Here is a 113,947-nt window from a genome sequence, read left to right on the forward strand (position 1 = left end):
CGCGCGTATCGATATGCGGCATATGCTCCCGCATAGTGGATAAGGCATTCCCCACCAGCGGGCCACCATAATAGGCTTTTACTACCGCGAGACTGACTTTTCCTTCTGCGAAGTTCACGACCTGCAGCGCGCCGGGATATTCGATCAGACGGTGGATGTTGTCGATGACCAGTTGTTCCGGAGCGATTAAGTGATCGATGGGTACCGCTTCAGAGTTGAAGAGCTTTTCCGCATCACGAACGTAATCAGGCGCACGAATACGCGCTATGCGGTTTGGCGTATTGAACAATGAGTAAGCGACCTGGCAGGCCACCATGTTGGTTTCGTCCGAACTAGTGACCGCTACCAGCATATCGGCATCATCGGCCCCCGCCTCACGCAGTACGCGAGGGTGAGAGCCATGCCCCTGGACGACACGCAGGTCGAACTTATCCTGCAGGCTGCGCAGACGGTCGCCATTGGTATCAACCAGCGTAATATCATTGTTCTCGCCGACGAGGTTTTCCGCCAGCGTGCCGCCGACCTGGCCGGCGCCCAGAATAATAATCTTCATCTGCAGTGACCCATTAGTTCCGACGTTTGATTAGCTTAGCGTAAAAGAAGCCATCACCTTCTTCCACGCCCGGCAGATTTTGCTGCCCGGGGCTCGCCGGCGTGCCGGTGGCGTGAAGTTCTGCATCCGGGGTTCGCGCGAGGAAGGCGGCAATTTGCTGACTGTTCTCTTCCGGCAGAATAGAACAGGTTGCGTAAACCAGCGTGCCGCCAGGCTTCAGGTGCGTCCAGGTGGCATTGAGGATCTCGGCCTGCAGCTGGGCTAACTCGGCGATATCCCGATCCCGGCGCAGCCATTTGATATCCGGATGGCGGCGAATAACGCCGGTTGCGGAGCAGGGAGCATCCAGCAGAATACGATCGAACTGCTCATTGCCACACCACTGCTCAGGGAAGCGGCCATCGCCCTGTTTTACATCCGCTTTTACACCCAGACGCTTCAGGTTGTCATAGACGCGGGACAGACGCTGTTCATCAATATCCACCGCCATAACCTGAGCCTGGGGAGCGACTTCCAGAATATGCGTCGTCTTCCCGCCCGGCGCCGCGCAGAGATCGAGAATGCGTTCGCCATTTTCCGGTTGCAGGTAGCGCATACAGCCCTGAGCCGAGGCGTCCTGGACGGTCACCCAGCCTTCGGCAAAGCCTGGTAACGCGTGGACCGGAGCAGGGGTGGCCAGGCGTACGGCGTCCGGATAATCAGGGTGGGTAAAGCCCTCTAAACCGGTCTCGTTAAGCAGGGCAAGCCACTCATCCCGGGAATGATGGTTGCGGTTAACGCGCAGCCACATCGGCGGGCGCTGGTTGTTCGCCTCGACGATCTCCTGCCACTGCTGCGGCCAGGCCTGCTGCAGGCGTTTCAGCAGCCATTTGGGATGAAGATAGCGGTTTTCATGCTCAGCAAATTCGGCTAACAACGCTTCCTGCTGGCGCTGGAACTGGCGTAGCACGCCGTTGATTAGCCCTTTAAGCTGCGGGCGTTTAATGGCCACCGCGCCTTCTACCGTTTCCGCCAGCGCGGCGTGTGGTGGAATGCGGGTGTAGAGTAACTGATAGAGACCAACCATGATCAGAAAGTGCACGGTGCGCTGTTTGCCGGTCATCGGACGCGCCATTAGCTTGCTGATAAGCCACTCCAGCTGGCTTAGAGTACGTAGTACACCAAAGCACAACTCCTGCAGTAGCGCTTTATCTTTATCGCTGACTTTCTGCTGTAGAGGGGGCAGTACGTTGCTTAAAGACTGCCCTTTTTCAACAACTTGCTCGATAGCCTGGGCGGCCAGGCTGCGTAAATTTATATTCTTTTTCATAAGCGCAAAAATAAAAATGCCCGGCGAACCCGGGCTTCAGAAGAGACGACCGTCAGGCGAGACGGGTGCCAGGGATAAACCACTCCCGGCGGGAATTGAGTAAGTCCTGGGCGCTCATCGCTTTTTTACCCGCAGGCTGTAGCGACTCCAGGCTGAGGATCCCATCCCCCGTGGCGACCTGAATACCCTGTTTGGTTGCTGCCACGATAGTACCCGGTTCGGCGTGAGCGGCTTCGGCGATGACCGATGCCCGCCACACTTTTACCGGTTGTCCGTCAATTTCCAGCCAGCTCATTGGCCACGGATTAAACGCGCGGATGCAGCGTTCCAACTGCGCAGCGGAAAGCGACCAATCGATACGAGCCTCTTCTTTACTCAGCTTTTCGGCATGGCACACCAGCGATTCATCTTGTACTTCAGGCCGTGCGGTGCCGTTGGCCAGCTGGGCTAACGTTGCCAGCAGCCCCTGAGGGCCGAGCTCGGCCAGCTTATCGTACAGGCTGCCGCTGGTATCCTCTGCGGTAATGGGGCAGGAAAGCTTATACAGCATATCCCCCGTATCAAGGCCGACGTCCATCTGCATAATGGTTACGCCAGTTTCGCTATCCCCCGCCCACAGTGAACGCTGAATTGGCGCTGCGCCACGCCAGCGCGGTAGCAGCGAGCCGTGAACGTTGATACAGCCCAGACGGGGCATCTCCAGCACCGCTTTAGGCAGAATCAGACCGTACGCCACTACCACCATAATATCGGCGCCGAGATCGGCGACTAACCGCTGGTTATCCTGCGGACGCAGGGAGGATGGCTGGAACACAGGTAAGTTATGGGCTTCTGCCAGCACTTTTACCGGGCTTGGCATCAATTTTTTGCCGCGACCAGCAGGGCGATCAGGCTGAGTGAATACGCCAACAACCTGATGTTCAGACGACAGCAGCGCATCAAGATGACGCGCTGCAAAATCAGGGGTGCCGGCGAAAATGATACGTAGTGATTGTGACACGGTATTCCTTGTTATCAGGCACGGGAACGTAAACGATCCAGTTTCTCTACCTTCTGACGAATGCGCTGTTGTTTGAGTGGTGACAGATAGTCAATAAACAGTTTGCCGACCAGGTGATCCATCTCATGCTGGATACAGATAGCCAGCAGGCCATCGGCCTCCAGTTCAAACGGCTTACCATCGCGATCCAGTGCCCGGATCTTCACTTTTTCCGCACGCGGGACCAGGGCGCGCTGTTCAGGAATAGACAAGCAGCCTTCTTCAATACCGGTTTCGCCATCTTTCTCCAGCATTTCCGGATTAATTAATACCAGCTGCTCTTCACGATTTTCCGACACATCAATAACGATAATGCGCTGATGGATATCGACCTGGGTTGCGGCCAGACCGATGCCTTCCTCGGCGTACATGGTGTCGAACATATCATCGACGATACGCTGAATTTCCGCATTCACTTCTTTGACCGGCTCGGCGACTTTGCGAAGGCGCTCGTCCGGAATATGTAACACTTGCAAAACTGCCATAAAGTTCCAGAGTCGTATTCAGGAGTTGATAAGATTATTAGCTCTATTCTAGACAAAACCCCCTGCAATTGACAGTCTCACTGTCCAATCGCAAAGATTGTCAATACCGCTTATGGCAGGGGGTAAGGATGACGCCCGACGAGATTTGGCTGCGGCTGATGAAGGTCAGTAGCTTGTATGGCGACAGGATGGTAGAGATCGCTCAGCGCTTATGCGCAGCCGCCAGCGTTGATCGTGAAGCGCTGCATGCCGTCGGGATGACCGCGGCGCAGGCAAAGTTATTTTTCCGGCTTGACGAGCATGAGCTTGACGAGACGCGGCGCTGGCTGGGACAACCGGATCATCATCTGTTACGGGGTGACGATCCGCGCTATCCATTGCGGTTAAAGGCTATCGCTGATTACCCCGGCGCGTTGCTGGTCAGCGGCGGCCTCGCCCTGCTTCACAGCGCGCAGCTTGCCGTTATTGGCAGTCGCTCGCACTCCTGGTATGGCGCCCGCTGGGGGAAACTGTTCAGCGAAACGCTGGCGCAGAAAGGGATTACCATCACCAGTGGGCTGGCGTTAGGCATTGACGGGGTCGCGCACCGCGGCGCGCTGGCGGCGGAGGGTAAAACTATCGCGGTACTGGGCAATGGGCTGAGTCAGGTTTATCCGCGGCGCCATGCAACCCTCGCCCGGCAGATCATCGACAATGGCGGTACGCTGGTATCTGAATTTCCACTCATTACGCCGCCGCTTCCCGCACATTTCCCCAGGCGCAACCGGATTATCAGCGGCTTAAGCCTGGGCGTGCTGGTGATTGAGGCGGCGTTGCGAAGCGGATCGCTAGTCACCGTCCGCTGCGCCCTGGAGCAGGGAAGGGATGTGTTCGCCCTGCCTGGCCCGATAGGCAATCCGGGATCGGAAGGCCCGCACTGGTTAATTAAGCAAGGCGCGGTGCCAGTGACCTCGCCAGAGGATATTGTGGAATACTGGCATAACGAGCTGGCCTGGCTGACTGATACGTCTGATTCGATAAATATTTGCGTCGATCAGCCGTCTGTAGCATTGCCATTTCCGGAGCTCCTGGCTAACGTAGGAGATGAGGTAACACCTGTTGACGTTGTCGCTGAACGTGCCGGCCAATCTGTGCCAGTAACCGTAGCTCAGCTACTTGAACTGGAGTTAGCAGGCTGGATCGCAGCTGTACCCGGCGGCTATGTCCGATTAAGGAGGGCAAGCCATGTTCGACGTACTCATGTATTTGTTTGAAACTTACATCCATAGCGAAGCAGAAATGCGCGTGGATCAGGACAAACTGACGCGGGATCTTACCGATGCGGGTTTTGAGCGGGAAGACATCTATAACGCGTTAATGTGGCTCGAGAAACTGGCTGATTATCAGGAAGGTCTCGTTGAACCCATGCAGCTCGCTTCCGACCCGCTCTCTCTTCGGGTATATACCGAAGAGGAGTGCCAGCGTGTGGATGCCAGTTGCCGGGGGTTTTTACTCTTCCTCGAGCAGATTCAGGTGTTGAACCTCGAAACGCGAGAAATGGTGATAGAGCGTGTACTGGCGCTGGATACGGCGGAATTTGAGCTGGAAGACCTGAAATGGGTCATCCTGATGGTACTGTTCAATATTCCGGGCTGTGAAAACGCCTATCAGCAAATGGAAGAATTACTCTTCGAAGTAAATGAAGGTATGCTGCATTAATCTTTTTGCAGCAACATCGAGTTGTTATGACCAAATCAGCACTGTTTTCGGTGCGTAAAAATGAGCCCTGCCCGCAGTGCGGGGCCGAACTGGTGATCCGTTCCGGGAAACATGGCCCGTTTCTCGGCTGTTCGCATTATCCGGACTGTGACTATATTCGTCCCCTGAAAAGCCAGGCGGACGGGCATATCGTTAAGGTGCTGGAGGGGCAAGAGTGCCCATCGTGCGGTGCGGTTATGGTGTTACGCCAGGGGCGTTTTGGGATGTTCATTGGCTGTAGCCGCTATCCGGAATGTGAACATACCGAGCTGATTGATAAACCCGATGAGACGGCTATCGCTTGCCCGCAGTGCGGACAAGGCCATCTGGTCCAGCGTCGTTCCCGTTTCGGTAAAACCTTTCACTCCTGCGATCGCTATCCTGATTGCCAGTTCGTTATCAATTTTAAACCGGTGGCGGGCGAATGCCCTGAATGCCATTACCCGCTGTTAATAGAAAAGAAGACGGCGCAGGGGCTCAGACGCTTCTGTGCCAGTAAACAATGTGGAAAGCCGATCCCGGCGGAATAAATCAGTGAACAATAACCTGCCCTCAGAAGCCGTCGCCCATGCCGTGGCGGTCCTGAAAAATGAACATGTCATCGCCTATCCCACCGAAGCCGTGTTTGGCGTCGGCTGCGACCCTGACAGCGAAACGGCCGTTATGCGCCTGCTGGAGCTGAAGCAGCGTCCTGTTGAAAAAGGATTGATCCTTATCGCCGCCAGCTTTGAGCAACTGAAGCCCTATATTGATGATTCACGGTTAAGTGACTCACAGCGGGAAGCCATCTTCTCTTGCTGGCCGGGACCGGTGACGTTTGTATTCCCGGCGCGTCCTGAAACGCCGCGCTGGCTGACTGGACGTTTTGATTCACTGGCCGTACGCGTGACTAACCATCCGCTGGTAATCGAATTGTGCGAAGCCTACGGAAAACCACTGGTTTCGACCAGCGCCAATCTCACCGGGCAACCACCGTGCCGTACTACCGCAGAGGTCCATGCTCAGTTTGGCGACAGCTTCCCGGTGGTGGATGGCGCCACGGGCGGCCGGCAAAACCCATCTGAAATCCGTGATGCCCTGACGGGTGAACTGTTCCGCCAGGGGTGAACCATGGAAACCTATGCCGTTTTTGGTAATCCGATCGCGCACAGCAAGTCGCCTGCTATTCATCAGCTGTTTGCCCGCCAGTTAGGAATTACTCATCCTTATGGACGTGTACTGGCGCCGCTGGATGATTTTGTCTCTTCTCTGAATCAGTTCTTTGCAGAAGGAGGAAAGGGGGCCAACGTCACCGTTCCTTTTAAAGAGGAAGCCTTTGCGCGTGCCGACGAACTGACAGAACGCGCAGCGCTGGCGGGAGCAGTAAACACCCTGAAACGCCTGGAAGATGGCCGTTTACTGGGGGACAACACCGACGGTATTGGTCTTCTGAGCGATCTGGAACGCCTGGGATTCATTAAGCCACGCCAACGGATCCTGCTGGTTGGTGCTGGTGGGGCATCTCGCGGGGTTCTTTTGCCGCTTCTGTCGCTGGGATGCGCCGTCACGATCGTGAATCGCACCTATTCTCGTGCCCGTGAGTTAGCCACTCTCTTCGCCCATACCGGGAGCGTTAGCGCAAGGGAGATGGATACCTTATCCGGGGAAACATTCGATCTGATCGTCAATGCGACGTCCAGTGGAATAGACGGTGATGTACCAGCTATCCCGGCACCTATTGTCAACGCTGACGTATATTGCTATGACATGTTTTACCAGAAAGGGCCGACACCGTTTCTTCACTGGTGCCAGCAATATGGCGCAGTCCACTGTGCCGATGGGCTGGGAATGCTGGTGGCGCAAGCCGCCCATGCTGTTCTGCTATGGCACGGCGTTCTGCCGGCTATCGCTCCGGTCATTGAAACGCTGCAGCAGGAACTGAATGCATGAATCAGGCGATTCAGTTTCCTGACCGGGAATCATGGGATGCCGAACGGCAGGGCGTGGTTTTTCCCGCGCTGGTGAATGGGATGCAATTAACCTGCGCAATTTCAGGGCAAATCTTGCAGCAGCGTTTCGGCGCAGAGGGGCCAGCGCAGTGGCTGGCCGCCTTCCAGGAACATCGTTGGGATCTAGAGGAAGAGGCAGAAGCATTGATCCGCGATGGTCAGGAAGATGCTCAGGGCTGGATCTGGTTATCCTGATCCAGGTACTCATTTTTCCATTTCACATAGTTATTTGCTGAATACTTGAGTCCTTCCCGTTCCGCCGCTGTCAGGGGGCGGATCTGTTTGACCGGATTGCCAAAGTAAAGGTAGCCGCTTTCCAGCTGTTTGTTCTGCGGAACCAGACTGCCCGCACCAATCATGACGTCATCGCCAACGACGACACCATCTAATAAGATCGAACCCATACCAACCAGTACGCGGTTGCCGATAGTGCAGCCGTGCAGCATCACTTTATGACCAACAGTTACATCCTCACCAATGATCAGCGGATTTCCCTCCGGCTTATAAGAGGACTTATGGGTCACATGGAGAACGCTACCGTCCTGAATATTGCTGCGTTGACCTATCGATACATAGTTGACGTCGCCGCGAATGGCCACCAGAGGCCAGACGCTGACGTCATCGGCAATTCTGACATCGCCGATGACAACGCTGGATGCGTCAATCATGACGCGAAGACCGATTTGTGGGAAAAATGCTTTGTAGGGGCGCAGCTGAGCAGACATATAGACCTCAAAATACGGGAACGTAAGAAGACTTTGGTGGCTTTTATCTCCCTGTGCAACCCCTGAAAACGGTGAAAATTGAGCAAATCGTGCAATTACACGGCGAAAAGGGTGAAAAATCACCATTCAGAAAAAAAGATCGAAAAAAGGCTTGTGCAAAAAAAATGGGATCCCTATAATGCGCACCCACTGACACGGCAGATGTGAATCACTTCACACAAACAGCCGGTTCGGTTGCAGAGAAAAATCCTGAAAAACGGGTTGACTCTGAAAGAGGAAAGCGTAATATACGCCACCTCGCGACAGAGCGCTAAAGCGCGTCGCAACTGCTCTTTAACAATTTATCAGACAATCTGTGTGGGCACTCAAAGTGACATGGATTCTTAACGTCCTCGGACGAAAAATGAATACCAAGTCTCAAGAGTGAACACGTAATTCATTACGAAGTTTAATTCTTTGAGCATCAAACTTAAATTGAAGAGTTTGATCATGGCTCAGATTGAACGCTGGCGGCAGGCCTAACACATGCAAGTCGAGCGGTAGCACAGAGAGCTTGCTCTCGGGTGACGAGCGGCGGACGGGTGAGTAATGTCTGGGAAACTGCCTGATGGAGGGGGATAACTACTGGAAACGGTAGCTAATACCGCATAATGTCGCAAGACCAAAGTGGGGGACCTTCGGGCCTCATGCCATCAGATGTGCCCAGATGGGATTAGCTAGTAGGTGGGGTAACGGCTCACCTAGGCGACGATCCCTAGCTGGTCTGAGAGGATGACCAGCCACACTGGAACTGAGACACGGTCCAGACTCCTACGGGAGGCAGCAGTGGGGAATATTGCACAATGGGCGCAAGCCTGATGCAGCCATGCCGCGTGTGTGAAGAAGGCCTTCGGGTTGTAAAGCACTTTCAGCGGGGAGGAAGGCGTTAAGGTTAATAACCTTGGCGATTGACGTTACCCGCAGAAGAAGCACCGGCTAACTCCGTGCCAGCAGCCGCGGTAATACGGAGGGTGCAAGCGTTAATCGGAATTACTGGGCGTAAAGCGCACGCAGGCGGTCTGTCAAGTCGGATGTGAAATCCCCGGGCTCAACCTGGGAACTGCATTCGAAACTGGCAGGCTAGAGTCTTGTAGAGGGGGGTAGAATTCCAGGTGTAGCGGTGAAATGCGTAGAGATCTGGAGGAATACCGGTGGCGAAGGCGGCCCCCTGGACAAAGACTGACGCTCAGGTGCGAAAGCGTGGGGAGCAAACAGGATTAGATACCCTGGTAGTCCACGCCGTAAACGATGTCGATTTGGAGGTTGTGCCCTTGAGGCGTGGCTTCCGGAGCTAACGCGTTAAATCGACCGCCTGGGGAGTACGGCCGCAAGGTTAAAACTCAAATGAATTGACGGGGGCCCGCACAAGCGGTGGAGCATGTGGTTTAATTCGATGCAACGCGAAGAACCTTACCTGGTCTTGACATCCACAGAACTTTCCAGAGATGGATTGGTGCCTTCGGGAACTGTGAGACAGGTGCTGCATGGCTGTCGTCAGCTCGTGTTGTGAAATGTTGGGTTAAGTCCCGCAACGAGCGCAACCCTTATCCTTTGTTGCCAGCGGTTCGGCCGGGAACTCAAAGGAGACTGCCAGTGATAAACTGGAGGAAGGTGGGGATGACGTCAAGTCATCATGGCCCTTACGACCAGGGCTACACACGTGCTACAATGGCATATACAAAGAGAAGCGACCTCGCGAGAGCAAGCGGACCTCATAAAGTATGTCGTAGTCCGGATTGGAGTCTGCAACTCGACTCCATGAAGTCGGAATCGCTAGTAATCGTAGATCAGAATGCTACGGTGAATACGTTCCCGGGCCTTGTACACACCGCCCGTCACACCATGGGAGTGGGTTGCAAAAGAAGTAGGTAGCTTAACCTTCGGGAGGGCGCTTACCACTTTGTGATTCATGACTGGGGTGAAGTCGTAACAAGGTAACCGTAGGGGAACCTGCGGTTGGATCACCTCCTTACCTTAAAGAACCTGCCTTTGTAGTGCTCACACAGATTGTTTGATAAATAATAAATTTCAAAATGTACTGCGAAGTGCATTGTGAAATTTTGCTCTTTAAAAATCTGGATCAAGCTGAAAATTGAAACGACACACTGTTTAAGTGTGTTCGAGTCTCTCAAATTTTCGCAATCAGAAGTGAAACATCTTCGGGTTGTGAGGTTAAGCGACTAAGCGTACACGGTGGATGCCCTGGCAGTCAGAGGCGATGAAGGACGTGCTAATCTGCGAAAAGCGTCGGTAAGGTGATATGAACCGTTATAACCGGCGATGTCCGAATGGGGAAACCCAGTGCAATTCGTTGCACTATCGTTAACTGAATACATAGGTTAACGAGGCGAACCGGGGGAACTGAAACATCTAAGTACCCCGAGGAAAAGAAATCAACCGAGATTCCCCCAGTAGCGGCGAGCGAACGGGGAGCAGCCCAGAGTCTGAATCAGCTTGTGTGTTAGTGGAACGGTCTGGAAAGTCCGACGGTACAGGGTGATAGTCCCGTACACCAAAATGCACAGGCTGTGAACTCGAAGAGTAGGGCGGGACACGTGGTATCCTGTCTGAATATGGGGGGACCATCCTCCAAGGCTAAATACTCCTGACTGACCGATAGTGAACCAGTACCGTGAGGGAAAGGCGAAAAGAACCCCGGCGAGGGGAGTGAAAAAGAACCTGAAACCGTGTACGTACAAGCAGTGGGAGCACCTTCGGGTGTGACTGCGTACCTTTTGTATAATGGGTCAGCGACTTATATTCTGTAGCAAGGTTAACCGTATAGGGGAGCCGCAGGGAAACCGAGTCTTAACTGGGCGTTAAGTTGCAGGGTATAGACCCGAAACCCGGTGATCTAGCCATGGGCAGGTTGAAGGTTGGGTAACACTAACTGGAGGACCGAACCGACTAATGTTGAAAAATTAGCGGATGACTTGTGGCTGGGGGTGAAAGGCCAATCAAACCGGGAGATAGCTGGTTCTCCCCGAAAGCTATTTAGGTAGCGCCTCGTGAATTCATCTTCGGGGGTAGAGCACTGTTTCGGCTAGGGGGTCATCCCGACTTACCAACCCGATGCAAACTACGAATACCGAAGAATGTTATCACGGGAGACACACGGCGGGTGCTAACGTCCGTCGTGAAGAGGGAAACAACCCAGACCGCCAGCTAAGGTCCCAAAGTCATGGTTAAGTGGGAAACGATGTGGGAAGGCACAGACAGCCAGGATGTTGGCTTAGAAGCAGCCATCATTTAAAGAAAGCGTAATAGCTCACTGGTCGAGTCGGCCTGCGCGGAAGATGTAACGGGGCTAAACCATGCACCGAAGCTGCGGCAGCGACACTATGTGTTGTTGGGTAGGGGAGCGTTCTGTAAGCCTGCGAAGGTGACCTGTGAGGGTTGCTGGAGGTATCAGAAGTGCGAATGCTGACATAAGTAACGATAAAGCGGGTGAAAAGCCCGCTCGCCGGAAGACCAAGGGTTCCTGTCCAACGTTAATCGGGGCAGGGTGAGTCGACCCCTAAGGCGAGGCCGAAAGGCGTAGTCGATGGGAAACAGGTTAATATTCCTGTACTTGGTGTTACTGCGAAGGGGGGACGGAGAAGGCTATGTTAGCCGGGCGACGGTTGTCCCGGTTTAAGCATGTAGGCTGGTTATCCAGGCAAATCCGGATAATCAAGGCTGAGGTGTGATGACGAGGCACTACGGTGCTGAAGTAACAAATGCCCTGCTTCCAGGAAAAGCCTCTAAGCATCAGGTAACATCAAATCGTACCCCAAACCGACACAGGTGGTCAGGTAGAGAATACCAAGGCGCTTGAGAGAACTCGGGTGAAGGAACTAGGCAAAATGGTGCCGTAACTTCGGGAGAAGGCACGCTGGTGTGTAGGTGAAGTCCCTGCGGATGGAGCTGAGACCAGTCGAAGATACCAGCTGGCTGCAACTGTTTATTAAAAACACAGCACTGTGCAAACACGAAAGTGGACGTATACGGTGTGACGCCTGCCCGGTGCCGGAAGGTTAATTGATGGGGTTATCCGTAAGGAGAAGCTCTTGATCGAAGCCCCGGTAAACGGCGGCCGTAACTATAACGGTCCTAAGGTAGCGAAATTCCTTGTCGGGTAAGTTCCGACCTGCACGAATGGCGTAATGATGGCCAGGCTGTCTCCACCCGAGACTCAGTGAAATTGAACTCGCTGTGAAGATGCAGTGTACCCGCGGCAAGACGGAAAGACCCCGTGAACCTTTACTATAGCTTGACACTGAACATTGAGCCTTGATGTGTAGGATAGGTGGGAGGCTTTGAAGCGTGGACGCCAGTCTGCGTGGAGCCAACCTTGAAATACCACCCTTTAATGTTTGATGTTCTAACGTTGGCCCCTTACCGGGGTTGCGGACAGTGTCTGGTGGGTAGTTTGACTGGGGCGGTCTCCTCCCAAAGCGTAACGGAGGAGCACGAAGGTTAGCTAATCCTGGTCGGACATCAGGAGGTTAGTGCAATGGCATAAGCTAGCTTGACTGCGAGCGTGACGGCGCGAGCAGGTGCGAAAGCAGGTCATAGTGATCCGGTGGTTCTGAATGGAAGGGCCATCGCTCAACGGATAAAAGGTACTCCGGGGATAACAGGCTGATACCGCCCAAGAGTTCATATCGACGGCGGTGTTTGGCACCTCGATGTCGGCTCATCACATCCTGGGGCTGAAGTAGGTCCCAAGGGTATGGCTGTTCGCCATTTAAAGTGGTACGCGAGCTGGGTTTAGAACGTCGTGAGACAGTTCGGTCCCTATCTGCCGTGGGCGCTGGAGAATTGAGGGGGGCTGCTCCTAGTACGAGAGGACCGGAGTGGACGCATCACTGGTGTTCGGGTTGTCATGCCAATGGCACTGCCCGGTAGCTAAATGCGGAAGAGATAAGTGCTGAAAGCATCTAAGCACGAAACTTGCCCCGAGATGAGTTCTCCCTGAGACTTTAAGTCTCCTGAAGGAACGTTGAAGACGACGACGTTGATAGGCCGGGTGTGTAAGCGCAGCGATGCGTTGAGCTAACCGGTACTAATGAACCGTGAGGCTTAACCTTACAACGCCGAAGATGTTTTGGCGGATTGAGAGAATTTTCAGCTCTGATACAGATTAATCGATACGTTGGTGAGACGTGTTGATAAAACAGAATTTGCCTGGCGGCACTAGCGCGGTGGTCCCACCTGACCCCATGCCGAACTCAGAAGTGAAACGCCGTAGCGCCGATGGTAGTGTGGGGTCTCCCCATGTGAGAGTAGGGAACTGCCAGGCATCAAATTTAGCGTGCTGATATGGCTCAGTTGGTAGAGCGCACCCTTGGTAAGGGTGAGGTCCCCAGTTCGACTCTGGGTATCAGCACCACTTTTTAGGTTAAAGTTCGGCACGTTGTAAAGAATTTGCCTGGCGACAATAGCGCGGCGGTCCCACCTGACCCCATGCCGAACTCAGAAGTGAAACGTCGTAGCGCCGATGGTAGTGTGGGGTCTCCCCATGTGAGAGTAGGGAATCGCCAGGCATCAAATAAAGCAAAAGGCCCAGTCGAAAGACTGGGCCTTTTGCTTTTGTGTTATCTGTTGTTTGCCGATGAGCTTCTTTGCTGCCCAGGGAGAATCTAACTGGCATCGATATGAACATTGCGCAGCAACGGTCCGGAGAGAGGGACAGGACGTTCGCCATCATTGCTCACCATCAGAGTAAAGGCCCGCTCTTCGACCGGGCCTTTGGTGTTTGTTGGTTCTGAACCCTGAATCTGAAAAGTTTGTCGATAGCGATGGACGACTCATTGCCAGCGGTCTCTGGCAACAACAACGGCTAAGAAAGCTGGCGAACTATCGTCAGGAAGAGCCTGAATGATCGCTTACTTTGGGGAATGGAGTGGAGCAGATACAGGGGATATACCTGTATCTGCGGTTGGGGAAGCGATCTAGCGGGTCAGAGCAACGATCCCTAACGTGAGGCCGGCTACCGCGGCCGCCCCCCCGGCGATTGCGCCTGCGGTTTCCCAGTTGTCTTCTGTTGTGCCTTTCATACAGGTATTGGTATGGACTAAGCGGCCTTGCGAGTCATAAACCGGTACGCAGGGAGAGTCATGGGCACAGCCTGCCAGCAGAGAGGCCAGCAGCGCCACGATTAAATACTTTTTCATGATATTACCTCTGGATAATCCGCTGGGTTGTACTGAAAGCCAGTGCAGAACGGAATGGCTTATTTTATCACCGCGGATTGTCCGGGCCGGAGGCCGAAATCATCTCAATATATGAGCCGCGTAAATATCGTGAAGATAAGCCCGGGAATATGCAGAAAAGATGGAGAGAAAGATTGTGATTCAGCGATGCTGCGTGCGATGGCGGTTGCCAGACTGTGGCGCGTTTAGCTGGCTGCCAATATTGCATGCGAAAAAAAGCGCCCGCAAGGGGCGCCTTCAAGACATAGCCGAGTTATTCAGCGTGCCGGGTAAAGCGTCGTCTAACGACCACGAAGAACACCGGAACAAAGAAGATCGCCAGCAGCGTCGCGGTCAGCATCCCGCCCATCACGCCGGTGCCAACCGCATTCTGCGCCCCGCTGCCGGCACCATGGCTAATCACCAGCGGCATGACCCCGAGAATAAAGGCCAGAGAGGTCATCAGAATAGGCCGCAGGCGCATCCGCGATGCCTCCAGCGTGGCCTCAATGATCCCTTTCCCTTCTTTCTCCATCAGATCCTTGGCGAACTCGACGATCAGGATCGCATTCTTGGCCGACAAACCGATCGTGGTCAAGAGTCCGACCTGGAAGTAAACGTCATTATTCAGCCCACGCAGCGTGGCGGCTAACAGCGCGCCAATGACCCCCAGCGGAACCACTAACATGACTGAGAAGGGGATCGACCAGCTCTCATACAGCGCCGCCAGACACAGGAAGACGACGATCAGCGAGATGGCATAGAGCGCAGGCGCCTGGTTGCCGGAGAGCCGTTCCTGGTAAGACATCCCGGTCCAGTCATAACCGATGCCGCTCGGCAGTTTACTGGCCAGCGTTTCCATCAGCGCCATGGCTTCCCCGGTACTTTTGCCTGGCGAAGCTTCACCGAGGATCTCCATAGATGGCAACCCGTTGTAGCGCTCCAGGCGCGGCGAGCCATATATCCAGCGTGAAGTGACAAAGGCGGAGAACGGCACCATTTCGCCGTTGGCGCTACGAACATACATGTTGTTAATGTCGCTCGGCAGCATACGGAAGTGGGCATCAGCCTGAACGTACACTTTTTTCACGCGGCCGCGGTCAATAAAGTCATTGACGTAGTATCCGCCCAGCGCGGCTGATATCGTTTCATTGATATCGGAGAGTGATACGCCCAGCGCCTGCGCTTTTTCCTGATCGACATCCAGTTTGAACTGAGGGGTATCTTCCAGCCCATTAGGGCGTACCCGAACCAGCTGATCCGGATGCTGTTTCACCATGCCCAGCAATTGATTGCGCGCCTGGGTCAGAGCGGTATGACCGAGCCCGCCCTGGTCGATCAGTTCAAAGTCGAAGCCGGTGGCGGTACCCAGCTCAATAATGGCTGGCATGTTGAACGGGAAAACCATGGCGTCTTTGATCTGGCTAAAGGCTACGGTGGCCCGCTTGATGATGGACTCCACGCTGTTTTTATCGCCGCTGCGCGCTTCCCAGGGCTTCAGGCTGACAAACGCCATACCGGAGTTTTGTCCCTGGCCGCTGAAGCTGAAGCCGTTAACGGTAAAGACGCTTTCGACGTTGGCCTTCTCGTTATGCAGGTAGTAGTCGGTCACCGTATCCAGGACCTTCTGCGTGCGCTCCTGGGTAGCACCGGACGGCAGCTGGATCATGGTCAGGAAGACGCCCTGGTCTTCGTCGGGCAGAAAGGACGTGGGCAAGCGCATGAACAGCACGGCCATCCCCACGACGATCAGCAGGTAGATCACCAGATAACGGCCAGTTCCACGTAAAATACCGCTGACGCTGTTGGTATAGTGGTTAACGCTCTGGTCGAAGCGGGCGTTAAACCAGCCGAAAAATCCTTTTTTCTCATGGTGTTCAGCTGAGGCTGGCTTCAACAACGTGGCGCAGAGCGCCGGAGTCAGTACCAGCGCAACCAGCACGGAGAGCGCCATGGCGGAGACGATGGTGATTGAAAACTGACGATAAATCGCGCCGGTTGAGCCGCCGAAAAAGGCCATCGGGACAAATACTGCGGAGAGCACCATGGCGATACCCACCAGCGCTCCCTGGATCTGCGACATAGATTTTTCCGTCGCTTCTTTTGGCGAGAGCTTCTCCTCAACCATCACACGTTCGACGTTTTCCACTACTACGATAGCGTCATCGACCAGCAGACCTATCGCCAACACCATGCCAAACATTGTCAGCGTGTTGATGGAGTAGCCAAACATCGACAATACCGCGAAGGTGCCCAACAGCACCACGGGTACGGCAATGGTTGGAATGAGCGTTGCGCGCATGTTCTGCAGGAACAGATACATGACAAGAAAGACGAGAATAATTGCTTCAAAAAGCGTTTTGACCACTTCGTGAATGGAGATTTTGACGAAAGGGGTCGTATCATACGGATAAACTACCTTCATCCCCTGAGGGAAGTAGGGCTGCAGCTCGGCCAGCTTCGCTTTAATCGCGGTGGCGGTATCCAGGGCGTTGGCGCCGGTCGCAAGCTTAATACCCAGACCAGAGGCAGGTTTACCGTTAATTCTGGCGACAACGTTATAGTTCTCTCCCCCCAGCTCAATGCGGGCGACGTCTTTCAGATGGACGACAGAGCCATCGGCGTTGACCCGCAGCGTGACCTTGCCAAACTCCTGCGGATCTTTGAGCCGCGTCTGAGCGATGATTGACGCGTTCAACTGCTGGCCTTTCAGCGCTGGCGTACCGCCGAGCTGACCCGCGGCGATCTGATCGTTCTGGACCTGCAGCGCATTGATGACGTCCACCGGCGTCAGGTTGTATTTATTCAGCAGGTTGCCATCCAGCCAGACGCGCATAGCGTACTGCGCGCCGAACAGCTGCACATCGCCCACGCCGTTGAGGCGGCTAATAGGATCTTTGACATTGGAGGCGACATAGTCAGAGATATCGTCCTGGGTGGTGGTCGGGTTATCAGAGATAAAGCCGGCGACCAACAGGAAGCTGCTACTGGATTTCTCGACGCTAATCCCCTGCTGCTGTACTTCCTGGGGCAGCAGCGGCGTGGCCAGCTGCAGTTTGTTTTGCACCTGTACCTGGGCAATATCGGGATCGGTACCCGATTTAAAGGTGAGCGTAATGGTTACCGAACCGGCAGAGTCGCTGGTCGACGACATATACATCAGATTGTCGATGCCGTTCATATTCTGCTCGATAACCTGAGTGACCGTATCCTGTACGGTCTGGGCATCTGCACCGGGGTAGGTGGCGGAGATCGCTACCGCAGGAGGGGCGATTGTCGGGTACTGAGCTATCGGCAGCTGCAGGATGGCCAGGCCGCCGGCAATCATCATAATGATGGCCAGCACCCAGGCGAAGACCGGTCGATGAATAAAAAACTTAGACATGGCAGGGTATCCTTATTGCACGGCCGGCGCCGCACGCTCCACTTCCGCTTTGACAGTGACGCCTGGACGGACTTTCTGTAAGCCGCTGACAATCACTTTATCGCCCGGCTTCAGCCCACTGGTGATAAGCCACTTATCGCCAACGGCCTGAGTCGCGACCACTTCCCGGGTTTCAACCTGGTTTTTGTCATTCACCAGCATCACGGAGGCATCACCACGCGGCGTGCGGGTCACCCCTTGCTGCGGTACCAGGATAGCCTGCGGATCGACGCCTTCGTCTATGCGGGCGCGGACGAACATCCCTGGCAGCAGGACATGCTGCGGGTTAGGGAAGATAGCGCGCAGAGTAATTGAGCCCGTACTTTCATCAACAGTGACGTCAGAAAACTGCAGTGAACCTTTGAGCGGATAGGCCTGGCCGTTCTCCATGACCAGCTCAACGCTTTTAGTATCACCGCCGCGCTGCAGGCTTTCCTGCTTAAGGCGCATGAAGTCATTACTGGACTCCGTCACGTCAACATAGATGGGATCGAGCTGCTGGACGGTAGCCAGGGCATCCGATTGGCCGTTGGTGACCAGCGCCCCTTCGGTGACGCTCGATTTACCGATGCGCCCGCTAATGGGGGAGGTTACTTTGGTGTAGGCCAGGTTGATACGGGCCGTTTCTACGGCAGCTTTGGTGGCGATGACATCGGCATCGGCCTGGCGGGCGGTGGCCACTGCCTGATCGTATTCCTGCTGGCTGATATATTTAGTACCCAGCAGTGGAACGTAGCGTTTCACCGTCAAATGGGCGATAGCGGCCGCGGCTTCGGCTTTGGCCTCATCGCCTTTGGCGCTGTTCCACGCCGCCTGGTAGGTCGCCGGATCGATCTGATAGAGCGACTGGCCTGCTTCGACATCACTTCCTTCAACAAAGTTACGCTTCAGGATGATACCGCTCACCTGGGGGCGGACTTCCGCTACGCGAAAAGCAGAGGTTCGGCCCGGCAGTTCGGTGGTGACTGATAGCGGCGCGCTGTTCACGACATGGACCGTCACCTGCGGCGCCTGCGCATGGGGTTGCTGGTTGTCAGAATTATCGCAACCGGTTAGCAATAAGGCCGAGATAATTAAACCGGATAAAAGTGTCACTCTGGCGTGAGTCGTCATGGCGGTTCCTTATAGATTACGTACCCAATCAGGCGGCGAATCTGTGAAAGAAAGAGGGAATCAAAAAGCAGTTTGCCATCCTACAAATAAACGCCGTTGGATGTAAGAGATACTTATTTTTAAGCAATCAGCAAGGCACGCAAAAACAAAAAAATGGTCACTGTAGTATTGCGATTTATCGCAATTGTAAAAGTTGATAAATAGACATTATTTCAGTGAATGTATTTTCCGGTGATATTCACTTGAATAATTAATTCTCTTTTCGCATCAGGATTAACTTGTCTGCATTTTTGCTAAATAATACTTCATGGCAAATGCTAGATTAATTCTAATTAAGAATATCCTATATTATCTGCTTATCGGGAAGTGGGGCCTTGTATGGCAAGAAAAACAAAAGAAGAGGCGCAGCGCACGCGGCAGCTCCTGATTGAGTCCGCAATCCAGCAGTTCGCCCTGCGCGGAGTAACCAACACCACCCTGACGGATATCGCCGATGCGGCGGGAGTGACTCGCGGCGCGGTGTACTGGCATTTTGCCAGTAAGACGGAGCTGTTTAATGAAATGTGGCAGCAGCAGCCGCCGCTTAGAGATTTGATTCAGCCCAGTCAGGCCATAGAGTACGAACAGGAGCCGTTAAATGCTTTACGCGAGCGGTTTATTGCAGGCCTGCGCTATATTGCTGCGAATCCTCGACAGCGCGCTCTGATGCAAATTCTTTATCAGCGCTGTGAGTTTTCCAGTGATATGCTTTCGGAATACGAAATTCGCCAACGTATTGGTTTTAATTATTCACTCATTGGCGGCATCCTGCAGTGCTGCGTGCGTAACAATATATTGCCAGCCGAAACAAACATTGAGATGATATTAATTGTTTTACACAGTGCTTTTTCCGGGCTGATTAAAAACTGGCTGCTCGATCCGCAACGCTTCGATCTTTATCAGCAGGCGCCTGCGCTGGTGGATAATATAATGGCGGTGGTCTGTGCTGCGCGTTTATCGGGAGGGCCTGCGCTACGGCTGGTGAATCAGTAATGAGTTCTGTTGGCGCAGATAATAAAAAAGGCGCTTCCCCATGCCGAAGAGCGCCTTTTATATCAAGCAAGCAACTGACTAGTATCAGTTCATGCCGTATTTTTTCAGTTTTTTACGCAGCGTACCGCGGTTGATGCCCATCATCAGAGCAGCGCGGGTCTGGTTACCACGGGTGTATTGCATCACCATGTCCAACAGGGGCTGTTCAACTTCAGCCAGTACCAGCTCATACAGGTCATTCACATCCTGACCGTTCAGTTGAGCAAAATAGTTCTTCAGTGCCTGTTTAACCGAGTCACGCAGGGGCTTTTGAGTTACCTGATCCTGAGAGTTAACGGTAGAAACGGTCAGTACGTCAGAATTTACGCGTTGTTCGAACATAGTTCTGTCAGCTCTTTATTTCTATTACGCAAAATTTTCGAAGTATGCCTCCAACGCCTCCAGCTGTTCGCTGGCATCCTCAATGGCGTTGAATGTGCGCCGAAACTGGTCATCTGGAGCATGTTCCTGAAGATACCAGGAGACGTGTTTACGCGCGATTCGGTACCCTTTTGCCTGACCATAAAAGTCATGCAACTCCCGAACGTGCGCACAAAGCAAGCGCTTCACCTCTGCCAGCGGCAGCGGGGGCAGCAGCTCTCCAGTGTCCAGATAATGCTGGATTTCCCGAAAGATCCAGGGTCTTCCCTGAGCTGCACGGCCTATCATCAGGGCATCAGCCCCTGTATAGTCGAGCACAGCTCTGGCTTTAAGCGGGTCAGTAATGTCGCCATTCGCGATAATCGGAATGGAAACTTTCTGCTTAACTGCCCGAATACTGTCGTACTCAGCGTCTCCGTTAAACAAACAGGCGCGGGTGCGTCCGTGAATAGTCAGAGCCTGAATGCCACACTCTTCGGCCAGTTGGGCAATCTCTACGCAGTTACGGTGTTCCGGTTCCCAACCGGTGCGAATCTTGAGAGTCACAGGAACGTCCACCGCGTTAACGACCGCCGTCAGGATCGACTTCACCTGGTCGGGGTACTGCAAGAGGGCTGAACCTGCAAGCTTGCGATTCACCTTTTTCGCCGGGCATCCCATATTGATATCAATAATCTGGGCGCCGCTTTCCACGTTAATCCGCGCGGCGGCAGCCATCTCTTCCGGCACGCTACCGGCGATTTGCACGGTACGAATACCGGGCTCATCGATATGCACCATCCGTAAACGGGACTTGTCGCTCTCCCACACCTGTGGGTTAGAAGACATCATCTCGGAAACGGTTAAACCCGCTCCCATCTCGTAGCACAGCGTCCGGAATGGTCTGTCAGTAATGCCAGCCATGGGCGCTGCGATCAGGCGATTTCTGAGCTGGTGGTGTCCGATGCGCATGAGTTAAGAAATGACCATACTGTGACTGCAAGGCGGCGTATATTACGCATTTTTTGCACGAGATGAAAGGCCAAACTTTGAGCAATCCTCTGTTGCAGATCAATGAATCCGGGACTAGCGTAAAAGGGATGAATAAATACTTATATTAATCATTGATTTAATGGATGATGGATAATTTGTGTCCATTTATAAAATCATAAAACTTCTCGATTTTTCTTGGATAAACTGGCCGCATGGCGATATAAAACGCTGTTTTTGTAGCCAAAAAAGTGCTCTGTAGTGCGATCTGCCTCTCATTTCCTGGCATTATTTGGTGGCTACTGGAAACAAAAATGCGGCCCGTAGGCCGCATCGCGCTTAGTTTTTCCGGCCGGTAATCCGGCACCACTCTTCCTTCTCGACCACCGGGTCAAGGGTGAAGAGATCGGCGTAGGCTTCACAGACGCTCTCCGCCTGGCTGGCAAGGATGCCGGAAAGCCCCAGCAAACCGCCTGAAACGGGCAGGACGCTGATTAACGGCGCCAGCTCACGTAACGGGCCTGCCAGGATATTCGCGACCACCACGTCGGCTTTCATCGACTCCGGTTGGTCCTGAGGAAGATAGAGCTCCAGGCGTTCAGAAACGCCGTTACGCTGCGCGTTATCACGACTGGCCTGAATAGCCTGCGGGTCGATATCAATCCCGATTGCTTTTGCCGCCCCCAGCTTCAGTGCGGCAATCGCCAGGATGCCGGAGCCGCAGCCGAAATCAATCACCGTTTTTCCGTTGAGGTCGAGTCCATCCAGCCACTGCAGGCACAGGGATGTCGTCGGATGCGTACCGGTGCCAAAGGCCAGACCCGGATCGAGCATCACGTTGACGGCATTTTCATCCGGAACATCGCGCCAGCTTGGGCAGATCCATAGCCGCTCCCCGAAGCGCATGGGGTGGAAGTTATCCATCCATTCCCGTTCCCAGTCTTTATCTTCCAGCTGCTCGATCTTATGCGCGAACCCGGCGCCCAGCAGCGGATGCTGCTCCAGTTGGGCAACGACCGCTTTCATATCGGTTTCAGCATCGAACAGGCCGATTACGTCGGTATCCCCCCACAGGCGGGTTTCCCCGGGCAATGGCTCAAATACCGGCGTATCGTGCGTATCCTGGAAGGTGATCGAGACCGATCCGGCCTCCATCAGCGCATCGCTAAGATCTTCAGCGTTCGCGCCGGTGGTATTTAGTTTCAGTTGGATCCATGGCATAGCAAAACTCTTTATTTATCAGTAGTCAAAATGGGGGACTGTGGGGCGGGACGACCGAAACGGTTCCCCGCCACAAACGCCAGCAAACTCAGCAGCAGCGCGGGAACGATCGGGTGAAAGCCCAGAAACTGCACTTTCAGCGTGGCCAGAACGGCATACAGGACGCCGCCTACGATCATCGCGCTCAGCGCGCCAGCCGCGTTGGCGCGTTCCCAGTAAAGGCCCAGCACCAGCGGCCACAGGAAGACGGCTTCCAGGCCGCCGAAGGCCAGCAGGTTCAGCCAGATTATCATCTCCGGCGGCCGCCAGGCCGCGAGCAGCAACAAGACCCCCAGCAGGAGCGTGATGCCGGCGGACATGCGTTTAAGCCGCTTTTCGTTAGTCGCCTGATCCGGCCGCCAGTTCAGGTACAGATCTTTGATGATCGTAGCGGAGCTTTGCAGAAGTTGGGCATTGATCGTCGACATAATCGCCGCCATCGGCGCGGCAAGGAAGATCCCGGCGGCAAAGGGCGGAAGCACTTTAACCATCAGCGTCGGGATCACCAGATCCGGCACGGTTAAATCGGGGATCACCGCCCGGCCTAATGCCCCAGCCAGATGCATGCCAAACATCAGGATCGCCACCACGATGGTGCCGATAATGATGCCGCGATGCACGGCTTTGCTGTCTTTGTAGGAGATACAGCGCACTGCGGTATGTGGCAGACCAATAACGCCGAAGCAGACCAGCACCCAAAACGAGGCCATAAAGGTTGGCGAGAGGATATCCTCCGCGCCCTGCGGGGACACCAGCTTGACGTCGATCGACTGCAGCGTCTCTACCGCATGGCCAACCCCCCCGGCGGCGTGGATCACGCCTACCAGCAGCACGATCGTGCCGATCAGCATTACCATGCCCTGCATCGTGTCGTTGAGCACGCTGGCGCGAAAGCCGCCATAGGCGGTATACAGCGCGATGCTGACCCCGAAGATCAGCAGGCCGGTATCGTAAGGAATACCGGCAGCCGTCTCCAGCAGGCGGGCGCCGCCGATAAACTGGACGGTCATGGCGCCGACAAAGGCCACCAGCAGACTCAGGCTGGCCAGCCAGACCAGCAGGCGACTCTGATAGCGCGCAAACAGCATGTCATTGAGGGTGACAGCATTATAGCGACGCGCAAGGATGGCGAATTTTTTCCCCAGCACGCCCAGCGACAGCCAGATGGCGGGGAGCTGGATCATCGCCAGCAGCACCCAGCCCAGGCCGTATTTATAGGCGGCGCCGGGTCCGCCGATAAATGAGCTGGCGCTGATATAGGTGGCGGTTAGCGTCATGGCCAGCACGAAGCCGCCCATCGAGCGGCTGCCGAGAAAGTACTCATTAAGAAAGCTACCTGAGGCGCGTTTTCTCATGGCGTAGAGGGATAAACCGAACACCACCACCAGGTAGGCGATCAGGGGAATAATGACCTCAAACTGCATCATCGTCCTCCAGAGAAATATCGCGGAAAATCAGTTTGACCATCGCCCAGCACAGCAGAATGAACAGCAGCGGTACCAGCAGGCAGGCCATTTCAAACCAGTGTGGCAGGCCGGTAAAGCCAATAGCCACCCCCGGCAGATAGGCGGCGGCCAGCCAGGCGGCAAGGTAGAGAAGGGTCAGCCACAGCGCCCAGCGCGCTTCTTTGTGGGCCTGAACAAAGCGTTTGTCCATTTTTTGTCCCTTGAGGATGAAGAAAGCGGGGATTGTACCGCATGGTATAGATGAGGAGAGAGAAAAAGAAAAAAGGCCGGTTTACCCGGCCTTTTGCTGAGAGAGCAGAATTATTTTTCCTGCAAGCCGAGTTTTTTCTCCAGATAGTGGATATTGGTGCCACCATGCTGGAAATTCTCGTCGCTCATAATGCGCATCTGCAGATCGACGTTGGTTTTGATGCCATCGATGATCAGCTCCTGCAGCGCATTCTTCATGCGGGCAATCGCCACGTCACGGCTTTCGCCGTAGCAGATCAGTTTACCGATCATGGAGTCATAGTACGGCGGTACGGTGTAACCGGCGTAAATATGTGACTCCCAGCGCACGCCAAAGCCACCCGGCGCGTGGAAACGGGTGATTTTGCCCGGGCTCGGCAGGAAGGTGTTCGGGTCTTCGGCGTTGATACGGCATTCCACCGCATGGCCGCGAACTACCACTTCATCCTGCTTGATGGACAGCGGCTGGCCGGCTGCGATACGCAGCTGCTCTTTGATCAGGTCAACGCCGGTGATCATTTCAGTTACCGGATGCTCTACCTGGATACGGGTGTTCATTTCAATGAAGTAGAACTCGCCGTTTTCGAACAGGAACTCAAAGGTACCCGCCCCGCGGTAGCCGATATCCACACAGGCTTTCGCGCAACGCTCGCCGATGTAGCGACGCAGTTCCGGGGTAATGCCCGGCGCCGGCGCTTCTTCGACCACTTTCTGGTGACGACGCTGCATGGAGCAGTCGCGTTCAGCCAGATAGATAGCGTTACCCTGACCATCCGCCAGCACCTGAATTTCAATGTGGCGTGGGTTTTCCAGGTATTTCTCCATGTAGACCATGTCGTTGTTGAAAGCCGCTTTGGCTTCCGCTTTGGTCATGGAGATGGACTGTGCCAGTTCAGCGTCGCTACGTACAACGCGCATACCGCGACCGCCGCCGCCGCCGGAGGCTTTGATGATCACCGGATAGCCGATGCGTTTAGCATGGGCGCGGTTAGCGTCCATGTCGTCGGTCAGCGGGCCGTCAGAACCCGGAACGGTCGGGACGCCGGCTTTCTTCATGGCGGTGATGGCGGACACTTTGTCGCCCATCAGGCGGATAGTGTCGGCTTTCGGGCCGATGAAGATAAAGCCGGAACGCTCAACCTGCTCAGCAAAATTAGCGTTCTCAGAGAGGAAGCCATAACCCGGGTGAATCGCTACCGCGCCAGTGATCTCAGCGGCGCTGATAATGGCCGGAATGTTCAGATAGCTTTTTACGGACGGAGCCGGACCGATGCAGACCGTCTCATCCGCTAACAATACGTGTTTTAGATCGCGATCCGCAGTGGAGTGCACAGCGACAGTCTTGATGCCCAGTTCTTTACAGGCACGCAGGATGCGCAGTGCGATCTCGCCACGGTTAGCGATGACAATTTTATCCAGCATGTTCGCCTCGTTACTCGATAACTACCAGCGGCTCGTCGAATTCTACCGGTTGGCCGCTTTCGATCAGAATGGCTTTCACCACGCCGGCTTTGTCGGCTTCGATCTGGTTCATCATTTTCATCGCTTCGACGATGCACAGGGTGTCGCCCACGTTAACTTTCTGGCCAACTTCCACAAACGCTTTCGCGTCCGGGCTCGGCGTACGATAGAAAGTACCAACCATCGGGGAACGTACGATGTGACCACTGATTTCCGCTTTCGCCGGCGCTTCAGCCGCAGCAGCTGGTGCGGCAGTCGCGGCGGCAGGCGCCTGAGGCTGCATCATCGGCGCAGCATAAGCCTGCTGCATAACCGGATAGCTTGCGGCCGGTGCAGAGCGGCTGATGCGAACAGACTCTTCGCCTTCAGAAATTTCCAGTTCGGAGATACCTGATTCTTCAACCAGCTCGATCAGTTTTTTAATCTTACGAATATCCATGAGTGGGTTCCGTACTCTTTGTTTAGTGTGATTGTGACAGGCGTTTTACCGCCGTCTGTAAAGCGTATGAATAACCATCCGCCCCCAGCCCGCAAATGACGCCAGCGGCGACATCTGACAGATACGAGTGCTGGCGGAAGGGTTCGCGTGCATGCACATTGCTCAGGTGAATCTCGATAAACGGGATGTTCACGGCGAGCAAAGCGTCACGGATTGCTACGCTGGTATGCGTGAACGCGGCCGGATTAATCAGGATATAGTCCACGTTGTCTTTAGCCTGATGAATTCGGTCGATTAACGCATACTCCGCGTTGGACTGCAGGTGATCCAGACTCACATTCAGCGCCGCCGCTTCAGATGTTAAACGGTTAACAATTTCAGCCAGCGTGAGAGGGCCATACTTCTCAGGCTCGCGGGTACCGAGCATGTTAAGGTTTGGACCATTCAAAAGCAAAATGTGAAACTTAACTGCCATTGTGTGGCGATCTCCTGCCATTTTCGGGTAAAAAACAACATATACCTTCAATGCGCCCTTGTCACCTTTTCAGGGTCAGAAAACCCCGTCAGGAAAACCAAAGTCGCACATTATAACGATTTCGTAGCAATTGGCAGCTAAATACTGGTCTTATCAGGGAAGATTATCAACCGCTATCTGAAAAAGAGTCGCGGTTGATAAAGGATCTGCGGGAAACTGCACATTACCGGATTGCGCGCCACCACTGGCGGAACTTCTTGTAACGCCATGTCAATAGCGCCGCTGCCAGCAGGGCATATATAACGGGCTGCGGCGAGACGATCTTCACTGACCACAGGTAGTGTATCGGCGCGAGGATCGCCACCAGATAGACGAAGTTGTGTAAAAGTTGCCAGCGACGCCCCAGTTTTCGCTGCATCGCTTGCGTGGAGGTCACCGCCAGCGCCAGCAGAATCGCCCAGCTGATCATGCCCAATGTCAGATAGGGGCGGGTGATAATCTCCGAGCCCAGCAGCGCCAGATTGTTAATGCCCAGCTCCAGTAGGGTATAGCTGGTCAGGTGCAGCGTCGCCCAGGCAAAACACCATAAACCTAACAGCCGACGAACGCGAATCAATAATGGCTGCTTCGCATAGCGCGCCAGCGGAGAGACCAGCAGCGTCGCCAGCAGAAACTTAAGCGCCATTCTGCCGGTAAAGTGCTGGATATCCTTGGCTGGATCGGCGCTAAAGTAGCCCTGGTGCCCGGCCCAGAATAACCAGACCAGCGGCAAAAACCCCGCAAGGTGAAGTAAAACCTTCAGCCAGACGATCTGTTTGACGGTGAAACGCACTAGAAGTTCTCCCGCAGATTCATGCCGCGATACAGCGACGCCACTTCGTCGGCATAGCCATTAAACAGCAACGTCGGTTGACGCTTCACATCGAGCACGCCGCCGGCGCCGATAAACCGCTCGCTAGCCTGCGACCAGCGGGGGTGATCGACGTGCGGATTGACGTTGGCGAAGAAGCCGTATTCGTCCGGCGCCGCCAGGTTCCAGGTGGTTGGCGGCCGCTCGCGGGTCAGCTCGATACTAACAATGGATTTTATGCCTTTAAAACCGTACTTCCACGGCACGGTCAGGCGGACCGGCGCGCCGTTTTGCGGCGGCAGCGCTTTGCCATACACCCCGACGGTGAGTAGCGTCAGCGGGTGCATCGCTTCATCCAGCCGTAGCCCCTCCACGTAAGGGTAAGCGAGCCCCCCGCCGATAAACCGGTCTTTCTGGCCGGGCATTTGATCCGGAGCATAGAGGGTTTTGAAGGCCACATAGCGCGCGCTGCTGGTGGGCTCCACCAGCGCCAGCAGTTTATGCAGCGGGAAGCCGACCCAGGGGACCACCATCGACCAGGCTTCCACACAGCGCATACGATAAATGCGCTCTTCCAGCGGGAAGCGTTTGGTCAGATCGTCATGGTCAAGGGTCAGAGGTTTCGCCACTTCGCCACCGATGGTGAGCGTCCAGGGATCGGTGCGCAGGCTACCCGCGTTCGCCGCCGGATCGGCTTTATCGAGGCCGAATTCATAAAAATTATTGTAACCGGCGACCTTATCTTCCGGGGTAAGCGTCAGATTAGCCTGCCACTCGGCGGGTTTAGCAAACTCCAGGGCCTTGCCCGCTGGCGCTGGTGGGCGGTCGTGGCCTTTAAACCAGTCCAGCAGGTCGGCCTGCGCGGCGGCGGGAAGGGAAAGCGCGGTCGCGCTGATGCCCAGCATTTTCAGCATCTGGCGCCGCTTGAGCATAAAAACGGATTCGGCCGTGACGTCGGCTTCCGTCAGTTTTTTTCTTTTCATGGTGTCCTCCGTCATGCGTTTTCCTAAGCATGACGGAGACGGCGATGAATGGCGAATATGTCACGAAAAATTGCACATTAGGATGAGGAGCCGCCGCCGAAGCAGAGGCGCGGTCGTCCAGGAATCATCGGAAAGTGGCGCAAGACGTTTCCTTTGCCGCGCATGACCCGGCATCTTTAGCAGGGAAAAGGGGGCGGTAAGCTGGCCAGACGGTATAGCGGTAATAATTTGCGCCGCCGGCGCGGGTTTGTCATCCTGCGTCTAAAATTAAAGCGCTTCTGGCGCAGGCCGCAGGCGGGCGACGATTGGCAAATTTTTTCTGCAAACTATACTCGCTATCGGCATACTTTTACCGATAATACGCATTCCATTGCCAGACTCGCCATCTTTGATAGTATGCGTCGCGCTTTAAAAGGTTAATGCTTGCGGCAAGGCGCGCGCCGGCACGGGAGCCTGATGGTTCATCGGGTAGTCATTCACTCGCGGAGTTAACACAGGGATGCGATTAACGACGAAGTTCTCAGCCTTTATTACGCTGCTAACTAGCCTGACCATCTTTGTCACGCTGATTGGCGCTTCGCTGAGTTTTTATAACGGCATTGAGAACAAGGTCGAAAACCGCGTTCAGGCGGTGGCGACCATGCTGGATAACCGGCTCATCACCACCTCTTTCGATAAGCTTGAACCGCAGTTGGATGAGCTGATGACGCCGATCGAGATCGTGCATATCGATTTCATGCTCAACGGCAAACCGCTCTACAGCCATTCCCGACCCGATAGCTATCGCCCGCTCGGCAGCCATGAGCAATTCCGTGAGATCACGGTTCAGTCGCTTAAACATCCTGGTATTACGCTGCATCTGGTCTACGTTGACCCGATGGTGAACTATTTCCGTTCGCTGTCGATCACTGCCCCGCTGTCGATCTCCATTGGCTTCATGGTGGTGATTATTTTCTTCGCCGTCCGCTGGATCCGCCGCCAGCTGGCCGGCCAGGAGCTGCTGGAGCTGCGTTCCACGCGTATCCTGAGCGGCGAGCGCGGGCCGCAGGTGCGCGGGTCGGTCTATGAATGGCCGGCCAGCACCAGTAGCGCGCTGGATATGCTGCTGTCGGAGCTGCAGTTCGCCAGCGATCAGCGCAGCCGGATGGATACGCTTATTCGCTCCTACGCGGCGCAGGATTCGAAAACCGGACTGAATAACCGCCTGTTTTTTGACAATCAGCTGGCCACGCTGCTGGAAGACCAGGAGAAGGTGGGAACCTACGGCATCGTGATGATGATCCGTCTGCCGGAGTTTGATCTGCTACGGGACAACTGGGGACGGGCGGCGGCCGAAGAACATTACTTTACGCTTATCAACCTGCTCTCTACCTTTATTATGCGTTACCCCGGCGCGCTGTTGGCGCGCTATCACCGTAGCGACTTCGCCGTGCTGCTGCCGCACCGTACGTTGAAAGAGGCGGATAGTATCGCCGGCCTGTTGCTGAAGGCGATGGATGCGCTGCCTCCAACGCGTATCCTCGATCGCGACGATATGATGCATATCGGCATCTGTTCTTTCCGCAGCGGGCAATCGGCGGCGCAGGTGATGGAACATGCGGAAGCGGCGACGCGCAACGCGGTGCTGCAGGGCAGCAACAGCTGGTCGGTCTATGATGACACCCTTCCGGAGAAAGGTCGCGGCAACGTTCGCTGGCGAACGCTGATCGAACAGATGCTGAGCCGCGGCGGGCCGCGGTTGTACCAAAAACCAGCTGTCACCCGCGACGGGCGGGTACATCATCGTGAACTGATGTCGCGGATGTACGACGGTAAAGAAGAGGTGATTGCAGCGGAATACATGCCGATGGTGCTGCAGTTTGGCCTGGCGGAGGAGTATGACCGCCTGCAGGTAACGCGCCTGCTGCCGTTTTTAGGCTTCTGGCCCGAGGAGAATCTGGCGCTCCAGCTGTCGGTGGAGTCGCTGATCCGTCCGCGTTTCCAGCGCTGGCTGCGCGATGCCTTGATGCAGTGTGAAAAATCGCAGCGTCAGCGGATTATTTTTGAACTTGCAGAGGCAGATGTTTGTCAATATATCGGCCGTCTGCAGCCGGTTATGCGATTGGTTAACGCTCTGGGCGTTCGGGTGGCAGTGGTTCAGGCGGGGTTAACCCTGGTTGGAACCAGCTGGATCAAGCAGCTGGATGCGGAGCTGATCAAACTGCATCCGGGTCTGGCGCGCAACATCGAAAAGCGCAGCGAGAACCAACTGCTGGTGCAAAGCCTGGTGGAAGCCTGTAAAGGCATGCCTATGCAAGTTTTTGCGACGGGCGTACGCAGCCGCAGCGAGTGGTTGGTACTGTCCCAATGCGGTGTCACGGGCGGGCAGGGGGAATTTTTTGCCGCCTCACAGCCACTTGACACAAATGTGAAAAAATATTCGCAAAGATACTCGGTTTGATCTGCCGTTTAGCGTGATTTCACGTAGAATAACGCGCGCCATCGTGAAGGGGGTGTGCTTGTCTACCTGCCGGATCATCGCAATGTAAATGCCAGTGACCCTCCTTTGACAGGTTACAAATTCAGGCGTGGAGCGCTGCTGAAGATTTCAGCAATGAACGGAGTCGGGAAAATTTGTAACAAAGGAAATGAACTGCACTAATTTTCACCGCAGCAGGTGATTTTTGCGCCTTGTCGCTGCTGCGTGTGGTTGGTAAAGTAAGCGGATTTTGTTTTCCGCCCCAGCTTTCAGGATTATCCCTTAGTATGTTAAAAAAATTTCGTGGCATGTTTTCCAATGACCTGTCCATTGACCTGGGTACCGCGAATACCCTTATTTACGTAAAAGGACAAGGCATCGTATTGAATGAGCCTTCCGTGGTGGCCATTCGTCAGGATCGTGCCGGATCGCCGAAAAGCGTCGCCGCCGTGGGTCATGAAGCGAAGCAGATGCTCGGCCGTACCCCGGGTAATATCGCGGCGATTCGCCCGATGAAGGACGGCGTTATCGCTGACTTCTTCGTGACGGAAAAGATGCTGCAGCACTTTATCAAACAAGTGCACAGCAACAGCTTTATGCGCCCGAGCCCGCGCGTGCTGGTGTGTGTACCGGTTGGCGCAACCCAGGTCGAACGTCGCGCTATTCGTGAATCCGCGCAGGGCGCAGGCGCCCGTGAAGTCTTCCTGATCGAAGAGCCGATGGCGGCAGCGATTGGCGCAGGCTTACCGGTTTCTGAAGCGACCGGCTCCATGGTGGTGGATATCGGTGGCGGTACCACTGAGGTGGCGGTTATCTCCCTGAACGGCGTGGTCTATTCCTCTTCTGTACGTATCGGCGGTGACCGCTTCGACGAAGCCGTTATCAATTACGTGCGTCGTAACTACGGCTCCCTGATCGGTGAAGCGACCGCTGAACGTATCAAGCATGAAATCGGTTCGGCTTACCCGGGCGATGAAGTGCGCGAAATTGAAGTGCGCGGTCGTAACCTGGCGGAAGGCGTGCCACGCGGCTTCACCCTGAACTCAAACGAAATTCTTGAAGCGCTGCAGGAGCCTCTGACCGGCATCGTGAGTGCGGTCATGGTTGCCCTTGAGCAGTGCCCGCCGGAACTGGCGTCTGATATCTCTGAACGCGGGATGGTTCTCACCGGCGGTGGTGCGCTGCTGCGCAACCTGGACCGTCTGTTAATGGAAGAAACCGGTATTCCAGTCGTGGTTGCTGAAGATCCGCTGACCTGCGTAGCGCGTGGCGGCGGCAAGGCGCTGGAGATGATCGACATGCACGGCGGCGACCTGTTTAGCGAAGAGTAGTCAGCCTGAAGGTCCGGGGCGGCATACGAGCTGCCCCTGGTCTTTACTGACACGAGAATACGCATAGCCTATGAAGCCAATTTTTAGCCGTGGCCCCTCGCTACAGATTCGCCTTATTCTGGCGGTGCTGGTGGCGCTTGGCGTGATTATCGCCGACAGCCGCCTGGGTACGTTCAGTCAAATCAGAACGTACATGGATACAGCCGTCAGCCCTTTCTACTTTGTCTCTAATGGTCCCCGGGAACTGCTCGACAGCGTATCGCAGACGCTAGCTACCCGCGACCAGCTCGAACTGGAAAACCGCGCGCTGCGCCAGGAGCTGTTGCTGAAAAACAGCGATCTGCTGATGCTGGGCCAGTACAAGCAGGAGAACGCGCGCCTGCGTGAACTGCTTGGCTCGCCGCTGCGCCAGGACGAGCAAAAAATGGTGACGCAGGTCATCTCAACGGTCAACGACCCTTACAGCGATCAGGTGGTTATTGACAAAGGCAGCGTGAACGGCGTCTATGAAGGCCAGCCGGTTATCAGCGATAAAGGCGTCGTGGGGCAGGTCGTGGCCGTGGCGAAAATGACCAGCCGGGTGCTGCTGATCTGCGATGCCACTCATGCGCTGCCGATCCAGGTTCTGCGTAACGACATTCGCGTCATTGCCGCCGGTAACGGCTGCACGGACGATCTCCAGCTTGAGCATCTGCCGGCAAATACCGATATTCGCGTCGGCGACGTGCTGGTGACCTCCGGTCTCGGCGGTCGTTTCCCTGAAGGGTATCCGGTCGGGGTAGTCTCCTCGGTGAAACTGGACACCCAGCGCGCCTATACCGTGATTCAGGCGCGTCCGACGGCCGGGCTGCAGCGCTTGCGCTATCTGTTGCTGCTGTGGGGCGCCGATCGTAATGGCGCTAACCCGATGACCCCGGAAGAGGTTCATCGGGTGGCTAACGAACGTCTGATGCAGATGATGCCGCAGGTACTGCCTGCGCCGGATGCGATGGGGCCGCAGATGCCGGCGCCCGCCACCGGGTTGACGCCGCCTCAGCCGTCGCAGCCTGCAGGGGGGCAATAGTGGCAAGTTACCGTAGCCAGGGACGCTGGGTTATCTGGCTCTCGTTTCTTATCGCGCTATTGCTGCAAATTATGCCCTGGCCGGCGGACATCAGCGTTTTCCGGCCCAACTGGGTATTATTGATCCTGCTGTACTGGATCCTCGCGTTGCCGCACCGGGTAAACGTGGGGACGGGTTTCGTGATGGGGGCTATTCTTGATCTCATCAGCGGTTCAACGCTCGGCGTTCGCGCGCTGTCTTTAAGCATCGTCGCCTATCTGGTCGCGCTGAAGTATCAGCTGTTCCGTAACCTGGCGCTGTGGCAGCAGGCGCTGGTGGTAATGCTGTTATCCCTGGCCGTGGATATCATTGTTTTCTGGGCAGAGTTTTTAGTGATCAACGTCTCTTTCCGTCCGGAAGTATTCTGGAGTAGTGTAGTAAACGGCATCCTCTGGCCATGGCTCTTCCTGCTGATGCGTAAAGTGCGTCAGCAATTTGCAGTGCAATAAGGTTGATATGACAACTCTGTATCTCGCTTCTGGTTCCCCGCGTCGGCAGGAACTGCTGACTCAGCTTGGTCTCGCTTTCGAGCGTCTGGTTCCTGGTATCGAGGAGCAGCGCCAGCCGCAGGAGAGCGCCCAGCACTATGTCGTCCGCCTGGCGCGCGAAAAAGCGCAGGCCGGGGTGGCGATGGCCACCCGCGATTTGCCGGTGCTGGGAGCGGATACGATTGTCATTTTGAACGGCGAAGTGCTGGAAAAACCGCGCGACGCCGAACACGCTGCAGCGATGCTGCGTTTGCTTTCCGGCCACACCCATCAGGTCATGACCGCGGTGGCGCTGGCGGATAAGCAGCAAACGCTGGACTGTCTGGTGGTCACGGAAGTGACCTTCCGGCGGCTCAGCGAGCAGGATATCGCCGATTATGTGGCCAGCGGCGAGCCTTTAGATAAAGCAGGTGCATACGGTATTCAAGGGTTGGGTGGTTGCTTCGTCAGGAAGATTAATGGCATCTATCACGCCGTAGTCGGCTTACCGCTGGTGGAAACGTATGAGTTGCTCAGTAACTTTAACTCACTGCGTAAAGGAAAGGGATAAAGATGACGGCTGAATTATTAGTTAACGTAACGCCATCCGAAACGCGCGTTGCGTATATTGATGGCGGTATTCTGCAGGAAATCCATATTGAGCGTGAAGCGCGACGCGGAATAGTAGGCAATATCTACAAAGGTCGTGTTAGCCGAGTGCTGCCGGGAATGCAGGCGGCTTTTGTAGATATTGGTCTGGATAAGGCGGCGTTCCTTCACGCCTCCGATATCATGCCGCATACCGAGTGCGTCGCCGGTGAGGAGCAAAAGCAGTTTACCGTGCGCGATATTTCGGAGCTGGTGCGCCAGGGCCAGGACCTGATGGTCCAGGTGGTTAAAGATCCGCTGGGTACCAAAGGCGCGCGTCTGACCACCGATATTACCCTGCCTTCCCGCTATCTGGTCTTTATGCCAGGCGCCTCCCACGTGGGGGTCTCTCAGCGGATTGAAAGCGAAGCCGAGCGCGAGCGCCTAAAAAAGGTCGTCGCAGAATATTGCGATGAGCAGGGCGGCTTTATCATTCGCACCGCTGCGGAAGGTGTTCACGAGCAGGAGATGGCCGCCGATGCCGCTTATCTTAAGCGCGTATGGACCAAGGTGATGGAGCGCAAAAAGCGCAACCAGACCCGCTATCAGCTGTATGGCGAGCTGGCTCTGGCCCAGCGCGTGCTGCGTGATTTTGCCGATGCGCAACTGGATCGCATTCGCGTCGACTCGCGCCTGACCTATGAGGCGTTGCTCGAATTCACCGCCGAATATATCCCGGAAATGACCAGCAAGCTGGAACACTACAGCGGCCGTCAGCCGATATTCGATCTCTTTGACGTTGAGAACGAAATTCAGCGCGCGCTGGAGCGTAAAGTCGAGCTCAAATCGGGGGGCTATCTGATCATCGACCAGACCGAGGCGATGACCACCATCGATATCAACACCGGGGCCTTTGTCGGGCACCGCAATCTTGACGATACGATCTTCAATACCAACATCGAAGCCACCCAGGCGATAGCCCGCCAGCTACGTTTGCGTAATCTCGGCGGCATTATCATCATTGATTTCATAGACATGAACAATGAAGATCACCGTCGACGGGTGTTGCACTCTTTAGAGCAGGCGCTGAGTAAAGATCGGGTGAAGACCAGCATTAACGGCTTCTCCCAGCTGGGCCTGGTGGAGATGACCCGTAAACGCACCCGTGAAAGCGTGGAGCATGTGCTGTGCAACGAGTGCCCAACCTGCCACGGACGTGGAACGGTAAAGTCGGTGGAAACGGTGTGCTATGAGATTATGCGTGAGATCGTCCGCGTACATCATGCTTATGATTCCGATCGCTTCCTGGTCTATGCTTCCCCTGCGGTGGCGGAAACCCTGAAAGGGGAAGAGTCGCATGCGCTGGCGGAAGTGGAAATCTTTGTCGGCAAACAGGTGAAGGTACAAATTGAGCCGCTCTATAATCAAGAGCAGTTCGATGTTGTTATGATGTAAGACACTGCGTCATTGTGCGGCTGACAAGGAGAGAGGCGTGAGGCGACTGCCCGGGATTTTATTGCTCACCGTGGCAACATTGATTGTTATCGTCGCGCTGCTGGTGAGTGGCTTGCGTCTCGTGTTGCCACAGCTCGACGCCTGGCGTCCGCAGCTGCTGGAGAAGATCTCCACCCTCACCGGTACGCCGGTGGACGCCTCGCAGATCACCGCCAGCTGGCAGACTTTTGGTCCGACGTTAGACGCCCGCGATATCCATGTCGGGCTGAAAGATGGCGGCACAATGGCGGTCAAGCGCGTAACCCTGGCGCTGGATGTCTGGCAGAGCCTGCTGCATATGCGCTGGCAGTTCCGCGACCTCACCTTCTGGCAGCTGCAGGTCCATACCAATACCCCTATTCAGACCAATGACGGTGGCGAAAGCCTGAAAACCGACCGCATCAGCGATCTCTTTTTACGTCAGTTCGATCACTTTACTCTGCGCGACAGCCATCTGAGCTTCCTGACCCTTTCCGGTCAGCGGGCGGAGCTGGCGGTTCCGCAGCTGACATGGCTTAACGGCAGGAACCGTCATCGCGCCGAGGGGCAGCTCAGCCTCTCCAGCCTCACCGGCCAGCATGGCGTCATGCAGGTGCGGATGGATCTTCGCGATGAGGATGGCCTGCTGAATAAAGGCCGGGTCTGGCTGCAGGCGGATGATATCGACGTCAAACCGTGGCTGGGACGCTGGATGCAGGACAATATCGCCCTGAAAAGCGCCCGCTTCAGCCTCGAAGGCTGGATGACCATTGAAAAAGGTGATGTGGCCAGCGGCGACGTATGGCTGAAAAAAGGGGGCGCCAGCTGGCAGGGCGATAACGAAGTCCATCATTTGTCGGTGGATAACCTGACGGCGCATCTCTCCCATGATAAGCAAAGCTGGGCCTTTTATATTCCCGATACGCGGATCGCTATCGATGATAAACCCTGGCCAAGCGGAGCCCTGGCGATGGCGTGGATCCCGGCGCAGGACGTTGGTGGCGACGATCGTCAGCGTAGCGATGAGTTACGTATTCGCGCCAGCAATTTGGCCCTCAGCGGCCTGAGCGGGTTACAGCCGTTTGCTGATAAGCTGGCGCCTTCTCTGGGCGAACTCTGGCGTACCACGCAGCCTGGCGGCAAAATCAATTTGCTGGCTCTCGATATCCCCCTGCAGGCGACGGAGAAAACGCGTTTTCAGGCGCAGTGGAGCGATCTGGCGTGGAAGCAGTGGAAACTCCTGCCTGGGGCAGAGCACTTCTCCGGCAGTCTGAATGGCAGCGTTGAGCACGGGGAATTACGCGCCCATATGGCGAAGGCGCTGATGCCGTATGCCGGCGTCTTCCGCGCGCCGCTGGAGATAGCCGCTGGCGAAGCCACGCTCAGTTGGGTGAAAAACGACAAAGGGTTTATGCTTGATGGCCGCGATATAGACGTGCAGGCGACAGGCGTACGCGCCCGCGGCGGCTTCCGCTATCTGCAACCGCAGGGGGACGATCCCTGGCTGGGCATTCTGGCGGGCATCAGCACCAATGACGGTGGCCAGGCATGGCGTTATTTCCCGGAAAATCTGATGGGCAAAGCGCTGGTGGACTATCTCAGCGGCGCGATTAAAGCGGGGCAAGCCAGCGATGCGACGCTGGTATATGGCGGCAATCCGCATCTATTCCCTTATCCGCATAATGAAGGCCAGTTCCAGGTTTATGTTCCGCTGAAGAACGCCACTTTTGCCTTCCAACCGGACTGGCCGGCGTTAACCGGGCTGAACATCGACCTCAATTTTATCAACAACGGCCTGTGGATGCGGGCGGATAAAGCGATGCTTGGCAACGTGACCGCCAGCAATCTCGATGCCGCGATCCCGGACTATGCGCAGGAAAAACTGCTGATTGATGCCGATATCAAAGGCCCGGGCAAAGAGGTTGGACCTTACTTTAATACTACGCCGCTGAAAGAGTCGCTCGGGGCGGCGCTGGATTCCCTGCAGCTGGATGGGGATGTGAGCGCTCGCTTACATCTTAATATCCCCCTCGACGGCGAGATGACCACCGCGAAAGGCGATGTGCGCCTGCAGAATAATAGCCTGTTTATCAAACCGTTAGATACTACGCTGCAGAACCTGAGCGGTAATTTCAGCTTTGTGAATGGCGATCTCAATAGTCAAACGTTGAGCGCGACCTGGTTTAATCAGCCGCTGAACCTCAATTTTTCCACCCGCGAAGGTGAAAAAGCGTTTCTGGTGGATGTCGGGATGAATGCCAACTGGCAGCCGTCGCGCACCGGGCTGCTGCCAAAAGCCGTGAGTGAGGCGTTGAGCGGTAGCGTCCCGTGGGATGGCAAGGTCGCTATCGAACTGCCGTACCATGGCAATGCCAGCTATAAGGTCGATATCAACGGCGATCTGAAGAATGTGAGCAGTCGCTTACCTTCGCCAGTCAGTAAGCCCGCCGGCGAACCCCTTCCGGTCAAAATTAACGTCGCCGGCGGCCTGAGCAGCTTCGACCTGACCGGCTCCATCGGGGCGAAGAATCATATTAACAGCCGCTGGTTGCTCAATCATAAGCTGACGCTGGATAGAGCGATCCTTACCACTGACAGCAAAGGGCACTCTCCGCTGCCCGATCAGCCCGGTATCGAGCTCAACCTGCCGCCGATGGATGGCGCGCAGTGGCTGGCGCTCTTCGAGAACGGCGCGGCAAATGAAGTGAGCAGCAGCGTGCTCTTTCCACCGCGCATTGTGCTGCGTACGCCGTCGCTGGCCCTCGCGGGGCAACAGTGGAACAACGTCAGTCTGATGTCCCAGCCGGTCGCCGGCGGCTCGCAGGTTGAGGCGCAGGGGCGTGAGATCAATGCCACATTGACGATGCGCGACAATGCTCCGTGGCTGGCAAATGTGCGTTATCTCTATTTCAATCCGGCCAGCGCCAGCGGCCAGAACGCAACAGAGAATGTGGCCCCCCAGACGGCGACGCGGCTGGATTTCCATGGCTGGCCCGATCTGCAGCTACGCTGCGCGGAATGCTGGCTGTGGGGACAAAAATATGGCCGCATCGATGGGGATGTGGCGATCAAAGGGGATACCTTAACGCTCTCCAACGGCCTGGTGGATACCGGGTTTGGCCGGCTGACGACCAACGGCGTGTGGGTGAACGCCCCTTCAGGGGTTCGAACCTCGCTGAAAGGCAGACTGCACGGCAATAAGACGGATGCATTTGCGGATTTCTTTGGCGTCTCCACGCCGGTGAAGGATTCGCCGTTTGATATCGACTACGATCTGCACTGGCGCGCGCCGCCCTGGTCACCCGATGTCGCGTCGCTCAATGGCATCATTAAAAGCCACCTGGGCAAGGGGCAGTTTACCGACCTGAGTACCGGGCACGCTGGCCAGCTGCTGCGTCTGCTGAGTGTGGATGCCCTGCTGCGTAAACTGCGTTTCGATTTCAGCGATACCTTCAGCGAAGGCTTTTACTTCGATTCGATTAACAGTACGGCATGGATTAAGGATGGCGTACTGCATACCGATGATACGCTGGTGGATGGCCTTGAAGCGGATATTGCTATGAAAGGGTCGGTCGATCTGGTGCGTCGCCAGCTGGATCTGCAGGCGGTGGTGGCGCCGGAGATCTCCGCGACCGTCGGCGTGGCGGCGGCCTTTGCCGTCAACCCCATCGTCGGCGCGGCGGTATTTGCCGCCAGCAAAGTGCTGGGTCCGCTGTGGAATAAAGTTTCGATTCTGCGCTATCGCATCACCGGCCCGATTGACCAGCCGCAGATCAATGAAGTGCTGCGCCAGGCGCGCAGCAATAAAAAGCAATGATTTGACGATTGCCGGGAATTGCCGCAATCTCAATAGATAGCCTTCTGTATTTCCGCCTGTCAGGCGGCAACAAACGAGTAGCATAACGATGAGTCTGAACCTGGTAAGTGAACAATTACTGTCGGCAAATGGCCTGAATCATCAGGACCTGTTTGCCATTCTTGGTCAACTGACCGAGCGCCGCCTCGATTACGGCGATCTCTATTTTCAGTCGAGCTATCACGAATCCTGGGTTCTGGAAGACAGCATCATTAAAGATGGGTCGTACAATATCGACCAGGGCGTAGGCGTGCGCGCCGTCAGCGGCGAAAAAACGGGCTTTGCCTACGCCGATCAGATCAGCAAACTGGCGCTGGAGCAGAGCGCCCAGGCGGCGCGGACCATTGTGCGCGACACCGGCAATGGCAAAGTGCAGACCCTCGGCGCCGTAGAGCATCGTGCCCTGTACACCAGCATCGACCCGCTGCAGAGTATGACCCGGGAAGAGAAGCTGGATATTCTGCGCCGGGTAGACAAAGTCGCCCGGGCGGCGGACCAGCGGGTGCAGGAGGTTTCAGCCAGCCTGAGCGGGGTGTATGAGCTGATCCTGGTCGCCGCCACCGATGGCACTCTGGCCGCCGACGTTCGTCCGCTGGTTCGTCTTTCCGTCAGCGTGCTGGTGGAAGAGGATGGCAAGCGTGAGCGCGGCAGCAGCGGCGGTGGCGGGCGTTTTGGTTATGACTATTTCCTCGCCTCCCAGGAGGGCGACGTGCGGGCCGATGCCTGGGCGAAAGAAGCGGTGCGCATGGCGCTGGTCAACCTCTCGGCGGTCGCCGCCCCTGCGGGGATGCTGCCAGTGGTGCTCGGCGCCGGCTGGCCTGGCGTCCTGCTGCATGAAGCGGTCGGCCATGGGCTGGAAGGCGATTTCAACCGGCGTGGCACCTCGGTCTTTAGCGGCCATATGGGGGAATTAGTCGCCTCTGAGCTGTGCACCGTAGTGGATGACGGCACCATCGCCGATCGCCGTGGCTCGGTGGCCATTGATGACGAAGGGACGCCGGGGCAATACAACGTGCTAATCGAAAACGGCATTCTGAAAGGCTATATGCAGGATAAACTCAACGCGCGCCTGATGGGCGTCGCACCGACCGGCAATGGCCGACGTGAGTCGTATGCCCATCTGCCGATGCCGCGTATGACCAACACCTATATGCTGGCGGGCCAGTCAACGCCACAGGAGATTATCGAATCGGTCGACTACGGTATCTTTGCGCCTAACTTCGGCGGCGGGCAGGTGGATATCACCTCCGGTAAATTCGTCTTCTCCACTTCCGAGGCCTATCTGATCGAAAAAGGGAAGGTCACGAAGGCGGTGAAAGGGGCCACGCTGATTGGCTCCGGCATTGAGACCATGCAACAGATTTCGATGGTGGGCAACGACCTGCGCCTGGATAACGGCGTCGGCGTCTGTGGCAAAGAGGGCCAGAGCGTGCCGGTGGGCGTCGGCCAGCCGACCCTGAAGGTCGATAACCTTACCGTCGGCGGCACCGCCTGAGCCTGACCTGGTTCCCGGCGCTGCCGGGAACCGCTTCACCGGGCGATCCCGCGCCCGTGCATGCCCTGATAGATCTTCGCCACGTCGACAAAATACTCCGTCAGATAGTTGATACAGACCTGCACTTTCAGCGGCAATTTATCCTTTTCCGTATACAGGGCGTAGACCGGTCGCGGATCGGACTGATAGCTGGGCAGCAGGATCTCAAGCTCACCGCGGTTGATCTCTTCGATCGCCCACATTAACGGTACATAGGCGATACCCACCCCGGCGGTCAGCCAGCGCACCAGCGTCATAGGGTCGTTGGTCACGAAGCGCCCCTGCGGGGTCAGGCGGGTCGAGATCCCTTCCGGCGCGATAATGACAAACTCATTGTCCGGCCGCACGCTATATTCCAGCCAGGCATGTCCGGCAAGGTCGGCCGGTTTCTCTGGATTGCCAGCCTGCGCCAGATAGCTTTTAGCGGCGCATAATACCATCGGCATTGAGCCCAGGCGGCGGGAAAAAAGGCTGGAATCCTGCAGGGCGCCCACGCGGATCACCACGTCAAGGCCGTCGGCGATCAGGTCTGGCGCAGGTATGCCGGTGACCAGATTAACAGAGAGCCCGGGGTATTCTTTGAGCATTTTCGCCGTTATGCGCGCCAGAACATTCTGTGCCATAGTTGAAGAGCAGCCGATGCGCAGCGTCCCGATGGGGGTATTGTTAAATGCGTATAATTGCTCATGGACATCCTGCGCTTCAAACAGCATCCTACGGCAGCCCTGGTAATAGATTTTACCTGCTTCAGTTAAGCCAAGGCTGCGGGTGCTGCGGTTGAGTAGCTTTACCTGCAGCTCATCTTCCAGTTTGGCGACGGTCTGACTGATCGAGGAAACGCTCATCTGAAGCTGGCGGGCCGCTGCGGTGAATGAACCTAATTCGACCACTTTGGCGAAAACGGACATGCGTTTTAATCGTTCCATTATTCACTCTGGCTTAAAAGTGATTTAGATCACACATTGTAGATAATGCGGCAATCGTTACGTTAATATATTGTTAGCTACATAATAAACGCATCTGCTCACTACCTGTACGCTTCTTATTCAAGGTCATCATGAGTCTGTTTCCTGTCATCGTGATTTTCGGCTTATCGTTTCCGCCGATCTTCTTCGAGTTGCTTTTGTCGCTGGCTATCTTTTGGCTGGTGCACCGACTGCTGGTTCCGACCGGCATTTACGATTTTGTCTGGCACCCAGCACTGTTTAATACGGCGCTCTATTGCTGCCTTTTTTATTTGATATCGCGCTTGTTCGTTTGAGGTTGATGTGAAAACACTAACAAGAAATATCCTCCGTACTGCCATTACCGTGATACTGGTCATTCTGGCCTTCGTGGCGATTTTCCGCGCCTGGGTTTATTACACCGCCTCGCCGTGGACGCGTGATGCGCGCTTTAGCGCCGACATTGTGGCGATTGCCCCCGACGTCTCCGGGCTGATTTCTCAGGTAAACGTCAAGGATAACCAACTGGTTAAGAAAGACCAGGTATTGTTCGTTATTGACCAACCTCGTTACCAAAAAGCGCTGGCGCAGGCGGAAGCTGATGTCGCCTATTATCAGACGTTAGCTCAGGAAAAACGCGTCGAAGCCGGTCGGCGTAATAAGCTTGGCGTACAGGCGATGTCGCGGGAAGAGATTGATCAGGCGAACAACGTACTGCAAACCGTTGAACATCAGCTGGCGAAAGCGGTGGCTAGTCGCGACCTGGCCAGGCTAGATCTGGAGCGGACGGTCATTCGCGCCCCTGCGGATGGCTGGGTGACTAACCTTAACGTCTACACTGGGGAATTTATCACCCGTGGCTCCACGGCGGTGGCGCTGGTGAAAGAGAATACGTTTTACGTCATGGCCTATCTGGAAGAGACCAAACTGGAGGGCGTCCGTCCAGGCTATCGTGCGGAGATTACCCCGCTGGGCAGCAGCAAAACCATTAAAGGGACGGTGGACAGTATCGCTGCGGGGGTGACCAACGCCAGCAGCAGCAGCGACTCGAAAGGGATGGCCTCGGTCGACTCCAACCTTGAGTGGGTGCGTCTGGCGCAGCGTGTGCCGGTGCGTATTCGCCTCGATCACCAGCAGGGGAATCTGTGGCCATCGGGCACCACGGCGACGGTAGTGATCACCGGTCAAGAAGATCGTGATACCAGCCAGGCCAACTTCTTCCAGAAACTGGCTATGCGCCTGCGCGAATTTGGTTAATAGCTATGGGGACATATACCATTGCTCCCCGGCATCTCCGCTTTGCCATTAAGCTTGCATGCGCGGTGGTGCTGGCGCTGTTTGTCGGTTTCCATTTTCAGCTCGAAACGCCGCGCTGGGCGGTACTGACGGCAGCGATCGTCGCCGCCGGGCCGGCCTTTGCTGCTGGCGGCGAACCGTACTCCGGCGCAATCCGCTATCGCGGTATGTTGCGTATTGCCGGGACCTTTATTGGCTGTATTGCGGCGCTGGTTATCATCATCCTGATGATCCGCGCGCCTCTGCTGATGATGCTGGTCTGCTGTCTGTGGGCCGGGTTTTGTACCTGGGTTTCGTCGCTGGTCAAGGTCGAAAACTCCTATGCCTGGGGGCTGGCCGGGTACACCGCGCTGATTATCATTATTACCATCCATACCAATCCGATGCTGGCGCCGCAGTTTGCTGTCGAACGCTGCAGCGAAATTGTCATCGGTATTGTCAGCGCCATCGTCGCCGATCTCCTGTTTTCGCCGCGTTCGATTAAAAAAGAGATCGACCTCGAGCTCGATAATCTGCTAATTGCACAGTATAAGCTGATGCAGTTATGCGTCGCGCACGGTGAAAAAGAGGAAGTGGATCAAGCCTGGGGAGCGCTGGTACGCCGCACTACGGCGCTGGAAGGTATGCGTAGTAACCTGATTATGGAATCCTCACGCTGGGCAAAGGCCAATCAGCGCCTGAAGGCGATCAACACCCTTTCGCTAACCCTTATCACCCAGGCTTGCGAAACCTATCTGATTCAGAACTCACGCCCGGAAATGGTCACGGACGACTATCGCGAGCTGTTCGCCGAGCCGGTTGAGACGGTGCAGGATGTTCACCAGCAGCTGAAGCGCATGCGCCGCTTCCTGACCTGGAAAGGCGAGCATAATACCCCGGTCACGATTTATAGCTGGGTGGGCGCCGCCACGCGTTATCTGCTGCTTAAGCGCGGCGTGGTGGGGAATACTAAAATCAGCCGTATCGAGGATGGCGTGTTGCGCGGCGAAACGGTGGTTAAAGTGGAGTCCGCCGAACGTCATCACGCGATGGTGAACTTCTGGCGCACCTCCGTCTCTTGTATTCTCGGAACGCTATTCTGGCTGTGGACGGGCTGGACCTCAGGCAGCGGCGCGATGGTAATGATCGCCGTGGTTACCGCGCTGGCGATGCGCCTGCCAAACCCGCGTATGGTGGCGATAGACTTCCTCTATGGCACCCTGGCGGCGTTACCGTTGGGCACCTTGTACTTCCTGGTGATCATGCCGGCGACGCAGCAGAGCATGCTGTTGCTTTGCATCAGCCTGGCGGCGATGGCGTTCTTTATCGGGATCGAAGTGCAAAAAAGGCGTCTCGGATCGCTGGGGGCGCTGGCGAGCACCATCAACATTCTGGTGCTGGATAACCCGATGCAGTTCCAGTTCAGCCAGTTCCTCGATAGCGCGCTGGGGCAGATCGTCGGCTGTTTCCTCGCTCTGATGGTTATTCTTATTGTCAGGGATAACTCCCGGGCCAGAACCGGTCGGGTGCTGCTGAACCAGTTTGTCTCCGCGGCGGTCTCTTCGCTGACCACCAACTCGGCGCGTCGCAAAGAGAATCATCTGCCCGCGCTCTATCAGCAGCTGTTTTTATTACTCAATAAATTCCCGGGTGACGTCGCCCGTTTCCGTCTGGCGTTGACGTTAATCATCGCCCATCAGCGCTTGCGCGATGCGCCCGTGCCGGTGAACGACGATCTCTCCGCCTTCCATCGTCAGCTGCGACGTACCGCGGACCATGTGATCTCCGCCGGCAGCGATGATAAGCGTCGGCGCTATTTTACCCAGCTGCTGGCGGAGCTTGATGTCTATCAGGAGAAGCTGCGGGTCTGGGAGGCCTCGCCGCAGGTTACCGAGCCGGTACGGCGACTGGTTGAGATGCTGCATAAGTACCAGCATGTGCTGACCAGCAGCTAACCCATAAACCGACGCCCAGGCGTCGGTTTTTTTATCGCTATACTTAACGGCGACAGAAAGAGAAGCGGGAGGGGCTGTCATGACCACCTATACGTTTGATTTTGACGAAATCGCCGAACAACAGGATTTCTACCGGGAGTTTTCCCGAACCTTCGAGCTGGCTCAGGATAAGGTCAACAACCTGGATTCGCTATGGGACGCAGTGACCGGTGGCCTGCTACCGCTGCCGCTGGATATTGAGTTCATCCATTTAAATGACAAGCAGCGCCGGCGCTTTGGCGCATTGATTTTATTGTTTGATGAAGCAGAGGAAGAGCTGGAGGGGGAGTTGCGTTTTAATGCCCGACAAGCATAAAAAAGCCCCCGGCAGGCGGGGGCAAGTCGTCGAAATAAGACGACGAGGGTTTATTTGTACAGCTCAGCGGTGGCGTGCCAGCTATCGCCGGTACGTGCTTCAATAATACGGTAGCTGCTGGCGCCTTCTTTCTCGGCTTTAGCCGCCAGTTCCTGACGCATGTCCATTGGCGCACTACCTACCTGGGATACGGAGATGGTGCCCATGGATTGCAGATTTTGGGCTTGCTCTGCGTTCACTTGCTGGACAGCCGCGCTGGCACCGAAAGAGAGAAGGGAAGCCAGGCCAAGGGATGCGATGATCATTGCGCGTTTCATAATCTTTACTCCAGTCTTTGTTTTGCCGCGGCGGGGCGATGTATGTCGCCGGGCCGCGGTAGAGAATTTTTGTCAGGTTAATCGTTGACGTCTAAAACTTATTTATACAGCTCAGCAGTGGCATGCCAGTGGTCGCCAGTGCGGGCTTCAATAATGCGGTAAGAAGAAGCCCCTTCTTCCTGCGCTTTTTTGTTCAGCATTTCATGCATATCCATCGGGGAAGATGCTACCGCGCCGACGGAAACCGTGCCGATGGCCTCGCGGCCCTGGGCCTGCTCGCTGTTGATAATATCAGCGGCGAAAGCGCCAAACGACACGACGGACAGGATGCTGATAGCAGCTACAGTGGTTTTGATTTTCATGATGTTCACCTCGTCGAATCTTTTTGTTGGGGGTCTTTGTTTCGTGACCCTCATCACAAAACCAAGTATACACTAATCACCAAAAATATTAATACCATGCTAATTGTTTTGTGCGTTAATAGTTACAATAGATTGCGCTTTTTATAACGGATAAGAATTAAAAATGACACGTTAGCGACAGCGATAAGATTTATTTCTAATAAATTCATAAAGGTATACGAATTTGATCTTTTGTGCGTTTTACGATTTTCGCGTTAGTAAAAGAACGTATAGACGGCGTAAATGACACTAAGTGTTAAATAGTTGTTGTGCCGGAAGGGGGGAGAGGCAAAAGAAAAGGGAGTCGCCCTCTGACGGTAGCCAGAGGGGAATTACTCAGAGTTCCTGCTCAAACAGAACCAGAATGGCGTCGTGCAGATCTTTCACCGTAAAACCGCGCGCAGGCGTGGTAAAGATGGTGTCATCCCCGGCGATACTGCCAAGAATGCCTTCCGCTTTGCCCAGCGAGTCGAGAAGACGGGCGATCAGCTGCGCGGCGCCGGGGCTGGTATGAATCACCACTACGGCATCGTTATAGTCGATATCCAGCACCAAATTCTTCAGCGGGCTGGAGGTGGTCGGTACCCCAAGCTCGGCAGGCAAGCAATAGACCATTTCCATTTTGGCGTTACGGGTACGCACCGCGCCAAATTTGGTGAGCATGCGGGAAACCTTCGATTGGTTGATATTCTCGAAGCCCTCTTCCTGCAGCGCCTGGACGATCTCTCCCTGCGAGCTGAATTTCTCTTCTTTAAGCAGCGCTTTAAACGCTTTAACCAGTTCTTCTTGTTTTGCCGAACTTCGCATAAGTCACCCAGATTATGGTGGTAAAATCAACATCATTATGCATAACCATGAATTTTTATGCAAATAATCCGCGAAAGGATAGGTCAATAATGTTATGAAGGGGGCATATTTTAGCAAAAAAACCGTATAAGGAACATGTTCTCATCACAACGCTTAAAGCCATGTAAAAGTAAATGAAATGTTATTGAGTTGGTGTTGTTTTGCGCAACTGGCTGGGTGTATTGTAACCAATAGTCGATCCGGTACTTCGCTTTGCTGGATGGTCAGTCAGGAAGCATAAAGTGCGCCGCTGTTCTATTGCTACGCACAATAATGCATTCTTCAGCCATAATCATTGTAATTGTTCATCTTGTGAATTAAGGTCCAGGCGACGGAATAACGAAAGACTAAATTAACCATAATAAGGAGTTTAGGATGAAAGTTGCAGTCCTTGGCGCTGCCGGTGGTATCGGCCAGGCGCTTGCCCTACTACTTAAGACCCAACTGCCTTCAGGTTCAGAGCTCTCGTTGTACGACATCGCTCCGGTTACGCCGGGCGTGGCGGTAGATCTAAGTCATATCCCCACAGATGTAAAAATTAAAGGATTTTCCGGTGAAGACGCTACTCCGGCGCTGGAAGGCGCGGATGTAGTGCTGATCTCCGCGGGCGTGGCGCGTAAGCCCGGCATGGATCGTTCCGACCTGTTTAATGTGAATGCGGGTATCGTGAAGAACCTCGTGCAGCAGATTGCCAAAACCTGCCCGCAGGCCTGCATCGGCATTATCACCAACCCGGTGAATACCACCGTGGCTATTGCCGCCGAAGTACTGAAAAAAGCCGGCGTGTACGATAAAAACAAACTGTTCGGCGTTACCACGCTGGACATCATCCGTTCCAATACCTTTGTGGCTGAGCTGAAAGGTAAATCGGCAACCGAGGTGGAAGTCCCGGTCATTGGTGGTCACTCCGGGGTCACCATTCTGCCTTTACTGTCGCAGATCCCCGGCGTCAGCTTTAGCGATCAGGAAATTGCCGACCTGACTAAACGTATTCAGAACGCCGGTACTGAAGTCGTGGAAGCGAAAGCGGGCGGCGGGTCGGCGACCTTGTCGATGGGCCAGGCGGCTGCCCGTTTTGGTCTCTCTCTGGTTCGCGCCATGCAGGGGGAAAAAGGCGTGGTGGAGTGCGCCTACGTGGAAGGCGACGGCCACTATGCGCGTTTCTTCTCCCAGCCGCTACTGCTGGGGAAAAACGGCGTGGAAGAGCGACAGTCTATCGGCAAACTCAGCGCCTTTGAACAGCAGGCGCTGGAGGGCATGCTGGACACCCTGAAGAAAGATATCGCGCTCGGCGAAGACTTCGTCAACAAGTAATCTCGCCCTAACAGAAGAGCCGGAACCGCTGTTCCGGCTTTTTATTACCTCACTTTTCGCCCCAATGCGCCTGCTGCCGGGCAAATCTGCTAAAATCCCCGCGTTTTAAGCCACCAGCCATGAGGACAGTGTGAAAAAGATTGAAAGAAAGCAGACCCGGGACCAAATCGCGCAGATGATTCGCTACCAGATCCTTTCCGGTGCGATGAAGGCTGGGGATGAGCTGACGCAAGAGAGCATCGCGGAACAGCTGGGACTTTCACGTATGCCGGTTAGGGAAGCGCTGCAATCTCTTGAGCAGGAAGGGTTTCTGGTGCGCTTGCCTAACCGGCATATGCAGGTCTCCACCTTGGCCGTGGAGGATGTGAGCCATATTTTTCGCGTTATTGCGGTGATGGCCGCCGAACTCTTTGCCCTTGTGCCGGCGAATCAGGGGGAAGTGCTGCGCGCACGCGCGCAGGAGCTGGCGCGTCCGGGAGAGAATACGCGCGAACTGGCGTTCCATCAGCTGCTGATTTCCTATCTTGATAATCGCTATCTGGCGAAGGCGTATCAGCAATTTTTGGACGGTTATATTTCTTATGTCATTCTTTATCTGAAAGAGAATGGCCAGGAATCGGCTCTGATACTGAGCGAACTGGCCAACGCCATCGGCAATGGCGAAGGCGGAAAAATTGCCCAGACAACGCAGCGTTATTTCCTTATGCTTGCGGAAATTATGCGTCAACATATGAAGGATTGGGAAAGTGCAGAAGCCTAAATTAGGGAAAATTAAGCTTCTTTCCGCGAAGGAGCAGGTGGCGGCGGTGTTGCGTAAAGCGATCCTGTCGCGGGATTTAGTGGAAGGGCAGGAGATTACCCTTGAAGGGATTGCCCGACTGGTTGGCGTTTCCAGCATGCCGGTACGCGAAGCGTTTCAAATTTTAGCCGCCGACGGTCTGATTCAAGTGCGGCCGAATAAAGGCGCGGTGGTGCTGGGGATTAATGAGCAGACCATCCGCGAACATTATGAAATTCGCGCCGTACTGGAAAGTGAAGCCGTGGCGAAAGCTTCTCGTCCAGGGACCGATATTTCACGCATCGCCCAGGTTCACTATGCCGCAGAGAAGGCGCTGGCAGACAATAATTCTGCTGAATATTCCGACCTGAACCAGGCTTTCCATATGGAGATCTGGAGCGCGGCGGGCAATGAAAAAATGAAGATGCTACTCTGCAACATGTGGAACGGCCTGTCGATGGGACATAAAGTCACCGAAGAAGAGTATGCCGTTATCTCAATTCGCGAACATAAAGCGATTTTACAAGCGCTTGAGCAACATAACGAAGCACTGGCCCGCCAGCGAATGCATAAACATATTATTCGCTCGATGGAAAATATGCTCACTCGATACCTGCCCGATACCACCACCTGAAGGGCTCCTCCGCCAGCGACAGGCTGGCTTTTCTTACATTTATCTGCGCTATTAGTTACTTTTCGTGACGATCTGCACAGGATCTTGATGCAGATCTCATTGCGCGATCATTCCGCAAAAACGCATTGACTTACTTTTTGCATGGGAATAATTTCTCCTTCGTCAATATTGGATACAATATCATATATCATTGATAGGAAAAATTATAAGTATGGAACCTATTACCATCACCCTATGTTTGCTGGTGTTCGCTATCATCATGTTTGTCTGGGAGAAAGTGCCACTGGCAGTGACTTCCATGGTGGTTTGTGTGGCGTTAGTGCTCACCGGTGTATTGGATCTCAAGCAGGCGTTTGCCGGTTTTATCGACAGCAACGTCATTCTTTTTGTCGCCATGTTCATCGTTGGCGGGGCGTTATTTGAAACCGGGATGGCAAACAAAGTCGGTGGCGTGATCACCCACTTCGCCAAAACGGAGAAGCAGCTGATCTTCATCATTATGGTGGTGGTTGGCGTAATGTCCGGTTTTCTCTCCAATACCGGTACGGCAGCCGTTTTGATCCCGGTCGTTATCGGTGTAGCCGCCAAATCGGGATTCACCCGTTCGCGTCTGCTGATGCCGCTGGTGTTTGCTGCCGCGCTTGGCGGCAACCTGTCGCTGATTGGCGCCCCCGGTAATTTGATCGCGCAATCGGCCTTGCAGAATATCGGCAGCGGCTTCGGTTTCTTTGAGTATGCGAAAGTGGGCCTGCCGATGCTGGTCTGCGGCATCCTCTATTTCCTAACCATCGGCTATAAGTTTCTGCCTAATAACTCGAACAGTAGTGAGGTGGGCAGCATTGGCGAACAGCGGGATTACAGCCACGTTCCGCGCTGGAAGCAGATCCTGTCCCTGGTGGTGCTGATCGCCACGATCCTCGGCATGATTTTCGAAAAACAGACCGGTATTAGTCTGACGGTAGCCGGCTGCATTGGTGCCCTGGTGCTGGTCATCACCGGCGTGTTGACGGAAAAACAGGCTTATAAAGCCATTGATTCGCAAACTATTTTTATCTTCGGCGGCACCCTGGCGCTGGCTAAAGCGCTGGAAATGACCGGTGCGGGTAAGCTGGTTGCCGATCAGGTTATCGGCCTGCTGGGTAATAACTCCTCACCGTTTATGCTGCTGGTAGTGGTCTTTGCCCTCTCCGTGGTGATGACCAACTTTATGTCTAATACCGCCACCGTCGCGTTGCTGGTGCCGGTGAGTTTGTCGATTGCCGCCGGTATGGGCGCCGATCCGCGTGCGGTACTGATGGCGACGGTAATCGGTAGCTCCTGCGCCTATGCGACGCCGATCGGTATGCCTGCCAACATGATGGTGCTGTCGGCCGGGGGCTATAAGTTCGTCGATTACGCCAAATCCGGCATTCCTCTAATTATCGTTTCTACCATTGTCAGCCTGATCCTGCTGCCAATCCTTTTCCCTTTTCATCCGTAATTTACGGACGCTGTTCTGACTAAGGAGCCTTTATGAGCAAAAGTGAACAGATATCCCGCATGACCGACATTATGGCCAGGTTCGTGGGATATACCGGCAAAGTATTGCCTGATGACGTCACGGCCAAGCTGCAAGATCTGCATAAGAAAGAGACCAGTCAACTGGCCGATGTGATCTTCACCACCATGATTGAAAACCAACGTCTGGCGAAAGAACTGGATCGTCCTTCCTGCCAGGACACCGGCGTGATCCAGTTTCTAGTGGAGTGCGGCGCCAACTTCCCGCTGATCGGCGAGCTGGAAGCGCTGCTGCGCGAATCGGTAATCAAAGCTACCATCGATTCCCCGCTGCGTCATAACAGCGTGGAGACCTTTGATGAATACAACACCGGCAAAAACGTCGGCAAAGGGACGCCGACGGTATTCTGGGAGATCGTTCCGAATTCCGACCAGTGCAGCATCTACACCTATATGGCTGGCGGCGGCTGCTCGCTGCCGGGTAAAGCGATGGTATTGATGCCGGGCGCTGGCTATGAAGGGGTGACTCGCTTCGTGCTGGATGTGATGACCAGCTATGGCCTGAATGCCTGCCCGCCGCTGCTGGTTGGCGTTGGGGTGGCGACGTCTGTAGAAACCGCGGCGCTGCTGTCGAAGAAAGCGTTGATGCGTCCGATTGGTTCGCACAATGACAACGAACGTGCGGCATTGCTGGAAAAAATGCTCGAAGACGGCATCAACAAAATTGGCCTTGGCCCGCAGGGAATGTCCGGCAATACCTCCGTGATGGGCGTCAATATCGAAAATACCGCACGCCACCCTTCCACTATTGGCGTGGCGGTCAACGTCGGCTGCTGGTCGCACCGTAAAGGGCATATCGTTTTCGATAAAGACCTGAACTACACCATTACGTCTCACACAGGAGTGGCATTCTGATGACTAAAAAAATACTCACTACGCCCATTAAAGATGAAGATTTAGCGGATATTAAAGCGGGCGATATTATTTATCTCAACGGCCATATTGTGACCTGCCGTGATGTGGCTCATCGTCGCTTAATTGAGGGCGGACGTGAATTACCGGTAAACGTTGCTGGTGGCGCGATATTACATGCCGGGCCCATTGTGCGCCCGATTAAAGGTACGGAAGATAAATTTGAAATGGTCTCCGTTGGGCCAACCACCAGTATGCGCATGGAAAAATTTGAAAAAGAATTTATTGCTAAGACCGGTGTGAAATTAATCGTCGGCAAAGGCGGTATGGGCAAAGGAACCGAAGAGGGCTGTATGGAACATAAAGCCTTGCACTGTGTGTTCCCTGCCGGCTGCGCGGTAGTCGCCGCGGTCTGTGTGGAAGAGATTGAAGATGCGCAATGGCGTGATTTAGGCATGCCAGAAACGTTATGGGTTTGCCGGGTGAAAGAGTTCGGGCCGTTAATTGTATCGATCGATACTCACGGCAATAACCTGTTTGAGCAGAATAAAGTGATCTTTAATCAGCGCAAAGAAATTGTCGCCGATGAAATCTGCAAACACGTGAGCTTTATTAAATAACCCCGATTGAATATATCGCGCAGTAATGGCAGCGGCAGCTGACTGCTAAACCGAGGCTTCTGACCAGGCGGTCCGGGGAAATCCACTCTGCTGACGTGGGCTACCGTAAGCCATTATTGCGCTCCCCCCAAAGGCCATTTTATGACTGACAATGCCATCCTGTTAGGCGAAGGCTTCACCCTGATGTTTCTCGGCATGGGCTTTGTGCTGGTGTTCCTGCTGCTGCTCATTTTCGCCATCCGGGGAATGTCCCTCGCCGTCAACCGCCTGTTTTCCGAGCCGCCCGCCGCCCCCAAACCGGCGCCGGCCGCCGTCGCGCCCGCCGACGATTTCGCCCGCCTGAAGCCGGCGATTATCGCCGCCATTCACCACCATCGCCGTCTTCACCCTTAATTCACGGAGGAATTCATGACCGTTGCCATTACCGATGTCGTCCTGCGCGACGCCCACCAGTCCCTGTTCGCCACCCGTCTGCGCCTTGACGATATGCTCCCCGTCGCCGCTCAGCTGGACGACGTCGGCTACCGCTCGCTGGAGTGCTGGGGCGGCGCCACCTTTGACGCCTGCATCCGCTTTCTCGGCGAGGACCCGTGGGTCCGCCTGCGCGAGCTGAAAAAGGCGATGCCGAAGACCCCGCTGCAGATGCTGCTCCGCGGCCAGAACCTGCTCGGCTACCGCCACTACGCCGACGACGTGGTGGAGCGCTTCGTGGAGCGCGCCGTCAAAAACGGCATGGACGTCTTCCGCGTCTTTGATGCCATGAACGACCCGCGCAACATGCAGGCCGCCCTGCAGGCGGTCCGCCGCCACGGCGCCCACGCCCAGGGCACCCTCAGCTATACCACCAGCCCGGCCCACACCCTGCAGACCTGGCTCGACCTCACCGAACAGCTGCTGGAGACCGGCGTTGACTCCGTCGCCATCAAGGACATGTCCGGCATCCTCACCCCGCATGCCGCCTTTGAGCTGGTCAGTGAAATCAAGAAGCGCTACGACGTCACCCTGCACCTGCACTGCCATGCCACCACCGGGATGGCGGAGATGGCGCTGCTGAAGGCCATTGAAGCCGGGATCGACGGCGTCGACACCGCCATCTCCTCGATGAGCGCCACCTATGGCCACCCGGCCACCGAAGCGCTGGTGGCCACCCTCGCCGGCACACCGTACGACACCGGCCTCGATATCCACAGGCTGGAGAGCATCGCCGCGTACTTCCGCGAGGTGCGCAAAAAATACCACGCCTTCGAAGGCCAGCTGAAAGGCACCGACAGCCGTATCCTCGTCGCCCAGGTGCCGGGCGGGATGCTCACCAACCTTGAAGGCCAGCTGAAGCAGCAGAGCGCCGCCCACCGTCTGGATGAGGTGCTGGCGGAAATCCCCCGCGTGCGCGAGGACCTCGGCTTCATCCCGCTGGTGACCCCGACCTCGCAGATTGTCGGCACCCAGGCGGTGCTCAACGTGCTGGGCGGCGAGCGCTACAAAACCATTGCGAAGGAGACTGCCGGTATCCTGAAAGGCGAATACGGCCACACCCCGGCGCCGGTTAACGCCGCCCTGCAGGCGCGGGTGCTCGACGGCGCCGACGCCGTCACCTGCCGCCCGGCGGATTTACTCAAGCCGGAGCTGGCCGCGCTGGAAGCGGATGTGAAACGCCAGGCGCAGGAGAAGGGCATCACGCTTGCCGAAAACGCCATCGACGACGTGCTCACCGTGGCGCTGTTCCCGCAGCCCGGCCTGAAATTCCTCGAAAACCGCCACAACCCGGCGGCCTTTGAGCCGGTACCGCAGGCGGAAGCCGCGCAGCCAGTGGCAAAAGCAGAAAAACCTGCCGCCTCCGGCGTCTACACCGTGGAGGTGGAAGGCAAAGCCTTTGTGGTCAAAGTCAGCGACGGCGGTGACGTCAGCCAGCTGACGGCGGCTGCTCCTGCCTCTGCACCCGCCGCTGCCGCCCCGGCCGGCGCCGGTACCCCGGTGACCGCCCCGCTGGCGGGCACTATCTGGAAGGTGCTGGCCAGCGAAGGCCAGACGGTGGCCGCAGGCGAGGTGCTGCTGATTCTGGAAGCCATGAAGATGGAGACCGAAATCCGCGCCGCGCAGGCCGGGACCGTGCGCGGTATCGCGGTGAAAGCCGGCGACGCGGTGGCGGTCGGCGACACCCTGATGACCCTGGCGTAAGGAAAAGGAACGGAAATGGAAAGTCTGAACGCCCTGATTCAGGGCATGGGGCTGATGCACCTCGGCGCCGGCCAGGCCATCATGCTGCTGGTCAGCCTGCTGCTGCTCTGGCTGGCGATTGCGAAGAAGTTCGAGCCGTTACTGCTGCTGCCGATTGGCTTCGGCGGCCTGCTCTCCAATATCCCGGAGGCCGGGCTGGCGCTCACCGCCCTGGAGAGCCTGCTGGCTCACCACGACCCGGCGCAGCTGGCGGTGATTGCCGCGAAGCTCCACTGCGCGCCGGACGTCCACGCCATCAAAGAGGCACTGGCGCTGGCCCTGCCGTCGGTACAGGGGCAGATGGAGAGCCTCGCGGTGGACATGGGCTACTCCGCCGGGGTGCTGGCCATCTTCTATAAGGTGGCGATTGGCTCGGGCATCGCGCCGCTGGTCATCTTTATGGGCGTCGGGGCGATGACCGATTTCGGCCCGCTGCTGGCTAACCCGCGCACCCTGCTGCTGGGGGCGGCGGCGCAGTTCGGGATCTTCGCCACCGTGCTCGGGGCGCTGACGCTGAACTACTTCGGCATCATCAGCTTCACCCTGCCGCAGGCGGCGGCCATCGGCATCATCGGCGGCGCCGACGGCCCGACGGCGATTTACCTGTCGGGCAAGCTGGCGCCGGAGCTGCTGGGGGCCATCGCGGTGGCGGCGTACTCCTATATGGCGCTGGTGCCGCTGATCCAGCCGCCGATCATGAAGGCGCTGACCACGGATAAGGAGCGGAAGATCCGCATGGTGCAGCTGCGCACGGTGAGTAAGCGGGAGAAGATCCTCTTCCCGGCGGTGCTGTTGCTGCTGGTGGCGCTCCTGCTGCCGGACGCCGCGCCGCTGCTGGGGATGTTCTGCTTCGGCAACCTGATGCGCGAGAGCGGCGTGGTGGAGCGGCTGAGCGATACGGTGCAGAACGCGCTGATCAACATCGTCACCATCTTCCTCGGGCTGTCGGTGGGGGCCAAGCTGGTGGCGGACAAGTTCCTGCAGCCGCAGACGCTGGGGATCCTGGTGCTGGGGGTGATCGCCTTCTGCGTGGGGACCGCCGCCGGGGTGCTGATGGCGAAGCTGATGAACGTGTTCAGCCGGCACAAAATCAACCCGCTGATCGGCTCGGCGGGGGTGTCGGCGGTGCCGATGGCGGCGCGGGTGTCGAACAAGGTGGGTCTGGAAGCGGACGGGCAGAACTTCCTGCTGATGCACGCCATGGGTCCGAACGTGGCGGGGGTGATCGGCTCGGCGATCGCCGCCGGGGTGATGCTCAAGTACGTGCTGGCGATGTAAGCCAGCCTGTTCCCGCGGCTGGCAAGCCGGCCGCGGAGATTTCTCATAAGGAGACGGTGATGAATGAAGGCATAGCATGCTGTCCGGAAAACCGGACATCAACACGGGAGGCGGTGGTTGACGCCATGCTGGCGTCAGGCGATGAACTTGCACAACTGCAGCCGGCGCTGAACCTGCTTTCGCCCCCGCTGAACGCCACGCCTGGTGAAGCGCTGCTGGCCAGCTGTTATGAGGCCGGCGCTGACCACAACGCTGAGGAGGCAACACGGGCGGTGAGCGCCTTACCGGCGGCGGTCGTGCGCTCTGCGACGCCCTCGCTGCAGCGCAGCGGTCTGCTGTGCATGGCGGCCGGGGCGCTCAGCGCCCGGCAACTTCCACTGACGCACAACCGGCTGTGTGACGTGGCGGGGCAGTTCGCCCGCGCTATCCCTGAAGGCGATGAAGAGGCGGGCAGTGGATTTTATACCGTGCGCAGCGTGTCCCTGCCCGTCTACCGGCGGCTGCGGCGGGATAACCATTCTCACAGCGTCTGTCTACAGCAGGCGCTGCTGCATTTGCTGGCCTGGAAGAGTGATTCGCCCTGGGCGCGGCAGCAGGCGCAGCGTCTGCTCTGGCAGGGTGGCGTGCTGGGTGAGAAGGGGGAATTTGCGCTACTGACGCTGGATGATGAGCTTCGCGAGCGACAGATAGTCTGGCCCGCGCTGAGATCGCTGCTGGCGGTGACCGGGTTTCTGGTCAGATTCCCGGCCGGTCCGGTATTTAGCGATTAACGTGGCTCCCCAAACGGGGAGCCGTTTAGTTGGTGGCCGGGTATTCCTGGACGGCCATATGGAGCGTGATTTTCTTATCATCACGCATGATGACCACCGGAATTTCCGATCCCGGGCGGATCTCGGCCACCTGATCCATCGTCTCCAGCGCCGAGACGGCGGGTTTGTCATTCACGGAGATGATTACGTCGTTGGCGCGGATCCCGGCTTGCGCCGCTGGACCGTCCGGGGCCACATCGTTAACGACGATCCCCTGAATCTGATCGATCCCTCCGCCCTGCGCGTGCAGCGGGGCGATCTCCCGGCCGCTAATGCCGATATAGCCGCGGATCACCCGGCCATCGCGGATCAGTTTATCCATAATTTTGGTCGCTAACTGGAACGGGATCGCAAAGCCAATGCCTTCCGGCGTTTCGCCGTCATTGCTCTTGTCAAAGGAGAGGGTGTTAATCCCCATCAGCTCGCCGAGGGAGTTCACCAGCGCCCCGCCGGAGTTACCGTGGTTGATCGAGGCGTCAGTCTGCAGGAAGTTCTGGCGGCCGGTCGGATTGAGGCCAATGCGCCCTGTGGCGCTGATAATCCCCTGGGTGATGGTCTGCCCCAGGTTATAAGGGTTGCCAATCGCCAGCACCACGTCGCCGATGTGCGGCGTGCGTTTCGGATTGATCGGGATCACCGGCAGCCCGCCGGTAGCATTGATCTTGAGCACGGCGAGATCGGTGAGGGAATCGGATCCTACCAGCAGCGCTTCGAAGACGCGGCCGTCCTGCAGGGCGACGATAATCTGATCGGCATCGTTGATAACATGCTTGTTGGTCAGAATATAGCCGCGCTGATCCATAATCACCCCTGAGCCAAGCGTCAGCTGATTATGGCTGGTGCTGTTCAGGGCGCGGTTATAGACGTTCACCACGGCGGGCGCCGCGCGGCGCACCGCGGCGTTATAGCTCGCCGGGGAGTCGTCTGCCGTATCGTTCTGGGTAGTCGGCGCCAACTGCCACTGGCGCAGCGAGGGCATCAGGGCCAGCAGCAGACCCCCGACAAGCAAACCGATGAGTACTGAACGTAATAACTTTCCAGGCATGATGCAGATATCGTTAATGAATGGTCAGGCGCAGCATAGCATGAGTTGTCCGGACATCGCACATGGCGGCAATGCCCGGAGAGACAATCAGCGCAGCAGCAGATAGATGCTTTCGTTGCCGCGGATCACGTTCAGGGCGATGACCGGCGGTTTGCCTTCGAGCGCTTTGCGCAGTTCGGCAATTGAGTGAATACGCTGCCGGTTAAGGCCAATGATAATGTCATCTTTATGTAGGCCGACCTGGGCGGCGGCGCTGCCTTTATCCACATTATCGATCACCACTCCTTTGGTGCCATCTTTCATCTGGCCGTCGCTGAACGAGGCCCCCTGCAGCGCCGGGATAATCAGTTCCGCGCTGGCGGTTGAGGAGGTGCTCTTATCCAGGGTCACTTCGACATCGACCGGCTTTCCGTCGCGCAGCAGGCCCAGTTTGACCTTGGTACCCGGCTCGGTGGTGGCGATCCGCGAACGCAGTTCGGCGAAACTGTTCAGCGGTTTGCCGTTCAGACTCACGATGACGTCCCCGGATTTAATCCCCGCTTTGGCGGAGCCGGAGTTTGGCAGGACTTCACTGACGAAGGCGCCGCGCTGAACGTTGAGATTCATCGCTTTGGCGATGTCGGCGCTCATTTCCATGCCTTTAATGCCCAACAGGCCGCGCTTGATTTCGCCAAACTGAATAAGCTGGTCGGCGAGGGTTTTCGCCATATTGCTTGGAATGGCAAAGCCGATGCCGATGCTGCCGCCGCCCGGCGCGAGGATCGCGGTGTTGATCCCGATAAGCTCGCCGTTGAGGTTCAGCAGCGCGCCGCCGGAGTTGCCGCGGTTAATCGAGGCGTCGGTCTGAATGAAATTCTCCAGCCCTTCAAGGTTCAAGCCGCTGCGGCCAAGGGCAGAGATAATGCCGGATGTGGCGGTCTGGCCAAGGCCGAACGGGTTGCCGACGGCGACGGCGAAGTCGCCGACGCGAAGTTTATCAGAGTCAGCAATGGCGATTTGCGTCAGGTGGTCTGGCTTAATCAGCTGCAGCAGAGCGATATCGCTCTGTTCATCGCTCCCGACCAGTTTGGCATCGAACTCACGGCCATCGTTCAGCTGGACGCTGATCTTCTGCGCCTGATTGATGACGTGGTTATTGGTCAGCACATAGCCTTTCGCCGCGTCGATGATAACGCCGGAGCCGAGCCCTTCAAACGGCTGCGCCTGCTCCTGCGGGGCGTTATCGCCAAAATATTTTTTCAGCTCTTCCGGCATATTGAGCGTCGGCGAGGCGGTGCCTTCCACCTGTACGCTAACTACCGCCGGCAGAACCTTTTCCAGCATCGGCGCCAGGCTTGGTAACGCGCCCTGGCCGGGCACCTGAGTCGGTAAGGATGCCGCTGCCGGAGGCAGGACCGACAACGATAACCCAATGCTTAACGCTAACGCACTCAACAGCAAAGTCTGTTTCTTCATTAGATGCTGGCTCTCGTAACCTGAGGTGTATGGAAAAATGTCCTGAATAACCTGATGTTATTGAATTTTTGCTCAGGTAACAACGTGGGGACTGGTTTAAATTGTAGCCGGGAAGTGGGGGAAGGAGCGGGCGCGACGGGCGCGCCCGGAGAATATTTTAATCGCAGCGAGGCTTAATCGCGTTTTGCGCCTCCGCGCAGTAAACCGGATGCGCCCTCGGAGTAGTCGCGCGGCATCTGGACCGGCGCCTGATCGTTACTGGCTTCAGACTCTTCCAGACGGTTGCGGAACGGGTTGGCGTCTGCCATCGAGTCCGGCAGCAGGTTGTTAGAGCTTTTCGCCATATGCTGATATAGCTGACGATAGTCGTGCGCCATGTTATCCAGCAGTTCGGCGCTACGCGCAAAGTGGCTCACCAGCTCTTCACGGTACTCTTCAAGCTCGGCTTTATTCTTTTCCAGTTCGTACTGCAGCGCCTGCTGTTGGCGCAGTTTGCGGTTGCCGAAACGCATGGCGACGGCACCAATGATGATACCGACGACTAACCCAATTAGCGCGTATTCCCAGGTCATGAACATCTCCCGTTGTATTGTGGTTCCGTAGGGTGGCTCTTAGGCTCTCCGCCTGCGCCCGATAGTGCCACTATAACCGCTAATTCCACAGAAGTGGAATCCTGGCGTATCATCGCGTAGTGTAGAACGGCCTTTTTTTCGTCAATCGTGAGCTTCGGCATTACGGTTTTCAAGGAATAACAATTAGATCATGCAAAGCCTGTCTCCAACATCGCGTTACCTTTTAGCCCTGAAAGAGGGCAGCCATCAACCCGACGACGTCCAGCAAGAAGCGGTGAGCCGCCTTGATACCATTTACCAGGAACTGCAGACGCAGCCCGCGCCGGTCGCGTCAGGCGGCGGTTTGCGCGCGAAATTCGGCAAACTGCTGGGTAAGCGCGAGCCAGCAGCCGGGACGGCACCTGTCCGCGGCCTGTATATGTGGGGCGGCGTGGGGCGAGGCAAAACCTGGCTGATGGACCTGTTTTACCAGAGCCTGCCGGGCGAACGTAAACAGCGCCTGCATTTCCATCGTTTCATGCTGCGCGTACACGAAGAGCTGACCACCCTGCAGGGACATAGCGACCCGCTGGAGATCGTCGCCGACCGCTTTAAAGCGGAAACCGACGTGCTCTGTTTCGACGAGTTTTTTGTCTCCGATATTACCGACGCCATGCTGTTGGGCGGGCTGATGAAAGCCCTGTTCGCCCGCGGCATCACCCTGGTGGCGACCTCCAATATTCCGCCGGATGAACTCTATCGCAATGGCCTGCAGCGGGCCCGTTTTCTGCCGGCGATCGACGCCATCAAGCAGCATTGCGATATTATGAACGTCGATGCCGGCATCGATTATCGGCTGCGTACCCTGACGCAGGCGCACCTGTGGCTGTCGCCGCTGAATAACGACACCCGCGAACAGATGGATAAATTGTGGCTCGCGCTGGCGGGCGCGCCGCGCGCTGCCGGGCCGACGCTGGAGATTAACCATCGCGAGCTGCCTACCCTCGGCGTAGAAAACCAGACGCTGGCGGCGTCATTCGCCACGCTATGCGTGGATGCGCGCAGCCAGCATGACTATATCGCGCTCTCCCGACTGTTCCATACGGTGATGCTGTTCGACGTGCCGGTGATGACCGCGCAGCTGGAGAGCGAGGCCCGCCGCTTTATCGCTCTGGTGGATGAGTTCTACGAGCGCCATGTAAAGCTGGTGGTCAGCGCGGCAGTGCCGCTGTACGACATTTACCAGGGCGAGCGGCTGAAGTTTGAGTTCCAGCGCTGTCTCTCGCGTCTGCAGGAGATGCAGAGCGAAGAGTACCTCAAACGTCCGCATATGCCCTGACAGGGGACTTTTTCAGGCGGATTCAGGGCCGCAAGGCCGCCCCGGGCGCGGCCTGAAAAATCTCATAAAGGGGTCGATCTTTGACCCCGACTTCTCTATAATCTTGCGACCCCACGTTACGAGAAGGTTTTTTTCCCGAAACTTTCTATGCGCCGGCATAGGCTATTCGAAGGGGTAGGTTTGCTGGACAATGTCGTGTGAACCTCAACTGACTAAACGTTTGGGTGTTCACCAACGTGTAACTTATTATTTGGGTAAGCTTTTAATGAAAACTTTTACAGCTAAACCAGAAACCGTAAAACGCGACTGGTATGTTGTTGACGCGACCGGTAAAACTCTGGGCCGTCTGGCTACTGAACTGGCTCGTCGCCTGCGCGGTAAGCACAAAGCGGAATACACTCCGCACGTTGATACCGGTGATTACATCATCGTTCTGAACGCAGAAAAAGTTGCTGTTACCGGCAACAAGCGCGAAGACAAAATGTACTACCACCACACCGGCCACATCGGTGGTATCAAAGAAGCGACCTTTGAAGAGATGATTGCCCGCCGTCCTGAGCGTGTGATTGAAATCGCGGTTAAAGGCATGCTGCCAAAAGGCCCGCTGGGTCGTGCTATGTACCGTAAACTGAAAGTTTACGCGGGTAACGAGCACAACCACGCGGCACAGCAACCGCAAGTTCTTGACATCTAATCGGGATTATAGGCAATGGCTGAAAATCAATACTACGGCACTGGTCGCCGCAAAAGTTCCGCAGCTCGCGTTTTCATCAAACCGGGCAACGGTAAAATCGTTATCAACCAGCGTTCTCTGGAACAGTACTTCGGTCGTGAAACTGCCCGCATGGTAGTTCGTCAGCCGCTGGAACTGGTCGACATGGTTGAGAAACTGGATCTGTACATCACTGTTAAAGGTGGTGGTATCTCTGGTCAGGCTGGTGCGATCCGTCACGGTATCACCCGCGCTCTGATGGAGTACGACGAGTCCCTGCGTTCCGAACTGCGTAAAGCTGGCTTCGTTACTCGTGACGCTCGTCAGGTTGAACGTAAGAAAGTCGGTCTGCGTAAAGCACGTCGTCGTCCGCAGTTCTCCAAACGTTAATTGTTTTCTGCTCACGCAGAACAATTTGCGAAAAAACCCGCTTCGGCGGGTTTTTTTATGGATAAAACGGCTGTTATCCACAAGCATAGCGCCGGTTCTCGCCACTTTTTCAGCATTTCCAGAATCCCCTCACCACAACGTCTTCAAAATCTGGTAAACTATCATCCAATTTTCTGCCCAAATGCTGGTGATTGTTCATTTTTTGTTTTATTCGTGAACGAAGGTGACATCGCGCTAATGGGGTTTTTACATCTGGCTGGTCATGAGTGGCCGGCAGCAGTACAAAATTCTGAATATACCTGGAGGTTTTCATGGCTGTCGCTGCCAACAAACGTTCGGTAATGACGCTGTTTTCTGGTCCTACTGACATCTATAGCCATCAGGTCCGCATTGTGCTGGCCGAGAAGGGTGTCAGTTTTGAGATAGAGCACGTGGAGAAGGATAACCCGCCTCAGGATCTGATTGACCTCAACCCGAATCAAAGCGTACCGACGCTGGTGGATCGTGAGCTCACTCTGTGGGAATCCCGCATCATTATGGAGTATCTGGATGAGCGTTTCCCGCACCCGCCGTTAATGCCGGTTTATCCGGTGGCGCGTGGTGAAAGCCGCCTGTATATGCAACGTATCGAGAAGGACTGGTATTCGCTGATGAACACCATCCAGAGCGGTACCGCAGCGCAAGCTGATGCTGCGCGTAAGCAGCTGCGTGAAGAATTGCTGGCCATCGCGCCGGTCTTCACCCAGAAACCTTACTTCCTGAGCGATGAGTTCAGCCTGGTGGACTGCTACCTGGCGCCGCTGCTGTGGCGTCTGCCGGTTCTTGGTGTGGAGCTGGTTGGCGCTGGCGCGAAAGAGCTCAAAGGCTATATGACTCGCGTATTTGAGCGTGATTCCTTCCTCGCTTCTTTAACTGAAGCCGAGCGTGAAATGCGCCTCGGTCGGGGCTAAATAATGGATGTATCACAGCTGACGCCGCGTCGCCCGTATCTGTTACGGGCGTTTTATGACTGGCTGCTGGATAACCAGCTGACGCCGCACCTGGTGGTGGATGTGACGCTGCCGGGCGTGCTCGTGCCGATGGAGTACGCGCGCGATGGGCAAATCGTTCTCAATATTGCCCCGCGTGCGGTAGGCAATCTCGAGCTGGCGAACGACGAAGTGCGCTTCAACGCGCGCTTTGGCGGGGTACCACGCAACGTGTCTGTCCCGCTGGCTGCGGTACTCGCCATCTACGCCCGTGAGAACGGCGCTGGTACGATGTTCGAACCGGAAGCGGCCTATGACGAAGACGTCAGCAGCCTCAACGATGATGACGTCGCGCCGGAGAGTGAAAGCGATACGGTGATGTCGGTGATCGATGGCGATAAGCCGGATAATCACGACGACGATCCTGACGACACGCCGCCGCCGCGCGGTGGTCGCCCGGCGCTGCGCGTGGTGAAGTAAATCCCTTCTCTGACAGGCCCTGCGGGGCCTGTTTTTTTGTCTGTCCGCTTTGTTAACTCTGCCACAAACGAGGCGTCCCATGGCTGGTATCGTCATCGCCACAGGTAGTTTTTAGGGAGCAGACATGTCTTTACTCGCACAACTGGACCAGCGTATCCGTCATCATGGCGGATTAATTGTCTCCTGCCAGCCGGTGCCGGGCAGTCCGCTGGATAATCCCGCTATCGTCGCGGCAATGGCGCTGGCGGCTGAGCAGGCGGGAGCGGTAGCGCTGCGCATCGAAGGCCTGGCCAACCTGCAGGCCGTTCGTCCGTTAGTGACAGTGCCCGTTATTGGGTTGATCAAACGCGATTTGCCCGATAGCCCGGTGCGTATTACGCCATGGCTGGAAGATATCGACGCGCTGGCGCAGGGCGGAGCGGATATTATTGCTATTGACGGCACCCAGCGTCAGCGTCCGGCGTCAGTGTCGGCGCTATTAGCAGAAATTCATCAGCTGGGAAAAGTGGCGATGGCCGATTGCTCATCTCTCGACGATGCTCTCGAGTGCTGGCAGTTGGGGGCTGAGATTGTCGGGACGACTCTCTCCGGCTATACCGCAGAGGAGACGCCGGATGAGCCGGATCTGGCGCTGGTGCAATGCCTGAGCGTTGCGGGCTGCAGAGTGATTGCCGAAGGGCGCTATAACACGCCTGCCCAGGCGGCGGAGGCGATGCGTTGCGGCGCGTGGGCGGTGACCGTCGGCTCGGCGATTACCCGCCTGGAGCATATCTGCGGCTGGTATAATACGGCGCTGAAAGCGGCGGTTTGCCCGGCGAATGAGCAATAAAAAAGCCCGATGACGTTAACCATCGGGCTTTTATGCGTGAGGCTCCGGACCTAATCAGACTTCAAGGTAGTTGAGGATCCCGTCCGCCGCTTTACGGCCTTCGGCAATCGCGGTGACCACCAGATCGGAACCGCGAACGATATCGCCACCGGCGAAGATTTTCGGGTTGCTGGTCTGGAAGGCGTTTTCGCTGCCTTCCGGGGCGATAATACGGCCCTGGGAGTCCAGCTCGACGCTGTGCTTCGCCAGCCACTCCATGCTGTGCGGACGGAAGCCAAACGCCATGACTACGGCGTCAGCCGGCACCACGTGCTCAGAGCCGGGGACGATCTCCGCGCGGCGGCGGCCCTTCGCATCCGGCTGGCCCATTTCGGTGCGCGCCATCTTCACGCCGCAAACCTTACCGTTGGCATTCACTTCCACGCCCAGCGGCTGGACGTTAAACTGGAACTCAACGCCTTCTTCGCGCGCGTTTTTCACTTCGCGTTTTGAGCCAGGCATGTTCTCTTCGTCACGGCGATAGGCGCAGATCACGTGCGCCGCATTCTGACGGACGGAGGTGCGTACGCAGTCCATCGCGGTGTCGCCACCGCCGAGCACCACCACGCGTTTGCCTTCCATGCTGACATAGGGCTCATCGGCGGTTTCACCAAAGCCCATGATCTGCTTAGTGTTAGCGATAAGGAACGGCAGCGCGTCGTAAACACCCGGGGCGTCTTCGTTGTCCAGTCCACCGCGCATCGACTGATAGGTCCCGACGCCGAGGAACACCGCATCGTACTCCTTCAGCAGGTCGTCGAGCTGCACGTCGCGGCCCACTTCGGTATTGAGTTTGAACTCAATGCCCATGCCGGTGAAGATCTCCCGGCGGCGGGTCATCACCTCTTTTTCCAGCTTGAACGCTGGGATACCGAAGGTCAGCAGGCCGCCGATTTCCGGATGGCGGTCAAATACCACCGCCTTGACGCCGTTACGGGTCAGCACGTCGGCGCAGGCGAGGCCCGCCGGGCCAGCGCCGATGATCGCGACGGTTTTACCGGTCGGCTTCACGTCGGAGAGATCCGGACGCCAGCCCATCTCGAATGCCTTATCGTTGATATAGCGTTCGATGTTGCCGATGGTCACCGCGCCGAACTCATCGTTCAGCGTACAGGAGCCTTCACACAGGCGGTCCTGCGGGCAGACGCGCCCGCAGACTTCCGGCAGAGTGTTGGTTTGATGCGACAGCTCGGCCGCTTCAAAAATACGCCCCTCGTTGGCCAGCTTCAGCCAGTTCGGGATGTAGTTATGCACCGGGCACTTCCATTCGCAGTACGGGTTGCCACAGGAGAGGCAGCGATCCGCCTGCGCCTTGGCCTGGCCTTCTGAAAACGGCTCGTAAATTTCCACAAACTCAATTTTACGGATCTTCAGCGGTTTCTTTGGCGGATCAACGCGCTGCAGGTCGATAAATTGATAAACGTTCTGACTCATCTTAACCCCTTACTGCGCCTGCACCCGCAGCTCAGCTGCGGAACGACTACGGTGACCCAACAGTGCTTTAACATCGCTGGACTTTGGTTTAACCAGCGCAAACTTCGCGGAGAAGGCCGGCCAGTTGGCGAGGATCTCTTCGCCGCGTTGCGAACCGGTAAGCTGTACGTGCTCGGTGATTAAACCGCGCAGGTGCTCTTCATGGATGGCCAGAGAATCAACGTCCAGCACTTCCACCAGCTCCGGGTTCACGCGTTTGCGGAAGTCGCCATCTTCATCCAGGACATAGGCAAAGCCGCCGGTCATCCCTGCGCCAAAGTTGACGCCGGTTTTTCCGAGCACGCAGACGATGCCGCCGGTCATATATTCGCAGCCGTTGTCGCCGATGCCTTCCACCACGGTGATGGCGCCGGAGTTACGCACGGCGAAACGCTCGCCCGCGCGGCCTGCGGCGTACAGACGACCACCGGTCGCTCCGTACAGGCAGGTGTTGCCGATAATACTGGCTTCATGGCTGCGGAACGCAGAGCCCACCGGCGGACGAATGGCCAGCAGACCGCCCGCCATGCCTTTCCCGACGTAGTCGTTGGCGTCGCCAGTCAGATGCAGTTCCACGCCGCCGGCGTTCCACACGCCGAAGCTCTGGCCCGCGGTGCCGCTAAAGTGAGCGACGATCGGGTCGCCCGCCAGTCCCTGGTCGCCATGGGTCTGGGCGATATACCCGGACAGCGAGGCCCCCACGGAGCGGTCGGTGTTACGGATATCAAACCAGAACGTCTTGCTCTGCTTTTCATCCACGTACGGTTTCGCCTGCTGCAGCAGCTGGGCGTTGAGCACGCCGTTATCGAACGGTGGGTTGTTCTCGGTGCAGTACAGCGCTTTGCCCGGATGCGGCTCTGCGGTCTCCAGCAGTTTACCCAGATCTAGTTTCTGCTGCTTGGCGGTGAACCCATCCAGCTCTTTGAGCAGATCGGTGCGGCCAATCAGATCCACCAGACGCTTGACGCCCAGCTGGGCCATCAGCTCGCGGGTCTCACGGGCGATAAATTCAAAGTAGTTGGTCACTTTGAACGGCAGACCGTGATAGTGATTCTTACGCAGTTTGTCATCCTGGGTCGCCACGCCGGTAGCGCAGTTGTTCAGGTGGCAAATACGCAGGTATTTACAGCCCAGCGCGACCATCGGGCCGGTACCGAAACCGAAGCTCTCCGCGCCGAGGATCGCCGCTTTGATGATATCGAGGCCGGTTTTCAGGCCGCCATCCACCTGCAGACGGATCTTATGACGCAGACCGTTGGCAACCAGCGCCTGCTGGGTTTCCACCAGGCCGAGCTCCCACGGGCAGCCGGCATATTTCACCGAAGAGAGCGGGCTCGCCCCGGTGCCGCCGTCGTAGCCGGCGATGGTGATCAGGTCGGCATAGGCTTTGGCCACGCCGGTGGCGATGGTGCCAACGCCCGGCTCAGAAACCAGTTTGACCGAAATCATCGCTTTCGGATTGACCTGCTTGAGGTCGAAAATCAGCTGCGCCAGATCCTCGATAGAGTAGATATCGTGGTGCGGCGGCGGGGAAATCAGCGTGACGCCCGGTACCGAATAGCGCAGTTTGGCGATGTACGGGGTGACTTTATCACCCGGCAGCTGGCCACCTTCACCCGGTTTCGCCCCCTGGGCGACTTTGATCTGGATGACGTCGGCATTGACCAGGTAGGCTGGCGTGACGCCGAAGCGGCCGGAAGCGACCTGCTTGATGCGCGACACTTTATTAGTGCCGTAGCGCGCCGGGTCTTCACCGCCTTCACCGGAGTTGGAGAAGCCGCCGATGCTGTTCATCGCTTCCGCCAGCGACTCGTGCGCTTCCGGGCTCAGGGCGCCGATCGACATCGCCGCGGTATCGAAGCGTTTAAACAGCTCCTTCGCCGGCTCTACTTCGTCGATGCTGATAGCGTCTTCGCCTGGGTTGAGCGCCAGCAGGTCGCGCAGCGTGGCCGCTGGACGTTCGTTAACCAATTTCGCGTATTGTTGATAATCGCTGTATTCGCCGCTCTGCACGGCCTGCTGCAGGGTGCGCACCACGTCCGGGTTGTAGGCATGATATTCGCCGCCGTGCACATATTTCAGCAAACCGCCCTGGGCCAGTGGCTTACGCGCCAGCCAGGCGCGTTTCGACAGATTCAGCAGATCCTGCTGGAAGTCGTCGAAGCTGGCGCCGCCGATGCGGCTGACCACGCCCTGGAAGCAGAGCTCGGAGACATCGCGATGCAGACCGACCGCTTCGAACAGCTTCGAGCAGCGGTAGGAGGCGATGGTCGAGATCCCCATCTTGGACATGATCTTATACAGACCTTTATTGATACCGTTGCGATAGTTCAGCATCACCGCACGGTACGGTTTATCGATGGCTTTGCTGTCGACCAGCTTCGCCAGCGTTTCGTAGGCGAGGTATGGATAGATAGCCGTCGCCCCAAAGCCGAGCAGCACGGCGAAGTGGTGCGGATCGCGGGCGCTGGCGGTTTCAACGATGATGTTGGCATCGCAGCGCAGGCTTTTATCGACCAGACGGGTCTGGATCGCGCCAACGGCCATCGGCGCCGGTACCGGCAGACGGTCTTTGGCGATGTTGCGGTCAGAGAGCACCAGCAGCACGGTGCCGTCGCGCACCATTTGCTCCGCTTTATCGCACAGCGCTTTCACCGTCTCGCTGAGGGAGGCCTCTGCCGGGTTGAACGTGATATCGAGGACGTCAGCGCGATAGTGCTCTTCTTCCATCGTCGTCAGCTGTTTAAAATCGGAGTACAGCAGGATCGGCGATTTGAAGCTCAGACGATGCGCCTGGCCTTCCGCTTCGCAGAAGACGTTCATTTCACGGCCGATGCTGGTAGCCAGCGACATGACGTGCGCTTCGCGCAGCGGGTCGATCGGCGGGTTAGTCACCTGGGCGAACTGCTGACGGAAGTAATCGTAGATAATGCGCGGCTGGCTGGAGAGCACGGCGAAAGGCGTGTCATCGCCCATCGAACCGACTGCTTCCTGGCCATTTTCGCCGAGCACGCGCAGGACGGAGTCCAGCTCTTCCGCGCTGTAGTTAAACTGTTTCTGGTAGCTGGCGAGCGTGTCGTTATCCAGCTGGCGGCTGCCAACCTCTTCGTCCGGCAGATCTTCGAACGGCACCAGGCGACGAACGTTTTTCTCCATCCACTCTTTATACGGATGGCGGCTCTTCAGATCGTCATCGGTTTCCGCTGAGTGCAGAATGCGTCCGGCACGGGTATCGATAACCATCAGCTCGCCCGGGCCCACGCGGCCTTTCTCGACCACTTCGTCAGGCTGGTAATCCCAGATGCCGACTTCGGAGGCGCAGGTGATGAGCTTATCTTTGGTAATGACGTAGCGCGCCGGGCGCAGACCGTTACGGTCGAGGTTACAGGCCGCATAGCGGCCATCGGACATGACGATGCCCGCCGGGCCGTCCCACGGCTCCATATGCATGGAGTTAAAGTCGAAGAACGAACGCAGCTCCGGATCCATATCCGGGTTGTTCTGCCAGGCTGGCGGCACCAGCAGACGCATGGCGCGCACGATGTCCATCCCGCCGGCCAGCAGCAGCTCCAGCATGTTGTCCATAGAACTGGAGTCGGAGCCGGTTTCGTTAACGAACGGCGCGGCGTCGTGCAGGTCAGGGATCAGCGGGGTCTGGAACTTATAGGTACGGGCGCGCGCCCACTGGCGGTTGCCGGTGATGGTGTTAATTTCACCGTTGTGCGCCAGGTAGCGGAACGGCTGCGCCAACGGCCAGCGTGGTACGGTGTTGGTGGAGAAGCGCTGGTGGAACAGGCAGATAGCCGACTCCAGGCGCAGGTCCGCGAGGTCCAGGTAGAAGCGCGGCAAATCCGCCGGCATACACAGACCTTTATAGATGTTGACCAGATTGGACAAGCTACAAACGTAGAAATCTTTGTCTTCCTGCAGACGTTTTTCAATGCGACGACGCGCAATAAACAGACGGCGCTCCATATCGCGCGGGCGCCAGCCAGCCGGGGCGTTGACAAAGATTTGCTCAATACGGGGCAGCGAGGAGAGGGCGATTTCACCGAGCACGCCTTCGTTGGTCGGCACATCGCGCCAGCCGACAATCGACAGGGTCTCAAGCTGAAGTTCTTCTTCAACGATGCGGCGCGCCGCTTTAGCCAGCTCAGGATCTTTATTCAGGAACAGCATCCCAACGGCGTAGTTTTTGGCTAAACGCCAGCCGCGCTCTTCGGCAACGATGCGGAAGAAACGATCGGGTTTTTGCAGCAGCAGACCGCAACCGTCGCCGGTTTTACCATCGGCAAGGATTGCGCCACGGTGCTGCATGCGGGCCAGTGCGTGTATTGCGGTTCGCACTACCTTGTGGCTAGGTTCGCCTTCTATGTGGGCGATCAGGCCGAAACCACAGTTATCCCTCTCAAGGGATTTGTCGTACAACATATCAGTGAACCTCCCCAGGCTCTACGGACACCCTCCGATACCGATTGCGCACAGGCACAGAAAGAGCATGGCGACGGGGTTTACACCTCGCATTCGCCCTCTTTAAATCCTTTTCGCATCGGTACACAAGTTTGAGGACTTGCTGTTAAGAGGGAATCTCAATTACTGCATAAATATGATGAGCAGAGTGCTCATCCAGAAAGCTTCCAGCGGATTCCCAACTTATCGGGAATCCACACTTACGTCAAATGGCAATCTTATTAATACAAAAATGTGCTATACCCAAGTTAACTAATTGTTATTAAAGAAAATAATGGCAATTTTTATGCTTTGAATACGCCTGCTGGTGGTGCGGCTAGTGTGATCTGTCTCACTGTGCACGCGGCTTTGCATTACCAATATGCGCTGAAATATATTTCATTATTAGCATATTTGACTGCAATATTTTTAACTACTGGACATTAATACCGTTTTTTACCAGAAAGCAGATTAGGGCAATGCGAAGATAAAATATAAGGAAAACTCATCACCTGGTGGTTGAATGAAATTGCAGTAATCTTGATTGTTTATGCAATAGGGTTGGTCGCCGCGCTGACGATTGATCCAGGTCATCGCCGTCGGTGACGAAAAGTGGCAGGCTTGGCCCCCTTTGTTGAGGGCGGTCTATCAGATTATGCAGTTACAGAAATTAGTCAATATGTTTGGTGGGGATCTTATGCGTCGCTATGGCGAAAAGGTCCATAAGCTAACGCTGCACGGCGGTTTTAGCTGCCCAAACCGCGACGGCACGCTGGGCCGCGGCGGTTGTACTTTCTGTAACGTGGCATCGTTTGCCGATGAGGCGCAGCAGCATCGCTCTATCGCCGAACAGCTCGCTCATCAGGCGCAGCTCGTCAACCGGGCGAAGCGCTATCTGGCCTATTTTCAGGCCTACACCAGCACCTTCGCTGAAGTGCAGGTGCTCCGTTCAATGTATCGTCAGGCCGTCAGTGCCGCAAATATCGTTGGCCTGTGCGTCGGCACCCGCCCGGACTGCGTTCCGCAAGCGGTCCTTGACCTGCTGAGTGAATACCATCAGCAAGGGTATGAGGTATGGCTGGAGCTGGGGCTGCAAACTGCTCATGACAAGACCCTGCATCGCATTAACCGTGGACACGATTTCGCCTGTTATCAGCGTACCGCGCGCCTGGCGCGAGAGCGGGGGCTGAAAGTCTGTGCGCATCTGATCGTCGGTCTGCCCGGAGAGAGCCAGGGGCATTGTCTGCAGACGCTGGAGCAGGTAGTGGCGACCGGCGTGGATGGGATCAAATTGCATCCACTGCATATTGTGAAAGGCAGCATTATGGCCAAAGCGTGGCAGGCCGGGCGTCTCGATGGCATTGAGCTGGAGGCGTATACCGTCACCGCTGGAGAGATGATCCGCCATACGCCGCCGGAGGTGATCTACCACCGTATTTCCGCCAGCGCCCGTCGGCCCACGCTGTTGGCGCCGCTGTGGTGTGAAAATCGCTGGACCGGCATGGTTGAACTGGATCGTTATCTGAATCAGCAGGGCGCTCAGGGCTCGGCGCTGGGCCGTAGCTGGGTTGCTCCCCAGGCTGAGTGAGAAGTACGAGCGCGATGTCGGGAACAATGCCGGACATCGCGCTCCTGCCATTTATGCCTGGCTGGCTTTCATCGTCACACGCGGAGTTTTGATCACGAACAGCACCAGCAGGGCGCCAAGCGCGGCGATAGTGCCGGCGAGAACGAAAGCGCTGTCAAATTTACCAGTAGACTGCACGATATAGCCGGTAACAATCGGCCCCACGATGCCGGAGACGCTGCCGATAAGATGGATAAAGCCGCTGGCGCCGCCGACGCGGGATTTATGCACCACGTCCTGGATAATCGCCCAGTAGATCGCCCCGGTTACATAGAGGAAAAAGATGGAGACCGACATCAGCAGAACGGCAGGCACGACGCTGCTGACGGTACCCGCCAGTCCCACGCAGATAGCGGCCATCAGCAGGCATACCACCAGCACAATTTTGCGCGACAGCAGCAGGCGCCCGGTGAGTTTAAAAATTTTATCGGAAATATAGCCCCCAAGCGCCAGACCGACAAAGCCGACTATCCATGGGATCATAGTGGTAAGGCTCATCTGTTTAATATCCAGATGGTGCTGTTGTACCAGATAGGACGGGAACCAGCTGAGAAAGAAAAACAGAATATAGTTGTAGCAGAAGAAGGCAAAGGCCGTTACCAGAATAATTGGCTGTTTCAAATAATAACCCAGCGAGTGAGCTGTTTGATTTTCTATTGTTTCCAGCGCGACTTCTTCTTCTTTCATTTTATTAATCAGCTTAAGTTCTTCCTGGCTGACTTTTTTGTGCTTTTCGGGCGAATTAGCGGCAATGAAAAACCACGCTATCATCCATACAATACCGATAGCGAAAATAATCATAAAAGCCGGGCGCCAGCCGAATGCCAGGGCCAGGTAACCGACGATGGGGCCGGCGACCGCGCCGCCCAGCGGAGAGCCTGCGCTGAGAAAGCCGACGGCGGTAGCCGCTTGCTTTTTAGGAAACCAGCCGTTGATCATCTTGTTCGCCGATGCGCAGATCGGGCCTTCCGCCATCCCGAAAAGCACCCGCAGCACCAGCATGGAATAAAAGCCGGTGGCTACCGCGGTTAAGCCGCAAAACAGCGACCACAGACCGACCGCCAGGCCCATTACCAGCGTTGCGCCAAACTTATCCACGGCCAAACCGCCAATAAAATTAAATACCGCGTAGCCGAAGAAAAAGCTGCCGAAAATAATGCCGAATTGTTCAGCGTTAAGTGCAAGGTCCTTTTCAATCATCGGGACCGTAATGGATAATGCCACCCGGTCCAGATAATTTATCATATATACTAAAAATAATAACAGGACGATAATCCAGCGGATATTTTTTCCCATGATAACACCATGCTCATTATATTATTTATATCAGGCGCGGCGGATATGCAGATATCCGTCGGCCGTTATTCTATACGATGCCGGTTTAACCCAGCTGCAGCAGCACTTTGCAGCAGGTCTTACGGTCGTTAGCAAAAATCTCCATGGCCTCTTTCACCTGCTCCAGCGGCATACAATGGGTGATTAACGCCTCCGGACGAATAAGGCCTTTCTCCATCCAGTCGATGACCAGCGGAAAACGCCCGCTGTTCAGCCGGGAGGAGAAAATAGAAATTTCTTTACTGGTGATGCTTTGCTGAGTGAGGGTCGAGGCCTCGCCGGAGAAACCGAGTATACCGATGCGGGCGGCGGGGGAGGCGAGGAGAATGGCTTCCTGCAGGATCGCCGGGTGGCAGGCGGCATCAATGACCAGCGTGGGGGCAAGCTGCCGCTGCGCCAGCTGTTCCGCGAGCGGCTGGTCAGTGTTATCGAGCGTCAGATCGGCGCCGTTTTCCCGGGCCATCTGCAGACGTTCGGCAATGCGATCCACGACGATCACCTGCTTAACGCCATATACCCCCTTTAGCGCCTGAATGATCGTCAGCCCCATCGGGCCAGCGCCGTAAACCAGGGCAATATCTTGCGCCGTGGGCTGCAGCTGGGCGGTAATATTTGCCGCGATGGTAAAAGGCTCAACCATCGTTGCCTGACGGTCGCTGATAGCCTCGGGGATGCGCCAGGCATTTTTCGCCGGCACGCAGGCATAGTCGCTAAATCCCCCGTCGCGGTGAACTCCTATGACCTGGAGCTGCGTACAGACATTCGGCCTTCCTACCGAGCAAGGATAACAATGGCCGCAGCTGACAACGGGGTCCACCGCGACACGCTCGCCGATGCGTGCCGGAGATACCTGCTCGCCGACGGCGTCGATGATGCCATAGAATTCATGGCCGATGACGCGGGGATATTTCGCGAAAGGGTTGTGGCCGTGATAGATGTGTACATCGGAACCACAGATCCCGGCAAAAGCAATTTTCACCCGTACTTCATGGGCGCCCGGAACTGGAACCGGACGTGATTCAATGTTCAGTTGGCCTGGCTCTTTGACGACGACGCTTCTCATTTTGATTCCTTCCATTGTCTTTTTTCTGAACAAATTACGCTACTTTTATTACCATACAAGTATGCAAAAGATCATAATCAGGCCTGGATCACATTTGAGAAAGCTCGGCAGAAAAAGCCATGGCATGATTAATCTATTGAAATAAATTGAAAAAAATTATGAATGCACCGACGCATTCACCGCTGGCGAGCCGGTCGGCAGGAATGTGATCGCTATCACGACAGCCAACGCTCAATCATCTATGATTACTGGTATGGTAGTAGGGTAAATTAAACTAAGTTGAGCAGGTGAAGACAATGCAGATGACAATGCGCTGGTTTGGACCAGAGGAAGACAAGATTTCATTAGAACATATTCGCCAGGTGCCTGGCGTTGAGGGGGTGGTCGGCGCGCTCTACGACGTCGCGGTGGGCGAAGTATGGCCGGTGGATAAAATTGAGCGTCTGGTCGGTCAGGCCCATGCCGCAGGCCTGAAAATGGAGGTGATCGAGAGCGTCAACATCCATGACGACATCAAAATCGGCCTACCTACCCGTGACCGCTATATTGCCAACTACCAGCAGACCATCCGCAACCTTGCCCGCTTTGGCGTTAAAGTCATCTGCTATAACTTCATGCCGGTTTTCGACTGGATGAAGACGGATATGAACTACGTCCTGCCGGATGGCTCGCTGACGATGGCGTTTGAGAAGAAAGATATCGATAAGCGGCTGGAAGACGTGGTGAAGGAGGTGCTTGAGAATTCAAACGGCTTCGCCTTGCCGGGCTGGGAGCCGGAACGGCTGGCGGAGGTGCAGACCCTGTTTGCCAAATATAGCGCGGTGGATGATCAGAAGCTGCGGGAGAACCTGGTTTATTTTCTGCAGGCGGTGATCCCGGTTTGCGAAGAGGTTGGGGTGAAAATGGCGATCCACCCGGACGACCCGCCGTACTCCATTTTTGGCCTGCCGCGGGTGGTCAAAAACCGCGACGATCTGGACTGGATCTGCCGGGCCGTCGATTCACCCGCCAACGGCATTACGCTCTGCACCGGCTCGATTGCCGAAGATCCTGATAATGACGTGTACGCCATCCTGGCCGAATTTACGCGGCGTAAGCGAATTCATTTTGCCCACGTCCGCAATATAAAGCTGATGCAGGATAAAGACTTTTACGAGTGCGCCCATCCGTCAGAGTACGGCTCCCTGGATATGTACAAAGTGATGCAAGCGCTGTATGACAACGGATTCGACGGCTATATTCGCCCGGATCATGGCCGCTTTATCTGGGGAGAGACCGGACGGCCGGGCTATGGCCTGTTCGACCGAGCCCTCGGCGTGACCTACCTGAAAGGACTCTGGGAGGCGTTAAGCAAGCGTTAATCCCTCTTCTGATCCCCCTCTTTTGCGGCTGGTTCGCCTCTGCGGCCGGCCGCCGTATCGACTCCTGCCCGCATTTTTTGCACAACTTACAGCGCATTGCTCAGAATTGAGTATTATTGTGCGGAGTTGTCGTGAAGGAATCCCCTATGAAGCAAATTCGTATGCTGGCGCAGTATTATGTCGACCTGATGATGAAGCTGGGTCTGGTCCGCTTTTCGATGCTGTTGGCTCTTGCGCTGGTGGTGCTGGCCATCGTGGTACAGATGGCGGTTACCATGGTGCTGCATGGCCAGGTTGAAAGTATCGACGTTATCCGCTCTATCTTCTTTGGCCTGCTGATCACGCCTTGGGCGGTCTACTTTCTCTCGGTGGTGGTGGAGCAGCTCGAAGAGTCCCGTCAGCGTCTTTCGCGGCTGGTGGACAAGCTGGAGGAGATGCGTGAGCGCGATCTAAAGCTGAACGTCCAACTGAAAGATAACATCGCGCAGTTGAATCAGGAGATTGGCGAACGTGAAAAAGCGGAAGCCGAGCGCGAGACCACCCTCGAGCAGTTGAAGATTGAGATGAAAGAGCGTGAAGAGACGCAGATCCAGCTCGAACAGCAATCCTCCTTTCTGCGCTCTTTCCTTGATGCTTCCCCGGACCTGGTCTTCTATCGCAATGAGGATAAGGAGTTTTCAGGCTGTAACCGGGCGATGGAGCTGCTGACCGGCAAAAGCGAGAAACAGCTGATCCACCTCAAACCGCAGGACGTCTATAGCGAAGAGGCGGCGGAAAAGGTACTGGAGACCGACGAGAAGGTGTTCCGCCATAATGTATCGCTGACCTATGAGCAGTGGCTGGACTATCCCGATGGCCGCAAAGCGTGCTTTGAAATCCGCAAGGTCCCCTACTACGATCGCGTCGGTAAGCGTCGCGGCCTGATGGGCTTCGGCCGCGATATCACCGAACGTAAACGCTATCAGGACGCTCTTGAGCGCGCCAGCCGGGATAAAACCACCTTTATTTCCACCATCAGTCATGAGCTGCGTACCCCGCTAAACGGGATCGTCGGGCTGAGCCGAATTTTGCTGGATACCGAGCTGACCAGCGAGCAGGAAAAATACCTGAAAACTATCCATGTCTCGGCGGTGACGCTGGGGAATATCTTCAATGATATTATCGACATGGACAAAATGGAGCGCCGCAAGGTGCAGCTCGATAACCAGCCGGTGGACTTCACCAGCTTCCTTGCCGACCTTGAAAACCTATCCGGCTTGCAGGCACAGCAAAAGGGGCTGCGCTTTGTGCTGGAGCCGAGCCTGCCGCTGCCGCATAAGGTAATCACGGATGGGACCCGCCTGCGGCAGATCCTGTGGAATCTTATCAGCAACGCCGTGAAGTTTACCCCGCAGGGCGGAGGGGTGAACGTCCGCGTGCGCTATGACGAAGGCGATATCCTGCACTTCGAAGTGGAAGACTCCGGAATTGGTATTCCTGAAGCGGAACAGGACAAAATTTTCGCCATGTATTACCAGGTCAAAGACAGCCACGGCGGCAAACCGGCCACCGGAACCGGGATTGGTCTCGCCGTCTCGCGTCGCCTGGCGCGTAATATGGGCGGTGATATCAGCGTTACCAGCCAGCCGGGTAAAGGGGCGACCTTTACGCTTACCGTCCATGCGCCTGCCATTGCGGAAGAAGTGGAAGATACGCTGGCGGAAGACGACATGCCATTACCGGCGCTCAACGTGCTGCTGGTTGAGGACATTGAGCTCAACGTTATTGTGGCCCGTTCAGTGCTGGAAAAACTGGGTAACAGCGTTGATGTGGCGATGACCGGGAAAGCCGCGCTGGAGATGTTTGAGCCAGGCGAATATGACCTTGTGCTGTTGGATATTCAGTTACCGGACATGACCGGACTGGATATTTCCCGGGAACTGAAACAGCGCTTTGCCGCTGACGAGCTACCGCCGCTGGTCGCCCTCACCGCCAACGTGCTGAAGAATAAAAAAGAGTATCTCGACGCCGGGATGGACGATGTATTGAGTAAGCCGCTATCGGTGCCAGCGCTAACGGCCATGATCAAGAAATTCTGGGATGCACCGGATGAGGAAGCGCAGGAAGCGCCGGCGGCCGATCTGCATAAAGCCGACGCGGTGCTGGATACCGATATGCTGGAGCAATATATCGAGCTGGTGGGACCGAAGCTTATCAACGATGGTCTCGCGGTGTTTGAGAAGATGATGCCGGGCTACATGTCCGTTCTGGAGTCTAATCTGACCGCCCGCGACCAAAAAGGGATTGTCGAAGAGGGGCATAAGATCAAAGGGGCGGCCGGTTCTATCGGACTGCGCCACATCCAGCAGCTGGGCCAGCAGATCCAGACTCCGGATCTGCCTGCCTGGTCTGATAATGTCGCTGAATGGGTTGAAGAGATGAAATCCGAGTGGCAAAACGATGTAGCGGTACTGAAGGCGTGGGTGGCGAAAGCCAGCAAAAAATGACCCCGGACAGACCGGGGTGCGCGAATACTGCGCCAACACCAGGGAACTGGTGGTTGAGCCAGTGTTGTTTGAGTGATGTTGTTACGTGGCGCAACCGAAGAAGTGGATTGCTCGCTCATTAAGATAGCAAAGCTTAACTAATTTGTTACATGAATCAGTAAAATATGTGAAGCATAGCGAGTTAATCGACATTTTTGACTGGTTTCAGCGAGTTGCATGGAGGAGCGAAAGCGATGAAAAAAATTGGTGTGGTACTGGGCGGCTGCGGCGTGTACGACGGCAGTGAAATCCATGAGGCGGTGATTACCCTGCTGGCGATCGCGCGCAACGGCGCGCAGGCAGTGTGCTTTGCGCCCGATAAACCGCAGCGCGATGTCATCAACCATCTGACCGGGGAGGCGATGCCAGAGCAGCGCAATGTGCTGGTGGAAGCAGCGCGTATCGCCCGCGGCGACATCCTGCCGCTGGCGCAGGCGCGTGCGGAGACGCTGGACGCGCTGATCGTCCCTGGCGGCTTCGGCGCGGCGAAAAATCTAAGCAGCTTCGCCGCCGAGGGCAGCGAATGCCAGGTGGATCCCGATCTGCGGGCCCTGGCGCTGGCGATGCATCAGACCGGCAAGCCGCTGGGCTTTATGTGCATTGCCCCGGCGATGCTGCCGAAGATCTTTGCGTTTCCGCTGCGGATGACCATTGGGACCGATCTTGATACCGCCGATGTGGTGGAAGAGATGGGGGCAGAGCACGTGCCTTGCCCGGTCGACGACATCGTGGTGGATGAAGACAACAAAGTGGTCACCACTCCGGCGTATATGCTGGCGGAGGACATTGCGCAAGCCGCCACCGGAATTGAGAAGCTGGTGGCCCGCGTGCTGGCGCTGAGCGCATGAGGCTCCGCGTTGCGCCCTTTGCGCTGCTAAAACGTCTGGCATTGCGTCTGCTGCTGATCGCCGCCGTCCTCTGGGGCGGGGGGATCGCGCTGTTTAGCGTGCTGCCGGTGCCGTTTTCGGCGGTGATGCTTGAGCGGCAGGTGAGCGCCTGGCTGTCCGGTGATTTCCATTATCTGGCGCATTCCGACTGGGTTGCCATGGATAAGATCTCCCCATGGATGGGGCTGGCGGTGATTGCCGCCGAAGATCAGAAGTTCCCGGAACACTGGGGGTTCGACGTGTCGGCGATTGAGAAAGCGCTGGCGCACAATGAGCGGCATGATACCCGGATTCGCGGCGCGTCAACGCTGTCGCAGCAGACGGCGAAAAACCTGTTTTTATGGGATGGCCGCAGCTGGTTGCGTAAGGGGCTGGAAGCCGGGCTGACTGTCGGGATCGAAACCGTGTGGAGTAAAAAGCGGATCCTGACCGTCTACCTGAATATTGCCGAGTTCGGCGATGGGATATTTGGTGTGGAAGCGGCCGCCCAGCGCTATTTTCATAAACCCGCCAGTCAGCTGACGCCGGGGGAAGCGGCTCTGCTGGCCGCGGTGCTGCCGAACCCGATCCGCTATCGCGCCGATGCGCCGTCAGGCTATGTGCGCAGTCGTCAGGCCTGGATCTTACGCCAGATGCGACAGCTGGGCGGGGAAGGGTTCATGCGCGAGCATAAGCTCTATTAGCGGGTTACTCCGGCGCCGGGGCTGGTACAGTCGCCAGTCGTCCGCCGCCGGGAAGCGTCACGTTTAGTCTTCGTCAAAGCCAGCGTTAAACAGGGCAATCACCGCGGCGAGGGCTTCAACTTCCTGCGGACCGCTGGCCTCCACCTCTATCTGTCGCCCTTTCGCCGAGTCCAGCATCAGCAGGGCAATCACGCTGTTGGCTTCCGCCTCCGTGCCTTCATCGTTGCGCAGCAGTACTTCGGCATCGAAATTCTGCATCAGTTCGAACAGCTTCATCGCCGGGCGGGCGTGCATGCCCAGCTTATTGGTGATTTCAACGGTCTGCTTTACGGTCATGATTTACGTTTTTCCAGCGTCCGATGACGAGACTGCACGTTCTTGCCGCGCGAGCGGAAGTAGTCAGCCAGTTGTTCAGCAATATAAACCGAACGATGTTTACCGCCGGTACAGCCAATGGCCACCGTCAGATAGCTGCGATTGTTGGTCTCCAGCATCGGTAACCATAGCTCAAGATAGCTTCGGGTCTGATAAATAAAGTTGTGCACTTCAGTGTGCCGATCGAGGAAGGCGGCCACTGGTTTATCCAGGCCGGTCATTGGACGCAGTTTCGGATCCCAGTGCGGGTTGGGCAGAAAGCGCACGTCAAAGACGTAATCGGCATCGATCGGAATACCGTGCTTGAAGCCGAAGGATTCGAAGACCATCGTCAGTTCACGCTCGCGTTTACCCAGCAGTCGGGTACGCAGCATCTCGGCCAGCTCATGCACCGACATTTCCGACGTATCGACGATCAGATCGGCGCGGGAGCGCAGGGGCTCCAGCAGATCGCTCTCTTCGTCGATGGCGCTTTCCAGCGACAGATTCTTGCTGGAGAGCGGGTGCAGGCGACGGGTATCGCTGTACCGGCGGATCAGGGTATTGCGGTCGGCATCAAGGAACAGCAGCTGCGGAGAAAAACATTCCGGCAGATTCTGCATCGCCTGCTCGAAGATCTCCGGGGATTCCGGCATGTTACGCACGTCGATGCTGACGGCCGCGGAGATATTACGGTCAGCCAGCGACCGCGCCAGGTCGGGCAGCAGCACGACCGGCAGGTTATCCACGCAGTAAAAGCCCATATCTTCCAGCGCTCGCAGAGCGACGGATTTCCCCGAGCCCGAGCGGCCGCTGACGATCATCAGTACCATGTACCGTTTCTCCTCAGTACGATAAAGGATAAGGTGCGACTGCCGTTATGCGTCATCGCTGCTTCCTGCTTCGGTGATGATCTCATACAACTCTTCATCGCTCTGCGCCGCGCGCAGGCGACGACAAATCGCTTTGTCCGCCAGCCGTTTGGCCACCAGGGAGAGCGTATGCAGGTGAGTTTTTGTCTGGTCGGCCGGCACCAGCAGCGCGAACAGCAGGTCGACAGGCTGATTGTCGATCGCGTCGAAGGCGATGGGGGTTTCCAGCTGGACAAAAACGCCGACAGCACGCAGCGTATCCTCTTCCAGTTTTCCGTGGGGAATGGCAATACCATTGCCGATCCCGGTACTGCCCATTTTTTCGCGGGTGAGGATCGCTTCGAACACCACCTGCGGCGGCAAACTTAACTGTTTGGCGGCCAGTTCGCTGATGATTTCCAGAGCACGCTTCTTGCTCTGGCAGTGCACCTGGCTACGGGTACATTCCTGGTTCAGGACGTTGCTCAGTTGTAGAGCCGAATCGTTGTTCATCATAATTTCACCTGAGCGCCCCCGCGCCCGTCGCCGATGATATCCAGCGGCGGGCGCAAGGGGGCCCGGACAATTAGTGTTGTTTTAGTTTATCTTTGTGCTTCGTTAACTGTCTTGCCAGCTTGTCGATAAGACCATCGACAGCCGCATACATATCCTGCCCTTCCGCACTGGCATGGATTTCGCCACCGTTGACATGCAGATTCGCGTCCGCAATTTGCGTCACTTTCTCTACTTTTAACACAATATAGACCTGATTGATCCGGTCGAAAAATTGCTCCAGCTTGCTGAACTTCGCCGTAACGAATTCGCGCATCGCAGGCGTAATTTCGACGTTGTGTCCTGTAATGTTGAGCTGCATAGTGTCTTCCTTATCGGTTATGTCAGACCAGTTGTTTACGCTGGTTTGACGGCGGGATGGATAAAGACTCTCTGTACTTCGCGACAGTGCGGCGCGCCACCATAATACCCTGCTCGGACAGCATGGAGGTGAGCTTACTGTCGCTCAACGGCTTCGCGGGGTTTTCCGCGGCGATGAGCTTCTTCACCAGCGCGCGAATCGCCGTCGACGAGGCTTCGCCTCCGCCTTCGGTATTCACATGGCTGGAGAAGAAATACTTCAGTTCAAAAATACCGCGCGGACTGTGCAGATATTTTTGCGTGGTGACACGGGAAATTGTCGATTCATGCATCTCGACGGCCTGGGCGATATCGGCCAGCACCATCGGCTTCATATACTCTTCACCCTGTTCGAAAAAAGCCTGCTGCTGCTCTACGATGCAGCGGCTGACGCGCAGCAGGGTATCGTTGCGGCTTTCCAGACTTTTAATCAGCCAGCGGGCTTCCTGCAGATTGCTGCGAATGAACTGGCCGTCGGCGTCATTGCGGGCGCTGTTGCCCATTGCCGCATACTGCTGATTTATTTTCAACCGTGGAATGCTGTCGGCGTTGAGCTCGACGGTCCAGCGGCCGCTCACCTTGCGCACCAGCACATCCGGGATGACATATTCCGGTTCGCTGGTCTGAATGGACTGGCCAGGGCGAGGATCCAGGGACTGGATTAGGTTGACCGCCTCTTTAAGCACCTCTTCTTTCAGGCGGGTGACTCGCATTAGAGTGCGGAAATCATGGTTGGCCAGCAGATCAAGGTGGTCGCTGATAATCAGCCGCGCCTCTTCCAGCCACGGCGTCTCTTTAGCAAATTGCGACAGCTGGATCAGCAGGCAGTCGCGCAGATCTTTCGCTGCGACGCCAACCGGATCAAAACGCTGGATTCGCTTGAGGACCGCTTCCACCTCCTCCAGGCCGATCTCGTCATCGCCGATGCTGTCGACAATATCTTCAATCTGAATCGTGAGGTAGCCCGTATCGTCGACGGCGTCGACGATAGAGGTGGCAATAGCGCGGTCGGTGTCGGTGAAAGGCGTCAGCTCAACCTGCCACATCAGATAGTCCTGCAGCGTCTGGGTGGTCTCGCCTTGATAGACGGGAAGCTCGTCGTCCTGATAGTCGACGCCGTTACCCGACGGCGTGCCAGCGGTATAGATTTCATCCCAGCTGGCATCGAGAGGCAGTTCGTCGGGCATCTCTTTTTGCTCAAGCGCATCGACGGTATCGAGGGACTCGCGGTCCTCCACCTCTTTTGCCTCTACCTCGTCGTGAAGATCGGTTTGCTCAAGCAACGGGTTACTTTCCAGCGCTTGCTGGAGCTCTTGCTGGAGTTCTAACGTGGACAACTGCAGCAAACGAATCGCCTGCTGCAGCTGCGGCGTCATGGCAAGCTGTTGGCTAAGCCTTAATTGCAAACCTTGCTTCATGTTCAGGGTAAATATCTCCGGCTAAAACGTCTGTAACCTCTACCCTATCAGAGTCTGAAGTCTTCCCCAAGATACACGCGCTTAACCTGCTCATCTTCGAGGATCTGCTGCGGTGTACCATGAGCGATAAGGTGTCCCTGACTGACAATATACGCGCGTTCGCAGACCGCGAGGGTCTCACGGACGTTATGGTCGGTAATCAGAACGCCGAGACCGCTGTCGCGCAGGTGCTCAATGATGCGTTTAATATCGATAACGGAGATCGGATCCACGCCGGCAAAGGGTTCATCCAGAAGAATAAATTTCGGATTCGCCGCCAGCGCGCGGGCGATTTCGACGCGGCGGCGTTCACCACCGGAGAGCGCCTGACCGAGGCTGTCGCGCAGGTGCTCAATATGAAACTCTTCCATCAGCTCTTTAGCGCGATCTTCCCGTTGTTCGCTGGTTAGATCGTCACGGATCTGCAGGACCGCCATCAGGTTGTCATAGACGCTGAGGCGACGGAAAATCGACGCTTCCTGCGGCAGGTAGCCGATGCCCCGTCGCGCGCGCGCGTGCAGCGGCAGCAGGCTGATGTCTTCGTCATCGATGATGATATTGCCTGCGTCGCGGGGCACAATCCCGACCACCATGTAGAAGGTTGTCGTTTTACCGGCGCCGTTCGGGCCGAGCAAGCCGACAATCTCGCCCGAGTTAACGGTGAGACTGACATCTTCCACCACGCGGCGGCCTTTATACGCTTTAGCGAGATTCTTCGCAGTTAAGGTTGCCATAACGGATTAGTTACTCTTCTTTTGCTGGTTGCCGCTTTTGTCCTGCAGCTCGGACGGCACCAGAACGGTGGTGACGCGTCGACCTTTGTCGCTGAAGGCCTGCATTTTTTGCTCTTTCACCAGATAGGTGATCTTGTCGCCCTTGATGTTGCTGTCGAGCTGTTCCAGATAAGCGTTGCCCGTCAGCACGACGTAATCGTTCTGCAGCTCGTAGCGCATTTTCGACGCCCGGCCTTTTACCGGCTTGCCGTTATCCTGCATCTGATAGAAAGTAGCCGGGTTACCGAAACCTTCGATCACCTCTTTGCCTTTCTCGTTGCCCGGACGGGTGACCACCACTTTATCAGCGTTAATCTTGATCGTCCCCTGGGTCACGACCACGTTACCGGTGAAGGTGACGACATTGCCCTGCATGTCCAGCGACTGCTGATCGGATTCGATATGGATCGGCTGATCGGTATCGCCCGTCTTGGCGAGGGCCGGCAGGCTGGCGGCCAGTAACGCGCCGGCGAGCGCAATCTTAAGGCTGAGTTTGTTTGTTCTGAATTTCATAAGAGGTTCTCACCTTTTCAATCAGCTCGGCATTTTTGCTGCGAAGGTTTCCACGCATTTTCAGGCCGCTGGAATTAAATGTGGTGCCGTATAACGTCACCATGTCATCGGAGGTAACGTCCTGCGTTACCAGATTTATCTGGGCGTTATCCGTCGTAATTTTGCGCAGTTGAGAATCTGGCGCGAGCGCATTCACCTCAACGTGCCCGTAAAGATAGAGCATCCGGTCATTCGTCAGCTTCGCTTTGTCTGCTCTGACCGACCAGGTAGGCACCTTGTTAGTATCAAAGGTGGTCATCACCGGTTTGGTAAACCAAGAGACCTCCTGATCGGAAAAATATTCCACGTGCTCGGCAATCAGCCGATAGCTCAGGGCGCCTTCCGGACTGTATACCACGGTGTCGGTATGTTCGCTTTTATACGTAGGGTCGTTAGGATTGACCTCCGGCTGGGCCGTGTCGTCCGTATTCGCCAGATTCAGGCCGATAAGGATCAGCGCGAGCAGCGACAGTAAAATGATAACCCAACGTCTGGTTTTACTCATATTGATTGCCCTTTGGCCTCATCCAACTTGCCCTGCGCCAATAGTAACAAATCGCAGACTTCGCGTACCGCGCCGCGTCCGCCGTTAATTCGCGTGACATAATTCGCCCGCGGTAGCAGCAGCGGATGCGCATCGGCGACGGCGACGCTAAGGCCCACTTCGGCCATCACCGGCCAGTCAATCAGATCGTCGCCGATGTAGGCGACTTCTTCCGGCCGCACGTGCAGTTTGTCCGTCAGATCGCGGAACGCCAGCAGCTTGTCCGACTGCCCCTGGTACAAATGCGTGATGCCCAGCGTCTGACAGCGATCTTCTACCAGTTTAGCTTTTCGCCCGGTAATAATCGCCACTTCAATACCCGAGGTCAGCGCGCAGCGGATACCATAGCCATCGCGGACGTTAAACGCTTTCAGCTCCTCGCCGTGATTACCCATATAGATAAGCCCGTCGGATAATACACCGTCGACATCAAGGATCAGTAGACGGATCTTCGCCGCGCGATCGACAAACGCCTGGCTTACCGGCCCGTAGCAGGTCGCTAACTGAGCATCAGCATTATTCATTATTTTTTCCTTACTTACACTACGCCCGCGCGCAGCAGATCGTGCATATGTACCACACCCAGCAGATGGTCGCCATCGGCAACCAGCACGCAGGTGATATGACGGGATTGCATCAGGTTTAGCGCATCCACCGCCAGAGTGCCGGGGCGGATGCGGATACCTCCCCGGGTCATGACGTCGGCAATGCTGGCATCGCGCATATCAACGCCGGTATCGAAGACCCGGCGCAGGTCACCGTCGGTAAAGATACCGATGATGTTCATATCGTCATCGCAGATAGCGGTCATGCCTAAATTTTTACGCGTGATTTCCAGCAGCGCATCGCGCAGGGTCGCCTGCAGGCCGACGTGCGGGATTTCATCACCGGTATGCATAATATCATTGACCCGCAGCAACAGCTTACGGCCGAGTGCGCCGCCCGGATGCGACAGGGCGAAATCCTCAGCGGTAAAGCCGCGGGCTTCCAGCAGGGCGACGGCGAGGGCATCACCCATCACCAGCGCGGCGGTGGTGCTCGACGTGGGCGCCAGTCCTAACGGGCAGGCCTCCTTCGGCACTTTCACGCACAGATGGATATCCGCCGCGCGCGCCATGCTGCTCTCCGGCCGGCTGGTGATACAGATAAGCTTCACCTGCTGGCGCTTGAGGACCGGGATCAGCGCGAGGATTTCATTCGATTCGCCGGAGTTCGACAGCGCAATTACCACATCCTGCGGGGTGACCATACCTAAATCACCGTGCGCCGCTTCGCCGGGGTGGACAAAAAATGCCGAGGTGCCGGTACTGGCGAAGGTTGCCGCCATTTTGCGGCCGATGTGGCCGGATTTGCCCATCCCCATCACCACGACTTTCCCGCCGCAGCGGAAAATCGTTTCGCAGGCATGGGTAAAGTCTTCATTTATGTATTGATCGAGCTGGGCCAGACCTTCACGTTCAATTTCCAGCACCTGACGGCCTGCCTGTTGAAAGTCAAAATCCGTGGGCAAATCTATTTGCGACATGATGTTATCCCGAATCATTCAACGAAGAGCGGTGCTGTCCAAAACAGCATCGCCAACCAAACCACAAAGCCGCCGACCAGCAGCGCGCCAACCAGTCGTCCCGGCTGCTGCTGACGGCGCCAGCACAGCACTGCGAAGATCAGGCTGACCAGCAGCATCACGCCATAATCGCGAGTGAAGGCTTCGGTCGCAAAGCTCCCCGGCGCGATCAGCGCCGGTAAACCCAGCACCAGTGCGATATTGAGGATATTGGCGCCGATGATATTGCCGATGGCAATATCATCTTCCCCTTTCCGCGCCCCGGCGATGGCGGTGGCCAGCTCCGGCAGGCTGGTGCCTATCGCCACCACCGTCAGGCCGACGGTCAGTTCGCTGATGGCGAAATAGTTTGCCAGCACTGTACTGTTATCCACCACCATGCGGGTCGCCATCGGCATGACGATCATCGCTACCCCTAACCAGAGCAGGGCGACCGGCAGCGACCCTTCGCGTGGCAGCTCCGCCAGCTGTTCGCGGGTCAGGCTATCGCTTCCCTGGCGCTCCGCCAGACGAGCGATTTTGATGGTGAACAGCAGCCACAGAAGCGCTAATGCCAGTAAAAATAGCCCGTCGAGACGGGTCAGTTGTCCATCGTAGAGCACCAGTCCCGCCAGCACGCTGACCAGCAACATTAGCGGTAATTCGCGGCGCAGAATATCAGAATGGACGGTAAATGGCCTGAGTAAGGCGGCGAGACCGAGGATCAATAAGATATTGGTGATATTAGATCCGAGCGCGGTGCCGACCGCCAGATCGGTCTGCCCGTGCAGCGAGGCCGCGGTGGCGACCATGATCTCAGGCAGGCTGGTGCCGATACTGACCACTGTCATGCCGATGATCAGCGGCGGGATCCCCAACATACGACACAGGATGGAGGCGGCATAGACCAGACGATCGGCACTGTAGACAACCAGCAATAAACCAATAATTAACAGAGCCGTCGCTAAGAGCATCTAAAGTCCTTTCTTCAGGTATAATCGTCGCCTCGCTGGGTTATCCCTACGCAGCGTAACGAATTCTTAATTTTGACTTTATGTGTGCCAAAAGTAAAACAAATGCCAGCTTTCGCTAACCTGTGCAGGTAAGATTCTGTAAAAATGTTGTGATTGTGGCGCAAGAAAGGGCCATGCTTGCCCGTCAGGTGTTTAGTAAGGATGATTTTATGAGCCAAACTCAGGCGAATTTAGTTGAAGTGCGCGGTATCCGCTTTTCACGCGGCGATCGTGTGATCTTCGACGACATCTCGCTGTCGGTGCCGCGCGGTAAAATTACTGCGATCATGGGACCTTCGGGGATCGGCAAGACTACCCTGTTACGCCTGATCGGCGGCCAGATCCCGCCGGACAGGGGAGAGATCCTGTTTGATGGCGAGAACGTGCCGCAGATGACGCGTTCGCGTCTTTATACGGTGCGTAAGCGGATGAGCATGCTGTTCCAGTCCGGCGCGCTGTTCACCGATCTCAATGTCTTTGACAACGTTGCCTATCCGCTGCGCGAACATACGCATTTGCCGCCTGCGCTGCTGCATACGACGGTGATGATGAAGCTGGAAGCGGTGGGGCTACGCGGTGCGGCGAAGTTAATGCCTTCTGAGCTTTCCGGTGGGATGGCGCGCCGCGCCGCCCTGGCGAGAGCCATTGCCCTGGAGCCGGATCTGATTATGTTCGACGAACCGTTCGTCGGGCAGGATCCCATCACTATGGGCGTGCTGGTGAAGCTGATTTCTGAACTCAACAGCACGCTGGGTGTCACTTGCATCGTGGTTTCGCACGATGTGCCCGAGGTGCTTAGTATTGCGGACTACGCGTATATCGTGGCGGATAAAAAGATTGTCGCCCACGGTAGCGCCCAGTCGCTACGGGAGAATACCGATCCTCGGGTTCGTCAGTTCATTGATGGTATTGCCGACGGTCCGGTGCCGTTCCGTTATCCTGCTGGCGACTATCACCATGATTTATTAGGCATAGGGAGTTGAGCGACTCATGCTGTTTAATGCGCTGGCCGCGCTAGGTCATCGCGGTATTAAAACCACCGCGACGTTTGGACGCGCCGGATTAATGCTTTTCAACGCCGTTGTCGGCAAACCAGAGTTTCGTAAGCACGCGCCGCTACTGGTTCGTCAACTCTATAACGTCGGCGTCCTGTCGATGCTGATTATCATTGTATCGGGCTTGTTTATCGGTATGGTGCTCGGGCTGCAGGGGTATCTGGTGTTAACCACCTACAGCGCAGAGACCAGTCTTGGCATGCTGGTGGCGCTGTCGCTGCTGCGTGAGCTGGGGCCGGTGGTCGCCGCGCTGCTGTTTGCCGGCCGCGCCGGGTCGGCGCTGACCGCCGAGATTGGCCTGATGCGGGCCACGGAACAGCTCTCCAGTATGGAGATGATGGCGGTGGATCCGCTGCGTCGCGTCATTTCCCCACGCTTCTGGGCCGGTGTCATTTCGCTGCCGCTGCTGACGATTATCTTCGTCGCGGTAGGGATCTGGGGCGGTGCGCTGGTGGGGGTGAGCTGGAAAGGCATTGACGGTGGTTTTTTCTGGACCGCGATGCAAAATGCCGTCGACTGGCGAATGGATCTGGTGAACTGCCTGATTAAGAGTCTGGTGTTCGCTATTACGGTAACCTGGATTGCGTTATTTAATGGTTATGACGCTATCCCCACTTCCGCCGGGATTAGCCGGGCGACAACGCGTACCGTGGTGCATGCGTCGCTGGCGGTTCTGGGGCTGGATTTTGTGCTGACTGCGCTGATGTTTGGGAATTGAGTTCATGCAAACGAAAAAAACTGAAATCTGGGTAGGGGTGTTCTTACTGGTGGCGCTGCTGGCGGCGCTGTTTGTCTGCCTGAAGGCGGCGAACGTCACCTCGCTACGCACCGAGCCGACTTATCGCCTTTATGCGACTTTCGATAACATCGGCGGCCTGAAGGCGCGCTCGCCGGTGCGCATCGGCGGCGTGGTAGTGGGGCGGGTAGCGGACATTACGCTCGATCCGAAAACCTATCTGCCACGCGTGGAGCTCGATATCGATGAGCGCTACAACCATATCCCGGATACCAGTTCGTTGGCGATCCGCACCTCTGGCCTGCTGGGCGAGCAGTACCTGGCGCTGAACGTCGGTTTTGAAGACCCGGACCTCGGGACGACTATCCTTAAAGACGGCGGCACTATCCAGGACACCAAGTCCGCCATGGTGCTGGAAGATCTGATTGGTCAGTTCCTTTATAACAGTAAGGGCGGCGACAATCAGAATTCTGGCAATGATAAGGCCGAGGCAGAAGGTCATACTGACGCGACGCCGGCAGCCGGCACGACGCATTAATTTCAGGAGAAATACGATATGTTTAAACGCTTACTCATGGTCGCCATGCTGGTGATTGCCCCGCTGACCGCCGTCCAGGCCGCAGATCAGTCCAATCCGTATAAGCTGATGAATGAAGCGGCGCAGAAAACCTTCGATCGCCTGAAGAATGAACAGCCGAAGATTAAAGCTAATCCTAACTATCTGCGCGACATCGTCGACCAGGAGTTATTGCCGTATGTACAGGTGAAATATGCCGGCGCGCTGGTGCTGGGCCGCTATTACAAAGAAGCGACCCCTGCGCAGCGTGAGGCCTATTTTGCCGCCTTCCGTGAATACCTGAAGCAGGCCTACGGTCAGGCGCTGGCGATGTACCATGGGCAGACTTACCAGATTGCTCCGGAGCAGCCGCTGGGCAGCGCAACCATCGTTCCGATCCGCGTCACTATCATCGACCCGAACGGTCGTCCGCCGGTACGTCTTGACTTCCAGTGGCGTAAAAATACCCAGACCGGCAACTGGCAGGCCTACGATATGATCGCGGAAGGGGTGAGCATGATCACCACCAAACAGAATGAGTGGAGCGATCTGCTGCGCACCAAGGGCGTTGATGGCCTGACCGCGCAGCTGAAAGCGATCTCTGCGCAGCCGATCACCCTGGAACAGAAAAAATAATGAGCGGGCAGCTGAGCTGGACTCGCGAGGGCGAGACGCTGGCGCTGCACGGGGAGCTGGATCAGGATCTGCTGGTCCCGCTCTGGGAGGCGCGCGCCCAGGCGACGGCGGGAACGGCGATCATCGATCTCAGTCAGACCACGCGCGTGGACACCGCGGGCCTGGCGCTGTTAGTGCATTTTGTGGCGCTGATTCGCCGTCAGGGCCGGGAAGCGCAGCTGGTCGGCAAGAGCGAAAACCTGCAAACGCTGATCGGTCTTTACAACCTGCCTGCCGATCTGATCTGATAATCTTTTCAGTGCCTTAGCACTGAAGCTATTCCGAAAGCCCTGGCAATCTTTTCGCCGGGGCTTTTTGCTTGTTTAAGACCGCGCCACTTTCCTCTAAGATGTTGGGCTGTTTTCACTATCAGATAAATTTGAGCCCATGGAAAATCATGAAATTCAGACCGTGCTGATGAACGCACTCCCCCTCCAGGAAGTCCACGTCTCTGGCGATGGCAGCCACTTTCAGGTTATTGCTGTGGGTGAGATGTTCGATGGCATGAGTCGGGTGAAAAAGCAGCAGAGCATCTACGCGCCGCTGATGGAATATATTGCCGACAACCGCATCCATGCGCTGTCGATCAAGGCCTTTACTCCGCAGGAGTGGGCGCGAGACCGCAAACTCAATGGCTTCTAAGCTGTGGGGGATCCCCTGCAGCGTATGTGAATTTTTAATAGAGAACAGAATCAATGGATAAATTCCGTGTTCAGGGGCCGACTCGCCTTCAGGGTGAAGTCACCATCTCCGGGGCAAAAAACGCCGCCCTGCCAATCCTCTTTTCCGCGCTGCTTGCCGAAGAGCCGGTAGAGATCCAAAACGTACCTAAGCTGAAAGACATCGATACCACCATGAAGCTGCTGAGCCAGCTGGGCGCGAAGGTCGAGCGCAATGGTTCGGTATGGATTGACGCCGGCCCGGTCGATGTATTCTGTGCTCCGTACGATCTGGTGAAAACCATGCGCGCCTCTATCTGGGCGCTGGGCCCGTTGGTGGCGCGTTTCGGTCAGGGGCAAGTTTCTCTGCCTGGCGGCTGCGCTATCGGCGCGCGTCCGGTCGATCTGCATATTAGCGGTCTGGAGCAGCTGGGCGCCGAGATCAAACTGGAAGAAGGTTATGTCAAAGCCTCGGTCAGCGGTCGCCTGAAAGGCGCGCATATTGTGATGGATAAGGTGAGCGTCGGCGCCACCGTAACCATCATGAGCGCAGCGACGCTTGCGGAGGGAACGACGATTATTGAAAACGCCGCTCGCGAGCCGGAGATTGTCGATACCGCCAACTTCCTGAACGCGCTGGGCGCAAAAATCACAGGCCAGGGTAGCGATCGCATTACCATCGAAGGCGTGCAGCGCCTGGGCGGCGGCGTCTACCGTGTGCTGCCTGACCGTATTGAAACCGGGACTTTCCTGGTGGCCGCGGCGATTTCCGGCGGCAAGATCCTCTGCCGTAACGCGCAGCCGGATACCCTGGATGCCGTACTGGCGAAGCTGCGCGACGCCGGGGCTGACATCGAAACGGGCGAAGACTGGATCAGCCTCGATATGCACGGCAACCGTCCGAAAGCGGTCAACGTGCGTACCGCGCCGCACCCGGGCTTCCCGACCGATATGCAGGCCCAGTTCACGCTGCTTAACCTGGTAGCGGAAGGGACCGGCGTGATCACCGAAACGATCTTTGAAAACCGCTTCATGCACATTCCGGAGCTGATCCGTATGGGCGCGCACGCGGAGATCGAGAGCAATACCGCTATCTGTCACGGCGTGAAGCAGCTTTCTGGCGCGCAGGTGATGGCGACCGATTTGCGCGCGTCGGCGAGCCTGGTGCTGGCCGGCTGTATCGCTGAAGGGACCACCATCGTCGATCGCATCTATCATATCGATCGCGGCTATGAGCGTATCGAAGATAAACTGCAGGCGCTGGGCGCCAATATTCAACGCGTGAAGGGCGAGTAACCGCGTCCTGACAGCGCCCCGGGACGTTGTTCCGGGGCGCTGTCGAGCAATCACATCACTTGTCGATCTTCTTCTGACGCATCATCTGCGTTCTGTCGATAAACTCATGAGTCACCGGGTCGTGGTAGCGTGACGGCCAGATGACCCACGGCTGCGTTTCCAGCGCTGTGGCGATAATCAATTCGCCTTTCGGCCAGGGGCGGGTCAGGGCGTTCGCCAGCGTTGAAGAACTTAGTCCGTGCCGTCGCGACTCTGCCGCCAGCGATGTTCCCCGTTTACGTAATCCCGCAACAATATCTGCGGGATGCCAGTCGATGAACTTATCCATAAATTCTCCTGGTGTTAAAGGTCCAGATCGTCCCACATGGGCGATAGAGACACTATACCCGCGTACTATGTAGGGTTCTAACAAGTTCTGTTAAAGCGCCGGAATATTCAGAATCTATCAAGATATTCGGAAGTTTAGGGAGAGAAATGACATTTTACTGGAACTTTCCCGCGCGTCGCGCGGGAAAGGAGGGGGGATTAATGATCGCGCTGGACTGCAATGTGCGCCAGCCCAATCAAGGCTTCACGCCAGGGCGTGTCCGGGAGGATCTGCAGCGCGGCAATGGCTTTGTCAGCTTCTTCTTCGGCACGCTTCTGCGTCCATTCCAGCGAACCGCAGGTCGCCATCGTTTCCAGCACAGCATCCAGTAGATGGCGGCCGTTGCCTTGCTCGATCGCACCGCGGATCATCGCTGATTGATCGGGTGTGCCATGGTGCATGGCGTGCAGCAGCGGTAGCGTGGGTTTACCTTCGTTCAGGTCGTCACCGACGTTTTTACCGAGCCGCTCGCCGTCAGAGCTATAATCGAGTAAATCGTCGATTAGCTGGAAAGCGGTGCCGAGATAGCGGCCATAATCCTGCAACGCGCGCTCTTCTTCCGCAGTGCAGTCGGCCAGCAGTCCCGCACACTGCGAGGCAGCTTCAAACAGGCGCGCCGTCTTGCTGTAGATAACGCGCATGTAGTTCTCTTCGGTGATATCCGGGTCATTGACGTTCATCAGCTGCAGCACTTCGCCTTCGGCAATGACGTTCACCGCTTCCGACATGACCTCAAGGATCTTCAGCGAGCCCAGCTGGGTCATCATCTGAAAGGCGCGGGTATAGATAAAATCGCCGACCAGCACGCTGGCGGCATTGCCAAACGCCGCATTGGCCGTGGCTTTGCCGCGACGCATATCAGACTCATCGACGACGTCGTCATGCAGCAGGGTGGCGGTATGAATAAATTCAATCAGCGCGGCAATGGTGACATGCGCGCTCCCCTGATAGCCCACCGCGCGTGCGGCGAGCACAGCAATCATCGGGCGAATGCGTTTGCCGCCGCCGCTGACGATGTAATAGCCTAACTGATTGATAAGCTGAACATCGGAGTTGAGTTGCTCAAGAATCGTCGCATTGACACCCGCCATATCTTGCGCGGTTAACTCATTGATTTTTTCTAAATTCATCGCAAAAGCCGGGCCAAATGTCCTGTTACCATGAATCCAGGTGGGATCACAGAAGGATTAAGACAGAATTAAAAGAAGATATGATTGTACTGAAAAATTGCCGTAGATAAACGTTGTCGTGAAAGTTGTGTTTTTTTTCTGCATTGATCGCTAATCGCTCTTGTCAAAGGCTCGCGTTTTGCGTAATATTCGCGCCCTATTGTGAATATTTATAGCGCACTCTGAATCACATAAAGAGGTGCGCGGAAGCGGAGTTTTATATGTACGCGGTTTTCCAAAGTGGTGGTAAACAACACCGAGTAAGCGAAGGTCAGACCGTTCGCCTGGAAAAGCTGGACATCGCAACTGGCGAAGCTGTTGAATTCGCTGAAGTGCTGATGATCGCAAACGGTGAAGAAATCAAGATCGGCGTTCCTTTCGTTGAGGGCGGCGTAATCAAAGCTGAAGTTGTTGCTCACGGTCGTGGCGAGAAAGTTAAAATCGTTAAGTTTCGTCGTCGTAAACACTATCGTAAGCAGCAGGGCCATCGTCAGTGGTTCACTGATGTGAAAATCACTGGCATCAGCGCCTAAGACCTGAGGAGTAGATTTAAATGGCACATAAAAAGGCTGGCGGCTCGACTCGTAACGGTCGCGATTCAGAAGCTAAACGTCTGGGCGTAAAACGTTTCGGCGGTGAAGCAGTTCTGGCAGGTAGCATCATCGTTCGTCAACGTGGTACTAAATTCCACGCTGGTACCAACGTTGGTTGCGGCCGTGACCACACTCTGTTCGCTTTGACTGACGGTAAAGTCAAGTTCGAAGTTAAAGGCCCGAAAAACCGTAAATTCATCAGCATCGTTGCTGAATAAGTTTTTCGCGTCCCGGTAACGGATGAAAGCCCCGCAACACGTTGCGGGGCTTTTTACATTCGTCTACCGGAAAATTTTTGCAGGGAAACAGGCATGAAGCAGCAGGCTGGGATTGGCATTATTCTGGCGCTTACCACCGCAATGTGTTGGGGAGCGTTGCCGATTGCAATGAAACAGGTTCTCGAGGTGATGGCGCCGCCTACGGTGGTCTTTTATCGCTTCCTGATGGCCAGCATTGGGCTTGGCGCGATCCTCGCGATCAAAGGCAAACTGCCGCCGATGCGAATTTTTCGCAAGCCGCGCTGGCTGGTGTTATTAGCGATTGCCACCGGCGGTCTGTTCGGTAACTTCATCCTGTTTAGTTCTTCCCTGCAATACCTCAGCCCCACGGCTTCTCAGGTCATCGGCCAGCTATCGCCGGTGGGGATGATGGTGGCTAGCGTCGTAATTCTGAAAGAGCGCATGCGCGGCACCCAGGTGGTGGGCGCGTTGATGCTGCTCAGCGGGCTGGTGATGTTCTTCAATACCAGTCTGATTGAAATCTTTACCCGCCTGACGGACTACACGTGGGGGGTAATTTTCGGCGTTGCTGCCGCTACGGTGTGGGTAAGCTACGGCGTCGCGCAAAAGGTGTTATTGCGCCGTCTGGCATCACAGCAGATACTATTTTTGCTGTACACTTTGTGTACGATTGCATTACTGCCACTTGCTGAGCCCGGAGTGATTTCCCGGTTAAGCAGCTGGCAACTGGCATGCCTGATTTTTTGCGGGCTGAATACCCTGGTCGGCTACGGGGCGCTGGCGGAAGCCATGGCGCGCTGGCAGGCGGCGCAGGTCAGCGCGTTAATCACCTTGACGCCACTGTTTACGCTACTGTTTTCTGATTTATTATCAATGGCCTGGCCCGATGTTTTCGCCAGACCGATGTTAAACCTGATTGGTTATCTCGGTGCGTTTGTCGTGGTTGCGGGCGCGATGTATTCCGCCATCGGTCATCGTCTTTGGGGACGTTGGCGTAAGCGAGAGGCGGTAGTACCGCTGCCCCGCTCAGGCGAATGATTTACGGAGAGTAAAATGAAGTTTGTAGATGAAGCAACGATCCTGGTCGTAGCAGGTGACGGCGGCAATGGTTGCGTAAGCTTCCGCCGCGAAAAGTATATTCCGAAAGGCGGTCCGGATGGCGGCGATGGCGGCGATGGCGGCGATGTCTGGCTGGAAGCGGACGAGAACCTGAACACCCTGATCGACTACCGTTTTGAAAAATCGTTCCGCGCCGAACGTGGGCAGAATGGTCAAAGCCGCGACTGTACCGGTAAGCGCGGTAAAGACGTGACGGTAAAAGTGCCGGTCGGCACCCGGGTTATCGATCAGGGCACCGGCGAGACCATGGGCGATATGACCAAACACGGTCAGCGTCTGATGGTGGCGAAAGGCGGCTGGCACGGTTTGGGCAACACCCGTTTCAAATCGTCCGTTAACCGTACGCCGCGTCAGAAAACCATGGGTACCCCGGGTGATAAACGCGACCTGCAGCTGGAGCTGATGCTGTTGGCCGATGTCGGGATGCTGGGCATGCCGAACGCCGGCAAATCCACCTTCATCCGTGCGGTCTCCGCCGCCAAGCCGAAAGTGGCTGACTATCCGTTTACCACCCTGGTGCCAAGCCTGGGCGTGGTGCGTATGGACAATGAAAAGAGCTTCGTAGTTGCCGATATCCCGGGGCTGATTGAAGGCGCAGCGGAAGGGGCAGGCCTCGGTATCCGCTTCCTCAAGCACCTCGAGCGCTGCCGCGTACTGCTGCACCTCATCGATATCGATCCGATCGACGGCTCCGATCCGGTTGAGAATGCGCGCATTATCATCGGCGAGCTGGAGAAATACAGCGAGAAGCTAGCCTCCAAACCACGCTGGTTAGTTTTCAACAAGATTGACCTGATGGACAAGGCCGAAGCCGAAGCCAAAGCCAAAGCGATTGCCGAAGCGCTGGGTTGGGAAGAGAAATTCTACCTGATCTCCGCGGCCAGCCAGCAGGGCGTGAAAGAGCTGTGCTGGGACGTGATGACCTTCATCATCGAAAACCCGATCGTGCAGGCGGAAGAAGAGCAGAAGCCGGAGAAAGTCGAGTTTATGTGGGACGACTATCACCGTCAGCAGCTTGAAGAGGCCGAAGCCGAAGCAGAAGATGACGAAGACTGGGATGACGACTGGGATGAGGACGACGAAGAAGGCGTCGAATTCATCTACAAACGCTAATCCTGACTTCTCTGGATCAAAAAGGGCCGCATCTGATGCGGCCCTTTTGTTTTAATTGTTCTGGTACAAATCTTTATACAAGCGGCTTTCAAAGCGGACCAGTGGGATGCGGCGATTGCGCTGATCAGCTGGCTCCACGGCGTATCCGGAGAGATATTGCACGAAGGCCACCTTTTGTCCGCTGGCGGTAGTGATGAAGCCTGCGAGGTTATAAACCCCCTGGAGCGACCCGGTTTTCGCCGAAACTTTACCATCGACGCCCGCCTGATGAAGACCGGCGCGATACTGCAGCGATCCGTCATGGCCCGCCAGCGGCAGCATGGAGATGAAGTTGAGCTCGGTATCGTGCTGGGCGATATACTGCAGCACCTGCATCATGGTCGCCGGGGCGATCAGGTTGTGGCGCGACAGGCCAGAGCCGTCGGCGATGATAGTGTTGCCGAGATCGACCCCAGCCTGTTGACGCAAGATCTGCCGTACGGCATCGGAGCCCGCCCGCCAGGTGCCAGGTACGCCAAACCGGGCGTGGCCGATGGTGCGAAAGACGGTGTCGGCAATCATGTTGTCTGACTTCTTCAGCATGATCCGCAGCAGATCGTGCAGCGGAGCCGACTGGCTGGTTGCCAACACGGTGCCGGGCTCATTGGCCAGCGTCTGGCGCAGCAGCGTGCCGCTGTAGGTGATCCCCGCCTGGGCCAGCTCGGCTTTGAGGATCGCTCCGGCGTAGCTGGCGCCATCCTGAATGGCGAAGGCCAGAGGCAGCGGCTCGCTACGCTGCGGCAGGCAGCCAGTGAGAGTATAGCGATTGAGATCGCCCGGCACCACGTCGAGCTCGCAATACTGCGCTTCCGATGAGCCACGCGCCAGCGTTCGCACCTGGCTGAACATGGTGACCGGATAATAGGATGCAACGCGAATGAAGGCGACATCGCCCGGTTTCTGCGCGCTATACAGCGAGACAGAGAAGCAGTTACGGTCGACAATCGCCGCCGCCGGCGGGGCGCTGAAGCACTGCGTCAGGTCGTTCCACGGCCAGCCGGGCGCTTTGTCATGGCTGGCGAAGACCGACGTATCGATGAGCACATTGCCTTCGATACGCTGCACGCCGGCTTTTTTCAGCGTCGCCACCATATTGCGAATATCCTGCCGTTTAAGCGTCGGATCGCCGCCGAAGCGCGCAATCAGGTCGCCTTTCAGCACGCCGCCGTCAAGGGAGCCTTTGGTTTCCAGCGTGGTGGTAAAGCGAAAATCGGGCCCCAGTTGCAGCAGCGCCGCCAGCGCGGTGATGACCTTTTGCGTACTGGCCGGGAGCGCCATTTGCTGGCTGTGATAGTCGATTTCCGGCGTCGATGCGCCGACCTTTTGCGCCATAAAGGCAAGGTTCGCACCGGCGGGAAGCTGGTTGATGTACTCGTCAATATTCGCCGCCTGAGCGCTAAGCGCTATACCGGCGGTCAATCCGATGATAAATCTGGGAAATCGCATAATCTCGCGCTAACAACCTGAAGCCAGGCCGTCATACTACGGTGCAACGCCCAGTAAAGTAAACGATGACCCATAATGAACTTCGGGGTAAAATACCCATCAAATGAAAAATTGCTGCTGACCTGGGGAGTGTTTCCCGGGTCGGTTTCTTTTTGCTCGTGTCCTGCCCGTGGGCAGGACAGGTGGCAGAGCGGAGCTATCCGTTCCCTGAAGGAATGATAAAGAGGTATAACTAATGCAAGCGATTCCGATGACCTTACGTGGCGCTGAAAAACTGCGCGAAGAACTGGATTATCTGAAGTCTGTGCGTCGTCCTGAAATCATTGCCGCTATTGCTGAGGCCCGTGAACACGGCGATCTGAAAGAGAATGCCGAGTATCACGCCGCGCGTGAGCAGCAGGGTTTCTGCGAGGGGCGTATCAAGGATATCGAAGCGAAGCTGTCTAACGCGCAGGTTATCGATATCACCAAAATGCCGAACAACGGCCGGGTGATTTTTGGTTCTACCGTCAGCGTGCTGAACCTCGATACCGACGAGGAACAGACCTACCGCATCGTGGGCGATGACGAAGCTGATTTTAAGCAGAATCTGATCTCCGTGAACTCGCCGATCGCCCGCGGTCTGATCGGCAAAGAGCAGGATGACGTCGTGACTATCCGTACCCCGGGTGGGGAAGTGGAATACGAAATTACCAAGGTTGAATACCTGTAAGGCGTATTTCCCGCTACGATGTTTATAGATTGTAAAGAAAGGAAAAAGGCCGCATAGCGGCCTTTTATCAACGTCAGGAGCATGGCATTTTGCTCGCCTGGCCGCAGAAATCCCTCGTTTTACACAAAGTTGTGTCGAGATTCAGGATATTCTTAGCGTGGCAGCGAGATTTTACGCTCTGGCGTTGGGCGGTACAGAACCAGCGTTTTACCGATGACCTGTACGTTACAGGCGCCGGTTTCGCGTACGATGGCTTCCACGATCAAGGCTTTTGTTTCGCGATCTTCTGAGGCGATCTTCACCTTGATGAGTTCATGGTGCCCTAACGCTTGTTCGATCTCGGCCAGTACCCCTTCGGTCAAACCATTGTTGCCAAGCATAACTACCGGCTTGAGCGGATGTGCCAGACCTTTCAGGTGCTGTTTTTGTTTAGTACTCAGATTCATCGTATTTTTTTGCTTACGTTGGGATTGAAAACGGGTCATTCTACCGCCATCTCCCATATATCGCCAAACTACCGCGTCGATTTTTACGCAGTAAAGTACGATGAACCCGAACGGGAATGTTAAATGACAGGTAAAAAGCGTTCTGCCAGCTCAAGCCGCTGGCTTCAGGAACACTTTAGCGATAAATATGTTCAACAGGCACAGAAAAAGGGGTTACGTTCCCGTGCCTGGTTTAAACTTGATGAAATACAGCAAAGTGACAAAATTTTTAAGCCGGGGATGACGGTAGTCGATCTCGGTGCTGCTCCCGGTGGCTGGTCGCAGTATGCGGTCACGCAGATCGGCAACAGCGGCCGCATCATCGCTTGCGATCTTTTACCAATGGATCCAATCGTTGGTGTGGACTTCCTTCAGGGCGATTTTCGTGATGAATTAGTCCTGAAAGCGTTACTTGAGCGAGTGGGCGACAGTAAAGTCCAAGTTGTCATGTCCGATATGGCGCCGAATATGTGCGGAACACCGGCGGTGGATATTCCCCGGGCTATGTATCTGGTAGAACTGGCGCTTGAAATGTCTCGTGATGTATTAGCGCCAGGTGGTAGTTTTGTAGTGAAGGTGTTCCAGGGCGAAGGCTTCGATGAGTATCTTCGAGAAATTCGCTCCCTGTTTACGAAGGTCAAAGTTCGTAAGCCGGACTCTTCCCGCGCTCGTTCGCGTGAAGTGTATATTGTAGCGACCGGGCGTAAACCATAACCGGCAGATTTCAAACGAAAGTTTGAAAGAAACTGGATATAGAGTATCCTGACGCTGTTTTTAACACAGTTGTAATAAGAGGTTAATCCCTTGAGTGACATGGCGAAAAACCTAATACTCTGGCTGGTCATTGCCGTTGTGCTGATGTCAGTATTCCAGAGCTTTGGGCCCAGCGAGTCGAATGGCCGCAAGGTGGATTATTCTACCTTCCTGCAAGAGGTCAATCAGGACCAGGTTCGCGAAGCGCGTATCAACGGACGTGAGATCAACGTTACCAAGAAAGATAGTAACCGTTACACGACTTACATTCCGGTTAACGATCCGAAGCTGCTCGATAACCTGTTGACTAAAAACGTCAAAGTTGTTGGCGAACCACCAGAAGAGCCGAGCCTGCTGGCTTCCATCTTCATCTCCTGGTTCCCAATGCTGCTGCTGATCGGCGTCTGGATCTTCTTTATGCGGCAAATGCAGGGCGGCGGCGGGAAGGGCGCGATGTCCTTCGGCAAAAGCAAAGCCCGTATGTTGACGGAAGACCAGATCAAAACCACTTTTGCAGACGTTGCCGGGTGTGACGAAGCGAAAGAGGAAGTCGGCGAGCTGGTAGAATACCTGCGTGAGCCGAGCCGCTTCCAGAAACTGGGCGGTAAAATCCCGAAAGGCGTCCTGATGGTCGGCCCTCCGGGTACCGGTAAAACGCTGCTGGCGAAAGCGATCGCTGGTGAAGCGAAGGTTCCGTTCTTTACCATTTCCGGTTCTGACTTCGTCGAAATGTTCGTCGGTGTGGGCGCTTCTCGTGTGCGTGACATGTTCGAACAGGCTAAGAAAGCAGCGCCTTGCATCATCTTCATCGATGAAATCGACGCCGTCGGCCGCCAGCGTGGCGCAGGCCTGGGCGGTGGTCACGATGAACGTGAGCAGACCCTGAACCAGATGCTGGTTGAGATGGACGGCTTCGAAGGTAACGAAGGTATCATCGTTATCGCGGCGACTAACCGTCCGGACGTTCTTGACCCCGCGCTGTTGCGTCCGGGCCGTTTTGACCGCCAGGTGGTGGTTGGCCTGCCGGATGTTCGCGGTCGTGAGCAGATCCTGAAAGTGCATATGCGTCGCGTTCCGCTGGCGCCGGATATCGATGCGGCAATCATTGCGCGCGGTACCCCGGGCTTCTCCGGTGCGGATCTGGCCAACCTGGTCAACGAAGCGGCGCTGTTTGCTGCCCGCGGCAACAAACGCGTTGTGTCGATGGTTGAGTTCGAGAAAGCGAAAGACAAAATCATGATGGGTGCGGAACGTCGCTCCATGGTGATGACGGAAGCGCAGAAAGAGTCTACTGCTTATCATGAAGCGGGCCACGCGATTATTGGTCGCCTGGTGCCGGAGCACGATCCGGTGCACAAAGTGACGATTATCCCGCGCGGTCGTGCGCTGGGTGTGACCTTCTTCCTGCCGGAAGGCGATGCAATCAGCGCCAGCCGTCAGAAACTGGAAAGCCAGATCTCCACCCTGTACGGCGGTCGTCTGGCGGAAGAGATTATCTACGGTCCGGAACATGTTTCTACCGGTGCGTCCAACGATATTAAAGTGGCGACGAACCTGGCGCGTAACATGGTGACCCAGTGGGGCTTCTCCGACAAACTCGGTCCGCTGCTGTATGCGGAAGAAGAGGGTGAAGTCTTCCTCGGCCGTAGCGTCGCGAAAGCGAAGCATATGTCCGATGAAACCGCGCGTATCATCGACCAGGAAGTGAAATCGCTGATTGAGCGTAACTACGGTCGTGCTCGCCAGCTGCTGAACGACAACATGGACATTCTGCACGCGATGAAAGATGCGCTCATGAAGTATGAGACCATCGATGCGCCGCAGATTGACGACCTGATGGCTCGTCGCGAAGTTCGTCCGCCAGCGGGTTGGGAAGAACCAGGTTCTTCTAACAACTCTGACAACAATGGCACGCCTCGTGCGCCGCGTCCGGTTGATGAACCGCGTACGCCGAACCCGGGCAACACCATGTCAGAGCAGCTGGGCGACAAGTAAGCTACCGCTGTTGATGCTTGTTTAACCTTAAAACCCCGGGCGTCCGCTCCGGGGTTTTTCTTTTTTAACCTCTTCAGTCTCAGGGATTTTGTGATGAAACTTGTAGCCCAGGGCTCAACCCTCGATCTCTCTCACCCCCACGTGATGGGTATTCTAAATGTGACGCCTGACTCCTTCTCCGATGGCGGCGCCCATAATTCGCTGATTGAGGCGGTGAAGCATGCCAATCTGATGATCAACGCCGGCGCGACCATCATTGATATCGGCGGTGAATCGACGCGGCCAGGGGCGGCTGAGGTTAGTGTGGAAGAGGAGCTTGCGCGGGTGATACCGGTGGTTGAAGCCATTGCCCAGCGCTTTGAGGTATGGATCTCAGTGGATACCTCCAAGGCGGAGGTTATTCGCCAATCGGCCAGGGCCGGGGCGCATATCATCAACGATATTCGTTCGCTGACCGAGCCCGGCGCGCTGCAGGCCGCCGCGGAAACTGGACTGCCGGTGTGTCTGATGCATATGCAGGGACAACCAAAAACCATGCAGGAGGCGCCGAAGTATGAGGACGTCTTCGCCGATGTTGAGCGTTTTTTTAATGAGCACATTGTGCGCTGCGAACAGGCGGGGATCGCAAAAGAAAAATTGCTGCTCGACCCGGGATTCGGTTTCGGTAAAAATCTCTCCCACAATTACCAACTGTTGGCCAGGCTTGGGGAGTTTCATCACTTTGGTCTGCCGCTGCTGGTCGGTATGTCACGTAAGTCGATGGTAGGTCAGTTGCTGAACGTCGGGCCGTCGGAGCGGCTGAACGGCAGCCTGGCGTGTGCCGTCATTGCAGCAATGCAGGGCGCGCAGATTATCCGCGTCCATGATGTCAAAGAAACGGTAGAAGCGCTGCGCGTGGTGGAAGCCACCCTCGCCGCTAAGGGAAAAAAACGTTATGAGTAACCGCAAGTATTTTGGCACCGATGGTATTCGTGGCCGCGTCGGCGATGCGCCGATCACTCCGGAGTTTGTGCTCAAGCTGGGCTGGGCGGCGGGCAAAGTGTTAGCGCGTCACGGTTCACGTAAAATTATCATCGGCAAGGATACCCGTATTTCGGGCTATATGCTGGAATCGGCGCTGGAAGCTGGACTGGCGGCAGCGGGGCTCTCTGCGTCGTTCACCGGGCCTATGCCGACACCGGCCATCGCCTACCTGACGCGCGCCTTCCGCGCCGAGGCGGGGATTGTTATCTCTGCTTCACATAACCCTTTCTACGACAACGGCATTAAATTCTTCTCCATTGAGGGCACCAAACTGCCGGATGATGTCGAAGAGGCGATTGAAGCCGAAATGGAGAAAGAGCTCACCTGCGTGGATTCGGCTGAGCTGGGCAAAGCCAGCCGTATCGTTGATGCGGCGGGGCGCTACATTGAATTTTGTAAGGGTACCTTTCCCAACGAACTGAGCCTGGGCACGCTGAAAGTGGTGGTGGATTGCGCGCACGGCGCGACCTATCACATCGCCCCTAATGTCTTCCGCGAGCTGGGAGCCCAGGTTATCGCGATGGGCTGCGAGCCAGACGGTCTCAACATCAACGAAGAGGTCGGCGCCACTGACGTGCGGGCGCTGCAGGCGCGCGTGCTGGCGGAAAAAGCCGATCTGGGTATTGCCTACGACGGCGATGGCGATCGGGTGATTATGGTTGACCACGAAGGCAATAAAGTCGATGGCGACCAGATCCTCTATATCATAGCCCGGGAAGGATTGCGTCAGGGGCAGCTGCGCGGCGGCGCCGTCGGCACGCTGATGAGTAATATGGGGCTGGAGCTGGCGCTCAAGCAGTTAGGCATCCCGTTTGCCCGCGCGAAGGTCGGTGACCGCTATGTACTGGAGATGCTCCAGGAAAAAGGCTGGCGCATCGGTGCGGAAAACTCCGGCCATGTGATCCTGCTGGATAAAACCACCACCGGCGATGGCATTGTCGCCAGCCTGCAGGTGGTCGCGGCGATGGTCCGCAACCACATGAGCCTGCATGACCTGTGCAGCGGGATGAAAATGTTCCCTCAGCTGCTGGTGAATGTCCGCTTTACCGAGGGCAGCGGTAACCCGCTGGAGAATGAGCACGTCAAAGCGGTGACCGCGGAAGTGGAGGCGGCGTTAGGAAAACGCGGCCGTGTCCTGCTGCGTAAATCGGGTACGGAGCCGCTGATCCGCGTGATGGTGGAGGGCGAGCATGAAGATCAGGTGCACGAGTTTGCGCACCGCATCGCTGAGGCGGTAAAAAGCGTTTAGCTTTGCCGGCTAAGTGGTTAAAAAGGCGGCGCTTGCCGCCTTTTTTATGATCGAAAATTGGCTTTTTGCTGTTTTTTTCTGCAGTTGATACAATGTGTCGAAATTGCCCTTGCGAAGGTCATTCGCTTTGGTTAGTATTCACACCCGCTTCAGTGGGAAACGTTAAAACGTCCCGCTTTATTGGTCGAAGCACTTGGTATGCGGCGAATCCGCAAGGAACAGGTTGATTATGTACGAAGCTCTTTTGGTTGTTTTCCTTATTGTAGCGATTGGCCTTGTAGGTCTGGTTATGCTGCAGCAAGGTAAAGGCGCTGATATGGGAGCCTCCTTCGGTGCAGGCGCTTCCGGCACACTGTTTGGGTCCAGCGGTTCTGGCAACTTTATGACCCGTATGACCGGCATCCTGGCTGCGCTGTTCTTCATCATCAGTCTGGCGCTGGGTAATATCAACAGCAACAAGACCAGTAAAGGAAGTGAGTGGGATAATCTGAGCGCGCCGAAAACGGAGCAAACTCAGCCAACTGCGCCGGCTCAGCCGACCAGCGATATCCCGCACTAAGTATTCTGTACCGAGGTGGTGGAATTGGTAGACACGCTACCTTGAGGTGGTAGTGCCCTAACGGGCTTGTGGGTTCGAGTCCCATCCTCGGTACCAATATTCCAGAAAAAAGACGCTGAAAAGCGTCTTTTTTTGTTTTTGTCCCCGCTGGACATTTATTTATAAACATCTCTTCGCTGGTTGCCTCCTTTTACTATCGTTAAAGTCGCCTCGTCAAATTAACAGAGGTGAAGTGACACAATGAACAAGATCGGGTTGCTTATCGTCGCCGGCGTGCTCGGTTTAGCTGGGTGCAGTTCAACATCGCCCTCCCAAACGGTGGAGACGATTAATGCGCTAACCGTACCGGTATCGCCCAGTGAGTCTGGGACTACAGCGAATCATGCCCAGGCAGTGAGGCGCTATTTCCAGGACAATACGGCACTGATTAGTCGCCTTAACCATTCGTTGAAAAGTCATTATCTGCAGGACGTGGAGCGCCGCGATGTGTTCGACAGACACAGCGAGGCGTATAAAGTGTATGGCGCCCTGACCCGCCTGGAGCAGATGGCGTCCATGAATGAGGTTTACCGCAAAGAGAATAATGTTGCGGGCCTACAAGAGATCAACCGCGTACTGAAAAGCGTGCCGCTGACCAGCTGAGAATGAAACAGGGACTGCCGACCGGCAATCCCTGTGAAGAGTTAAAAGCGGAAGTTAACCCCGGCGTAAGCGCCGTCGGCCAGCGTGTTATCGCGATTGCCATCTTTCCCTGCCATATCAATATAGCGATAGCCAGCTTCGATATTCAGAGACGGGAGCACGTTAAGGCGTACCCCGGCATTGGCCTCCACATAATCCTTAACGCCGCTGGACATTGAGTCCGGTGAGTAATAGCCCTCGCCGAAAAGCGTGAAATACTGACCAAGGGGGAGTTCAGCGCCACCACCGGCGGCGATGGCGTAACCTTCATCACCATCTTTTGGGTTCAGATAGACCGCCTTACCGCCCAGGGTCATCAGAAAAGGGCCAAGGTTAAAGTTATAACCCATTCCCAGTCCTACACTATCTCCATCGTTGTCGCTATGAGCCCACTGAGAACTGAACGTCATACCCGGTTCCCCGGCGCCAAAGCTGGCGGACAGATTGGTAAACTCGGCGCCAGCTTCTCCATGCAGGTTAACGGCTGCGCAGGCAGCGCTGCTGGCTCCCAAAGCGATCGTTACGGCAACCATTTTTGCAGCAATAGACTTCATTATTAAATTCCTTCAGATAAAAAAAAGCCCGATATGGGCGTTCGGGCATAATTAACGGGTTCGTGCATCTCATTGTTATGGTCGCGGCAGGCGAGGGGGCAACTCTCGCTACCGCCGCACACGTCTGGCCGATTTCCGCTGGCATATCCTGAGCCGGTGCAGACCCGGCGGTTAACGCCGTTTGTGGTCGTCTGCTGGCGAACTCAGTAATAGATTGTCTTCCGGGAAACCCAGGCGCTTAGCATAAAATTTTTGTTCTTTTAGCGGTAACGGTTATTGGTTTAAATTTAAACATCTTCCCCGCTGCAGCAAATAACAATAAATGATAGGAGGAGTGCGGGTCAGAATTTTTCAGGAAGTGAGACGATATTTTGTAAATAACCGCCGCGGGCAAAGGTAATATAACCGCCTTTCTTTAATGCTGACAATACATTGAGAATACTGCTACGCGACAGAAGGGTCCTGTCCTGAATATACTCAAGAATAGATACTCGCTGTCGGGTCTCTTCGCTTAATAGCATCATCTCCAGCAAATGGTTACGGATGACCGAATAGGTACGCTGCTGCAGGACCAGATCGTCACGATACACCATATACGAGGTATGATAAGCCAACAGGCTGGTCACCTCTTCCCACAGGTTATGCTGACGAAAAAGCGCCGAAGCCAGGTCGTGGTCGATCCGTAGCAGTTCGCATGATACCTCGGCTCGCAGGCTGTGGCTGCAGCTGGGCTGCAGCATTTCCGCCACGCCGAAAAGATGCGGCTCATAGACGGTCACCATCAGTAGCCTGTCGGAATTACGAATAATCGACAGCTCGCCTTTTTTAAAAATAAAGAGCTGGGTTTTGCCTTTATATTCCCATGTCAGTCTTTTTCTGGCGATCGCGTTAACGGGTGTCGCGTGTGGCTCAAGTACATCGATCAGTCGGTCAATGGTCTTTTGCGGCCTGATCGGCGGTTTAATATTCATGATGTGTATCACCAGATATGAATTAATCAATTGAGGCTATTATAGTCAACAGTTTTGCTGGTCTGGCGATAAGGAAAAAATGCGTCATGGCATTTTTTTTACGTTGGTGGGTCATGCAAAATAAAAAGCCGGCGGTGATCCGCCGGCGGAAAGCAACATTGTCAGGCGATTATTTGCCTTTGTTTTCCAGATTTTCAACCTGCGGTAAACCGGTTGCCGAGGAGGCGCTCAGCAGGCCAGACTGTGCATAGCCGAACAGCTTCTCGCGGGTATCGGTGATGTCCAGATTACGCATGGTCAGCTGGCCGATACGGTCTTCGGCAGTAAACATGGAATCGCCTTTTTCCATGGTCAGACGCTCCGCTTTATAGGTCAGGTTGTCTGATACCGTATTAAGGATCGAGTAGTCGTTACCGCGACGCAGTTCGAGGGTGACTTCGCCGGTGATCTGGCTGGCGACCCAGCGCTGCAGCGAATCACGCAGCATCAGCGCCTGGGAATCAAACCAGCGGCCCTGATACAGCAGGCGGCCCAACTGGCGACCGTGGGCGTGATATTGCTCAATCGTATCTTCGTTATGGATACCGGTCAGCAAACGCTCGTAGGCAATATGCAGCAGCGCCATCCCCGGAGCTTCATAAATGCCGCGGCTTTTCGCTTCGATAATCCGGTTTTCAATCTGGTCGCTCATGCCCAGGCCGTGACGACCGCCGATGCGGTTGGCTTCCAGCATCATCTCGACGTCATCGGCAAAGGTTTTACCATTCAGCGCCACCGGATGGCCCTGCTCAAAGCGTACGGTGACCTCTTCCGCAGGGATCTTCACGTTTTCGTCCCAGAACTTCACGCCCATAATCGGGTTGACGATCTTGACGCTGGAGTTCAGGAATTCGAGATCTTTCGCTTCATGGGTCGCGCCGAGCATATTGGAGTCGGTGGAGTAGGCTTTCTCGACCGACATCTTGTAATCAAAGCCGCAGGCGATCATAAATTCGGACATTTCGTGACGACCGCCGAGCTCATTGATAAAGTCGCTGTCCAGCCACGGTTTGTAAATCTGCAGTTCAGCGTTGGTCAGCAGGCCGTAACGATAGAAACGTTCGATATCGTTGCCTTTATAGGTGCTGCCATCGCCCCAAATGTTAACGCCGTCTTCTTTCATCGCCGCCACCAGCATGGTGCCGGTGACCGCGCGGCCTAGCGGCGTGGTGTTGAAGTAGGTCAACCCACCGGTGGTGTTATGGAAAGCGCCACACTGAATCGCGGCGATCCCTTCTGCGACCAGCTGTTTGCGGCAGTCGATCAGACGGGCGCCTTCAGCGCCGTACTCTTTCGCGCGGCGCGGGATAGCATCGTAGTCGTCTTCGTCCGGTTGACCCAGGTTAGCGGTATATGCATAAGGCACGGCGCCTTTTTTGCGCATCCATAACAGCGCGGCGCTGGTATCCAGTCCACCAGAGAAAGCGATACCAATACGTTGACCAACCGGGAGATGCTTGAGAATCGTCGTCATAAAATAAAACCCTGCTCGATAGACTGTGGTGAGTTCGACCCAACAACCTTAACTGCATTTTTATGCATTAATTGTGAGTATTCATTTAACCATCTTTTACTGGCGACAGGAAGTGCTTCATCATCTTTTTGCTAAAAAAGCCTGAAATACCAGCACAAACGGCAATCGGGGGCGCTAAAAAGCATGTTGACAAAATATACTAATCGCCGTTACAATTCATCTCGATTTTATGTCCCGTCTTCGGTACCAAATCCCAGCAGTATTTGCGTCTTTTGCTCAAAAAGAGTAAAATATGCCACGTTTCAGGCGCGGGGTGGAGCAGCCTGGTAGCTCGTCGGGCTCATAACCCGAAGGTCGTCGGTTCAAATCCGGCCCCCGCAACCACTTTCCCATTAAGTACTTTTTCAAATATACTGTGAGGACTAGGTGTCCTTCGTAGCCGAATTTGAAAGAATTCTTGCGGAAGGTGTTCCAGATCGCCATGGCGATCTCAGGGTTCAGTTATCTAAAGCCCCGATTTATCGGGGTTTTTTGTTATCTGACTTCAGAATAACTGGGCTATACGCCCTTTTTTTATGTCTTGGGGGTGGGTTTGTCCACATTAGAGCAAAAATTGACAGAGATGCTCACTGCGCCGGTTGAAGCGCTTGGCTTTGAGCTGGTCGGCATCGAATTTATTCGCGGTCGCACATCCACACTGCGCATCTATATTGATAGTGAAGATGGCATCAACGTTGATGATTGTGCTGATGTGAGCCACCAGGTAAGCGCCGTCATGGATGTCGAAGACCCGATCACTGTCGCTTACAACCTGGAAGTCTCTTCGCCTGGTCTTGACCGTCCGATGTTCACCGCCGAACACTATCAACGTTTCACCGGCGAAGAAGTTGCGCTGGTGCTGCGCATGGCGGTTCAGAACCGCCGCAAATGGCAGGGCATTATCAAAGCGGTAGACGGTGAGATGATCACGGTAACCGTCGAAGGCAAAGATGAAGTGTTCGCGCTGAGTAACATCCAGAAGGCGAACCTGGTTCCCCACTTTTAACAGTCTGGATTGAGGTGAAAGGCCCCGATGAACAAAGAAATTTTGGCTGTTGTTGAAGCCGTTTCCAACGAAAAAGCGCTGCCGCGTGAGAAAATTTTCGAAGCGCTGGAAAGCGCGCTGGCAACGGCCACCAAGAAAAAATACGAACAAGAGATCGACGTTCGCGTTGAAATCGACCGCAAGAGCGGCGATTTCGATACCTTCCGTCGTTGGCTGGTTGTAGAAGAAGTCACCCAGCCAACGCGCGAGATCACGCTGGAAGCAGCGCGTTTCGAAGATGAAAGCATGAACGTCGGCGACTATGTCGAAGATCAGATCGAATCTGTTACCTTCGACCGTATCACCACCCAGACCGCTAAGCAGGTTATCGTGCAGAAAGTCCGCGAAGCCGAGCGCGCGATGGTGGTCGATCAGTTCCGCGAGCACGAAGGTGAGATCATCACCGGCGTGGTGAAAAAAGTGAACCGCGACAATATCACACTGGATCTGGGTAACAACGCTGAAGCCGTGATCCTGCGTGAAGATATGCTTCCGCGTGAAAACTTCCGTCCGGGCGACCGCATTCGCGGCGTACTGTACGCTGTCCGTCCGGAAGCGCGTGGCGCCCAGCTGTTCGTCACCCGTTCCAAACCTGAGATGCTGATCGAACTGTTCCGCATCGAAGTGCCGGAAATCGGTGAAGAAGTGCTGGAGATCAAAGCGGCGGCTCGCGATCCGGGCTCTCGCGCCAAAATCGCGGTGAAAACCAACGACAAGCGCATCGACCCGGTTGGCGCTTGCGTCGGTATGCGCGGTGCGCGTGTGCAGGCCGTGTCGACTGAGCTGGGTGGTGAACGCATCGATATCGTCCTGTGGGATGATAACCCGGCGCAGTTCGTGATTAACGCTATGGCGCCGGCAGACGTCGCGTCCATCGTGGTGGATGAAGATAAACACACCATGGATATCGCGGTAGAAGCGGGCAACCTGGCGCAGGCGATCGGCCGTAACGGTCAGAACGTCCGCCTGGCTTCACAGCTCAGCGGCTGGGAACTCAACGTCATGACCGTTGACGATCTGCAGGCTAAGCACCAGGCGGAAGCGCATGCCGCTATCGATACCTTCACCAAATATCTTGATATTGATGAAGATTTCGCGACAGTGCTGGTTGAAGAAGGCTTCTCCTCGCTGGAAGAGCTGGCCTATGTGCCGATGAAAGAACTGCTGGAAATCGACGGTCTGGATGAAGCCACCGTTGAAGCACTTCGTGAGCGTGCGAAAAACGCACTGACTACGCTGGCGCTGGCTCAGGAAGAAAGCCTGGGAGATAACAAACCTGCCGATGATCTGTTGAATCTCGAAGGTCTGGATCGTGCCCTGGCATTCAAACTGGCTGCCCGTGGTGTTTGTACGCTGGAAGATCTCGCCGAGCAGGGCGTTGATGACCTGGCTGATATCGAAGGGATGACCGACGAGAAAGCTGGCGAGCTCATCATGGCCGCTCGCAACATTTGTTGGTTCGGCGACGAAGCGTAATAAACTGTAGCAGGAAGGAACAGCATGACAGATGTGACTATTAAAGCGCTGGCCTCAGAGATTCAGACCTCTGTGGATCGCCTGATACAGCAATTTGCTGACGCAGGCATCCGCAAATCGGCTGATGATTCTGTGACCTCGCAAGAGAAACAAACTTTGTTGACGCACCTGAACCGTGAACACGGCTCGGCGCCAGACAAGCTGACGTTACAGCGTAAGACGCGCAGTACGTTAAATATTCCAGGTACCGGTGGAAAGAGTAAATCGGTACAAATCGAAGTCCGCAAGAAACGCACCTTTGTGAAACGCGATCCGCAAGAGGCTGAACGCCTGGCCGCGGAAGAGCAGGCGCAGCGTGAAGCGGAAGAGCAGGCCCGTCGTGAAGCTGAAGAAGCAGCGAAACGCGAGGCGCAATTAAAAGCTGAACGTGAGGCCGCAGAACAAGCTAAACGTGAAGTCGCTGATAAAGCGAAACGTGAAGCTGCGGAAAAAGACAAAGTGAGCAATCAACATACCGACGAAATGACCAAAACCGCCCAGGCTGAAAAGATCCGTCGCGAGAACGAAGCCGCGGAATTGAAGCGCAAATCGGAAGAAGAAGCACGCCGCAAACTTGAAGAAGAAGCGCGCCGTGTAGCGGAAGAAGCACGCCGTATGGCTGAAGAAAACGAAAAAAATTGGTCTGAAACCTCAGACAGCCCGGAAGATAGCAGCGACTATCACGTCACCACATCACAGCATGCTCGTCAGGCTGAAGATGATAACGATCGTGAAGTCGAAGGCGGTCGCGGCCGTAGCCGTAGCAGCAAAGCGGCTCGTCCGGCGAAGAAAGGCAACAAACACGCTGAATCGAAAGCTGATCGTGAAGAAGCCCGCGCGGCCGTTCGCGGCGGTAAAGGCGGTAAGCACCGTAAAGGTTCCGCTCTGCAGCAGGGCTTCCAGAAGCCAGCGCAGGCCGTTAACCGTGACGTCGTAATCGGCGAAACCATCACCGTTGGCGAACTGGCTAACAAGATGGCGGTGAAAGGTTCTCAGGTCATCAAAGCGATGATGAAGCTGGGCGCCATGGCGACCATCAACCAGGTCATCGACCAGGAAACCGCACAGCTGGTTGCCGAAGAGATGGGCCACAAAGTTATCCTGCGTCGTGAAAACGAACTGGAAGAAGCCGTAATGAGCGACCGTGACACCGGCGCGGCGGCTGAACCGCGCGCACCGGTCGTGACCATTATGGGTCACGTTGACCACGGTAAAACCTCGCTGCTGGACTACATTCGTTCTACCAAGGTTGCCTCCGGCGAAGCGGGTGGTATTACCCAGCACATCGGTGCTTACCACGTCGAAACCGACAACGGCATGATCACCTTCCTGGATACCCCGGGCCACGCCGCGTTTACCTCCATGCGTGCTCGTGGCGCACAGGCGACGGATATTGTGGTTCTGGTGGTGGCGGCAGACGACGGCGTGATGCCACAGACTATCGAAGCTATC

General features: G+C 55.9%; 110 protein-coding genes, 3 tRNA genes and 4 rRNA genes (2 of these 117 running past the window's edge). 70 read left to right on the forward strand and 47 right to left on the reverse strand.

The features are described from left to right. The 4 genes in view from trkA to def are tightly spaced (at most 52 nt apart) and all read right to left on the reverse strand, a layout consistent with a single transcriptional unit that may run on beyond the window. A protein-coding gene (trkA, locus tag OHJ17_RS02165; RefSeq protein WP_002919153.1) for a Trk system potassium transporter TrkA crosses the window boundary here: on the reverse strand, positions 1-553 show its 5' end (the start). Its footprint begins 824 nt before the window's first position; the window shows 553 of its 1,377 coding nt (coding positions 1-553); the start codon lies at positions 551-553; the stop codon falls past the left edge of the window. A gap of 13 nt (positions 554-566) precedes the next feature. Then, positions 567-1,862 carry a 16S rRNA (cytosine(967)-C(5))-methyltransferase RsmB gene (rsmB, locus tag OHJ17_RS02170; protein WP_004174079.1) on the reverse strand — a complete coding sequence of 432 codons (1,296 nt, stop codon included), beginning with the start codon at positions 1,860-1,862 and terminating at the stop codon, positions 567-569. A gap of 52 nt (positions 1,863-1,914) precedes the next feature. Beyond that, complete coding sequence (gene fmt, locus OHJ17_RS02175) at positions 1,915-2,862, reverse strand: methionyl-tRNA formyltransferase (protein ID WP_004150007.1); 948 nt, start codon at positions 2,860-2,862, stop codon at positions 1,915-1,917. 14 nt (positions 2,863-2,876) lie between these two features. After that, positions 2,877-3,386, reverse strand: a complete 510-nt coding sequence (gene def / locus OHJ17_RS02180) for a peptide deformylase (RefSeq protein ID WP_004174081.1) — start codon at positions 3,384-3,386, stop codon at positions 2,877-2,879. A 128-nt stretch (positions 3,387-3,514) separates the two neighbouring features. On the opposite strand from def, the gene dprA reads away from it, so the two are divergent. The 6 genes from dprA to OHJ17_RS02210 are packed head-to-tail and all read left to right on the forward strand — an operon-like array spanning position 3,515 to position 7,306. Next, the gene (gene dprA / locus OHJ17_RS02185; RefSeq protein WP_002919139.1) at positions 3,515-4,639 is read left to right on the forward strand and encodes a DNA-protecting protein DprA; all 1,125 of its coding nucleotides are present in this window, start codon (positions 3,515-3,517) and stop codon (positions 4,637-4,639) included. Beyond that, entirely contained in the window at positions 4,611-5,084 is a 474-nt protein-coding gene (smg, locus tag OHJ17_RS02190) for a DUF494 family protein Smg (protein WP_032433623.1), read from the forward strand. The genes dprA and smg overlap by 29 nt, the downstream gene beginning before the upstream one ends. A gap of 26 nt (positions 5,085-5,110) precedes the next feature. Then, a complete protein-coding gene (locus OHJ17_RS02195; protein ID WP_004145330.1) occupies positions 5,111-5,653 on the forward strand; it encodes a DNA topoisomerase family protein in 543 nt (180 codons plus the stop codon). Positions 5,654-5,657: 4 nt separating this feature from the next. Continuing rightward, positions 5,658-6,230 (forward strand): L-threonylcarbamoyladenylate synthase type 1 TsaC, encoded by a 573-nt coding sequence (tsaC, locus tag OHJ17_RS02200; protein WP_002919132.1) that lies wholly within the window; start codon positions 5,658-5,660, stop codon positions 6,228-6,230. A gap of 3 nt (positions 6,231-6,233) precedes the next feature. Continuing rightward, complete coding sequence (gene aroE / locus OHJ17_RS02205; RefSeq protein WP_004900954.1) at positions 6,234-7,052, forward strand: shikimate dehydrogenase; 819 nt, start codon at positions 6,234-6,236, stop codon at positions 7,050-7,052. Beyond that, entirely contained in the window at positions 7,049-7,306 is a 258-nt protein-coding gene (locus tag OHJ17_RS02210; RefSeq protein WP_002919125.1) for a DUF1488 family protein, read from the forward strand. Before aroE ends, OHJ17_RS02210 begins: the two co-directional genes overlap by 4 nt. Here the strand turns inward: OHJ17_RS02210 and OHJ17_RS02215 are convergent. Beyond that, positions 7,282-7,836 (reverse strand): gamma carbonic anhydrase family protein, encoded by a 555-nt coding sequence (locus OHJ17_RS02215; protein ID WP_004900950.1) that lies wholly within the window; start codon positions 7,834-7,836, stop codon positions 7,282-7,284. The two genes, OHJ17_RS02210 and OHJ17_RS02215, sit on opposite strands and share 25 nt — an antisense overlap. A 471-nt stretch (positions 7,837-8,307) precedes the next feature. On the opposite strand from OHJ17_RS02215, the gene OHJ17_RS02220 reads away from it, so the two are divergent. The 5 genes from OHJ17_RS02220 to rrf (OHJ17_RS02240) all read left to right on the forward strand — a co-directional run bounded on the left by OHJ17_RS02220 (position 8,308) and on the right by rrf (OHJ17_RS02240) (position 13,403). Further along, a 16S ribosomal RNA gene (locus OHJ17_RS02220) occupies positions 8,308-9,847 on the forward strand. 198 nt (positions 9,848-10,045) lie between these two features. Further along, positions 10,046-12,947 (forward strand): 23S ribosomal RNA (locus OHJ17_RS02225). Between the two features lie 96 nt (positions 12,948-13,043). Further along, positions 13,044-13,159 (forward strand): 5S ribosomal RNA (gene rrf / locus OHJ17_RS02230). 14 nt (positions 13,160-13,173) lie between these two features. Further along, positions 13,174-13,249: transfer RNA gene (locus tag OHJ17_RS02235), tRNA-Thr, on the forward strand. A gap of 38 nt (positions 13,250-13,287) precedes the next feature. Continuing rightward, positions 13,288-13,403: ribosomal RNA gene (gene rrf / locus OHJ17_RS02240) — 5S ribosomal RNA — on the forward strand. Together the 16S, 23S and 5S rRNA genes with 1 tRNA gene alongside form the textbook arrangement of a ribosomal RNA operon. A gap of 408 nt (positions 13,404-13,811) precedes the next feature. Here rrf (OHJ17_RS02240) and OHJ17_RS02245 read toward each other — a convergent pair. From OHJ17_RS02245 to OHJ17_RS02255, 3 genes are all read right to left on the reverse strand, one after another. Further along, complete coding sequence (locus OHJ17_RS02245; RefSeq protein ID WP_002919103.1) at positions 13,812-14,033, reverse strand: putative periplasmic lipoprotein; 222 nt, start codon at positions 14,031-14,033, stop codon at positions 13,812-13,814. A 292-nt stretch (positions 14,034-14,325) separates the two neighbouring features. Then, positions 14,326-17,436, reverse strand: a complete 3,111-nt coding sequence (locus OHJ17_RS02250) for an efflux RND transporter permease subunit (protein ID WP_004174089.1) — start codon at positions 17,434-17,436, stop codon at positions 14,326-14,328. Between the two features lie 12 nt (positions 17,437-17,448). Continuing rightward, positions 17,449-18,588 (reverse strand): efflux RND transporter periplasmic adaptor subunit, encoded by a 1,140-nt coding sequence (locus OHJ17_RS02255; RefSeq protein ID WP_004211699.1) that lies wholly within the window; start codon positions 18,586-18,588, stop codon positions 17,449-17,451. Between the two features lie 378 nt (positions 18,589-18,966). Here OHJ17_RS02255 and envR point away from each other — a divergent pair, with 378 nt between their 5' ends. Further along, on the forward strand, positions 18,967-19,620 hold the full coding sequence (envR, locus tag OHJ17_RS02260) for an acrEF/envCD operon transcriptional regulator (protein ID WP_004185881.1): 654 nt from the start codon (positions 18,967-18,969) through the stop codon (positions 19,618-19,620). A gap of 84 nt (positions 19,621-19,704) precedes the next feature. Here the strand turns inward: envR and fis are convergent, their stop codons facing one another. From fis to msrP, 10 genes are all read right to left on the reverse strand, one after another. Continuing rightward, positions 19,705-20,001, reverse strand: coding sequence for a DNA-binding transcriptional regulator Fis (fis, locus tag OHJ17_RS02265; protein ID WP_000462905.1), 297 nt, complete (start codon positions 19,999-20,001; stop codon positions 19,705-19,707). A gap of 24 nt (positions 20,002-20,025) precedes the next feature. After that, positions 20,026-20,991, reverse strand: coding sequence for a tRNA dihydrouridine synthase DusB (dusB, locus tag OHJ17_RS02270; RefSeq protein WP_004144972.1), 966 nt, complete (start codon positions 20,989-20,991; stop codon positions 20,026-20,028). 357 nt (positions 20,992-21,348) lie between these two features. Next, on the reverse strand, positions 21,349-22,230 hold the full coding sequence (prmA, locus tag OHJ17_RS02275; RefSeq protein ID WP_004144971.1) for a 50S ribosomal protein L11 methyltransferase: 882 nt from the start codon (positions 22,228-22,230) through the stop codon (positions 21,349-21,351). A gap of 11 nt (positions 22,231-22,241) precedes the next feature. Then, positions 22,242-23,693, reverse strand: a complete 1,452-nt coding sequence (gene panF, locus OHJ17_RS02280) for a sodium/pantothenate symporter (RefSeq protein ID WP_004188394.1) — start codon at positions 23,691-23,693, stop codon at positions 22,242-22,244. Then, a complete protein-coding gene (locus OHJ17_RS02285) occupies positions 23,683-23,925 on the reverse strand; it encodes a YhdT family protein (protein WP_002918740.1) in 243 nt (80 codons plus the stop codon). Before OHJ17_RS02285 ends, panF begins: the two co-directional genes overlap by 11 nt. Before the next feature lie 110 nt (positions 23,926-24,035). Continuing rightward, complete coding sequence (accC, locus tag OHJ17_RS02290) at positions 24,036-25,385, reverse strand: acetyl-CoA carboxylase biotin carboxylase subunit (RefSeq protein WP_004174096.1); 1,350 nt, start codon at positions 25,383-25,385, stop codon at positions 24,036-24,038. Between the two features lie 10 nt (positions 25,386-25,395). Continuing rightward, positions 25,396-25,863, reverse strand: coding sequence for an acetyl-CoA carboxylase biotin carboxyl carrier protein (gene accB / locus OHJ17_RS02295; RefSeq protein WP_002918736.1), 468 nt, complete (start codon positions 25,861-25,863; stop codon positions 25,396-25,398). A gap of 22 nt (positions 25,864-25,885) precedes the next feature. Next, a complete protein-coding gene (aroQ, locus tag OHJ17_RS02300) occupies positions 25,886-26,338 on the reverse strand; it encodes a type II 3-dehydroquinate dehydratase (RefSeq protein WP_019725248.1) in 453 nt (150 codons plus the stop codon). Between the two features lie 223 nt (positions 26,339-26,561). Further along, a complete protein-coding gene (gene msrQ, locus OHJ17_RS02305) occupies positions 26,562-27,170 on the reverse strand; it encodes a protein-methionine-sulfoxide reductase heme-binding subunit MsrQ (RefSeq protein WP_032433619.1) in 609 nt (202 codons plus the stop codon). Then, on the reverse strand, positions 27,170-28,171 hold the full coding sequence (gene msrP, locus OHJ17_RS02310) for a protein-methionine-sulfoxide reductase catalytic subunit MsrP (protein ID WP_002918688.1): 1,002 nt from the start codon (positions 28,169-28,171) through the stop codon (positions 27,170-27,172). Before msrP ends, msrQ begins: the two co-directional genes overlap by 1 nt. A 228-nt stretch (positions 28,172-28,399) precedes the next feature. Here msrP and OHJ17_RS02315 point away from each other — a divergent pair, with 228 nt between their 5' ends. The 9 genes from OHJ17_RS02315 (at position 28,400) to tldD (ending at position 40,941) form a co-directional block, all read left to right on the forward strand. Continuing rightward, the gene (locus OHJ17_RS02315; RefSeq protein ID WP_004144963.1) at positions 28,400-28,591 is read left to right on the forward strand and encodes a hypothetical protein; all 192 of its coding nucleotides are present in this window, start codon (positions 28,400-28,402) and stop codon (positions 28,589-28,591) included. A 79-nt stretch (positions 28,592-28,670) separates the two neighbouring features. Further along, positions 28,671-30,611 carry an RNase E specificity factor CsrD gene (gene csrD / locus OHJ17_RS02320; RefSeq protein ID WP_009309618.1) on the forward strand — a complete coding sequence of 647 codons (1,941 nt, stop codon included), beginning with the start codon at positions 28,671-28,673 and terminating at the stop codon, positions 30,609-30,611. Between the two features lie 305 nt (positions 30,612-30,916). Then, the gene (gene mreB, locus OHJ17_RS02325) at positions 30,917-31,960 is read left to right on the forward strand and encodes a rod shape-determining protein MreB (RefSeq protein WP_002918653.1); all 1,044 of its coding nucleotides are present in this window, start codon (positions 30,917-30,919) and stop codon (positions 31,958-31,960) included. 70 nt (positions 31,961-32,030) lie between these two features. Then, a complete protein-coding gene (gene mreC / locus OHJ17_RS02330) occupies positions 32,031-33,023 on the forward strand; it encodes a rod shape-determining protein MreC (RefSeq protein ID WP_004149974.1) in 993 nt (330 codons plus the stop codon). After that, complete coding sequence (gene mreD / locus OHJ17_RS02335) at positions 33,023-33,511, forward strand: rod shape-determining protein MreD (protein ID WP_002918648.1); 489 nt, start codon at positions 33,023-33,025, stop codon at positions 33,509-33,511. Before mreC ends, mreD begins: the two co-directional genes overlap by 1 nt. A gap of 7 nt (positions 33,512-33,518) precedes the next feature. Beyond that, on the forward strand, positions 33,519-34,100 hold the full coding sequence (locus OHJ17_RS02340; protein WP_114505223.1) for a Maf family protein: 582 nt from the start codon (positions 33,519-33,521) through the stop codon (positions 34,098-34,100). Between the two features lie 2 nt (positions 34,101-34,102). After that, on the forward strand, positions 34,103-35,572 hold the full coding sequence (gene rng, locus OHJ17_RS02345) for a ribonuclease G (protein ID WP_002918644.1): 1,470 nt from the start codon (positions 34,103-34,105) through the stop codon (positions 35,570-35,572). Between the two features lie 37 nt (positions 35,573-35,609). Further along, complete coding sequence (yhdP, locus tag OHJ17_RS02350; RefSeq protein ID WP_004181431.1) at positions 35,610-39,407, forward strand: AsmA2 domain-containing protein YhdP; 3,798 nt, start codon at positions 35,610-35,612, stop codon at positions 39,405-39,407. Positions 39,408-39,495: 88 nt separating this feature from the next. Then, on the forward strand, positions 39,496-40,941 hold the full coding sequence (gene tldD, locus OHJ17_RS02355) for a metalloprotease TldD (RefSeq protein WP_004144958.1): 1,446 nt from the start codon (positions 39,496-39,498) through the stop codon (positions 40,939-40,941). Between the two features lie 35 nt (positions 40,942-40,976). On the opposite strand, the gene aaeR is transcribed toward tldD, so the two are convergent. After that, complete coding sequence (gene aaeR / locus OHJ17_RS02360) at positions 40,977-41,906, reverse strand: HTH-type transcriptional activator AaeR (protein ID WP_002918641.1); 930 nt, start codon at positions 41,904-41,906, stop codon at positions 40,977-40,979. Between the two features lie 131 nt (positions 41,907-42,037). On the opposite strand from aaeR, the gene aaeX reads away from it, so the two are divergent. The 4 genes from aaeX (at position 42,038) to OHJ17_RS02380 (ending at position 45,509) form a co-directional block, all read left to right on the forward strand. Further along, positions 42,038-42,241, forward strand: coding sequence for a p-hydroxybenzoic acid efflux pump operon protein AaeX (gene aaeX, locus OHJ17_RS02365; protein ID WP_002918640.1), 204 nt, complete (start codon positions 42,038-42,040; stop codon positions 42,239-42,241). Between the two features lie 7 nt (positions 42,242-42,248). After that, on the forward strand, positions 42,249-43,181 hold the full coding sequence (gene aaeA / locus OHJ17_RS02370) for a p-hydroxybenzoic acid efflux pump subunit AaeA (RefSeq protein ID WP_002918639.1): 933 nt from the start codon (positions 42,249-42,251) through the stop codon (positions 43,179-43,181). 5 nt (positions 43,182-43,186) lie between these two features. Next, positions 43,187-45,154: a p-hydroxybenzoic acid efflux pump subunit AaeB gene (gene aaeB, locus OHJ17_RS02375; RefSeq protein ID WP_002918632.1), complete on the forward strand. Its 1,968-nt coding sequence runs from the start codon at positions 43,187-43,189 to the stop codon at positions 45,152-45,154. Positions 45,155-45,233: 79 nt separating this feature from the next. Beyond that, a complete protein-coding gene (locus tag OHJ17_RS02380) occupies positions 45,234-45,509 on the forward strand; it encodes a barstar family protein (protein ID WP_002918629.1) in 276 nt (91 codons plus the stop codon). A 50-nt stretch (positions 45,510-45,559) separates the two neighbouring features. On the opposite strand, the gene yhcN-B is transcribed toward OHJ17_RS02380, so the two are convergent. From yhcN-B to argR, 3 genes are all read right to left on the reverse strand, one after another. Further along, complete coding sequence (gene yhcN-B / locus OHJ17_RS02385; protein WP_002918627.1) at positions 45,560-45,826, reverse strand: DUF1471 family stress response protein YhcN-B; 267 nt, start codon at positions 45,824-45,826, stop codon at positions 45,560-45,562. A 98-nt stretch (positions 45,827-45,924) separates the two neighbouring features. Continuing rightward, positions 45,925-46,188 (reverse strand): peroxide/acid stress response protein YhcN, encoded by a 264-nt coding sequence (gene yhcN / locus OHJ17_RS02390; protein ID WP_002918626.1) that lies wholly within the window; start codon positions 46,186-46,188, stop codon positions 45,925-45,927. A 375-nt stretch (positions 46,189-46,563) separates the two neighbouring features. Beyond that, entirely contained in the window at positions 46,564-47,034 is a 471-nt protein-coding gene (argR, locus tag OHJ17_RS02395; protein ID WP_002918625.1) for a transcriptional regulator ArgR, read from the reverse strand. Positions 47,035-47,448: 414 nt separating this feature from the next. On the opposite strand from argR, the gene mdh reads away from it, so the two are divergent. The 10 genes from mdh to OHJ17_RS02445 all read left to right on the forward strand — a co-directional run bounded on the left by mdh (position 47,449) and on the right by OHJ17_RS02445 (position 57,090). Continuing rightward, positions 47,449-48,387, forward strand: coding sequence for a malate dehydrogenase (gene mdh / locus OHJ17_RS02400; RefSeq protein ID WP_002918570.1), 939 nt, complete (start codon positions 47,449-47,451; stop codon positions 48,385-48,387). Positions 48,388-48,517: 130 nt separating this feature from the next. Further along, a complete protein-coding gene (locus OHJ17_RS02405; RefSeq protein WP_009309620.1) occupies positions 48,518-49,147 on the forward strand; it encodes a GntR family transcriptional regulator in 630 nt (209 codons plus the stop codon). Further along, the gene (locus tag OHJ17_RS02410) at positions 49,134-49,799 is read left to right on the forward strand and encodes a GntR family transcriptional regulator (RefSeq protein ID WP_032433617.1); all 666 of its coding nucleotides are present in this window, start codon (positions 49,134-49,136) and stop codon (positions 49,797-49,799) included. The genes OHJ17_RS02405 and OHJ17_RS02410 overlap by 14 nt, the downstream gene beginning before the upstream one ends. Before the next feature lie 211 nt (positions 49,800-50,010). Then, on the forward strand, positions 50,011-51,279 hold the full coding sequence (locus OHJ17_RS02415; RefSeq protein WP_004181428.1) for an SLC13 family permease: 1,269 nt from the start codon (positions 50,011-50,013) through the stop codon (positions 51,277-51,279). A gap of 32 nt (positions 51,280-51,311) precedes the next feature. Beyond that, entirely contained in the window at positions 51,312-52,211 is a 900-nt protein-coding gene (gene ttdA / locus OHJ17_RS02420; protein WP_004181427.1) for a L(+)-tartrate dehydratase subunit alpha, read from the forward strand. After that, the gene (ttdB, locus tag OHJ17_RS02425) at positions 52,211-52,828 is read left to right on the forward strand and encodes a L(+)-tartrate dehydratase subunit beta (RefSeq protein ID WP_004188410.1); all 618 of its coding nucleotides are present in this window, start codon (positions 52,211-52,213) and stop codon (positions 52,826-52,828) included. The genes ttdA and ttdB overlap by 1 nt, the downstream gene beginning before the upstream one ends. 141 nt (positions 52,829-52,969) lie before the next feature. Then, positions 52,970-53,221 (forward strand): oxaloacetate decarboxylase subunit gamma, encoded by a 252-nt coding sequence (locus OHJ17_RS02430; protein WP_032433615.1) that lies wholly within the window; start codon positions 52,970-52,972, stop codon positions 53,219-53,221. Positions 53,222-53,236: 15 nt separating this feature from the next. After that, positions 53,237-55,003: a sodium-extruding oxaloacetate decarboxylase subunit alpha gene (gene oadA, locus OHJ17_RS02435; RefSeq protein WP_250949999.1), complete on the forward strand. Its 1,767-nt coding sequence runs from the start codon at positions 53,237-53,239 to the stop codon at positions 55,001-55,003. A 15-nt stretch (positions 55,004-55,018) separates the two neighbouring features. Further along, positions 55,019-56,320, forward strand: a complete 1,302-nt coding sequence (locus OHJ17_RS02440; protein ID WP_004181423.1) for an oxalacetate decarboxylase subunit beta — start codon at positions 55,019-55,021, stop codon at positions 56,318-56,320. A gap of 59 nt (positions 56,321-56,379) precedes the next feature. Then, positions 56,380-57,090, forward strand: a complete 711-nt coding sequence (locus OHJ17_RS02445) for a triphosphoribosyl-dephospho-CoA synthase (RefSeq protein ID WP_014906866.1) — start codon at positions 56,380-56,382, stop codon at positions 57,088-57,090. Positions 57,091-57,115: 25 nt separating this feature from the next. Here OHJ17_RS02445 and degS read toward each other — a convergent pair whose 3' ends face one another. The 3 genes from degS to zapG form a co-directional block, all read right to left on the reverse strand. Further along, complete coding sequence (degS, locus tag OHJ17_RS02450) at positions 57,116-58,174, reverse strand: outer membrane-stress sensor serine endopeptidase DegS (protein ID WP_032433611.1); 1,059 nt, start codon at positions 58,172-58,174, stop codon at positions 57,116-57,118. Between the two features lie 87 nt (positions 58,175-58,261). Beyond that, positions 58,262-59,629 (reverse strand): serine endoprotease DegQ, encoded by a 1,368-nt coding sequence (gene degQ, locus OHJ17_RS02455; protein ID WP_004174125.1) that lies wholly within the window; start codon positions 59,627-59,629, stop codon positions 58,262-58,264. A 173-nt stretch (positions 59,630-59,802) separates the two neighbouring features. Beyond that, complete coding sequence (gene zapG / locus OHJ17_RS02460; protein WP_002918565.1) at positions 59,803-60,201, reverse strand: Z-ring associated protein ZapG; 399 nt, start codon at positions 60,199-60,201, stop codon at positions 59,803-59,805. 190 nt (positions 60,202-60,391) lie between these two features. On the opposite strand from zapG, the gene zapE reads away from it, so the two are divergent. The 7 genes from zapE to OHJ17_RS02495 all read left to right on the forward strand — a co-directional run bounded on the left by zapE (position 60,392) and on the right by OHJ17_RS02495 (position 64,898). Beyond that, a complete protein-coding gene (zapE, locus tag OHJ17_RS02465) occupies positions 60,392-61,519 on the forward strand; it encodes a cell division protein ZapE (protein ID WP_004144945.1) in 1,128 nt (375 codons plus the stop codon). A gap of 265 nt (positions 61,520-61,784) precedes the next feature. Then, positions 61,785-62,213 carry a 50S ribosomal protein L13 gene (gene rplM / locus OHJ17_RS02470; protein ID WP_002918559.1) on the forward strand — a complete coding sequence of 143 codons (429 nt, stop codon included), beginning with the start codon at positions 61,785-61,787 and terminating at the stop codon, positions 62,211-62,213. Positions 62,214-62,228: 15 nt separating this feature from the next. Next, positions 62,229-62,621: a 30S ribosomal protein S9 gene (rpsI, locus tag OHJ17_RS02475; protein ID WP_000829818.1), complete on the forward strand. Its 393-nt coding sequence runs from the start codon at positions 62,229-62,231 to the stop codon at positions 62,619-62,621. Positions 62,622-62,678: 57 nt separating this feature from the next. After that, positions 62,679-62,963, forward strand: a complete 285-nt coding sequence (locus OHJ17_RS02480; protein WP_135801240.1) for a hypothetical protein — start codon at positions 62,679-62,681, stop codon at positions 62,961-62,963. Beyond that, on the forward strand, positions 62,933-63,571 hold the full coding sequence (gene sspA, locus OHJ17_RS02485) for a stringent starvation protein SspA (RefSeq protein ID WP_002918467.1): 639 nt from the start codon (positions 62,933-62,935) through the stop codon (positions 63,569-63,571). Before OHJ17_RS02480 ends, sspA begins: the two co-directional genes overlap by 31 nt. 3 nt (positions 63,572-63,574) lie before the next feature. Then, positions 63,575-64,069, forward strand: coding sequence for a ClpXP protease specificity-enhancing factor (gene sspB / locus OHJ17_RS02490; RefSeq protein WP_004188423.1), 495 nt, complete (start codon positions 63,575-63,577; stop codon positions 64,067-64,069). 124 nt (positions 64,070-64,193) lie between these two features. Next, a complete protein-coding gene (locus OHJ17_RS02495) occupies positions 64,194-64,898 on the forward strand; it encodes an N-acetylmannosamine-6-phosphate 2-epimerase (protein ID WP_004188425.1) in 705 nt (234 codons plus the stop codon). 54 nt (positions 64,899-64,952) lie between these two features. Here OHJ17_RS02495 and OHJ17_RS02500 read toward each other — a convergent pair whose 3' ends face one another. Together OHJ17_RS02500 and gltB are read right to left on the reverse strand one after the other, a co-directional pair. Beyond that, positions 64,953-66,371 (reverse strand): glutamate synthase small subunit, encoded by a 1,419-nt coding sequence (locus tag OHJ17_RS02500; protein ID WP_002918461.1) that lies wholly within the window; start codon positions 66,369-66,371, stop codon positions 64,953-64,955. A 9-nt stretch (positions 66,372-66,380) separates the two neighbouring features. Further along, positions 66,381-70,841 carry a glutamate synthase large subunit gene (gene gltB, locus OHJ17_RS02505; RefSeq protein WP_032432296.1) on the reverse strand — a complete coding sequence of 1,487 codons (4,461 nt, stop codon included), beginning with the start codon at positions 70,839-70,841 and terminating at the stop codon, positions 66,381-66,383. Positions 70,842-71,514: 673 nt separating this feature from the next. Here gltB and OHJ17_RS02510 point away from each other — a divergent pair. Beyond that, positions 71,515-72,447, forward strand: coding sequence for a tRNA modification radical SAM protein MnmL/YtqA (locus tag OHJ17_RS02510; protein WP_002918455.1), 933 nt, complete (start codon positions 71,515-71,517; stop codon positions 72,445-72,447). 51 nt (positions 72,448-72,498) lie between these two features. Here OHJ17_RS02510 and OHJ17_RS02515 read toward each other — a convergent pair whose 3' ends face one another. Together OHJ17_RS02515 and OHJ17_RS02520 are read right to left on the reverse strand one after the other, a co-directional pair. After that, on the reverse strand, positions 72,499-73,782 hold the full coding sequence (locus OHJ17_RS02515; protein ID WP_002918453.1) for an MFS transporter: 1,284 nt from the start codon (positions 73,780-73,782) through the stop codon (positions 72,499-72,501). A gap of 85 nt (positions 73,783-73,867) precedes the next feature. Next, entirely contained in the window at positions 73,868-74,884 is a 1,017-nt protein-coding gene (locus tag OHJ17_RS02520) for a Zn-dependent oxidoreductase (RefSeq protein WP_002918451.1), read from the reverse strand. 296 nt (positions 74,885-75,180) lie between these two features. Here OHJ17_RS02520 and uxuA point away from each other — a divergent pair, with 296 nt between their 5' ends. The 4 genes from uxuA (at position 75,181) to mtgA (ending at position 80,340) form a co-directional block, all read left to right on the forward strand. Next, positions 75,181-76,245, forward strand: a complete 1,065-nt coding sequence (gene uxuA / locus OHJ17_RS02525; protein ID WP_004174133.1) for a mannonate dehydratase — start codon at positions 75,181-75,183, stop codon at positions 76,243-76,245. A 146-nt stretch (positions 76,246-76,391) separates the two neighbouring features. Next, positions 76,392-78,731: an aerobic respiration two-component sensor histidine kinase ArcB gene (gene arcB, locus OHJ17_RS02530; protein WP_002918444.1), complete on the forward strand. Its 2,340-nt coding sequence runs from the start codon at positions 76,392-76,394 to the stop codon at positions 78,729-78,731. A gap of 233 nt (positions 78,732-78,964) precedes the next feature. Further along, positions 78,965-79,618 (forward strand): isoprenoid biosynthesis glyoxalase ElbB, encoded by a 654-nt coding sequence (gene elbB / locus OHJ17_RS02535; RefSeq protein WP_004889584.1) that lies wholly within the window; start codon positions 78,965-78,967, stop codon positions 79,616-79,618. Then, positions 79,615-80,340 carry a monofunctional biosynthetic peptidoglycan transglycosylase gene (gene mtgA / locus OHJ17_RS02540; RefSeq protein ID WP_002918435.1) on the forward strand — a complete coding sequence of 242 codons (726 nt, stop codon included), beginning with the start codon at positions 79,615-79,617 and terminating at the stop codon, positions 80,338-80,340. Before elbB ends, mtgA begins: the two co-directional genes overlap by 4 nt. Positions 80,341-80,403: 63 nt before the next feature. On the opposite strand, the gene npr is transcribed toward mtgA, so the two are convergent. The 11 genes from npr to OHJ17_RS02595 all read right to left on the reverse strand — a co-directional run bounded on the left by npr (position 80,404) and on the right by OHJ17_RS02595 (position 88,300). After that, complete coding sequence (gene npr, locus OHJ17_RS02545; RefSeq protein ID WP_002918431.1) at positions 80,404-80,676, reverse strand: PTS phosphocarrier protein NPr; 273 nt, start codon at positions 80,674-80,676, stop codon at positions 80,404-80,406. Next, positions 80,673-81,527, reverse strand: coding sequence for an RNase adapter RapZ (rapZ, locus tag OHJ17_RS02550; RefSeq protein ID WP_002918428.1), 855 nt, complete (start codon positions 81,525-81,527; stop codon positions 80,673-80,675). The genes npr and rapZ overlap by 4 nt, the downstream gene beginning before the upstream one ends. Before the next feature lie 45 nt (positions 81,528-81,572). Beyond that, positions 81,573-82,061, reverse strand: coding sequence for a PTS IIA-like nitrogen regulatory protein PtsN (gene ptsN, locus OHJ17_RS02555; protein WP_004144926.1), 489 nt, complete (start codon positions 82,059-82,061; stop codon positions 81,573-81,575). Positions 82,062-82,131: 70 nt separating this feature from the next. Then, the gene (gene hpf, locus OHJ17_RS02560) at positions 82,132-82,419 is read right to left on the reverse strand and encodes a ribosome hibernation promoting factor (RefSeq protein WP_002918423.1); all 288 of its coding nucleotides are present in this window, start codon (positions 82,417-82,419) and stop codon (positions 82,132-82,134) included. Between the two features lie 22 nt (positions 82,420-82,441). Then, positions 82,442-83,875, reverse strand: coding sequence for an RNA polymerase factor sigma-54 (rpoN, locus tag OHJ17_RS02565; RefSeq protein ID WP_002918420.1), 1,434 nt, complete (start codon positions 83,873-83,875; stop codon positions 82,442-82,444). A 47-nt stretch (positions 83,876-83,922) separates the two neighbouring features. Further along, positions 83,923-84,648, reverse strand: a complete 726-nt coding sequence (gene lptB / locus OHJ17_RS02570; RefSeq protein ID WP_002918417.1) for an LPS export ABC transporter ATP-binding protein — start codon at positions 84,646-84,648, stop codon at positions 83,923-83,925. Between the two features lie 6 nt (positions 84,649-84,654). Beyond that, on the reverse strand, positions 84,655-85,200 hold the full coding sequence (lptA, locus tag OHJ17_RS02575) for a lipopolysaccharide ABC transporter substrate-binding protein LptA (RefSeq protein ID WP_002918415.1): 546 nt from the start codon (positions 85,198-85,200) through the stop codon (positions 84,655-84,657). Further along, a complete protein-coding gene (lptC, locus tag OHJ17_RS02580; protein ID WP_002918413.1) occupies positions 85,169-85,744 on the reverse strand; it encodes an LPS export ABC transporter periplasmic protein LptC in 576 nt (191 codons plus the stop codon). Before lptC ends, lptA begins: the two co-directional genes overlap by 32 nt. Continuing rightward, positions 85,741-86,307 carry a 3-deoxy-manno-octulosonate-8-phosphatase KdsC gene (kdsC, locus tag OHJ17_RS02585; RefSeq protein ID WP_002918405.1) on the reverse strand — a complete coding sequence of 189 codons (567 nt, stop codon included), beginning with the start codon at positions 86,305-86,307 and terminating at the stop codon, positions 85,741-85,743. Before kdsC ends, lptC begins: the two co-directional genes overlap by 4 nt. A 14-nt stretch (positions 86,308-86,321) precedes the next feature. After that, positions 86,322-87,326, reverse strand: a complete 1,005-nt coding sequence (gene kdsD / locus OHJ17_RS02590; RefSeq protein ID WP_004144922.1) for an arabinose-5-phosphate isomerase KdsD — start codon at positions 87,324-87,326, stop codon at positions 86,322-86,324. Further along, entirely contained in the window at positions 87,323-88,300 is a 978-nt protein-coding gene (locus OHJ17_RS02595) for a calcium/sodium antiporter (RefSeq protein WP_002918397.1), read from the reverse strand. The genes kdsD and OHJ17_RS02595 overlap by 4 nt, the downstream gene beginning before the upstream one ends. A 209-nt stretch (positions 88,301-88,509) precedes the next feature. On the opposite strand from OHJ17_RS02595, the gene mlaF reads away from it, so the two are divergent. From mlaF to murA, 7 genes are all read left to right on the forward strand, one after another. Continuing rightward, a complete protein-coding gene (mlaF, locus tag OHJ17_RS02600) occupies positions 88,510-89,322 on the forward strand; it encodes a phospholipid ABC transporter ATP-binding protein MlaF (protein WP_004150950.1) in 813 nt (270 codons plus the stop codon). A 7-nt stretch (positions 89,323-89,329) separates the two neighbouring features. Further along, positions 89,330-90,112, forward strand: a complete 783-nt coding sequence (mlaE, locus tag OHJ17_RS02605; RefSeq protein WP_004150949.1) for a lipid asymmetry maintenance ABC transporter permease subunit MlaE — start codon at positions 89,330-89,332, stop codon at positions 90,110-90,112. Between the two features lie 4 nt (positions 90,113-90,116). Next, entirely contained in the window at positions 90,117-90,668 is a 552-nt protein-coding gene (mlaD, locus tag OHJ17_RS02610) for an outer membrane lipid asymmetry maintenance protein MlaD (RefSeq protein ID WP_002918387.1), read from the forward strand. A gap of 18 nt (positions 90,669-90,686) precedes the next feature. Continuing rightward, complete coding sequence (mlaC, locus tag OHJ17_RS02615; protein WP_002918386.1) at positions 90,687-91,322, forward strand: phospholipid-binding protein MlaC; 636 nt, start codon at positions 90,687-90,689, stop codon at positions 91,320-91,322. After that, on the forward strand, positions 91,322-91,609 hold the full coding sequence (gene mlaB, locus OHJ17_RS02620; protein ID WP_004181416.1) for a lipid asymmetry maintenance protein MlaB: 288 nt from the start codon (positions 91,322-91,324) through the stop codon (positions 91,607-91,609). The genes mlaC and mlaB overlap by 1 nt, the downstream gene beginning before the upstream one ends. Positions 91,610-91,748: 139 nt before the next feature. Further along, entirely contained in the window at positions 91,749-92,003 is a 255-nt protein-coding gene (gene ibaG, locus OHJ17_RS02625; RefSeq protein ID WP_002918383.1) for a BolA family iron metabolism protein IbaG, read from the forward strand. Between the two features lie 53 nt (positions 92,004-92,056). Continuing rightward, entirely contained in the window at positions 92,057-93,316 is a 1,260-nt protein-coding gene (gene murA, locus OHJ17_RS02630) for a UDP-N-acetylglucosamine 1-carboxyvinyltransferase (RefSeq protein WP_002918382.1), read from the forward strand. A 55-nt stretch (positions 93,317-93,371) separates the two neighbouring features. Here murA and sfsB read toward each other — a convergent pair whose 3' ends face one another. Together sfsB and ispB are read right to left on the reverse strand one after the other, a co-directional pair. Continuing rightward, positions 93,372-93,644: a DNA-binding transcriptional regulator SfsB gene (gene sfsB / locus OHJ17_RS02635; protein ID WP_002918381.1), complete on the reverse strand. Its 273-nt coding sequence runs from the start codon at positions 93,642-93,644 to the stop codon at positions 93,372-93,374. A gap of 197 nt (positions 93,645-93,841) precedes the next feature. Further along, positions 93,842-94,813, reverse strand: coding sequence for an octaprenyl diphosphate synthase (ispB, locus tag OHJ17_RS02640; protein ID WP_004144907.1), 972 nt, complete (start codon positions 94,811-94,813; stop codon positions 93,842-93,844). Positions 94,814-95,073: 260 nt separating this feature from the next. On the opposite strand from ispB, the gene rplU reads away from it, so the two are divergent. The 4 genes from rplU to cgtA all read left to right on the forward strand — a co-directional run bounded on the left by rplU (position 95,074) and on the right by cgtA (position 97,916). Next, complete coding sequence (rplU, locus tag OHJ17_RS02645; protein ID WP_002918379.1) at positions 95,074-95,385, forward strand: 50S ribosomal protein L21; 312 nt, start codon at positions 95,074-95,076, stop codon at positions 95,383-95,385. A 20-nt stretch (positions 95,386-95,405) separates the two neighbouring features. Continuing rightward, complete coding sequence (gene rpmA / locus OHJ17_RS02650) at positions 95,406-95,663, forward strand: 50S ribosomal protein L27 (protein WP_002434222.1); 258 nt, start codon at positions 95,406-95,408, stop codon at positions 95,661-95,663. Positions 95,664-95,756: 93 nt separating this feature from the next. After that, positions 95,757-96,722, forward strand: coding sequence for a DMT family transporter (locus tag OHJ17_RS02655; protein ID WP_004149938.1), 966 nt, complete (start codon positions 95,757-95,759; stop codon positions 96,720-96,722). Positions 96,723-96,737: 15 nt separating this feature from the next. After that, positions 96,738-97,916 (forward strand): Obg family GTPase CgtA, encoded by a 1,179-nt coding sequence (gene cgtA / locus OHJ17_RS02660; protein WP_002918377.1) that lies wholly within the window; start codon positions 96,738-96,740, stop codon positions 97,914-97,916. 51 nt (positions 97,917-97,967) lie between these two features. Here cgtA and dacB read toward each other — a convergent pair whose 3' ends face one another. Beyond that, a complete protein-coding gene (gene dacB, locus OHJ17_RS02665; protein WP_004149937.1) occupies positions 97,968-99,401 on the reverse strand; it encodes a serine-type D-Ala-D-Ala carboxypeptidase in 1,434 nt (477 codons plus the stop codon). A gap of 235 nt (positions 99,402-99,636) precedes the next feature. On the opposite strand from dacB, the gene greA reads away from it, so the two are divergent. Next, complete coding sequence (gene greA, locus OHJ17_RS02670; RefSeq protein ID WP_002918375.1) at positions 99,637-100,113, forward strand: transcription elongation factor GreA; 477 nt, start codon at positions 99,637-99,639, stop codon at positions 100,111-100,113. Between the two features lie 152 nt (positions 100,114-100,265). On the opposite strand, the gene yhbY is transcribed toward greA, so the two are convergent. Then, the gene (gene yhbY / locus OHJ17_RS02675; protein ID WP_002918374.1) at positions 100,266-100,559 is read right to left on the reverse strand and encodes a ribosome assembly RNA-binding protein YhbY; all 294 of its coding nucleotides are present in this window, start codon (positions 100,557-100,559) and stop codon (positions 100,266-100,268) included. A gap of 123 nt (positions 100,560-100,682) precedes the next feature. Here yhbY and rlmE point away from each other — a divergent pair, with 123 nt between their 5' ends. From rlmE to OHJ17_RS02710, 7 genes are all read left to right on the forward strand, one after another. Continuing rightward, a complete protein-coding gene (rlmE, locus tag OHJ17_RS02680; RefSeq protein WP_002918373.1) occupies positions 100,683-101,312 on the forward strand; it encodes a 23S rRNA (uridine(2552)-2'-O)-methyltransferase RlmE in 630 nt (209 codons plus the stop codon). A 99-nt stretch (positions 101,313-101,411) separates the two neighbouring features. Beyond that, positions 101,412-103,346 (forward strand): ATP-dependent zinc metalloprotease FtsH, encoded by a 1,935-nt coding sequence (ftsH, locus tag OHJ17_RS02685; RefSeq protein WP_002918372.1) that lies wholly within the window; start codon positions 101,412-101,414, stop codon positions 103,344-103,346. Positions 103,347-103,439: 93 nt separating this feature from the next. Beyond that, on the forward strand, positions 103,440-104,288 hold the full coding sequence (gene folP, locus OHJ17_RS02690; RefSeq protein ID WP_002918371.1) for a dihydropteroate synthase: 849 nt from the start codon (positions 103,440-103,442) through the stop codon (positions 104,286-104,288). Beyond that, the gene (glmM, locus tag OHJ17_RS02695; protein WP_002918370.1) at positions 104,281-105,618 is read left to right on the forward strand and encodes a phosphoglucosamine mutase; all 1,338 of its coding nucleotides are present in this window, start codon (positions 104,281-104,283) and stop codon (positions 105,616-105,618) included. Before folP ends, glmM begins: the two co-directional genes overlap by 8 nt. A gap of 229 nt (positions 105,619-105,847) precedes the next feature. Then, positions 105,848-106,177 (forward strand): preprotein translocase subunit SecG, encoded by a 330-nt coding sequence (secG, locus tag OHJ17_RS02700; RefSeq protein ID WP_002918369.1) that lies wholly within the window; start codon positions 105,848-105,850, stop codon positions 106,175-106,177. Positions 106,178-106,186: 9 nt separating this feature from the next. Beyond that, positions 106,187-106,273: transfer RNA gene (locus OHJ17_RS02705), tRNA-Leu, on the forward strand. A 297-nt stretch (positions 106,274-106,570) separates the two neighbouring features. Next, positions 106,571-106,819 carry a hypothetical protein gene (locus tag OHJ17_RS02710; RefSeq protein WP_014906872.1) on the forward strand — a complete coding sequence of 83 codons (249 nt, stop codon included), beginning with the start codon at positions 106,571-106,573 and terminating at the stop codon, positions 106,817-106,819. A 41-nt stretch (positions 106,820-106,860) separates the two neighbouring features. On the opposite strand, the gene OHJ17_RS02715 is transcribed toward OHJ17_RS02710, so the two are convergent. The 3 genes from OHJ17_RS02715 to argG all read right to left on the reverse strand — a co-directional run bounded on the left by OHJ17_RS02715 (position 106,861) and on the right by argG (position 109,896). Continuing rightward, positions 106,861-107,412, reverse strand: a complete 552-nt coding sequence (locus OHJ17_RS02715) for a YfaZ family outer membrane protein (RefSeq protein ID WP_020325268.1) — start codon at positions 107,410-107,412, stop codon at positions 106,861-106,863. Between the two features lie 341 nt (positions 107,413-107,753). After that, positions 107,754-108,383, reverse strand: a complete 630-nt coding sequence (locus OHJ17_RS02720; RefSeq protein WP_032433609.1) for a winged helix-turn-helix transcriptional regulator — start codon at positions 108,381-108,383, stop codon at positions 107,754-107,756. Positions 108,384-108,552: 169 nt separating this feature from the next. Then, complete coding sequence (gene argG, locus OHJ17_RS02725) at positions 108,553-109,896, reverse strand: argininosuccinate synthase (RefSeq protein ID WP_004144895.1); 1,344 nt, start codon at positions 109,894-109,896, stop codon at positions 108,553-108,555. Positions 109,897-110,203: 307 nt separating this feature from the next. Between argG and OHJ17_RS02730 the strand changes: the two genes are divergently transcribed. From OHJ17_RS02730 to infB, 4 genes are all read left to right on the forward strand, one after another. Next, a tRNA-Met gene (locus OHJ17_RS02730) sits at positions 110,204-110,280 on the forward strand. Positions 110,281-110,488: 208 nt separating this feature from the next. Continuing rightward, positions 110,489-110,941 (forward strand): ribosome maturation factor RimP, encoded by a 453-nt coding sequence (gene rimP, locus OHJ17_RS02735; RefSeq protein WP_002918364.1) that lies wholly within the window; start codon positions 110,489-110,491, stop codon positions 110,939-110,941. 27 nt (positions 110,942-110,968) lie between these two features. Further along, a complete protein-coding gene (gene nusA, locus OHJ17_RS02740; RefSeq protein ID WP_002918252.1) occupies positions 110,969-112,456 on the forward strand; it encodes a transcription termination factor NusA in 1,488 nt (495 codons plus the stop codon). Between the two features lie 24 nt (positions 112,457-112,480). Further along, a protein-coding gene (infB, locus tag OHJ17_RS02745; RefSeq protein WP_002918250.1) for a translation initiation factor IF-2 crosses the window boundary here: on the forward strand, positions 112,481-113,947 show its 5' portion. Its footprint extends 1,224 nt past the window's final position; the window shows 1,467 of its 2,691 coding nt (coding positions 1-1,467); the start codon lies at positions 112,481-112,483; its stop codon lies off the right edge, out of view.

It is taken from the genome of Klebsiella sp. KP20-425-1, from assembly GCF_025813515.1.
GTDB lineage: Bacteria > Pseudomonadota > Gammaproteobacteria > Enterobacterales > Enterobacteriaceae > Klebsiella > Klebsiella pneumoniae.

Excerpts from the sequence above, each read along its gene's own strand:
- zapG (WP_002918565.1), bottom strand. The coding sequence starts at position 60,201 with ATGACCTGGGAATACGCGCTAATTGGGTTAGTCGTCGGTATCATCATT.
- OHJ17_RS02245 (WP_002919103.1), bottom strand. The coding sequence starts at position 14,033 with ATGAAAAAGTATTTAATCGTGGCGCTGCTGGCCTCTCTGCTGGCAGGC.
- rplU (WP_002918379.1), top strand. The coding sequence starts at position 95,074 with ATGTACGCGGTTTTCCAAAGTGGTGGTAAACAACACCGAGTAAGCGAA.
- rapZ (WP_002918428.1), bottom strand. The coding sequence starts at position 81,527 with ATGGTACTGATGATCGTCAGCGGCCGCTCGGGCTCGGGGAAATCCGTC.
- mlaF (WP_004150950.1), top strand. The coding sequence starts at position 88,510 with ATGAGCCAAACTCAGGCGAATTTAGTTGAAGTGCGCGGTATCCGCTTT.
- kdsD (WP_004144922.1), bottom strand. The coding sequence starts at position 87,326 with ATGATTCGGGATAACATCATGTCGCAAATAGATTTGCCCACGGATTTT.
- greA (WP_002918375.1), top strand. The coding sequence starts at position 99,637 with ATGCAAGCGATTCCGATGACCTTACGTGGCGCTGAAAAACTGCGCGAA.
- rlmE (WP_002918373.1), top strand. The coding sequence starts at position 100,683 with ATGACAGGTAAAAAGCGTTCTGCCAGCTCAAGCCGCTGGCTTCAGGAA.
- OHJ17_RS02430 (WP_032433615.1), top strand. The coding sequence starts at position 52,970 with ATGACTGACAATGCCATCCTGTTAGGCGAAGGCTTCACCCTGATGTTT.
- npr (WP_002918431.1), bottom strand. The coding sequence starts at position 80,676 with ATGACCGTAAAGCAGACCGTTGAAATCACCAATAAGCTGGGCATGCAC.
- prmA (WP_004144971.1), bottom strand. The coding sequence starts at position 22,230 with ATGCCATGGATCCAACTGAAACTAAATACCACCGGCGCGAACGCTGAA.
- yhbY (WP_002918374.1), bottom strand. The coding sequence starts at position 100,559 with ATGAATCTGAGTACTAAACAAAAACAGCACCTGAAAGGTCTGGCACAT.
- mtgA (WP_002918435.1), top strand. The coding sequence starts at position 79,615 with ATGAGGCTCCGCGTTGCGCCCTTTGCGCTGCTAAAACGTCTGGCATTG.
- degQ (WP_004174125.1), bottom strand. The coding sequence starts at position 59,629 with ATGAAGAAACAGACTTTGCTGTTGAGTGCGTTAGCGTTAAGCATTGGG.
- sfsB (WP_002918381.1), bottom strand. The coding sequence starts at position 93,644 with ATGGATAAGTTCATCGACTGGCATCCCGCAGATATTGTTGCGGGATTA.
- oadA (WP_250949999.1), top strand. The coding sequence starts at position 53,237 with ATGACCGTTGCCATTACCGATGTCGTCCTGCGCGACGCCCACCAGTCC.
- hpf (WP_002918423.1), bottom strand. The coding sequence starts at position 82,419 with ATGCAGCTCAACATTACAGGACACAACGTCGAAATTACGCCTGCGATG.
- csrD (WP_009309618.1), top strand. The coding sequence starts at position 28,671 with ATGCGATTAACGACGAAGTTCTCAGCCTTTATTACGCTGCTAACTAGC.
- lptA (WP_002918415.1), bottom strand. The coding sequence starts at position 85,200 with ATGAAATTCAGAACAAACAAACTCAGCCTTAAGATTGCGCTCGCCGGC.
- OHJ17_RS02250 (WP_004174089.1), bottom strand. The coding sequence starts at position 17,436 with ATGTCTAAGTTTTTTATTCATCGACCGGTCTTCGCCTGGGTGCTGGCC.
- aroE (WP_004900954.1), top strand. The coding sequence starts at position 6,234 with ATGGAAACCTATGCCGTTTTTGGTAATCCGATCGCGCACAGCAAGTCG.
- glmM (WP_002918370.1), top strand. The coding sequence starts at position 104,281 with ATGAGTAACCGCAAGTATTTTGGCACCGATGGTATTCGTGGCCGCGTC.
- mdh (WP_002918570.1), top strand. The coding sequence starts at position 47,449 with ATGAAAGTTGCAGTCCTTGGCGCTGCCGGTGGTATCGGCCAGGCGCTT.
- aaeR (WP_002918641.1), bottom strand. The coding sequence starts at position 41,906 with ATGGAACGATTAAAACGCATGTCCGTTTTCGCCAAAGTGGTCGAATTA.
- mreC (WP_004149974.1), top strand. The coding sequence starts at position 32,031 with ATGAAGCCAATTTTTAGCCGTGGCCCCTCGCTACAGATTCGCCTTATT.
- yhcN-B (WP_002918627.1), bottom strand. The coding sequence starts at position 45,826 with ATGAAACGCGCAATGATCATCGCATCCCTTGGCCTGGCTTCCCTTCTC.
- OHJ17_RS02655 (WP_004149938.1), top strand. The coding sequence starts at position 95,757 with ATGAAGCAGCAGGCTGGGATTGGCATTATTCTGGCGCTTACCACCGCA.
- rpmA (WP_002434222.1), top strand. The coding sequence starts at position 95,406 with ATGGCACATAAAAAGGCTGGCGGCTCGACTCGTAACGGTCGCGATTCA.
- secG (WP_002918369.1), top strand. The coding sequence starts at position 105,848 with ATGTACGAAGCTCTTTTGGTTGTTTTCCTTATTGTAGCGATTGGCCTT.
- dusB (WP_004144972.1), bottom strand. The coding sequence starts at position 20,991 with ATGCGCATCGGACACCACCAGCTCAGAAATCGCCTGATCGCAGCGCCC.
- panF (WP_004188394.1), bottom strand. The coding sequence starts at position 23,693 with ATGCAGTTTGAGGTCATTATTCCCCTGATCGCCTACCTGGTGGTGGTG.
- lptB (WP_002918417.1), bottom strand. The coding sequence starts at position 84,648 with ATGGCAACCTTAACTGCGAAGAATCTCGCTAAAGCGTATAAAGGCCGC.
- aaeB (WP_002918632.1), top strand. The coding sequence starts at position 43,187 with ATGGGGACATATACCATTGCTCCCCGGCATCTCCGCTTTGCCATTAAG.
- degS (WP_032433611.1), bottom strand. The coding sequence starts at position 58,174 with ATGCCTGGAAAGTTATTACGTTCAGTACTCATCGGTTTGCTTGTCGGG.
- arcB (WP_002918444.1), top strand. The coding sequence starts at position 76,392 with ATGAAGCAAATTCGTATGCTGGCGCAGTATTATGTCGACCTGATGATG.
- OHJ17_RS02500 (WP_002918461.1), bottom strand. The coding sequence starts at position 66,371 with ATGAGTCAGAACGTTTATCAATTTATCGACCTGCAGCGCGTTGATCCG.
- yhcN (WP_002918626.1), bottom strand. The coding sequence starts at position 46,188 with ATGAAAATCAAAACCACTGTAGCTGCTATCAGCATCCTGTCCGTCGTG.
- mlaE (WP_004150949.1), top strand. The coding sequence starts at position 89,330 with ATGCTGTTTAATGCGCTGGCCGCGCTAGGTCATCGCGGTATTAAAACC.
- def (WP_004174081.1), bottom strand. The coding sequence starts at position 3,386 with ATGGCAGTTTTGCAAGTGTTACATATTCCGGACGAGCGCCTTCGCAAA.
- envR (WP_004185881.1), top strand. The coding sequence starts at position 18,967 with ATGGCAAGAAAAACAAAAGAAGAGGCGCAGCGCACGCGGCAGCTCCTG.
- kdsC (WP_002918405.1), bottom strand. The coding sequence starts at position 86,307 with ATGAATAATGCTGATGCTCAGTTAGCGACCTGCTACGGGCCGGTAAGC.
- rpsI (WP_000829818.1), top strand. The coding sequence starts at position 62,229 with ATGGCTGAAAATCAATACTACGGCACTGGTCGCCGCAAAAGTTCCGCA.
- OHJ17_RS02595 (WP_002918397.1), bottom strand. The coding sequence starts at position 88,300 with ATGCTCTTAGCGACGGCTCTGTTAATTATTGGTTTATTGCTGGTTGTC.
- OHJ17_RS02380 (WP_002918629.1), top strand. The coding sequence starts at position 45,234 with ATGACCACCTATACGTTTGATTTTGACGAAATCGCCGAACAACAGGAT.
- fis (WP_000462905.1), bottom strand. The coding sequence starts at position 20,001 with ATGTTCGAACAACGCGTAAATTCTGACGTACTGACCGTTTCTACCGTT.
- ispB (WP_004144907.1), bottom strand. The coding sequence starts at position 94,813 with ATGAATTTAGAAAAAATCAATGAGTTAACCGCGCAAGATATGGCGGGT.
- rsmB (WP_004174079.1), bottom strand. The coding sequence starts at position 1,862 with ATGAAAAAGAATATAAATTTACGCAGCCTGGCCGCCCAGGCTATCGAG.
- accB (WP_002918736.1), bottom strand. The coding sequence starts at position 25,863 with ATGGATATTCGTAAGATTAAAAAACTGATCGAGCTGGTTGAAGAATCA.
- ptsN (WP_004144926.1), bottom strand. The coding sequence starts at position 82,061 with ATGATGAACAACGATTCGGCTCTACAACTGAGCAACGTCCTGAACCAG.
- OHJ17_RS02440 (WP_004181423.1), top strand. The coding sequence starts at position 55,019 with ATGGAAAGTCTGAACGCCCTGATTCAGGGCATGGGGCTGATGCACCTC.
- OHJ17_RS02285 (WP_002918740.1), bottom strand. The coding sequence starts at position 23,925 with ATGGACAAACGCTTTGTTCAGGCCCACAAAGAAGCGCGCTGGGCGCTG.
- argR (WP_002918625.1), bottom strand. The coding sequence starts at position 47,034 with ATGCGAAGTTCGGCAAAACAAGAAGAACTGGTTAAAGCGTTTAAAGCG.
- ttdB (WP_004188410.1), top strand. The coding sequence starts at position 52,211 with ATGACTAAAAAAATACTCACTACGCCCATTAAAGATGAAGATTTAGCG.
- ibaG (WP_002918383.1), top strand. The coding sequence starts at position 91,749 with ATGGAAAATCATGAAATTCAGACCGTGCTGATGAACGCACTCCCCCTC.
- ttdA (WP_004181427.1), top strand. The coding sequence starts at position 51,312 with ATGAGCAAAAGTGAACAGATATCCCGCATGACCGACATTATGGCCAGG.
- sspA (WP_002918467.1), top strand. The coding sequence starts at position 62,933 with ATGGCTGTCGCTGCCAACAAACGTTCGGTAATGACGCTGTTTTCTGGT.
- OHJ17_RS02210 (WP_002919125.1), top strand. The coding sequence starts at position 7,049 with ATGAATCAGGCGATTCAGTTTCCTGACCGGGAATCATGGGATGCCGAA.
- OHJ17_RS02510 (WP_002918455.1), top strand. The coding sequence starts at position 71,515 with ATGCAGTTACAGAAATTAGTCAATATGTTTGGTGGGGATCTTATGCGT.
- mlaB (WP_004181416.1), top strand. The coding sequence starts at position 91,322 with ATGAGCGGGCAGCTGAGCTGGACTCGCGAGGGCGAGACGCTGGCGCTG.
- aaeX (WP_002918640.1), top strand. The coding sequence starts at position 42,038 with ATGAGTCTGTTTCCTGTCATCGTGATTTTCGGCTTATCGTTTCCGCCG.
- folP (WP_002918371.1), top strand. The coding sequence starts at position 103,440 with ATGAAACTTGTAGCCCAGGGCTCAACCCTCGATCTCTCTCACCCCCAC.
- tldD (WP_004144958.1), top strand. The coding sequence starts at position 39,496 with ATGAGTCTGAACCTGGTAAGTGAACAATTACTGTCGGCAAATGGCCTG.
- OHJ17_RS02195 (WP_004145330.1), top strand. The coding sequence starts at position 5,111 with ATGACCAAATCAGCACTGTTTTCGGTGCGTAAAAATGAGCCCTGCCCG.
- OHJ17_RS02720 (WP_032433609.1), bottom strand. The coding sequence starts at position 108,383 with ATGAATATTAAACCGCCGATCAGGCCGCAAAAGACCATTGACCGACTG.
- dprA (WP_002919139.1), top strand. The coding sequence starts at position 3,515 with ATGACGCCCGACGAGATTTGGCTGCGGCTGATGAAGGTCAGTAGCTTG.
- dacB (WP_004149937.1), bottom strand. The coding sequence starts at position 99,401 with ATGCGATTTCCCAGATTTATCATCGGATTGACCGCCGGTATAGCGCTT.
- OHJ17_RS02415 (WP_004181428.1), top strand. The coding sequence starts at position 50,011 with ATGGAACCTATTACCATCACCCTATGTTTGCTGGTGTTCGCTATCATC.
- uxuA (WP_004174133.1), top strand. The coding sequence starts at position 75,181 with ATGCAGATGACAATGCGCTGGTTTGGACCAGAGGAAGACAAGATTTCA.
- accC (WP_004174096.1), bottom strand. The coding sequence starts at position 25,385 with ATGCTGGATAAAATTGTCATCGCTAACCGTGGCGAGATCGCACTGCGC.
- OHJ17_RS02715 (WP_020325268.1), bottom strand. The coding sequence starts at position 107,412 with ATGAAGTCTATTGCTGCAAAAATGGTTGCCGTAACGATCGCTTTGGGA.
- OHJ17_RS02515 (WP_002918453.1), bottom strand. The coding sequence starts at position 73,782 with ATGGGAAAAAATATCCGCTGGATTATCGTCCTGTTATTATTTTTAGTA.
- OHJ17_RS02340 (WP_114505223.1), top strand. The coding sequence starts at position 33,519 with ATGACAACTCTGTATCTCGCTTCTGGTTCCCCGCGTCGGCAGGAACTG.
- murA (WP_002918382.1), top strand. The coding sequence starts at position 92,057 with ATGGATAAATTCCGTGTTCAGGGGCCGACTCGCCTTCAGGGTGAAGTC.
- OHJ17_RS02215 (WP_004900950.1), bottom strand. The coding sequence starts at position 7,836 with ATGTCTGCTCAGCTGCGCCCCTACAAAGCATTTTTCCCACAAATCGGT.
- lptC (WP_002918413.1), bottom strand. The coding sequence starts at position 85,744 with ATGAGTAAAACCAGACGTTGGGTTATCATTTTACTGTCGCTGCTCGCG.
- rng (WP_002918644.1), top strand. The coding sequence starts at position 34,103 with ATGACGGCTGAATTATTAGTTAACGTAACGCCATCCGAAACGCGCGTT.
- OHJ17_RS02495 (WP_004188425.1), top strand. The coding sequence starts at position 64,194 with ATGTCTTTACTCGCACAACTGGACCAGCGTATCCGTCATCATGGCGGA.
- mlaC (WP_002918386.1), top strand. The coding sequence starts at position 90,687 with ATGTTTAAACGCTTACTCATGGTCGCCATGCTGGTGATTGCCCCGCTG.
- elbB (WP_004889584.1), top strand. The coding sequence starts at position 78,965 with ATGAAAAAAATTGGTGTGGTACTGGGCGGCTGCGGCGTGTACGACGGC.
- rplM (WP_002918559.1), top strand. The coding sequence starts at position 61,785 with ATGAAAACTTTTACAGCTAAACCAGAAACCGTAAAACGCGACTGGTAT.
- nusA (WP_002918252.1), top strand. The coding sequence starts at position 110,969 with ATGAACAAAGAAATTTTGGCTGTTGTTGAAGCCGTTTCCAACGAAAAA.
- cgtA (WP_002918377.1), top strand. The coding sequence starts at position 96,738 with ATGAAGTTTGTAGATGAAGCAACGATCCTGGTCGTAGCAGGTGACGGC.
- aroQ (WP_019725248.1), bottom strand. The coding sequence starts at position 26,338 with ATGGCAGTTAAGTTTCACATTTTGCTTTTGAATGGTCCAAACCTTAAC.
- OHJ17_RS02480 (WP_135801240.1), top strand. The coding sequence starts at position 62,679 with ATGGATAAAACGGCTGTTATCCACAAGCATAGCGCCGGTTCTCGCCAC.
- OHJ17_RS02255 (WP_004211699.1), bottom strand. The coding sequence starts at position 18,588 with ATGACGACTCACGCCAGAGTGACACTTTTATCCGGTTTAATTATCTCG.
- argG (WP_004144895.1), bottom strand. The coding sequence starts at position 109,896 with ATGACGACGATTCTCAAGCATCTCCCGGTTGGTCAACGTATTGGTATC.
- sspB (WP_004188423.1), top strand. The coding sequence starts at position 63,575 with ATGGATGTATCACAGCTGACGCCGCGTCGCCCGTATCTGTTACGGGCG.
- OHJ17_RS02445 (WP_014906866.1), top strand. The coding sequence starts at position 56,380 with ATGAATGAAGGCATAGCATGCTGTCCGGAAAACCGGACATCAACACGG.
- gltB (WP_032432296.1), bottom strand. The coding sequence starts at position 70,841 with ATGTTGTACGACAAATCCCTTGAGAGGGATAACTGTGGTTTCGGCCTG.
- msrP (WP_002918688.1), bottom strand. The coding sequence starts at position 28,171 with ATGAAAAGAAAAAAACTGACGGAAGCCGACGTCACGGCCGAATCCGTT.
- mreB (WP_002918653.1), top strand. The coding sequence starts at position 30,917 with ATGTTAAAAAAATTTCGTGGCATGTTTTCCAATGACCTGTCCATTGAC.
- OHJ17_RS02520 (WP_002918451.1), bottom strand. The coding sequence starts at position 74,884 with ATGAGAAGCGTCGTCGTCAAAGAGCCAGGCCAACTGAACATTGAATCA.
- rpoN (WP_002918420.1), bottom strand. The coding sequence starts at position 83,875 with ATGAAGCAAGGTTTGCAATTAAGGCTTAGCCAACAGCTTGCCATGACG.
- ftsH (WP_002918372.1), top strand. The coding sequence starts at position 101,412 with ATGGCGAAAAACCTAATACTCTGGCTGGTCATTGCCGTTGTGCTGATG.
- smg (WP_032433623.1), top strand. The coding sequence starts at position 4,611 with ATGTTCGACGTACTCATGTATTTGTTTGAAACTTACATCCATAGCGAA.
- zapE (WP_004144945.1), top strand. The coding sequence starts at position 60,392 with ATGCAAAGCCTGTCTCCAACATCGCGTTACCTTTTAGCCCTGAAAGAG.
- mlaD (WP_002918387.1), top strand. The coding sequence starts at position 90,117 with ATGCAAACGAAAAAAACTGAAATCTGGGTAGGGGTGTTCTTACTGGTG.